This window comes from Winogradskyella arenosi, from assembly GCF_003337305.1.
GTDB classification, from domain to species: domain Bacteria; phylum Bacteroidota; class Bacteroidia; order Flavobacteriales; family Flavobacteriaceae; genus Winogradskyella; species Winogradskyella arenosi.
Genome location: NZ_QPJO01000002.1, coordinates 403,701 through 519,043, shown reverse-complemented (window position 1 = coordinate 519,043; position 115,343 = coordinate 403,701). Strand labels below are relative to the sequence as shown.

At 35.7% G+C, this 115,343-nt stretch carries 102 protein-coding genes (2 of these 102 cut by a window edge); 48 read left to right on the top strand and 54 right to left on the bottom strand.

The features are described 5' to 3' along the window. Both DFQ08_RS06985 and DFQ08_RS06980 read left to right on the top strand, forming a co-directional pair. Positions 1-355: the 3' portion of a hypothetical protein gene (locus DFQ08_RS06985; protein ID WP_114309094.1), read on the top strand. It extends 125 nt beyond the left edge of the window; the window shows 355 of its 480 coding nt (coding positions 126-480); its start codon lies off the left edge, out of view; it ends in the stop codon at positions 353-355. Between the two features lie 122 nt (positions 356-477). Next, the gene (locus DFQ08_RS06980) at positions 478-852 is read left to right on the top strand and encodes a hypothetical protein (RefSeq protein WP_147269452.1); all 375 of its coding nucleotides are present in this window, start codon (positions 478-480) and stop codon (positions 850-852) included. A gap of 874 nt (positions 853-1,726) precedes the next feature. Here DFQ08_RS06980 and DFQ08_RS06975 read toward each other — a convergent pair. The 28 genes from DFQ08_RS06975 to mnmE all read right to left on the bottom strand — a co-directional run bounded on the left by DFQ08_RS06975 (position 1,727) and on the right by mnmE (position 36,003). After that, positions 1,727-4,054, bottom strand: coding sequence for a T9SS type A sorting domain-containing protein (locus DFQ08_RS06975; RefSeq protein WP_114309092.1), 2,328 nt, complete (start codon positions 4,052-4,054; stop codon positions 1,727-1,729). 111 nt (positions 4,055-4,165) lie between these two features. Next, the gene (locus DFQ08_RS06970) at positions 4,166-5,800 is read right to left on the bottom strand and encodes a tetratricopeptide repeat protein (RefSeq protein WP_114309091.1); all 1,635 of its coding nucleotides are present in this window, start codon (positions 5,798-5,800) and stop codon (positions 4,166-4,168) included. A 252-nt stretch (positions 5,801-6,052) separates the two neighbouring features. Then, complete coding sequence (locus tag DFQ08_RS06965) at positions 6,053-7,018, bottom strand: TIGR03571 family LLM class oxidoreductase (RefSeq protein ID WP_114309090.1); 966 nt, start codon at positions 7,016-7,018, stop codon at positions 6,053-6,055. Between the two features lie 58 nt (positions 7,019-7,076). Then, complete coding sequence (locus tag DFQ08_RS06960; RefSeq protein WP_114309089.1) at positions 7,077-8,015, bottom strand: aldo/keto reductase; 939 nt, start codon at positions 8,013-8,015, stop codon at positions 7,077-7,079. Positions 8,016-8,018: 3 nt separating this feature from the next. After that, positions 8,019-9,227, bottom strand: coding sequence for an MFS transporter (locus DFQ08_RS06955; protein WP_114309088.1), 1,209 nt, complete (start codon positions 9,225-9,227; stop codon positions 8,019-8,021). A 20-nt stretch (positions 9,228-9,247) separates the two neighbouring features. Further along, complete coding sequence (locus DFQ08_RS06950; protein WP_114309087.1) at positions 9,248-10,186, bottom strand: cyclase family protein; 939 nt, start codon at positions 10,184-10,186, stop codon at positions 9,248-9,250. Positions 10,187-10,319: 133 nt separating this feature from the next. Next, positions 10,320-11,417: an L-dopachrome tautomerase-related protein gene (locus DFQ08_RS06945; RefSeq protein ID WP_114309086.1), complete on the bottom strand. Its 1,098-nt coding sequence runs from the start codon at positions 11,415-11,417 to the stop codon at positions 10,320-10,322. 33 nt (positions 11,418-11,450) lie between these two features. After that, entirely contained in the window at positions 11,451-11,933 is a 483-nt protein-coding gene (locus DFQ08_RS06940) for a cupin domain-containing protein (RefSeq protein ID WP_114309085.1), read from the bottom strand. Between the two features lie 118 nt (positions 11,934-12,051). Further along, positions 12,052-12,624, bottom strand: coding sequence for a Crp/Fnr family transcriptional regulator (locus tag DFQ08_RS06935; protein WP_114309084.1), 573 nt, complete (start codon positions 12,622-12,624; stop codon positions 12,052-12,054). A gap of 325 nt (positions 12,625-12,949) precedes the next feature. Continuing rightward, complete coding sequence (locus DFQ08_RS06930) at positions 12,950-13,591, bottom strand: DUF6266 family protein (RefSeq protein ID WP_114309083.1); 642 nt, start codon at positions 13,589-13,591, stop codon at positions 12,950-12,952. Between the two features lie 177 nt (positions 13,592-13,768). Continuing rightward, positions 13,769-14,203, bottom strand: a complete 435-nt coding sequence (locus tag DFQ08_RS06925) for a DUF6943 family protein (RefSeq protein WP_114309082.1) — start codon at positions 14,201-14,203, stop codon at positions 13,769-13,771. A 292-nt stretch (positions 14,204-14,495) separates the two neighbouring features. Continuing rightward, positions 14,496-14,660, bottom strand: a complete 165-nt coding sequence (locus tag DFQ08_RS16145; protein WP_181858373.1) for a hypothetical protein — start codon at positions 14,658-14,660, stop codon at positions 14,496-14,498. Positions 14,661-15,746: 1,086 nt separating this feature from the next. After that, on the bottom strand, positions 15,747-16,595 hold the full coding sequence (locus DFQ08_RS06915) for an HNH endonuclease (protein WP_114309080.1): 849 nt from the start codon (positions 16,593-16,595) through the stop codon (positions 15,747-15,749). Continuing rightward, positions 16,582-18,537: an AbiJ-related protein gene (locus DFQ08_RS06910; RefSeq protein WP_114309079.1), complete on the bottom strand. Its 1,956-nt coding sequence runs from the start codon at positions 18,535-18,537 to the stop codon at positions 16,582-16,584. The genes DFQ08_RS06915 and DFQ08_RS06910 overlap by 14 nt, the downstream gene beginning before the upstream one ends. 15 nt (positions 18,538-18,552) lie before the next feature. Next, positions 18,553-20,652, bottom strand: coding sequence for a Piwi domain-containing protein (locus DFQ08_RS06905; RefSeq protein WP_114309078.1), 2,100 nt, complete (start codon positions 20,650-20,652; stop codon positions 18,553-18,555). Between the two features lie 72 nt (positions 20,653-20,724). Further along, positions 20,725-23,976 (bottom strand): type I restriction endonuclease subunit R, encoded by a 3,252-nt coding sequence (locus DFQ08_RS06900; RefSeq protein WP_114309077.1) that lies wholly within the window; start codon positions 23,974-23,976, stop codon positions 20,725-20,727. 3 nt (positions 23,977-23,979) lie between these two features. Next, on the bottom strand, positions 23,980-25,083 hold the full coding sequence (locus DFQ08_RS06895) for an ImmA/IrrE family metallo-endopeptidase (RefSeq protein WP_114309076.1): 1,104 nt from the start codon (positions 25,081-25,083) through the stop codon (positions 23,980-23,982). Between the two features lie 17 nt (positions 25,084-25,100). Beyond that, positions 25,101-25,433 (bottom strand): type II toxin-antitoxin system RelE/ParE family toxin, encoded by a 333-nt coding sequence (locus tag DFQ08_RS06890; RefSeq protein ID WP_114309075.1) that lies wholly within the window; start codon positions 25,431-25,433, stop codon positions 25,101-25,103. A gap of 64 nt (positions 25,434-25,497) precedes the next feature. Further along, a complete protein-coding gene (locus tag DFQ08_RS06885; RefSeq protein WP_114309074.1) occupies positions 25,498-26,757 on the bottom strand; it encodes a restriction endonuclease subunit S in 1,260 nt (419 codons plus the stop codon). Continuing rightward, on the bottom strand, positions 26,754-28,286 hold the full coding sequence (locus DFQ08_RS06880) for a type I restriction-modification system subunit M (protein WP_114309073.1): 1,533 nt from the start codon (positions 28,284-28,286) through the stop codon (positions 26,754-26,756). The genes DFQ08_RS06885 and DFQ08_RS06880 overlap by 4 nt, the downstream gene beginning before the upstream one ends. A gap of 11 nt (positions 28,287-28,297) precedes the next feature. Beyond that, complete coding sequence (locus DFQ08_RS06875) at positions 28,298-28,588, bottom strand: helix-turn-helix domain-containing protein (RefSeq protein ID WP_114309072.1); 291 nt, start codon at positions 28,586-28,588, stop codon at positions 28,298-28,300. A gap of 166 nt (positions 28,589-28,754) precedes the next feature. Beyond that, positions 28,755-30,545, bottom strand: coding sequence for a DUF3987 domain-containing protein (locus tag DFQ08_RS06870; protein ID WP_245935392.1), 1,791 nt, complete (start codon positions 30,543-30,545; stop codon positions 28,755-28,757). Between the two features lie 27 nt (positions 30,546-30,572). Next, the gene (locus DFQ08_RS06865) at positions 30,573-31,493 is read right to left on the bottom strand and encodes a BT4734/BF3469 family protein (RefSeq protein ID WP_114309071.1); all 921 of its coding nucleotides are present in this window, start codon (positions 31,491-31,493) and stop codon (positions 30,573-30,575) included. Further along, on the bottom strand, positions 31,480-31,776 hold the full coding sequence (locus DFQ08_RS06860) for a helix-turn-helix domain-containing protein (protein ID WP_114309070.1): 297 nt from the start codon (positions 31,774-31,776) through the stop codon (positions 31,480-31,482). The genes DFQ08_RS06865 and DFQ08_RS06860 overlap by 14 nt, the downstream gene beginning before the upstream one ends. Further along, entirely contained in the window at positions 31,773-32,120 is a 348-nt protein-coding gene (locus DFQ08_RS06855) for a helix-turn-helix domain-containing protein (protein WP_245935391.1), read from the bottom strand. Before DFQ08_RS06855 ends, DFQ08_RS06860 begins: the two co-directional genes overlap by 4 nt. A gap of 183 nt (positions 32,121-32,303) precedes the next feature. Continuing rightward, on the bottom strand, positions 32,304-33,320 hold the full coding sequence (locus DFQ08_RS06850; RefSeq protein WP_114309069.1) for a DUF6617 family protein: 1,017 nt from the start codon (positions 33,318-33,320) through the stop codon (positions 32,304-32,306). Beyond that, positions 33,317-34,411, bottom strand: coding sequence for a site-specific integrase (locus DFQ08_RS06845; protein WP_114309068.1), 1,095 nt, complete (start codon positions 34,409-34,411; stop codon positions 33,317-33,319). Before DFQ08_RS06845 ends, DFQ08_RS06850 begins: the two co-directional genes overlap by 4 nt. A 185-nt stretch (positions 34,412-34,596) precedes the next feature. Beyond that, the gene (gene mnmE, locus DFQ08_RS06840) at positions 34,597-36,003 is read right to left on the bottom strand and encodes a tRNA uridine-5-carboxymethylaminomethyl(34) synthesis GTPase MnmE (protein ID WP_114309067.1); all 1,407 of its coding nucleotides are present in this window, start codon (positions 36,001-36,003) and stop codon (positions 34,597-34,599) included. A gap of 155 nt (positions 36,004-36,158) precedes the next feature. On the opposite strand from mnmE, the gene DFQ08_RS06835 reads away from it, so the two are divergent. Then, positions 36,159-37,295 (top strand): TlpA disulfide reductase family protein, encoded by a 1,137-nt coding sequence (locus tag DFQ08_RS06835; protein WP_114309066.1) that lies wholly within the window; start codon positions 36,159-36,161, stop codon positions 37,293-37,295. 129 nt (positions 37,296-37,424) lie between these two features. Here DFQ08_RS06835 and DFQ08_RS06830 read toward each other — a convergent pair whose 3' ends face one another. Continuing rightward, entirely contained in the window at positions 37,425-38,078 is a 654-nt protein-coding gene (locus DFQ08_RS06830; protein WP_114309065.1) for a rhomboid family intramembrane serine protease, read from the bottom strand. 60 nt (positions 38,079-38,138) lie between these two features. On the opposite strand from DFQ08_RS06830, the gene DFQ08_RS06825 reads away from it, so the two are divergent. Then, positions 38,139-39,029, top strand: a complete 891-nt coding sequence (locus DFQ08_RS06825) for a lysophospholipid acyltransferase family protein (RefSeq protein WP_114309064.1) — start codon at positions 38,139-38,141, stop codon at positions 39,027-39,029. A gap of 218 nt (positions 39,030-39,247) precedes the next feature. Here the strand turns inward: DFQ08_RS06825 and DFQ08_RS06820 are convergent, their stop codons facing one another. Next, entirely contained in the window at positions 39,248-40,753 is a 1,506-nt protein-coding gene (locus tag DFQ08_RS06820) for an aminotransferase class V-fold PLP-dependent enzyme (RefSeq protein ID WP_114309063.1), read from the bottom strand. Between the two features lie 79 nt (positions 40,754-40,832). Beyond that, on the bottom strand, positions 40,833-42,221 hold the full coding sequence (gene glmM / locus DFQ08_RS06815) for a phosphoglucosamine mutase (protein WP_114309062.1): 1,389 nt from the start codon (positions 42,219-42,221) through the stop codon (positions 40,833-40,835). Positions 42,222-42,299: 78 nt separating this feature from the next. On the opposite strand from glmM, the gene DFQ08_RS06810 reads away from it, so the two are divergent. The 4 genes from DFQ08_RS06810 (at position 42,300) to DFQ08_RS06795 (ending at position 47,925) form a co-directional block, all read left to right on the top strand. Then, positions 42,300-42,905, top strand: coding sequence for an acyl carrier protein phosphodiesterase (locus DFQ08_RS06810; protein ID WP_114309061.1), 606 nt, complete (start codon positions 42,300-42,302; stop codon positions 42,903-42,905). Positions 42,906-43,116: 211 nt separating this feature from the next. Then, on the top strand, positions 43,117-46,374 hold the full coding sequence (locus tag DFQ08_RS06805) for a S41 family peptidase (RefSeq protein WP_114309060.1): 3,258 nt from the start codon (positions 43,117-43,119) through the stop codon (positions 46,372-46,374). Between the two features lie 84 nt (positions 46,375-46,458). Next, a complete protein-coding gene (locus DFQ08_RS06800; RefSeq protein WP_114309059.1) occupies positions 46,459-47,199 on the top strand; it encodes a hypothetical protein in 741 nt (246 codons plus the stop codon). A 375-nt stretch (positions 47,200-47,574) separates the two neighbouring features. Continuing rightward, on the top strand, positions 47,575-47,925 hold the full coding sequence (locus DFQ08_RS06795; protein ID WP_114309058.1) for a hypothetical protein: 351 nt from the start codon (positions 47,575-47,577) through the stop codon (positions 47,923-47,925). Between the two features lie 242 nt (positions 47,926-48,167). Here DFQ08_RS06795 and DFQ08_RS16140 read toward each other — a convergent pair whose 3' ends face one another. The 4 genes from DFQ08_RS16140 to DFQ08_RS06785 form a co-directional block, all read right to left on the bottom strand. Then, a complete protein-coding gene (locus DFQ08_RS16140) occupies positions 48,168-48,305 on the bottom strand; it encodes a hypothetical protein (RefSeq protein ID WP_181858372.1) in 138 nt (45 codons plus the stop codon). 117 nt (positions 48,306-48,422) lie between these two features. Continuing rightward, positions 48,423-49,184 (bottom strand): NYN domain-containing protein, encoded by a 762-nt coding sequence (locus DFQ08_RS06790; RefSeq protein ID WP_114309057.1) that lies wholly within the window; start codon positions 49,182-49,184, stop codon positions 48,423-48,425. Positions 49,185-49,524: 340 nt separating this feature from the next. After that, entirely contained in the window at positions 49,525-49,671 is a 147-nt protein-coding gene (locus DFQ08_RS16135; protein WP_181858371.1) for a hypothetical protein, read from the bottom strand. 364 nt (positions 49,672-50,035) lie between these two features. Continuing rightward, a complete protein-coding gene (locus DFQ08_RS06785; protein WP_114309056.1) occupies positions 50,036-50,476 on the bottom strand; it encodes a DUF2452 domain-containing protein in 441 nt (146 codons plus the stop codon). Between the two features lie 100 nt (positions 50,477-50,576). Here DFQ08_RS06785 and DFQ08_RS06780 point away from each other — a divergent pair, with 100 nt between their 5' ends. After that, on the top strand, positions 50,577-50,765 hold the full coding sequence (locus DFQ08_RS06780) for a hypothetical protein (RefSeq protein WP_114309055.1): 189 nt from the start codon (positions 50,577-50,579) through the stop codon (positions 50,763-50,765). A gap of 216 nt (positions 50,766-50,981) precedes the next feature. On the opposite strand, the gene DFQ08_RS06775 is transcribed toward DFQ08_RS06780, so the two are convergent. Further along, complete coding sequence (locus tag DFQ08_RS06775) at positions 50,982-51,596, bottom strand: fumarylacetoacetate hydrolase family protein (RefSeq protein ID WP_114309054.1); 615 nt, start codon at positions 51,594-51,596, stop codon at positions 50,982-50,984. A 312-nt stretch (positions 51,597-51,908) separates the two neighbouring features. On the opposite strand from DFQ08_RS06775, the gene uvrA reads away from it, so the two are divergent. The 10 genes from uvrA (at position 51,909) to DFQ08_RS06725 (ending at position 65,781) form a co-directional block, all read left to right on the top strand. Beyond that, positions 51,909-54,755, top strand: a complete 2,847-nt coding sequence (gene uvrA / locus DFQ08_RS06770; protein ID WP_114309690.1) for an excinuclease ABC subunit UvrA — start codon at positions 51,909-51,911, stop codon at positions 54,753-54,755. A gap of 162 nt (positions 54,756-54,917) precedes the next feature. Further along, positions 54,918-55,085, top strand: a complete 168-nt coding sequence (locus DFQ08_RS06765) for a lmo0937 family membrane protein (protein WP_114309053.1) — start codon at positions 54,918-54,920, stop codon at positions 55,083-55,085. A gap of 168 nt (positions 55,086-55,253) precedes the next feature. Next, positions 55,254-55,940: an LOG family protein gene (locus DFQ08_RS06760; RefSeq protein ID WP_114309052.1), complete on the top strand. Its 687-nt coding sequence runs from the start codon at positions 55,254-55,256 to the stop codon at positions 55,938-55,940. Between the two features lie 26 nt (positions 55,941-55,966). Next, positions 55,967-57,238: a hypothetical protein gene (locus tag DFQ08_RS06755; RefSeq protein WP_114309051.1), complete on the top strand. Its 1,272-nt coding sequence runs from the start codon at positions 55,967-55,969 to the stop codon at positions 57,236-57,238. A 33-nt stretch (positions 57,239-57,271) separates the two neighbouring features. Then, on the top strand, positions 57,272-60,079 hold the full coding sequence (locus DFQ08_RS06750) for a gluzincin family metallopeptidase (protein ID WP_114309050.1): 2,808 nt from the start codon (positions 57,272-57,274) through the stop codon (positions 60,077-60,079). Positions 60,080-60,381: 302 nt separating this feature from the next. Then, positions 60,382-62,793, top strand: a complete 2,412-nt coding sequence (locus tag DFQ08_RS06745) for an alpha-ketoacid dehydrogenase subunit alpha/beta (protein WP_114309049.1) — start codon at positions 60,382-60,384, stop codon at positions 62,791-62,793. A 134-nt stretch (positions 62,794-62,927) separates the two neighbouring features. After that, a complete protein-coding gene (gene ppk2, locus DFQ08_RS06740; RefSeq protein WP_114309048.1) occupies positions 62,928-63,782 on the top strand; it encodes a polyphosphate kinase 2 in 855 nt (284 codons plus the stop codon). A gap of 16 nt (positions 63,783-63,798) precedes the next feature. Beyond that, a complete protein-coding gene (ppk2, locus tag DFQ08_RS06735; protein ID WP_114309047.1) occupies positions 63,799-64,608 on the top strand; it encodes a polyphosphate kinase 2 in 810 nt (269 codons plus the stop codon). A gap of 71 nt (positions 64,609-64,679) precedes the next feature. Then, positions 64,680-65,162, top strand: a complete 483-nt coding sequence (locus DFQ08_RS06730; protein ID WP_114309046.1) for a hypothetical protein — start codon at positions 64,680-64,682, stop codon at positions 65,160-65,162. A gap of 10 nt (positions 65,163-65,172) precedes the next feature. Further along, on the top strand, positions 65,173-65,781 hold the full coding sequence (locus DFQ08_RS06725) for a hypothetical protein (protein WP_147269451.1): 609 nt from the start codon (positions 65,173-65,175) through the stop codon (positions 65,779-65,781). Positions 65,782-65,787: 6 nt separating this feature from the next. Here the strand turns inward: DFQ08_RS06725 and DFQ08_RS06720 are convergent, their stop codons facing one another. Next, positions 65,788-66,945, bottom strand: a complete 1,158-nt coding sequence (locus DFQ08_RS06720; RefSeq protein WP_114309689.1) for a THUMP domain-containing class I SAM-dependent RNA methyltransferase — start codon at positions 66,943-66,945, stop codon at positions 65,788-65,790. Positions 66,946-67,308: 363 nt separating this feature from the next. Here DFQ08_RS06720 and DFQ08_RS06715 point away from each other — a divergent pair, with 363 nt between their 5' ends. From DFQ08_RS06715 to DFQ08_RS06670, 10 genes are all read left to right on the top strand, one after another. Further along, positions 67,309-68,040: an SAM-dependent methyltransferase gene (locus DFQ08_RS06715; RefSeq protein ID WP_114309688.1), complete on the top strand. Its 732-nt coding sequence runs from the start codon at positions 67,309-67,311 to the stop codon at positions 68,038-68,040. 5 nt (positions 68,041-68,045) lie between these two features. After that, positions 68,046-68,720, top strand: a complete 675-nt coding sequence (locus DFQ08_RS06710) for a ZIP family metal transporter (protein WP_114309044.1) — start codon at positions 68,046-68,048, stop codon at positions 68,718-68,720. Further along, positions 68,721-69,149: a DUF4268 domain-containing protein gene (locus tag DFQ08_RS06705; RefSeq protein WP_114309043.1), complete on the top strand. Its 429-nt coding sequence runs from the start codon at positions 68,721-68,723 to the stop codon at positions 69,147-69,149. A gap of 179 nt (positions 69,150-69,328) precedes the next feature. Then, positions 69,329-69,757, top strand: a complete 429-nt coding sequence (locus tag DFQ08_RS06700; RefSeq protein WP_114309042.1) for a hypothetical protein — start codon at positions 69,329-69,331, stop codon at positions 69,755-69,757. A gap of 147 nt (positions 69,758-69,904) precedes the next feature. Beyond that, positions 69,905-70,987: an efflux RND transporter periplasmic adaptor subunit gene (locus DFQ08_RS06695; protein WP_114309687.1), complete on the top strand. Its 1,083-nt coding sequence runs from the start codon at positions 69,905-69,907 to the stop codon at positions 70,985-70,987. A 23-nt stretch (positions 70,988-71,010) separates the two neighbouring features. Continuing rightward, on the top strand, positions 71,011-74,259 hold the full coding sequence (locus tag DFQ08_RS06690) for an efflux RND transporter permease subunit (RefSeq protein WP_114309041.1): 3,249 nt from the start codon (positions 71,011-71,013) through the stop codon (positions 74,257-74,259). Beyond that, positions 74,252-75,694, top strand: coding sequence for a TolC family protein (locus DFQ08_RS06685; protein WP_114309040.1), 1,443 nt, complete (start codon positions 74,252-74,254; stop codon positions 75,692-75,694). The genes DFQ08_RS06690 and DFQ08_RS06685 overlap by 8 nt, the downstream gene beginning before the upstream one ends. 203 nt (positions 75,695-75,897) lie before the next feature. After that, positions 75,898-77,538, top strand: a complete 1,641-nt coding sequence (locus DFQ08_RS06680; RefSeq protein WP_114309039.1) for a glycoside hydrolase family 30 protein — start codon at positions 75,898-75,900, stop codon at positions 77,536-77,538. Positions 77,539-77,855: 317 nt separating this feature from the next. Beyond that, entirely contained in the window at positions 77,856-78,527 is a 672-nt protein-coding gene (locus DFQ08_RS06675) for a phosphoglycolate phosphatase (protein ID WP_114309038.1), read from the top strand. Between the two features lies 1 nt (position 78,528). Continuing rightward, positions 78,529-79,962 (top strand): FAD-dependent oxidoreductase, encoded by a 1,434-nt coding sequence (locus DFQ08_RS06670; protein ID WP_114309037.1) that lies wholly within the window; start codon positions 78,529-78,531, stop codon positions 79,960-79,962. A gap of 419 nt (positions 79,963-80,381) precedes the next feature. Here DFQ08_RS06670 and DFQ08_RS06665 read toward each other — a convergent pair whose 3' ends face one another. Continuing rightward, positions 80,382-81,890: a succinate CoA transferase gene (locus DFQ08_RS06665; RefSeq protein ID WP_114309036.1), complete on the bottom strand. Its 1,509-nt coding sequence runs from the start codon at positions 81,888-81,890 to the stop codon at positions 80,382-80,384. Positions 81,891-82,068: 178 nt separating this feature from the next. On the opposite strand from DFQ08_RS06665, the gene DFQ08_RS06660 reads away from it, so the two are divergent. After that, positions 82,069-82,875 carry a helix-turn-helix domain-containing protein gene (locus DFQ08_RS06660; protein ID WP_114309035.1) on the top strand — a complete coding sequence of 269 codons (807 nt, stop codon included), beginning with the start codon at positions 82,069-82,071 and terminating at the stop codon, positions 82,873-82,875. Between the two features lie 18 nt (positions 82,876-82,893). On the opposite strand, the gene DFQ08_RS06655 is transcribed toward DFQ08_RS06660, so the two are convergent. Then, the gene (locus tag DFQ08_RS06655) at positions 82,894-83,169 is read right to left on the bottom strand and encodes a winged helix-turn-helix transcriptional regulator (protein WP_114309034.1); all 276 of its coding nucleotides are present in this window, start codon (positions 83,167-83,169) and stop codon (positions 82,894-82,896) included. A 163-nt stretch (positions 83,170-83,332) separates the two neighbouring features. On the opposite strand from DFQ08_RS06655, the gene DFQ08_RS06650 reads away from it, so the two are divergent. Beyond that, entirely contained in the window at positions 83,333-83,845 is a 513-nt protein-coding gene (locus DFQ08_RS06650; RefSeq protein ID WP_114309033.1) for a VOC family protein, read from the top strand. Positions 83,846-83,950: 105 nt separating this feature from the next. On the opposite strand, the gene DFQ08_RS06645 is transcribed toward DFQ08_RS06650, so the two are convergent. From DFQ08_RS06645 to DFQ08_RS06625, 6 genes are all read right to left on the bottom strand, one after another. Beyond that, positions 83,951-84,955, bottom strand: a complete 1,005-nt coding sequence (locus DFQ08_RS06645) for a sugar kinase (RefSeq protein WP_114309032.1) — start codon at positions 84,953-84,955, stop codon at positions 83,951-83,953. A gap of 272 nt (positions 84,956-85,227) precedes the next feature. Then, complete coding sequence (locus DFQ08_RS06640) at positions 85,228-85,956, bottom strand: energy transducer TonB (protein ID WP_114309031.1); 729 nt, start codon at positions 85,954-85,956, stop codon at positions 85,228-85,230. A 90-nt stretch (positions 85,957-86,046) separates the two neighbouring features. Beyond that, positions 86,047-87,336 (bottom strand): TonB-dependent receptor plug domain-containing protein, encoded by a 1,290-nt coding sequence (locus tag DFQ08_RS16395; RefSeq protein ID WP_317048381.1) that lies wholly within the window; start codon positions 87,334-87,336, stop codon positions 86,047-86,049. Between the two features lie 33 nt (positions 87,337-87,369). Then, positions 87,370-88,197, bottom strand: coding sequence for a TonB-dependent receptor (locus tag DFQ08_RS16390; protein WP_317048380.1), 828 nt, complete (start codon positions 88,195-88,197; stop codon positions 87,370-87,372). A 255-nt stretch (positions 88,198-88,452) separates the two neighbouring features. Next, a complete protein-coding gene (locus tag DFQ08_RS06630) occupies positions 88,453-89,187 on the bottom strand; it encodes an energy transducer TonB (protein ID WP_114309030.1) in 735 nt (244 codons plus the stop codon). Positions 89,188-89,382: 195 nt separating this feature from the next. Beyond that, entirely contained in the window at positions 89,383-90,654 is a 1,272-nt protein-coding gene (locus DFQ08_RS06625; protein ID WP_114309029.1) for an NAD(P)/FAD-dependent oxidoreductase, read from the bottom strand. A 313-nt stretch (positions 90,655-90,967) separates the two neighbouring features. Between DFQ08_RS06625 and DFQ08_RS06620 the strand changes: the two genes are divergently transcribed. Further along, complete coding sequence (locus DFQ08_RS06620; RefSeq protein WP_114309028.1) at positions 90,968-91,462, top strand: RNA polymerase sigma factor; 495 nt, start codon at positions 90,968-90,970, stop codon at positions 91,460-91,462. A gap of 4 nt (positions 91,463-91,466) precedes the next feature. Then, positions 91,467-92,099 carry a hypothetical protein gene (locus DFQ08_RS06615; protein WP_114309027.1) on the top strand — a complete coding sequence of 211 codons (633 nt, stop codon included), beginning with the start codon at positions 91,467-91,469 and terminating at the stop codon, positions 92,097-92,099. Between the two features lie 987 nt (positions 92,100-93,086). On the opposite strand, the gene DFQ08_RS06610 is transcribed toward DFQ08_RS06615, so the two are convergent. Together DFQ08_RS06610 and DFQ08_RS06605 are read right to left on the bottom strand one after the other, a co-directional pair. Next, positions 93,087-93,887, bottom strand: coding sequence for a lysophospholipid acyltransferase family protein (locus DFQ08_RS06610; protein WP_114309026.1), 801 nt, complete (start codon positions 93,885-93,887; stop codon positions 93,087-93,089). A 44-nt stretch (positions 93,888-93,931) separates the two neighbouring features. Then, the gene (locus DFQ08_RS06605) at positions 93,932-94,576 is read right to left on the bottom strand and encodes an NUDIX hydrolase (protein WP_114309025.1); all 645 of its coding nucleotides are present in this window, start codon (positions 94,574-94,576) and stop codon (positions 93,932-93,934) included. 2 nt (positions 94,577-94,578) lie between these two features. Between DFQ08_RS06605 and DFQ08_RS06600 the strand changes: the two genes are divergently transcribed. The 3 genes from DFQ08_RS06600 to DFQ08_RS06590 all read left to right on the top strand — a co-directional run bounded on the left by DFQ08_RS06600 (position 94,579) and on the right by DFQ08_RS06590 (position 98,798). Continuing rightward, a complete protein-coding gene (locus DFQ08_RS06600; protein ID WP_114309024.1) occupies positions 94,579-95,295 on the top strand; it encodes a peptidylprolyl isomerase in 717 nt (238 codons plus the stop codon). Positions 95,296-95,535: 240 nt separating this feature from the next. Next, positions 95,536-97,689 carry a M3 family metallopeptidase gene (locus DFQ08_RS06595; protein WP_114309023.1) on the top strand — a complete coding sequence of 718 codons (2,154 nt, stop codon included), beginning with the start codon at positions 95,536-95,538 and terminating at the stop codon, positions 97,687-97,689. A gap of 440 nt (positions 97,690-98,129) precedes the next feature. After that, entirely contained in the window at positions 98,130-98,798 is a 669-nt protein-coding gene (locus tag DFQ08_RS06590; RefSeq protein ID WP_114309022.1) for an inorganic diphosphatase, read from the top strand. Between the two features lie 6 nt (positions 98,799-98,804). On the opposite strand, the gene DFQ08_RS06585 is transcribed toward DFQ08_RS06590, so the two are convergent. Further along, entirely contained in the window at positions 98,805-99,419 is a 615-nt protein-coding gene (locus DFQ08_RS06585) for a trimeric intracellular cation channel family protein (protein ID WP_114309021.1), read from the bottom strand. Between the two features lie 173 nt (positions 99,420-99,592). Then, positions 99,593-100,309 carry an RDD family protein gene (locus DFQ08_RS06580; RefSeq protein WP_114309020.1) on the bottom strand — a complete coding sequence of 239 codons (717 nt, stop codon included), beginning with the start codon at positions 100,307-100,309 and terminating at the stop codon, positions 99,593-99,595. Positions 100,310-100,344: 35 nt separating this feature from the next. Here DFQ08_RS06580 and DFQ08_RS06575 point away from each other — a divergent pair, with 35 nt between their 5' ends. The 7 genes from DFQ08_RS06575 (at position 100,345) to DFQ08_RS06545 (ending at position 107,234) form a co-directional block, all read left to right on the top strand. After that, complete coding sequence (locus DFQ08_RS06575) at positions 100,345-101,367, top strand: stage II sporulation protein M (protein WP_114309019.1); 1,023 nt, start codon at positions 100,345-100,347, stop codon at positions 101,365-101,367. Next, positions 101,360-102,238 carry a hypothetical protein gene (locus DFQ08_RS06570; RefSeq protein WP_114309018.1) on the top strand — a complete coding sequence of 293 codons (879 nt, stop codon included), beginning with the start codon at positions 101,360-101,362 and terminating at the stop codon, positions 102,236-102,238. Before DFQ08_RS06575 ends, DFQ08_RS06570 begins: the two co-directional genes overlap by 8 nt. Beyond that, positions 102,239-102,973, top strand: a complete 735-nt coding sequence (locus tag DFQ08_RS06565; RefSeq protein WP_114309017.1) for a DUF4129 domain-containing protein — start codon at positions 102,239-102,241, stop codon at positions 102,971-102,973. Further along, positions 102,970-104,196, top strand: coding sequence for a DUF4350 domain-containing protein (locus tag DFQ08_RS06560; RefSeq protein ID WP_114309016.1), 1,227 nt, complete (start codon positions 102,970-102,972; stop codon positions 104,194-104,196). The genes DFQ08_RS06565 and DFQ08_RS06560 overlap by 4 nt, the downstream gene beginning before the upstream one ends. Then, positions 104,175-105,176, top strand: a complete 1,002-nt coding sequence (locus DFQ08_RS06555) for an AAA family ATPase (protein WP_114309015.1) — start codon at positions 104,175-104,177, stop codon at positions 105,174-105,176. Before DFQ08_RS06560 ends, DFQ08_RS06555 begins: the two co-directional genes overlap by 22 nt. Before the next feature lie 31 nt (positions 105,177-105,207). Next, entirely contained in the window at positions 105,208-106,539 is a 1,332-nt protein-coding gene (locus DFQ08_RS06550; RefSeq protein ID WP_114309014.1) for a DUF58 domain-containing protein, read from the top strand. A gap of 278 nt (positions 106,540-106,817) precedes the next feature. Next, the gene (locus DFQ08_RS06545) at positions 106,818-107,234 is read left to right on the top strand and encodes a DUF2141 domain-containing protein (RefSeq protein WP_114309013.1); all 417 of its coding nucleotides are present in this window, start codon (positions 106,818-106,820) and stop codon (positions 107,232-107,234) included. Between the two features lie 83 nt (positions 107,235-107,317). On the opposite strand, the gene DFQ08_RS06540 is transcribed toward DFQ08_RS06545, so the two are convergent. Next, complete coding sequence (locus tag DFQ08_RS06540; protein WP_114309012.1) at positions 107,318-107,797, bottom strand: Dps family protein; 480 nt, start codon at positions 107,795-107,797, stop codon at positions 107,318-107,320. 101 nt (positions 107,798-107,898) lie between these two features. Here DFQ08_RS06540 and DFQ08_RS06535 point away from each other — a divergent pair, with 101 nt between their 5' ends. Next, the gene (locus tag DFQ08_RS06535; protein WP_114309011.1) at positions 107,899-108,837 is read left to right on the top strand and encodes a LysR family transcriptional regulator; all 939 of its coding nucleotides are present in this window, start codon (positions 107,899-107,901) and stop codon (positions 108,835-108,837) included. Between the two features lie 63 nt (positions 108,838-108,900). On the opposite strand, the gene DFQ08_RS06530 is transcribed toward DFQ08_RS06535, so the two are convergent. From DFQ08_RS06530 to DFQ08_RS06520, 3 genes are all read right to left on the bottom strand, one after another. Then, entirely contained in the window at positions 108,901-109,098 is a 198-nt protein-coding gene (locus tag DFQ08_RS06530) for a hypothetical protein (RefSeq protein WP_114309010.1), read from the bottom strand. A 231-nt stretch (positions 109,099-109,329) separates the two neighbouring features. Beyond that, the gene (locus DFQ08_RS06525) at positions 109,330-110,127 is read right to left on the bottom strand and encodes a TIGR00266 family protein (RefSeq protein ID WP_114309009.1); all 798 of its coding nucleotides are present in this window, start codon (positions 110,125-110,127) and stop codon (positions 109,330-109,332) included. A gap of 162 nt (positions 110,128-110,289) precedes the next feature. Next, positions 110,290-110,748 carry a DUF4442 domain-containing protein gene (locus tag DFQ08_RS06520; protein ID WP_114309008.1) on the bottom strand — a complete coding sequence of 153 codons (459 nt, stop codon included), beginning with the start codon at positions 110,746-110,748 and terminating at the stop codon, positions 110,290-110,292. Positions 110,749-110,929: 181 nt separating this feature from the next. Here DFQ08_RS06520 and DFQ08_RS06515 point away from each other — a divergent pair, with 181 nt between their 5' ends. From DFQ08_RS06515 to DFQ08_RS06500, 4 genes are all read left to right on the top strand, one after another. Next, positions 110,930-111,376, top strand: coding sequence for a DUF4870 domain-containing protein (locus DFQ08_RS06515; RefSeq protein ID WP_114309007.1), 447 nt, complete (start codon positions 110,930-110,932; stop codon positions 111,374-111,376). 132 nt (positions 111,377-111,508) lie between these two features. Next, positions 111,509-111,853 carry a PadR family transcriptional regulator gene (locus DFQ08_RS06510; RefSeq protein WP_114309006.1) on the top strand — a complete coding sequence of 115 codons (345 nt, stop codon included), beginning with the start codon at positions 111,509-111,511 and terminating at the stop codon, positions 111,851-111,853. Then, the gene (locus tag DFQ08_RS06505) at positions 111,846-113,642 is read left to right on the top strand and encodes a PspC domain-containing protein (RefSeq protein ID WP_114309005.1); all 1,797 of its coding nucleotides are present in this window, start codon (positions 111,846-111,848) and stop codon (positions 113,640-113,642) included. Before DFQ08_RS06510 ends, DFQ08_RS06505 begins: the two co-directional genes overlap by 8 nt. 103 nt (positions 113,643-113,745) lie before the next feature. After that, positions 113,746-114,462 carry a head GIN domain-containing protein gene (locus DFQ08_RS06500; protein WP_114309004.1) on the top strand — a complete coding sequence of 239 codons (717 nt, stop codon included), beginning with the start codon at positions 113,746-113,748 and terminating at the stop codon, positions 114,460-114,462. Positions 114,463-114,548: 86 nt separating this feature from the next. On the opposite strand, the gene DFQ08_RS06495 is transcribed toward DFQ08_RS06500, so the two are convergent. Then, positions 114,549-115,343, bottom strand: partial view of a tetratricopeptide repeat-containing hybrid sensor histidine kinase/response regulator gene (locus DFQ08_RS06495; RefSeq protein ID WP_114309003.1) — the end only. 1,416 nt of this gene lie beyond the right edge of the window; the window shows 795 of its 2,211 coding nt (coding positions 1,417-2,211); its start codon lies off the right edge, out of view; it ends in the stop codon at positions 114,549-114,551.

Sequence of the window (115,343 nt, the reverse complement as noted above, 5' to 3'; positions counted from 1 at the left end):
CGAGGACCAACTTATTATAAAAGAAGACCATGTAAGCTTAAAAAAGGGCGATGAACTTGGGGTTTGGTCTGAGATGGACTATAGATATGAAGGTGAACTCGCCTTAAGATTTAAAGTTGAAGTCTTAAAAAATGGAGAACCCTTTGGAGCCTTTGAGATCGACCCGACGGATAAAAATATCACCTTCAAGGAGATGAAAAGCTCATTTAACGGGAAAACCGATTGGAGTTTTACAGGTAAAAACATTACAATTCCGATTAAAGAAGATGGCGATTACACCTTTAAAGGTATTTTAGTCGCTTCTGAAAACCCTATTTTAGAGATCAAAAAAGCTGAACTCGTCCTTAAAAAATAAGACTAGCAACCCTTGCGTTTTAAAAAATCCAGTAGTTTTTTAATCGATAAAAATGTTTTAACTTACAAGCTATAACAAGCTAAATATTGCTCAACAATTCGCACAACAATTCGCACAACACTTTGAAAAAATCACTCTTTTTAATACTCATTTTGGGCCTTGGTTTTTGCTCATGTACCTCTAAAAAAAAATATTCAGATTATAAGCCTACTGACTTTTATGAAGTTCAAGGGATTATTGAATCGGCTAGTCCTACAAAAGATCCTTTTGATTCTTCAGTGCAAAAAGACATTCGGTTTACCTATTTCTTAGACCGTGAACATCCAATTTCTAATACGGAACATGATCTTGAAATGTTTGAAGCACAATCAGGATATCCATTAATTGTATTGGTGCATAAAACCGATGAAACGATTAGTTTTTATGGACGCGTTGGAATTTTAGACAGTCTCAATCTTAAGGAAAAAAATTTCTTGGCTGAGCGTCTGTCGGAGTGACGGAAAATTTATAGTAAAAATAAAATACGAATTAAGAAATACACCCCAAACGTCAGTTCGAGTGAAATTGCTTTTTTTGCAATTTTGTATCGAGAACTAATAATACAAATCAACGCTTCTCGATACTATTTGTTCATGCTTCACAAATCACTCGAAGTGACGGAAAAATTAAACTGAAAATAGAACATGGATTAAGAATTACACCCCAAAACGTCAGTTCGAGTGAAATTGCACTTTTTTGCAATTTTGTATCGAGAACCAATTAAAAAACAAATACCTATCAACGCTTCTCGATGCTATTTGCTAATACTTCACAAATCACTCGAAGGGACGGAAAGGTTATACAAAAATAGTACACGGAATTATAATTACACCCAAAACGTCAGTTCGAGTGAAATTGCACTTTTTTGCAATTTTGTATCGAGAACCAATTAAAAAACAAATACCTATCAACGCTTCTCGATACTATTTGCTCATCCTTCACAAATCACTCGAAGGGACGGAATGGTTATAAAAAAATAGTACACGGAATTATAAATACACCCCAAACCTCAGTTCGAGTGAAATTGCACTTTTTTGCAATTTTGTATCGAGAACCAATTAAAAAACAAATACCTATCAACGCTTCTCGATGCTATTTGCTCATACTTCACAAATCACTCGAAGGGACGGAAAGGTTATACAAAAATAGTACACGGAATTATAATTACACCCAAAACGTCAGTTCGAGTGAAATTGCACTTTTTTGCAATTATGTATCGAGAACTATTTTTAAATCAATCGACCACATAATAAAAAAGGAACCCTAATTTAGCATCTCAGCGATACCAAAATAAATGGGTTCCTCTTCAGTACAAGGGATAGTAATTAGGGATTAACGTATTTTAATAAGTCGTTTTGTAAGACTTCCTGAAGTCGTTTTCACCTTCACCAAATACACACCAGTAGATAAATCACTGACGTTAATTTCCGATTTAGGATTATTTACCTGTCTTACTTTTTGTCCGGAAACCGAATAAATAGTTACCGATTGCACGGCTTGTTCTGTTTTAATTGTAAAACTGTCCTTAGTTGGGTTAGGATAAAATGTTATCGGATTACGATTTAAAAGTTCTGAGTGTACCGATAATGTAGACAACTCAATAGAGTATTTCATCAGTCCTAAATCTTGAACTCCAAAATACACATTAACATCTGTATCTGTAAAGACAAATGCTGACGTTAAAGTAAAAGGATGATTTAACATTTCAGCGCTAATTTCACTCCAAGTTTGGCCTAAATCTGTACTCAATATAATTTTTGCTTTTGAAACCGGTAAGGGTACATTATACCCTTCAGAATAATAGGTCACGGCCACAATAGTCTCATCATCCACTGTAGAAAAGGCCACTTTATTTGTAAATTCCGAAGAAATTGAAACCCAAGAAGCCCCTTTGTTTTGAGATAAATAAATACCATTTGTTGTAGATAGCACCAACTGATTTGCGTTTAACGGGTTTTGAGCAATATCTATAATAACATGGTCACCGAAACCTAAAGTTTCAAGTCCAGAATTGCTTAAGGTCCAAGTCGCTCCATCATCTGTAGACTTATAAAAATTAATACCTTGACTCATAAACACTGTAGAGGCACTTTCACTATCTACCTGAACCGCTGTAACAACTTCCCCTTCTAATGGAACGGCTACAACTTCATCAACGATATTATCTAAATCGGCCAAGTTCAATTTATGCAACTCTATTCCCGTAGACATCCAAGTCATATCCGTATTCGCTATAGACGTAGAGACATCTTCAAGTATTAAGAAAAACATAGAACTGGCAATATCTACTGGGTCGGCGCCATGGTCTGAACTCACTTTAATATAAGAGGTGTTTAAAGCTCTATTTCCACTAAACACACGACCAGGAACCACAGGATCTGCAATTGTTTTTACCGCAGAACCAAATCCTTGAGTTAGGGATTGTAAATAGTACTCGTCTTCTGTATCATTTTCTATATCGATATGATTAAAACCAGAACGTAAACCGTAATACACATGGTTTTCGCTAGCAGAGGTATAAGCTGTTACGGTCCCTGTTGAATTTACAAAAGGATTCTCTATCTTAGTCAATGTTAAGCCTCCATCAGTACTTAAAAATGGATAAAAATTGGTGGTTATTAAAATTTCATCTGTAGTAAAAGGATTAAAAGAGGCACTTAACCCATAATAATAAGTTTCAGGATCTATCGTCGTATACACATGGTTTGTCCATGTTACACCATTGTCTGAAGATTTTACAATTTCATTTTCTTCCAGTACAATAATTTCATTCGCATTATTAGGATTAAACACTATTTTATTAATATGATCTGTAGCCATTGAGGTCCAAGTAATAGGTACAATAGCCCAAGTATCACCGCCATCTAAAGAACGGTACAAATCCTCAATATGAGTGTCGTACCCATAACTAGTTCCTAATAAAATATCATTGGCATTATCTGGATTAAAAGCAATAGCATCATAAGTATTTCCTGGTATTTTATTCTCCCAATTTAATCCCGAATCTAAAGACACATACAACCCTCCTAGTTCTCTTGATGTTGCTCCGCCTCGCATTAAAAACAACTTAGTATCGTCATTTGGAGCTATACTAACGTTATTTATAGAAACATCATCATGTAGCGGACTATAGTAAACGGAATTCCAATTCACTCCGCCATTAGTGGTGTAAAAAACTTCATGTGTATAAGCACCAAGTAAAGAATAAGTGGTGTGCATTAAAACTACATTGTTGTTGCTGTTTGAAATATCATAAGACTCAATTAAAATATCCACCTCAAAATCATTTGGCGGAGAAAATGTTTGAGTAATAGAAGCCGTAGTCAAATCGAAAATAGCAATTTTGTTATAGGTCGTCCCCTCTGCCCTAACATTAAAACTTAGTGCAGTCCCTGCATTAATGAGTTTTAAATCTTTTAATACCGCATAGTGGTCTATAGGATCTGAATATAGAATACTCCATGTATCACCAGCATCTAAAGAGGTTACGATGTGATTGGTTTGTGTTAAGGCGTACAACACATTTTCCTGCGTTTCACTATAAGTGACATCGAAAATTTGTCCATAAGTTTGGGCGGCTTCAAACTCAACTTGGGCGTGGGCTTGAGTTGAAATGCATACACCAAAGAACAAGAAGAGTAAAGTAATTTGTTTTTTCATGGTATCTTTAATTTAGTTTAGGGTGCTAAATATAGAGCCATCACAGCATAAGAGGCCAATTTAAAGCGTGACATTCCGTGACATCGATAGGCTTTTAGCGTGACATCCTTATTAAATCTTAGATAAATAGGTGTGAAGTGTTGTGTCCTCAGAAACATTTAACTTATTAGAAATACGCTCTTTACGCTTCCTACAAGACTGCGGTGTAATGTTTAAAAGCGAAGCAATTTCCTTATTTGTTAAATTCATATATAAATAAGTGACAAATCGAATATCACTTGGGGTAAGCGTATCATGTTTTTGTCTTAATCGGTCTAAAAACCCTGGATTAACTTCCTCAAAATGGGTGAAAAAGCTATCCCATTGCGTGTCTGTTTTAAGATGTTTTTTTAATTCTCTTATCTGTTTTTTCAACTCTGGGTTTTCAGATATTTCCTTATGTTTCGATAAGGATTTAATCACCTCTTCTATTAAACTATTTTTGCTTGAGAGGTATAAGGCCTTAGCTGTGAGTTTCCTGTTTTTTGTTTCCAATTCGTTTTTAAGGCGCTCTTGTTCTAAAAGGGCTAAAGTTTCTTGTTCTCTCAGCTGCTTTTCAATGAGTAAATAGTCACTTTTTTCCTTGGCCAACTCTAAGTCCACAATTGTTTTGCGCTGTTTATGTTTTATTGAATTGCTTCTTAAAACCCAAAGGATAAAGGCAATCAATAATAAAGAAATTCCGATTATACTATATAAAAACCGACGTTCCTGACGCATAATTTCCTTGCTTTCTGACAACTCGTGCTTATAATTTTGAATTTGAAATTTGACCTTTTCATTTTCGAACAACTTTCTATTTCGCATTAGGGTCAGTGAATCTGAAGCTATTATCACTGAATCTTTATAAACCAAAGCTTTCTCTAATACACCCATTTTGCCATACAAGTCTGACAAATACGCATACACCTCAGAGCGGTTTTCCATGCTAGCATTTAAATTTCTGGCTTTAATACCATAGGAAAGCGCTTGAGATAAATGGTTCTGATTTTCATGGATATCCGCTAAAATTAAATAGACAAAGACTTTATTTTCTACTTGCGATACGTCTTGAAGTTGCGGCAATAAGCTTAAGGCTATTTTTTCTGCAGTAGCAAATTCCTTTTTCAGTAAGAACATCTCCGACTGTGCCATTTTAGCTTGAATGAACACTGTAGGGTCTTCCTTTAATAAAGGTAAGGCTTCTTCAATATAGCTTTGAGCTGAATCGAGCTGCTTCATTTTATTAGACACCAAAGCCAAATTCACGGCATAGTACCCCACTTTTACGCGATCCTTAATAGCCTTTGCCTTTTGGTAAGCCTTCTGAAAATAATGTTTAGCCTGTTCGTTTTCAAGCTCCTTAAAATATAAAATACCAATATTATTAAGCACCGTCATTTCTTGGCGTGGTCCTAAATGTTCTATAGCCACTTCATAAGCCTGTAAATAAAATATAACGGCCTCACCATAATCTGATAACAAATAATAATTAGCTCCAATATTTAGTGTAGATCGAAAAACTTGCTCATACCACTGATTTTTCTTCGCAATAGACTCTAATGATAAAAGTAACTCAATGGATTTTGAATGCTTTTTCTGAAACATAAGCTCAATCCCCGTATCAATTTGCTGATCTAAAATCTCAGGTGTTTCGGCCTGTGAAAACAGGGAAAGAGATAGAACTAAAGCTATACAGCTTAAATAGACACGAAACGCTTTGGGCATATAATCTTAGCTTTTTTGCTAAATGTAAATAATTTTTAAGAAACAAAAGACACGGATTCTTAAATCTAGAAAATTATGTGAACTTGTAATTTTAGGTTATGGGAAGGTTGTTTGCTTCCAAAACCACTACTTTCCAATACAATATATAACTAGCCTTATGTTTATTGGTGCTAATACATTTGGGCAACAAATAGGCATCATTTTTATTTAAATAAAGATAAAAATAGCATAAAAAACAATAGATGAATTATTTTAAGTGTCGAATTCTGGCAAAACAATTTCTTTAATTTTATTTATTGCTTCACTAACTGGTGTTTCAGATTTTCTGAGGTTGATAGCCATATGGTTGACTCCTACATTTTCATATGACTTTAAATATTCCGTAAGATGGTTGATACCTATTGTACCACCAAAACGTTGTGGTTTAAAAGTCGCATTGTCGTCTTTAGATAGGTTTAAATGTATAGCCGAAATATAAGGTTTTGCTGCTTGGTCTTCATCATACAAAGCATTACACCAGTATTTTCTGGTTTCTAAAGTTTCGGGAACAGGTCTTGGGTAATTAAACCAAGCTTGTGCGTTTTTGGCAATCCAATTAATACTTTGGCCGGAATGACCAGCTACTACAAGTGGAATGTCTTTTTTAGGTTTTGGATAAACTTCTATACCACTAGTTAAAAAATCGTATTTAGATTTTAAATTACTATTCGTTTTCCAAGCTTCTTTAATAATATCAAGATTGTTTCTAAAGATTTCAGGTCTTTTTTTATAGTCGATATTGTACATTGGGAACTCCACAGGTCGGTCTCCCAATCCCATACCTAACAAAAGTCTGCCATCACTTAAATTTTCTATGGTAGCAGCAGCTTTTGCTAATTTTATAGGCTGTTGCAATGGCAATACTATTGCTGCCGTACCCAACAAAACGTTTTTGGTAGCGGCAGCTAAATAACCCAAATATGGTAAGGTGTCAAACAATTGCGCACCATCACCAAAATTTGGGTCGTACACAGGAACATCACGCATCCATAAAGCAGCAAAACCTGCTTCATCAATTTGTTGAGCCAATGTTAAATGGTTAGAAATGTCTGGCACGCCAAAAGGTCTGTTGTCTTCCAAACGTTTACGGTTACCTTCTGATGACCAATCGTTATCTAAAGGAAACTCTATACCAAGTGTCATTTTACCTGGCTTGTATAGTTTATCAAATGGATTCATAGTGTGTGTGTGTTTAAATTCATCAGGTATCCGTTAAGACACCTGATGAACAATGTGATTAAGCATTCCAGATACTATCTGCAGTGTAGGGTCCGTTTTCAACTTCCCAAAATTTACCATCTATAAAACGGTGTCCTTTATCTAAATCCTTCAGCAAAGCCATATCTTCTTCTGTAAGCGTATGGTTTAACGTCTCTAGGTTCTGAAGTAATCGTGCTTCATTAATAGATTTAGGAATTACTGCAATGCCTCGTTGCATTGTATATGCCAATGCTACTTGTGCAGGCGACATATGTCTTGCGTTGGCAATGGTTTTTATTGTGTCATTTTCCAACAAACGTAGTTTGGAATTTTCATCTACAAGCGAACCCAATGGTGCATATGCTGTTATATGCATATCAAAATGCGAGCATAATGCTTTTAATTCTTTCTGCTGTAAAAACGGATGCATTTCTACTTGATTCATCTCTGGTTTATGAACTGCACTCGCCATTATTTCTTTAAGCTGATTTTCATTGAAATTACTCACGCCAATATGCTTTGTAAGACCTTGCTCTAAAGCAGCTTCCATCCCTTTCCAAGTATTGGTTAATGGTACTTCTGAAAGCGGAATAAAATCGGATGCTTTTTCTGGCATTTCTGTTCCTTTTTTTAAAGCTACTGGCCAGTGGATAAGATATAGGTCTAGATACTCTAGTTGTAAATCTTCTAAAGTCTGGTTCAGTGCAGGAATCACATTCTCCTCACCGTGAGAAGCATTCCATAATTTGGAAGTCACCCATAAATCTTCTCTAGTAACCAAACCTTGTTTAATTGCTTCAGCAATGGCATTACCAACTTCTTTTTCGTTACCGTATGCCGCAGCACAATCAATATGTCTGTATCCTATTTTAATAGCCGAAAGTACAGCATTGTACACTTCATTTGGTTCAGAACGAAACGTTCCTAAACCTAAAATTGGCATTTCGTCGTTATTTCTAAATTTTAATGCAGTCATTATTTATATTTTTTCTTTTTTGAATAAAACTAAGGTTAACAAGAATCCCACAATTACTAGAATACCACCTACCCAAGGTGTTGCTTCAATACCTAAATCAGATTCCACAACCATTCCGCCTACATAAGCACCAATAGCAATACCGACATTAAAAGCTGCAATGTTTAAAGCAGATGCTACGTCTTCGGTTCCTGGTAAGTATTTTTCAGCCATTTTCACCACGTATAATTGTAATGCTGGCACGTTTGAAAAAGCAAGTATTCCCATAAAAAATAAGGTTATTATTGCAAAAATTTGGCTAGAAGCTGCGAAGTATAAAACAAACAATACTATGGCTTGTAACGCAAACATTACTAATAAGGCTTTTCCTGGTTTGTTGTTAGAGACTTTACCACCAATGATATTCCCAATCGCGATGGCGATACCATAAATTAATAGAAATATACTAGTCATATCTGAAGAAAAACCAGTAACCTCTTCTAATAACGGTGTTAGATAAGTAAAAGTTACAAACGTACCACCATAACCAAATGCAGTAATGGCTAACACCAATAAAATAGACGGATTCTTAATCACTTTTAATTGGTCAATAAGACGTAATGGTTTAGATTGTTTGATGTTTTTAGGAACCAAAGCTAAACTAGCTATTGCTCCAATTGCCCCTAAAATAGCTACACCAATAAAAGTAGCTCTCCATCCAAAATTCTGACCTATGTATGTTCCTAAAGGCACACCGGTTACAATAGCCACAGTAAGACCTGCAAACATTATAGAAATGGCTGTTGCTCTTTTATCTTTAGGGACTAAACTTGCAGCAATAGTAGAACCGATAGAGAAAAATACACCGTGTGCAAAACCTGTTACCACTCTTGATAATAGCAACAACTCAAAACTTGGTGAGATAGCTGCCAATCCGTTGCCAATGATGAAAAGCACCATAATACCCATTAATAATTGTTTTCTAGGAATTTTACCTGTTAAGGCAGTTAATATGGGTGCACCAATGGCAACACCAATTGCGTACAGACTAACTAATAATCCTGCTGATGTTAGTGATGTGCCCAGGTCACTTGCAACCGTAGATAATAAACCTACAATTACAAATTCCGTTGTTCCTATGGCAAATGCACTAATGGTCAATGCCCATAATGCGGCTGGTAGACTCTTCTTTTTAGCTACCGTAGTATCTCTATGTATTGTTGATGTTTCCATAATTTCTAATTGTTTTTTTGTTATTTAATGGCAACAGGGTTTATTTGTACTTGCGTAGAGCCTTCATATAAAGGGTGACCTAATACAAAAAGGAATTCCCAAGCTTTATCTTCTACCAACTCATCTACAAGAATGTTTTCCAATACTTGCACACCGTATTCGGTTGCCATCATTTGATTTACAGGGAAAGAAAGTTCGCTGTTTTCGTGTGGTACAGCTTCAAAAGACCAGTTATCTGCACCTGCTGCTACAATTCCTTTTTTACCTAAATAATGTGCAGCTTCAGTACCAATACCAGGTCCGCCAGCTAGATAACGTTTGTCATCTTTACCCATTAATTTTGTCCATCCTGTATAAAACAAAACCACATCACCTTTACGGATTTCAATGCCTTGTTTTTTGGCTACTTTTTCAATGTCTTCTACTGTAAAAACAGTGCCTTTTTTTACAATATCTTGATTGTAGTAAGAGCGCATATCTAGCACAATACCTCTAGTTACAATTGGAGGTAATTTTTCTAACCCTAATTTTTTTACACCAGAAACGGTTAAAAAATCTTCTACTTTGTGTCCGTTGTAGTGCACATTGTCTCGACCGTAGTGTGCCAATCCATTTATTTGAGAGCCAACACCTGTCCAACCAATTAATTGGTCATCTACATAAGTGAATTTGTTAGAACCTGCAGCAGCAGTTTCTGGTTGTAAAGTTTCAATATGAAAGTATCTGTGACGGAAAGCTGCAGTTTTTGCATTTACCACCATTCCTAAGCGGTATACTTTTCCTTTTTTAACCAATTTTATGGCATCTAAAACCGTTTCTTCATTTAAAAGGTTTAGTGCACCAATTTCATCGTCTGCTCCATAAGGTGACGTTGGTACTTGTTGTGCGTTTGAAGTTAAAGCAGTAAAAAATATAACTGCCAATGCCATTGTTTTTAATGTATTTACTATTGTTTTCATTTTAATATGTTTTTAAATTTCTTGTACAAATTTCCGATTAATGCAAGGGGTGTGCGAGGATGAACATCACCATTTTAAAGTGATGTATGTCACATTTAATACTGCTCATACATCACTTTACTTTTAATTTTATTTAATCTTGAAGCTTCATTTTTAGCACCAAGTAAGGTGGTTTACTGGCATCTTTTCCTTCATTTAATAAAGGCAGATTATGAAGCTGATTTGCTACGATATACAAGTAGTTTCCGTGTATGGCAACACCATCGGGCCAAGACAGGTCTTTTTTAGATTGTGCAATGGTTTTCATTCCCGAAGGCGTACTTTCTACAATAGCTGAATTTTCAACATCGGTGACATATACTTTACCGTTTACACCCACTTTAAATCCGTCAGATTTTGGTTTGTTGGCATAAAACTCGATATACTTATTCAGGTCGCTATCTTGCTTACTTTCATCCGCTAATAAAGCAGATGGAATACGGTAAATTTTGGTATTCCCCATTGCACCATAGTAGATGAAATTGTTTTTGTCATCTATAGAAATTGGATTTAATGGGTATCTTGGTTGAATGGTAGTACCGTCTTTTCTTTTGTGGGAAACCAATCTACCGTGAATTTTCACTGGTTCATCTGCCGACAAAAATGAAGCATTCCCTTCCAGAACTCGTCTTATATAACCTGTTTCTAAGTTAATCACGACAAAAGCAGGTGCAATTGGCGGATTTAAAGCATCGGTCATATCTGCAATTACAGCAGTGTTGTTTTTTACATCAATCACAAAATCTTGTAAAAAAGGTTTTGTTGACAATACCGTATTCGGAATAGGAAAAACCTTTGTTACATTACCGGTTACCAAATCAAAACCCACCAATTTTGGAACCTGATTTTGTTTCACATTACCCATATCCAACACCCAAAGTATTCCGTTAGCATCGGCTTGTATTCCGATAGTTGAATTGATACCTTTTATGCTTCCTTTTTCGGGTTTTACAATCCATTCTTTATCACCAAACGGAATAGCTTCTCCATTGGGCAAAATTTCTTTCACCATATATTTTGAAGCACTTAAGGCGCTCATTGTTACAAATATTCTTCCGTCGTTAGAGACGGTTATATTTCCTGGTCTAGATTCTGGAAATGTTGCTATAGTTTCTAATTGTGCTTGTGCTGATAGTGTAAAATTCATTACAAGTGCGAACAAGACTGTTTTTATAATTGTTATAGTTTTCATTGTTATTGTTTTTAAAAAGTGAATATGATTTGATTAGTTGCCTAAAAATTTCTTTTGGGTTGAAGGGTCTACCCAGATTACATCGCTTGGGTCTCTGGCAATGGCATCAAAAACGAGTACGTCTAACGGACCTTCTAAAATTTTTCCGTTTCCGTGTGCTGTACCTTTGCCCCAAAAAAGTAAGTCGCCTTTTCCTGCAACAACAGGACCTTTATCGGCAACATAAAATTCTGCTTTGCCATTTAAAATGTAGAGGTAGGCATCAGATTTTGCGTGGTAGTGCATAGGCACTTCATCATACAATCTAAAGATTCTTACACCTGCGTGTTCGCGGTCTATTAATCTAATGTCTTTGATGATACCGTTGTGACTTTTAGGAAGTAGCGTTACGTATTCATCAATATTAATAATACCGTAGGCGTTACCCATTAATGGTCTTTTGTCTTCTTGCGCATAGGTGTTAAAACCTATGACAAATACTGTAAATAATAGAAAAAGTGTTCTTGTTGTTTTCATAGTACATTGTATTTAATTGTTCGATACAAAATTCTATGAAAACCAAGATGTGTGCGAGGACATACATCACGGATTTTTTGTGATGTATATCAATTTTGAAAAGTGATTTAGGTCACTTTTAGCTGTTAAAACGACTTAAAGTCTCTCTGGATACGCCTAAATAAGAAGCTATTAATTTTTTAGGAACGCGTTGTATTAATTTTGGTAGTTTATTTAGTAGGTATTCATACCTACTTTCTGCGGTCATTGTAAGCAATGACAAGATTCTTTGCTGTAAATTTATATAACCGTAGTTAGATTTAATTCTGAAGAAGTTGGCAACAGCAGGTACTTCTAAGCAAATTTTCTCTCTGTTTTCTAAAGACAAACAGAAAAATTCGGAATCTTCAAGGCAATCCACAAAAATGGTCCCTGGTTCTTGGTGTTGAAAAGCACAATGGTCGCTAACCCAATATTTTTCCATTGCAAATTGAAGGATATGCTCTTTACCTTTATCATCTATGGAATACGCTTTTACTAAGCCTTTAATAATCCAATATTCAAAATCCACTGCTTGCCCTGCCTGAATTAAAAACTGATGTTTTTTAAGGCTTTTATACTGAAAATGAGATTGAACAAAATTCCATTCGTCATCTGTTAACGCAAATAACTCTTCAAAATGTTGTCTTAGTAAATTATACTTAGTTTGCATAATGCGAATTATTTTAAATCTTAAATGTTGTTAATATTCTAACGTCGAAATTACTTAAAATCAATAGGATTTTCTTAATTATCCCTACACTTTTACCACAATCAGAAATTATTTTAATGGTTTGTATATTAATACAATTACTTCCCAATACAAAATGTAATGTGATACTGATTATCAGTTAATTAACTGTTGATAGATACAAATAAGCAACAAAAAGTGTTGAATTATAGCTAATTAAGGACTAAAGATAGGAAAATTGAGAGGTGTAAAGATAAAAAAACCGCCCCCAAATGAGGACGGTTTTTCAAGAAAACGTCAATCGCTATTAAGCAACTGTTACAGAACCTAAATAAGAGCTATTAGCTACTTTAGAACCATCTTCTGAGATAAACGCTAAGAATACCTCTACATCTTCACCTGTGTATTCAGAAGGCACTGAAATACTTTCTGTACCGGCTGTCCTTACTGGTCCAGCTGTGGTAAATACACTTTCACCTCTCGTAGCATTGAAAAGCAAGATTAATGCTTTATCAGTAGCCATTGCACTACCACTTCCAGAGTTATCTGTCCAGGTTACCTCTACTGTTGCAGCACTTGGAGAAGAAGCTGCTCCACCAACTGCACCTGTAAGGTTTCCACGAGTTACCAAAGAGTTTGCGTAGTCAATAGCAAAACTTGGATAAGCTCCTGTAATTGCATTGTTCAAGTTATAAGACATTGCAGCGTTAAACTGTGTCATCTTGTTCGCATACAACTTGAAACCAACTCGCAAGAAGTCTGTCATTGGTTGCAGGAAGCGAAGTACCGTTGAAAACTTTGAACGTTGGTCAACTTGTCCTTCGGTTCTTGGGTTCGCTACACTGGAAGGTTTAATTCTTAGGTAATCAATGCCCTTCCAAGTTCCACCGATTACATTCCCAACCTGTCCTGAGACACCACCGAGAATACCTTGATTAATTTTTCCCATCTTTTCTATATTTTTTGGGGTTCAACAAATGTTCGGACTTGGCACGGACTTGACTCGGCTTTGTCCCTTTTCAACTAATATACTTCAATAACTATGCATTAGTTTAGTCAGGGTTGTTGTTGCTTTTCTTTGCTCTTTTTTGCCTATAAGAAATTGATTTTATGACAGATGCAGCGTTTAGACTGTACCTGTTTTGTTCATCAACTTATAAAAGATTGCCTTTTTGGCGGTATCAATCATTTTTAATGAAAGTTTGAGTTTTTCCTCATTAACTTCTAACAGTTTCAGGTGGTGAATTGACTGGTGAAATAACTGCGGATGTTTACTTGCAATACATTCACTATCCCGAAGGTGTTTTTTAATATCTCCAATCGTTATAAATGGAATTACAGAGCCTTTCAGATAGTAATGGAATGATTTAGATTTCCATAATCCGAAGCAAAGCCAATACATAAAATCCTTTTCGGATTCATTGGTAGTGATGCAGACAAAGCAATTCGGACAAGGTTCATTCAGCGGTTTTCCGCTATTCAATCCTTTATTCAGTATAAAGAAGTGAGGTTCAGAATAATTCTGGTTTAATCGGTGGGTTTTGATGCGAAACGTTTTCATACAGTGAGCCATTAAATATTTGCTCGCTTCGCTTCGCACAATCATTTTTAAAAGAGAAAAGAAAAAAGGAAAAAAAATAAAAGAGAAAGCTCTGATTCAGGCGGGTATGGAAGGGTTGTCAAGGTTTTTGGAAAAAATACTACCCAAAGGGTGGAGATTTTTATCAAAACCCGTAGGGCTTGACCTTGAAAATCCCTTTGAGCGTTGGCATTGAGCGTACCCGCCTATATTTGCTTTTCTCTATTATTTATTGACTTATCATACACTTCCAAGGAGAAAAAAAAAGAGCCCCCTAAAAAGGAAGCTCTGATAATGATAACTCTAACCAAAATAAGCGAATGGTGTAATCTGTAACACCACAATAAACAACGCCTATAAAGAAAGGACAACCTGATGAACGAACACCCGCTAACAACCAACGGCTACCACAACGGACTGAAAAAAGTGACTTGTACATAATGAAATAAATTAAATTAAACATAGTGCCGTATCTCAGGAACGGTGCGATTGGTGCAAGGGCTGTGAAAAAAAAATACTACCTAAAAGGTGGAGATTTTTTTATCCAACAGGCGAAGCGAACCCTTGTGGCTCTCGCATCCGCACGCCTGTACCTTTGCTCTATGTTTGAGTTTTTTATTTCTCTATAATCGAATTGAGAATTAGACTGACTGTGTCAAACTTTTTTAATTGAAGGATAAAATCAAAAGAAGGATTTCTAAAAGAAACTAAGTTAAATGATAAACTGGAATGTGTATCGTTAATCAAATCGTGCGTAAACGCAGGTAAAAACAGCCTTGAGCTAATCGGCTGGACAATGGCTGCAAATAGTGAGGCACGAACGGTTTGCGGACTTTGGACAAGCAACGCGAGCCGCCTGCGAGTGGAGCAAGGGTGCTACCAACAGTAGCCCTGATAAGGGTGGTTTGTAGCTATGTGTGAAGTGGAACGTAGCCTTTTTGTAATTTTTCTTTACACAAAAAGGCGGAGTGAAACGGAACTTACACAAGGCTTACCGCTTTAATAGCCAGAGCGATAGCGGAGGCAAATCAAACAGTATTAAGCCGCAGCCCGCAGCGACCCGCAGGCGAGCAAAATTATGGGTAGTGGTTGGATTTTTTGCGACTGACTGGAGGAACGGAAGGAAGTGGCAAAAAAGACAAAGGAACTACCGTGACAACTGACAGAGGAACGCAATAAAAGTGACAAGCTGCGTAGCTTTAGCGAAGCACCCGAAGGGCATTGCAGCTCTTTTTTTGACCTTTAAAAATTGAAGTATTCCAAAAAATGTGCTGTAATGGCTTGGCGATTTTATTTGCTGACGACCGAAGGCGGAACACCGCTTTACCTGCGTTTGGATGTGCGTAGGGAAAAGCAAGTGCAGGACTGAATGAATTGTAGTGCAAAGGAAATGAATGAAGGACTTCTCTTGCTGTGCGTTGCAGGAAGTGGGTGATTGTAGTAAGTGAGGTACGAGCGAACGAAAAGAACCTACTGGAAGCAAACGGCTGTGCGGTGGGAAATATCCAAATGCTCGTATCTATAATTAGTCCAATATACTATCTAAATATTGTTGATTGTTTATTAAAGCTTCTTCTAAAACAGACTTATAATAATTACAACCAAATACAGCCTTATCATCCTCTATTTTGGACAAAATATTAGTTTTCAATAGATTTAAAGGTGTGCTATTTATGAAATTACATATCAGGTGGGTTAATTCAGATATAATTTTATGACTCTCTTGCTTAAATCTTTCAAGTAAATGTAGTTTAGTATAATGACTTACCAACAATTCAAAAAAATCAAGGTCAATATTATTAGTATTCCTTAATATAAAAGTTGGTTGAATATTATTTGCAGTAATAAGCAAATCCACAAAAAGATACTTTTCACTTGGTAAAATATCCGTATAAAGATTTAAGAAAATAGTTTTATTACTCTCTTTCCAGTTTTCATTTTTGTGGCTGTTACAAGTTGTACACGCAGGCAATAAATTCTTTGGGTTAACTGAAAACTCAGGAAATTCACCTTTTGGAACTATATGGTCTAAAGAACCAACTGGTGCAATAGTACAATATTGACAAGTGTTCATAGCCCTATTATCTAAAACAGTTGTAATACTATTTTTTAATTTTATTAATCTTGAATTACCAGAAGAATACAATTTAAGCAAATCCGTTTTTTCTTGGTTTGCATACCCGTTTGGAGTTAAACTGACGTGATTATTCGTATTATGAGCGGTTTCATAATTACCGAATAGAACCTTAATGTCAGAAGCGAGTATATTAATTCTTTGTTTGTAATTTGGGTCTTTGCTGGAGTTTCTTTTTGAGCCAATAACTTCATCTAAAAAGTCTGATGTGTCTCCACTATAAGCGTTAAGATTTCTCATCAATAATACTTTTTAAATAGATTCTTGTATTAAGGCTCAAAGGAATATTGTCGGATGCAATTAATGATACTATTTCATCATAAGATTTACCTGATTCAACTAAGCGATTTAATATCTTTTTGTATTGATTTGGAATGCTATTATTTCCAAAAATATCTTCAGTAATTACCGTCAAGTTTTCACCAAATGTTTCAGAAAATGGCTTTCTAACACTTAAAACAGCCTCTTCTCTTTCCATTATATAAACATTGTGAGATAGGAGTTCTCGAACTATTAGTGGAGAGTGTGTTGCTAAGATGCAGTAAGATTGAAATTCATTAGTGAGACTATATATTGCATTTATTAATTGAGATATAGCGTTTGGATGTAGGTGGGTCTCTGGTTCATCATAAATAACTAATGAAGCGTAACGAATATTTGCTACAATCTCTGTAATTATATACAAGAGAATACTTTGACCTGAACTAAGTTTTTTGCTAACACTATTAAAACCTTTTATATCGACTTTTTCTTCTAATGAATCTTCACCACCAACTATTAACTCATTGATTAATTCACGGTCTAAAAAGAAAGGAAGTAAATTAAGCCATTTATCAAACCTTTGATTAGTAGCAATTTTTTTCCAAGAGCTATGAAATCTAAGTTTTAAACCCTTTTCGCTATAAAGTTCACCCTTTGAATCTTTGAGGCCACAATAGACATAATTAAAATCAGCTGTTTTTTTTGGTATGTCAAATGAATCAAATGCACTATAAGAAACTGCAATTACTTTACTAAACAAAGGTGTTTTGGGAGTAAAAACTTCATTCTTTTTTTTAGAAATATCTAAAGGTAAAGAAGTTATTAATTGGGTTTTACCTGTACCATTCTTACCTATTAAAGCAAAAATCCTACTTGGGACAGCTCTATTTGCATCAAAATCAAAATGAACATCTACTGCTTCATCAGCAAATTTTGGTTTAAAAGAATATTGGAAACTGTAAAGATTTTTTAGGTTATAATCATAAAGACGGTACTTTACCTCACGTAATAGCTGTTCTTGTTCATCATTCCTTATTAATGAATTTCTAAAATAGTAGTGGTTTTCAAACTCCTCTAAAATATCAGGATATATGGCAATGTCTTTTAACGCCCAAAAAATACTATTGTATGTCTTTTCAAATAATGATTTTAATTTTTCATAATATTCATAATCCTGACCAAGTGAACAAAAATTTTCATTTAACACAGTGAAACTTTCGTTCAGTATATCAGGCGTATTATCAACTTCTTGATGAATGATTTTTACAGGACCAATACTTTTACATTCAGAAATTGTTGAATAGAAATACAAATAATACGAAGACCTATTACTAAAGTCATTCCAGCCGCTATTATTAACAAGAACGAAACAAGGAAAAGAGAGAGGCCTTTTATGAGAATTTTTATAATCATAATAACCAGTAGGATTATTATCTACATAAAAAGGTATTTTGTTTTCAATTATTGTAGAAGGTACATTACTTGTGCTATTAGTTTGTTTAACTTCATAGACTGATAAACCTTCGTCATTATATGATTCAAGTGAGTAGTTTAAATTTTCTTTTTCTAAATAAGGGTTTATTAATAGATAGTATCTTGTAATATCATCTTCTTTTTTCCTAATATTTGGGTGGATAATTTTGTTTAAAAAGGTAATAAATACATCAGGGTCATCAATAATATTAAATCTATCTGTTAGAACATATTCATACTCCCAATCGTAATTATTGACTAAATGCTGAAAAGCATCTTCATAAGCATTTGAAAATCTATCATCTTCTGATGGAAGAGATTTCAAATCAAACATTTCATCTAAAAAATTAATGATATTAACATCTTCTTGAGGTTCTCCAAATAAATCCTGCTCTGACAAAAGCATTCTGAGTATATCTAACCTTATTTTTTTTGAGAGTTTATTCATATTTATAATTGATACTTACAAAAACCAAAGGTTATCTTTTCCAAATTCTGGTATTTCGTTACCGTCAAAGTGTGGTAGCATTTCTGCAACCATTTCAGGGTATTTTATGGTAACTGGTAAATTCTGTTGACGTACCGATTTCCAATACATTCTGCTGAATTGATATACTTGGTCTATAAGTTCTCTAACTGTTTTTATGTCATCTACCAATTCCTTTTGAGTACAGTAGATTTTTAATTTTATAGGGAATGGGAAACCATCATAGAAATTAAACTGATTGTTGCTGTATCGGGTATTATTGAACAACAGAAATTTGTTGTAGCCAATATTGATGTATGTTCCACTTAATGGCATTAAATCCTTCCAACCTAAATCAAATGCTACAATGTCAGATGACTCTGTTTTATTGATAGACACAATAAATACTGGTATTCCTAACCCTAATCTTTTTAAACCATCTTCTATGGGTTGTAATTCGTCTTGGCTCATTGTCTTGTAGAAATGAATTACCAAGCGTTTTATATCAGGGTTTAGTGCTGCATAATCCTTAACTGATTTAATGATAGAACCCGCTAACTCTCTTGTTTGGTCTTGTTGGAAACATTCAAAACGATTGAACCTTCCATTATTAGAAAAGCTGAATGCACTCCCTATGTATTGAACATCAAAATCAGGGTTTTTAAATGCTCCTACACCAACTACTAATTCTTTCTTTAACGTGTTGTCCAAACGCCAAGGAATACCGTTTAATTTGGCTAATATGGCTATGGCAATATTTGGTAGACTAAAGTAATATTTGTCGTTACTCATTACTTTTTCCGCATCTATTACCTGAGAGGAAATTCCTTTTTTAAGTAACAACTCTTTGAGTCTGTAATAAATCTTACGCCTTGATTTATCAGGTGAGTTTTTAGAAAACGGACTGATGTAAATAGCTATGTATTGAATATCAGGTTCAAAGTGCTTTTCGGTAATCTTAGTGTAAATTTCAGACCAAGGATTTTCTCTATCCTCAAACATTATACTAAAGCCTTTTTCGGTATGGTATGGTGTATGAATGAATTTTGATAAGCCTCCAAATCCTCTTTCCGTACCTCTAAAGAATCTATCCATTTTCTTTGCTACCTCTACATCTTCCTTATGATAGATAAAGAAAAAATGAATGTTTGATGTATCACTAAAATCAAAAGGTCCATATTCTTTCATACCGTTGATTGGAACAATGTCGGTATTGCCTTCTCCAAATAATAACTGATTGCTATTGCTTTTTACTCTCCCTATTTTGATTTCCTCTACTGTTATAAAGCCATTGGAATTGATAGGGATAAGTTTTTTAAATTCTTCAGTATTTAGATACGTGCTATAAAAGAAATCAATTGCAGTTTTAAACTTTATGTACTTGTTGGATTTATCAGGTGCTTCCGTGGTTTCACCTAAAGCATCCCGAATATCGAAGTTCCAAACAGGAAATACTTGGTCGTAAGCTCTTTTACCTGCACTTGGCAATTCATCAAATTTATACAGACCATTTTCAAATATTACCCAATTAAAAGCCATTGGAGAAACAGACTCTTGTAGTTCATCGACCGACTGTTTATAGACTTTTGAAGTACCCTCAAAGGTTACGAGTAATTCCATTTGTTTGGTTACCGTCTTGAATTGTACTTTAAGCGAATAGCGGTCAAATAGATTAAACTGTTTTGTTTTATCATACTTCTTACTTGGTAACCAAATTTCTGTATCACTGATAAAATTAGGTTTCACCAAAAAGCCTTTACCTGTGAAATAGTCGTGAATTTGTGAATTATAGTATCGTTTTAAAAGAGATACTGATAAACCCGAATTATGAACTCTAAAAGAGCGTTCTTCTCCGTTTTCATCTTCCTTTGTTTCGTAGCTTGGGTTAACCGCTTTTGTAACTGGATAAAAACCCTCTATTTCTTTGGTGTAAGATGTGTAATAATGCTCTTGTTCCCCAAACTTCTCAATAACCTCATCAGGAACTAAGCTATGATACACCCTTGTAAGTGTTTCATTTTCTACATTGGTAAAGTAGAGTGTTAGTTCTTCCTGTGGATGATTAAAGGTTAGTATGTTGAAACAGTGATTTTGCATTAGTTCATTGGATTTTATTGGTGCATATTGTAGTGTTTAGAGATTTAATGTATACAATTAGATATGAATTTTTTAGGAACTGGTAGATTGATTTTCACTTTCTTTTGTCCAATGGTTTGCTAATAATTCGGCTTGTTTTAGTACGGTTTCTGTAGCTAATTTTTGAAGGTCTGGCGGGTAGCCAAACTTTCTTAATGCTCTTTTTACCATTACTTTCAATTTAGCTCTTACACTTTCTTTAATCGTCCAATCTATTGTTGCATTATTTTTTACAACTTCCGACAAATAGACTGCTAACTCTCTTAAAACATCATTACCTAATACTTCTTTGGCACTTTCATTTTCCGCAATTGCATAATAAAAGGCTAATTCTTCATTGGTTAAGCCTGTATCTTTATCGGCTTTATCTTTATTTTTAATACTATTAGCTAACTCAATCAGTTCTTCTATTACTTCTGCTGCTGTAAGAATTTTGTTTTGATATTTTTTAATAGAATTTTCGAGCATTTCCATTAAGGATTTACTCTGTATTAGATTTGTTTTTGCTCTTGATTTTATTTCGTCATTTAACAATTTTTTTAATGTTTCTAACGCTAAGTTTTTATGCTCCATATCTTTGATTTCCATAAGGAAATCATCCGAAAGGATTGAAATATCTGGTTTTTTGATACCTGCTGCATCAAATACATCTATCACACCATCTGAGACTAATGCTTTGTCAATTACTTGTCTGATAGCTGATTCTATTTCGTCATCTGATTTACCTGAACCTGTAGTATCAAATTTTTGCAGTCTTGATTTTACCGCTTGAAAAAAGCCTATTTCATCTTTGGCATCTAATGCTTGGTCGTGAGGGATGGCAATTGCAAATGCTTTAGATAATGCTGTTACTTCATTGATAAAACGTTTCTTACCATCTTCAATACTCAAAATATGCTCTTCTGCTGCTAATATGATTTTAAGTTTCGTTTTAGTGTCTGCTGTAAAATATTCCTCATACAATAGTCCTTTATTTTTACCTAAATAGGGAACTGCTGGGTCATTTACTAAATTTGTGTAAGCATCAGAATAACCTTGCTCTGGTTTCTCTAAAAACATTTGCGATACAACTTCTAACTTCTCTAACATTAGCTGTACTGCTTGTTCTTGTGCAATTGTTGGGTCGCCTTTACCACCACTATCTGAATAAAAGGCTAATGCCTTTTTAAGGTCTGAGGCTATGCCTAAATAATCAACAACTAATCCGCCTGGTTTATCTTTATATACCCTGTTTACTCTTGCAATAGCCTGCATTAAATTATGGCCTTTCATTGGCTTGTCAATGTAAAGGGTATGCATAGAGGGAGCATCAAAACCAGTTAACCACATATCACGAACTATTACTAATTTTAATTCGTCTTTTGGGTCTTTCATACGGTCTGCCAATGCTCTACGCTGTTGTTTTGTAGTATGGTGTTTTGCCATTTCGGGACCATCAGAAGAGGATGCAGTCATTATTACTTTTACAGCTCCTTTATCTAAATCATCACTATGCCAATCTGGTCTTAAAGTAGTAATAGCTTTGTATAATTCTGCTGCAATACGTCTTGACATAGATACTACCATTGCTTTACCTTCAAAAACTTCTTGACGAGCTTCAAAGTGAGTAACCACATCTTTAGCAATACTTTTAACTCTTTTTTGACTACCTACTAAGGCTTCTAATTTTGTCCATTTTGCTTTAGCCTTTTGGGTTTCGGTTAGTTCTATTTCGCCTAATTCCTCATCTAAATCTTCAACCATTTTTTTACCTTCCTCTGTTAAGGCAATTTTGGCTAACCTACTTTCATAAAATATTCTAACTGTTGCACCATCTTCTACTGCTTGTGCTATATCATATATATCTACATAGTTCCCAAAAACAGCTGATGTGTTTACGTCTGTATTTTCAATAGGTGTTCCTGTAAATCCTAAATAAGTTGCATTTGGTAAAGCATCACGCATATACTTTGCAAAGCCATACACTACTTTATTACCTACTACATTACCCTCTGCATCTTTTTCATCTATCGTTTTTGCTTTAAAGCCATATTGTGTTCTGTGAGCTTCATCTGCTACAACAATGATGTTTTTACGTTCTGAAAGAGTCTCAAATATGTTTCCTTCTTCTGGTTGGAATTTTTGAACAGTAGCAAACACAACACCACCTGATGCAACTTTCAATAACTCCTTTAAGTGTTGACGATTTTCAGCTTGTACTGGTTTTTGTCTTAATAATTGAGTGGAAGAAGCAAAGGTGTCAAATAATTGGTCGTCAAAATCATTTCTATCTGTTATGACTAATATGGTAGGATTGTTTAGGTTTAAAACGATTTTACCTGAATAGAAAACCATTGATAAAGACTTTCCAGAGCCTTGTGTATGCCATACAACTCCACCTTTTCTGTCTCCATCTTCTACACTTGCTAATTGGGTACTTTTAACTGCTTTGTTAACTGCATAATATTGATGATAGGCTGCTATTTTCTTGACTGTTTCAATGGTGGTAATCCCTGTTTTTAAATCTTCTTTTTTAGATTTTTCAAATACTATAAAATGACGGATTAGGTCTAAAACCGTTTCTTTATTCAGCATCCCATTGATAAGCGTTTCCATTTCAGGAATAAGATGTGATGCTTCACTTTCTCCGTCTGCTGTTTTCCAAGACATAAAACGAGTAAATCCTGCCGATAATGAACCTGCTTTGGCTTCTGTACCGTCTGAAATTACCAATATGCTGTTGTAGGTAAATAATGAAGGAATGGTAGCTTTATAGGTTTGGATTTGCTTGTATGCTGACCTAATTGTTGCATTTTCATCTACTGCATTTTTTAGCTCGACTACCACTAATGGTAAACCATTAATGAACAGTATGACATCTGGTCTTTTATTGTTGTTATCTTCAATGACTGTAAACTGATTGATGACATTAAACTCATTATTATTTACAGTATCAAAATCAACTAATTTTACAATATCTCCTCTTTGGCTACCGTCTTTTTGATAAGTTACATTTATGCCCTCTGTGAGCATTTTATGAAACGTTTCGTTATCTGTTAATAAATCAGGTGTACCTATACGTAACACTTGCTTTAGAGCATCTTCTTTAGCATTACTTGGAATACTTGGATTGATTCGGTCTATTGCTTTTTGAAGCCTTTCTGTAAGTATTACTTGGTCAAAAGAGGTTCTTTCTTGTGCATCTGTATCAGGTGCAATATCAGGACCATATATATAGGAGTATCCAAGATTTTCTAATTCTTCTATTGCATATAATTCAATATCGTTTTCAGTAATTTTTGCCATAGCTTAAATAGTTAAGTCAGTAAATTCTACCTTAGTTTTTAAGCTATTCAAACGTACATTTTTATACAAATGGGTGTATTGTCTTTGTACTTGGGCTACAATAATACCAGGGTGTTTTTTAAATTTATCACTTAGTTGTAAAACCAATTCTCTATCAAAATTTGGATATTGAAACAACTCATTTCTTTCTTTTTCTGATAAAAGCATACGAGCTGCAAATGCATCTGCTTCATCTTCTTTTTCTTTATCTGGTTTAATACTTTCTAAGCCATCTATAAAAATGTCTTTTTTACCGTGTTTAAGAATATGAGCTAACTCGTGATAGAAGGTAAACCAAAAGGCATTGTAATCTTTCTGTCTATCGGTTATTTGAATAAGTGGTACGCTATTATTTTTTATCCATCTGGTAGCACCATAGATAGGAGCTTTAGAGATACAAGGTGTATAAACTAAAGCTACGCCACAAGATGCACAAAGTGCTTGCAATTCATCTAACCAAGTATCGGAATGCTTAAAGGCAATATCTTGAATTTTATCTAAACAGTTGCGTAATTCTTTTTTATCAAATGGAGCTACTTTTATTTTCTCAGCTTGTAATTCTCCCAAACGTAACCAAACTGAAATGGCTTGTGGTTCTGCTGTATGGCGTAACTCTATTTTAAAAGCTAATGAACTACCATTATAAATATCTGACCATTGTGCAGGAGAAGCAACTCTAAAAAACTTTAGTAAGCCGTCTGCTAATTCAGGTTTTTTACGAGTATCTGGAAGCAAACCAAAAGATTTCATTTTAGCTAATGGGAAAGACGACACCCATTCTTGGCATTGCTCTAAATATTCCATTTGCTCTATCTCCAATAATTCATCTTGATAGGTGCGTTCCAAGTTTATCCAAAAACTTGCAGGCACACCCAATACATATTCTAATTTGGTGGCTGTTTCTTTAGTTATTGGTGCTTTTCCTTTGATTAACTCATTAAGTTTAGGAACAGACCTCCCTAATCGCTCTGCTAATTCTGCTTGAGACATACCAATATGGTCTATATGCTCTTGAATACTATCGCCTGGGCAAGAGAGTAAGGATTTTTTAATTTGTAAATCAGTCATTTTGTTTCCTTTTTAAGTTAGTGAGGGTCTTCTACAGACTCAATACTTATAATGGTTATCGCTTTTAAATCTACTCCACCATCTTCTAAGGTTGGGATAGGGTCTTGATTTATTATGAATAGTATTCTCCAATTTTCTTGAATGTCTATTGACCAAGTGCCTTTCCCTTTGCCTATGTGTTGGTGCAATCGTAATACAGGCAATTTTGAGATAACCTCTAAATTATCTGCGTTTTTAAGCTGAGTGATACGCAACTTTACCTTTTTTGCCAATGTTCCGTAACTCTTTGCTATACCTTTATCAGTATCGAGCGACTTCTTCAGCTTGTTATTTTTATACGATAATTCCATTGCAAAGTTACAAACTTATTTACTTAAAAGGTTAATGATTTTTAATTTTAATGATTTTTAGATACTAATCAAGTCTGATTTCTCCACTCAATAATCGTGGCAAAAGTGTTTTTCTTAAATGCTTTAATGTTTTTATTTCATCAAAATTGATTTGCCTTTTTTTAAAAATGTCTTGAAAAATTGGCGTTAGTCTTTCAATTGTTTTTTCATCTGGGATTAAGACTTCCACTAATTTAAGTTCGGATTGTTTAATTCCTTGAACAGTAGAGCCAGAACCCCTTCTTGAAACAAGATATTTACCATATCGTGAATTAAGCCATAAATACAAATATTCAGGGGGAAGAATTGCTTTGTCAGTTCTTAATGTATAAACTCTTTGTGCAGGGTAATAATTAGTGTTACCTAAAACAAAATACAGCTCACCTAATGGAGCCTCCGAAGTCATAATTATATCCTTTTCTTGAAGTTTCTCACTTGCTTCCCATAGTTCGTGACTAACGTAATTCATTTGGTGTTGGCGAATTATTTCACCACCTTTTACAAACTTTGCACTTAAAGCGGGTATTCCTTCCTCAACATATACAGGTGTTTTACCTCTATTGTCTATTAATATGGTAAGACAATCAATCAATTTGACAACCTGCCAGTTACTCGGTATTAAACCTATTTCAGTACTAATTGAATTATCACTTTCATTATCAAGCTTTATATTTTCTTCAAAAATGATATTAGCTAAGTTGTATAATGTTTCATTCGTTGATTCTAAATTTTTAATTTTTCTGCTAATACTAAATAATGTATCAGCAATTGTTTCTTGTTCCTTGGGTTTAGGAAGAGGAATCAACATCTCTTTAAAATCTCTTTGATATAAATGAGGTATTACAGAACCTTCTGTTCTACTTTTTATTAGATGCTTAAAAAAATGAGACCTAAAATAATTGTATAAATAGCGTTGATTTAGCTTTTCAGAATTTTGTCTAATAACAAAAACACCACTTGCCACAGTTGCAGGCTCTGGTAATTTATCTACATAAGCTATTTTTCCAATAGTACCATCTTTAGTCATTAAAATATCATCCTGTTGAAGCATAATTTCTGGACTTTCGTCATACCTTTCTTTTGGAATGCGACCTACTGTAGCCCAGTTTACTTCATCATTTTTTATTTGCTCACCATTTATTATAGCATAGCCTTCTTGGATGTACTCAGATTTTTTTAAACCTTTCCAACCAATACGGCCTTTTATGTAAAGTAAATCACCCAATGGTACTAAATTCCAATCCTTAGGAAGTAAACCTAATTCTGTTTCTATCCTTTCGCTCATAATTCAATACCAACTTTTTTAAGGTTCTTTAATAGGGATTCATCAATTATTTTTGATTCTTCATATTGAAAACTTAAATCCTTTTGAATTTCATTAATCTTATCTTCATAAGGAATACCATCATCTTCAAGGTCTGGAATGCCAACATACCTTCCTGGAGTTAAAACATATTTATGTTTTTCTACAGCTTCAAGTGTTGCTGACTTACAAAAGCCCTTAACATCTTCATATTCACTTGGATTATTTAACCAGTTATGATATGTATCTTTTACTTGCTGAATATCAGATTCGGCAAAAGCCCTGTTTTTACGATTAATCATATATCCTAAATCAGAAGCATCAATAAATAAAATCTCACCTTTTCTTTTGGTTTTTTGTTTTCTCATAAACCACAAACAAGCTGGAATACCTGTATTGAAGAATAATGAACTTGGCAACATAACAATACATTCTACTAAGTCTCTTTTCACAAATTCTGACCTTATTTCTCCTTCATTAGAAGTGTTTGACGATAACGCACCATTTGATAGAACAAACCCTGCTTTTCCTTCATTATTTAAGTGATATAAGAAATGTTGAACCCAACCAAAATTTGCATTGTTTATTGGAGGTGGTGCGATAGACCACCTTGCATCACTTCTTAAAAGATTTCCGCTCCAATCACTATCATTAAAAGGCGGATTTGCGATAATGTAATCTGCTTTTAAATCTTTATGTGCATTGTTTAAAAATGAGCCTTCATTGTTCCATTTTACTTGTGAACTGTCTATCCCTCTAATGGCTAAATTCATTTTAGCCAAACGCCAAGTGGTTTGATTGCTTTCTTGCCCATAAATGGATATATCATTGATTTTACCTTGATGAGCTAATATGAATTTTTCAGACTGAACAAACATACCGCCTGAACCACAACAAGGGTCAAATACTCTACCTTTATAAGGTTGTAGCATTTCTACCAATAATTTTACTATGCTCTCTGGTGTGTAGAATTGTCCGCCCTTTTTACCTTCAGCCAATGCAAATTCTCCCAAGAAATATTCATATACTTTACCTAATAAATCTTGACTTCTGCTTACTTCATCACCTAAAGCAATATTACTAATCAAGTCAATGAGTTGCCCTAAACTGGTTGGGTCTAAATTCTCTTTGGCAAATGCTTTGGGTAGTACTCCTTTTAGTGATGCATTGTCTCTTTCAATAGCATCCATTGCATTGTCAATGTCTTTACCTATTTCAGGTAATTTGGCTCTACCTTGTAAGTAAGACCATCTTGCGGAAGGTGGCACAAAGAATACATTTTCTGCTCTATACTCATCTCTATCTTCTGGGTCAGCACCTGCATATTCGCCTTCTCCTGCTTTTAATTTGGCATAGAGTTCTTCAAAAGAATCTGATATATATTTTAGAAATATTAAGCCTAAAACGATATGCTTGTATTCTGCTGCATCAATATTTTTACGCAGCTTATCTGCTGCTTTCCAAAGCTGTTTCTCTATTGGTTCTTGCTTGGTTTCTTTCTTTTTTGCCATTCTAATATTCTCTATTTAGTCTTGTTTTTAATGTCTTTTTCCGCCATTTTCAAAGCTTGTAAAGCCTGTTTTTCATTTAAAATCACCTCTAATACTTGGTCTGTAAGCCAAAGGGTTAATAACTCCTGTGTATCAACCTTTAGTAACTCAGCTATTTTTAGCACCTGTTCGCGTTTCGCTCTACGCTCTCCACGTTCAATCTTGCTAAACATAGGTGTGTCAATTTCTAACTGTGCTGAGAGTTGTCTTTGGAGTAATCCCTGACTTTCCCTAAGCTCTTTAATACGATTGCCTAATTTCACGACCTTTTATATTTTGACTTGTCAAATTTTGTCCAATATAAGAAGAAAAAAGGAAATAAAAGGAAGGAAAACCGTAAAAGGGTAGAGATTTTTTAAACAGATAATTAACTGATGGTCATAGCCTACATTTTAAGGATTTTAAGGAAGTAGAGGAAACCAAGGATAGTTAATCCTTAGCTTCCTTAATATCCTCATTTTCCTCAATAGATAGGTTTATGTAATTATCCTGTTGCTCACGGTGAATGAGGTTAGCTTTGATAAAACTGGTGATGTACCCTTCGGCTGTCTTTGCAGGAATGTTTAGATTTTTAGCAACTTCTAAATACTTCTGACGATTGAAGTGTTTTGGTAATGCGTGGAGGAATTTCTCTTTGCGGTTCATTCGGCTTGGTTTAGTTTCTTCTTGTGGGAGTTCACCAAAGACTTTGCTTGAATGTTTCACCAATACTTTAATCATAGCCAAAGAGGCTTGAAAATCTCTTTCTTCACAAATGAGCTTATTAGAGGTGTCTCCTGTTTCCAATATCCTTAATGCTGAAAAAAGCATACAGAAACGGAATGCAACTAACCCTAACCTGCGAATAGTAGCCATATAGTCCAACCCTTGAAGGTTAAGATATTTGCCTTGTATTTCACTAAAGAACTGATTGAATTGCTCCTGTTGGTCTGCTGTTAAATAGAATTGAAATTCTCCATTGCTTTTGAGCAATTTATACAGTTCGTAGAATTGGTTGCCTAAGTTTTCAAAATAATCATCCAAACCGTTATCGGTAGTGCTTTCAAATACGTTTTTCCAAACAGGCTTTACATTCATAAAGTAGAATATAAAGCGGCTGAATAAGCCGTTTTCTGCACTTGGAATAAGAGCTGAAACTTGTTTTGGTGTACCTGAAAGAACTGTCGAAAGGCAAGGGCTTTCAATATCTACAAACTCACGGTCTGTTCTTCGGTAATAGGAAATAGTTTCGTGGTGGAATGCTTTTCTGAAACCATCACTATAATTTCCGTAATCGCTTTTAAAGGCGTGTGCTAAAGTATCTCCTTCGGTTTCAAAAATCAATCCTTTTCCATCACTATCGCCTAATAATTGATATGCTCCTGTTGAGCTATTGTTTGCAGGAATAAAGAGCATTTTTTCAGGTGGTCGAGCTGGTTTTTCTACGCCTTCAACTTTTCCTTTGTTGGCGTTATACTCCGCCATATCCAATTCAAAGTGTTGCTTATGTAATTTGGCTTCATCTCTCAATTCCTTATGAATAGGATTTACTAATTGACGACAATGCACCAAACGCCCTTTTCCTGCGGATGCTTGAGCGGTAATAAATAGAAAGAGATTACTGAATACTTTCTTGCCATCATAAATGCCGTATAACTTCGGGAAACAGGCACTAATTGACACCAAAGAACCTAAGAGTAATATATCTCTTTCTTCATCTGATGTAGCTACAGCAATCACTTGTTGCAGGTATTCAGGAAGCTCAGGATATAAGGATTTAGGGAATGTTGGCATAATCTCCTTTATCGGTTCTTCTTCCTGGTGTTCTTGAATAGGTGGAGCTTTGGATGATTTGTAATTGGTATTGTTAGTATTATACTGGTCATTTGATTGCGTTATGATTGAAATTCCTGCTTGTTTAGCAAGAAAGAAAAAGGTTTTAATCGATACACCTTGACCTTTAGACTTTAGGCAATTGTCAAATTGCTTGTCGCACTCCTTAGCATTGTAACCAGAATAATACTGACTTACTCTTTGAAATAAGCTTCTTCCAGACTCTCCAAATTCATCAGCAAAAGCAAAGCCTATGTTAATCCAATCATTGTAATTAGGGGCAATATCAATATGATTTGCTTCTATGTTTTGAATAACTTTCTCAACTTCTAAATTGTTGTCTGTAACTGGTTGATAATTCTGTTCTGTATGTTGCTGTTGTTGGTTTGGGTTTTCTATCCACTCCAACGGATTAAACGTTTTCTTTTCCATCATCTATAAATATTTTGGATTGATAAATACATTGGGGTCGTGAGGTAAAAAACAAGCTCTTGAAATGTCCTTACCTGAACCATCTACTTCCAAGCTGTATGTGTGTTGGATGTAATTGGCAACCGCCTTGAAATAGTCTTGATGCTTGACTTTGGTTAACTCAATTGGAATAATCCATTTTAAGCCATCACCAGAAGGGGATGTAAAAAGAAGCTCGGTTTCAAAGTATTCATCCTTGATAAGTTCTTCTTTTAGTTTGGAAATATTACTGATGTGGTCAAAGTCAATGGTTAGAAGTCCTGAATGTTTTTTAATGTGTTTATCATTTCGCTTTGAAAATGCACCTGAGAAGGTGACATAATCGAAATTGAACGCTTTGTATTTTCGGGCTTCCTTTACATCTTGAATATTGCGTAGTGTACTTGTACACGTAGCAAATTCATTGCTTTGGATGAGGTTGTAAACCTCTATCAAGGTTATCTCTTTTGTGGGTACTACATTGGTAATAGGTTTTTTGAAATAGCTGAATACTGGGGGTTTTGGTTTTATAATTTCGGGTTCAGGTTCTGTAAATATTTCATCCTCCTGATTATAAAAACCGTTTTTCTGACCAATACGCAAATGCAATACATCATTCAGCTTATCAAGTAATTCTTGACCTGAAAGCTTAAAATGTAGTGATGCAAATTCAAATACATTACCGTCTGTGATAGCTTCTTCACAATCTGTATGCACTGCACAATTATCTACTACCTTAACTATCAATGTAGGTTTATCTGCATTGAATGGGTTTTTAGCGGGTTTACAGTCCCTTCCCGAAAGGGAAAGAACTGTTTCGCCCGGATAATACTGTCGTAGCACATAGGCATAAATATTTAGGCCGTAATGTGTTTTGTTCAATATGGCTTCCTTATTTATTTCCATTACCTGATGAATTTCTGTGTGAATAATTCTTTTCCATCAGGCTTTCTAAATCTGAAAGCTTGTAATAAAACTTGCCGTTAATTCGGCTGTACGGTAACGTACCGCTATCTCGTAGAGATTGCAGAGTACGTTTACTGATGTGAAGCGTTTGCATTACATCTTGTCCGTCAATCCACTCTTCAGTAAAACTCTCTAACCGTGATTGGTGGATTTGCTGCAAGTATGCTTTTATCGTCTTTACTTCCTGAGAGAGGTTCAGGATTAAGTCTACAATCTCAATCATAACTTTACCCTCCCTTTTCTAATTAGATAATCAGCTGCTTGCTGCTCGATTTCGTCATTAGTGGCGTTGCGGTTACGCAATAGCCATTGGTCTAATTCCTCACGGTTGAAATAGAGTTTCTTACCGTTGGGTTTGTAATGTGGAATGCTTCCCGCACTTGTGAGTTTGTACAAGTGTGATTGCGATAATTCCAAGTACTTACAAGCTTCATTGAAGTTGAGTACATTCTTTAGTATTAGATTTTGGTCTAATACGTGTTTCTCGATAATTTCAAGTCTTTTTAAAATCTCTTCCATCTTATTATGGGTTTGAAAATTTGTAAAAGACTTTTGGCCAAAAGTCATATCCGATTCCCGAATACAGTGCTAAAGTAGATTGACTTCAAGGCTGTTTTGGGGTGCAGAAACAAGGTGCAGTGTAGAGTGCAGAGTGCAGAGTGGGAAAACAAAAGAAAAAACCCTTGTCGGTTTAGAACAAGGGCTAAATAAAAACTGAAAAAGAATAGGAAGTGTAAAGTGCAGAGTAACCTATTTTAATAGGTTTACGGCACTATCTATTTTATCACCTGTGAGGTTTGGTCTTTTCAATGACCTAAATTTTGAACGGTCAAACAATTCTCCATTTTCATCTAAAAAACAAATGCAGGTTACTTGCCATTGCTTTTGCTTTAAATCTTCTATAAGCTGTAAATCTTTGTGAATGCGTTTTACGAAGTAAAAAAGCTCACTGATATTACCAGTCCAAGTAATAGGTATATTGATTTCAGAACCTGAAAACACCTTCTTGAAAGTAGCTAAAGGTGTATCGGCACTTATGAATTTGTTGAGCTTTAAGCTATCCCATAAATCACCAAGTTTATCAGGATTTGTGTTGTACTGTTTGTAAGTGAAAGAATTAAACTGAATTGGTTTGGATGTTTGCTTTGGCTTAGGTTTTTTGACTGGTACTGGAGCAACTTCAATAACTTGTAGTTTTCTGATAGGTAGTTTTTCGGGAATTGGCTCGTTTAATAGTTGAGTATAGAAGTCCTCCACAATCAAATCATCATCTACCCAATCTTTGAAAGCTTCCTGCACCTCCAAGTACAATTGCATATAAGCAAGTTTTAGTAACTGCATTATAAAGGTGTTGGCTTTATGTACCTGGTCTAATTGGTGGGAAGTGTTTTTAGGATTTATGTACGTAAGTGCATAATCCTTTTCTTTTAGAAGGTTGCCAAGGTCTTTCAACCTTGTTTTTAATCTCTTGTTGAGTGTATCGTTTAAATAGTAACGTATTAGATTTTCGTTTCTATCTTCATCAATGGTTTGGTATAACTTATCAAAATCTGACTTAACAGTATTCTGAATAAGCCTTGAATAGTATTTAGTTTTATTGTCAAACGGTCTATAAAAGTCAATTTGAAACTGCAACGATTGTTTTGGAGTGTATTCTTTTAAGCTGCGAAATTTTGAAGCAAATACATCATCCAAACTATTTTGAGGAAGCCAAGGTCTTAACTCATAATCAAGGATTTTATCTAATGTGTTGTTTTGCTTGCTCATAAATCCAGTTTGATTCGGTTAGCGGCTTCTTTCTTTTGTTGGTCTATTACCTTCGCATAAATCTGAGTGGTTTTTAATTCTCTGTGACCAAGCAATTTTGAAACCGTATATATGTCGGTTCCTGCGGATAGCTGTAAGGTTGCATAGGTGTGTCTTGCACAATGGAAGGTTATAGTTTTAGATATTCCTGCTCTCATCATCCATTGTTGCAACTTTACGTTGTGCCAAGCTGAATACTTTAAACCTTTGAATACTCTTTCGTCTTTATCCTGACGTTCACCAAGCAAGCCAAAGGCTTGTTCTGAAATAGGGAGGGTTTCCGCTCCCTTGGTTTTCTTCTGTCTGAAACGGATGTAATACCCCATATCATTTGAATGCTGTACCTCTGACCAAAGCAACTTATTTATATCAGACCAACGCAATCCAGTAAGGCAAGAAAAAATGAATGCTGTTTTAATTTGTGGTATTTCGCATTCCTCTTTTACCGCAGCTTGTAATTCTTCAAGCGTTAAGAACTCTCGTTGAGGTTCTCCTTGTTTAAAACCATCTACACCTTCAGCTGGATTTGTTGGTAGAATATCATCTTTAACTGCTTGCTTTAATGCAGCTCTTAATTTATTGAAGTAGGAATACTTTGAGTTTTGAGAAAGAGGTTGATTACTTGGTTTTAAAGCTTCTTTATCAAGATATTCTTTAAATCCTCTAACGAAGTTCTTGTCAATTTCTGCAAAAGACAAATCATTTGGAATATACTTTTTCAAATGTTTTAGCATACTATCCCAATTGCCATAGTTGCCTGTACTATCTTTTCTCTTATCCGTAAGAAGTTGAATGTAATTAGTAAAGCTTCCTTTTAGTTTTTCATTATCACGGAAACCATAAACACCGTTTTGGATTTCGATTTGTCGCTGTGCTCTGATTGTCTCAGCTAATTGAAGTGTTTTTTTATTGACTTCCTTATCGTCTTTAGTTTTGGCATTAGGGTCTAAGTAAAGTTTTAGATACTCTGTTTTACGTTTTCCTTTATGGTAGTAATCCAAGTATAAACTGGTCTTACCTCCCTGATTTCGTTTTCTTAGTGTAACCTTCATATCTCAAAAAGTTTTGCGGTTGTTTCTGTAACAGCAAACTTGTTGTTAGCAACAAAACTTGTTTCTATAACAACAAATTAGAAACCAAATATAAGAAAATAAAGGCAAATTAGCAACAAGAAAGAGAAGGTAAAAACTCTTAACAGCAAGAATAAGAAGGGTTTAGTCAACCAAAGGAAGTGTAATTACTTTCCAATACAAAAATTAGCAAAGATATTCCCTAACAAATCATCGTTAGTAATCTCACCTGTAATCTCACCAAAGTGATATAGAGCCTGACGGATATCTATGGCTAGCAAGTCCCCAGACAAGTTCGTTTCTAAGCCGTATTGTACTTTTTGAATTTCCTCAAAGGCTTTTAATAAGGCATCATAATGACGTGAATTGGTCACTATTGTCTCATTATTTCTTAATGCTCCGGTGTTTATTAAATTCAAGAGTTGATCGGTGAGTTGCTCTACACCAAAGCCCGTTTTAGCTGAAATTGGAATTACATTAGAGGCTTGCGTTCTTAAAGCGGTTGAGATCTGACCTAAGTCGGTATCAGTAATTTGATCAATTTTATTCAACACCACAAGCAATTGCTTCTGTGGAAATTTATTTTTTACTTTTTCAATTTCTATTAAAAAGGATGAAATGGCCTCCTCACCCGCTGCTAATTGTAGACTACTGACTAAAAACATAACCACTTGGGCCTGTTCAATTTTTTCAAAGGTCTTCTTAATTCCAATATTTTCCACAACATCTTTAGTCTCACGGATTCCTGCCGTATCTATAAAACGGAAGCCCATCCCTCCTATTGAGATTTCGTCTTCAATGGTATCTCGCGTGGTTCCTGCTATTTCGGAAACAATAGCGCGATCTTCATTTAATAAGGCGTTTAGTAAGGTCGATTTCCCAACATTAGGTTCACCAACAATAGCTACAGGAATTCCATTTTTTATCACATTCCCTACCGAAAATGAATCTATTAGTCGTTTTAATACAAAAACAATGCGCTCTATCAATTGTTTAAACTGCGTGCGGTCTGCAAACTCTACATCTTCTTCAGCAAAATCAAGCTCTAACTCTATTAAAGAGGCAAAATTTAAAAGTTCTTCACGAAGCTTTGCAATTTCCGAAGAAAAACCACCACGCATTTGCTGCATAGCGATTTGGTGTGAAGCTTCGTTGTCACTAGAAATTAAATCGGCAACAGCTTCAGCCTGACTTAAATCTAACTTCCCGTTTAAAAAGGCTCTTAATGTAAATTCACCTGCAGTCGCCATGCGGCAACCTTTTCTTATAAAGAGTTGTATAATTTCTTGTTGAATATAAGACGAGCCGTGGCAAGATATTTCTACAACATCTTCACCGGTATAAGAATTAGGGTTTTTAAAAAGCGATAACAATACTTCATCTATCGTCTTTTCACCGTCCACAATATGGCCCAAATGAATGGTATGTGTGGCTTGTGCCTTTAGATCTTTTCCAGAAACCGACTTAAACTGATTTGAGGCCAGGGTTAAGGCTTCAGGTCCAGACAAGCGTATTACCGCGATGGCACCACTACCCGATGGGGTTGCTAAGGCTACAATAGTATCGTTATGCATATTCTTAATTCTTTGCTACAAAAGTATTGTAAATTATGGGATTGGTTAAATATTATCATCATCAACTTCAGAGATCCGTTTTTAAGGTTTGCTATTACAGCTTTGTTTTTATATTTGTAACACCTTAAAACGACCAGCCTAAAAACAGTTTCAACATGAAAAAAATCTTAACCCTTACACTCATTAGCTTACTTTTTGTCGCTTGTAAAACAGAGCCCAAAAGAACGGATTACCTTATTGATGCTACAGCAAAAGGGGTTTACAACGGAGTGCGAGCCTACCTAAAAATTAAACAGCAAAACGGTCGCTCTAGAGTTATTGATACCGCCATTGTTGTGGATGAAAAATTTTCATTTACGGGTAAAGTTATGACGCCTTCCTTATCGTTAATTTCTATTAATTCGGTGAAAGGTGATCTGAATTTTATGTTAGAAAATAAACATATCACCGTTGAAGTTAATAAGGATGATATCGCTGCCTCTATTGTGACGGGTTCTGAATCTCATGCCGATTATAAAGCGTACCAAAAACAAATATTAGAACTCGTAGAAGAGGCAAAACAGTTGAAACAACAGCTCCGAGACAGATCTATCAGAGATTCTATTTCTAAACTTTATGTTGTGGCCCAACAAAAACGTGCTGAAGCTCCATTAAAATTCATAGAAAATCATAGCTCTAGTTTTTATAGCCTCTCCTTAATAGAACAAGGCATCGGAAAAAACAATGTAGATATTGAACGCTATATGGCGGCTTATGAGCTTTTAGATTCTGAAATTAAAAACTCTCCAAAAGGAGTTTCTGTTAAAATAGGTCTCGATAAATTAATGGCCGACTTTTTAAAAACAGCCCAAGTTAATGTTGGAAAAATTGCACCAAATTTTGAAGCGCCCAATCCAAAAGGTAAAATGGTGAGCTTAGAAGAGGTCAAAGGAAAAGTAACAATCATCGATTTTTGGGCATCTTGGTGTGCCCCTTGTCGTCGTGAAAACCCTAATGTGGTTAACGTATATAATAAATACCACAGTCAAGGTTTAGAAATTATAGGCGTTTCCTTAGACGGTTCTAGAAACCAAAGAGATCCTAAAAAGGCTTGGATGACCGCTGTAAAACAAGATCAATTAACTTGGACACATGTTTCTAGTCTTAAGTATTTTCAAGATCCCGTGGCGCAACTTTATAATATTAATGCTATACCAGCTACTTTTATTCTAGATAAACACGGTAGAATTGCTGCTAAAAACCTCAGAGGAAAAGCTCTAGAACTCAAAGTGCAAGAACTTTTAAAATTATAAGCACCATAAAACGCCATTAAAAAAAGCTTAATAGTCTCAAACTATTAAGCTTTTTTTTGCTCTAAATGACCGCTACTAAAACGGCTTTCAGAGATCGTAGTAATTCAAAGATTTCAATATAAAAGCTTTTTAATGAAGTTTTCCTGTCTTGTATAACACAAAAAGGATCAAAATAGGAATGGCTAAAATACCGATATGCAACAATTCGGTTTGAAACAAGCTGGGCATCATAATTAAGGTGACCGCATAACCACCAATAGCGCCTCCAAAATGGGCATCGTGACCAATATTCCCAATTCTATTTTTCATACCGTAAATGGAATACAACAAATAGCCAATTCCAAAAATATATCCAGGAATAGGTATCGGTACAAAAAACATATACAAACTCATTTCGGGACGTAATAAAATAGCAGCATATAAAATTCCAGTCACCGCACCACTGGCTCCTATAGCACTGTACCAATCTTCATCTTTATGAAAATATAAGGACAAGAGATTTCCAAAAATAAGACTGGAAATGTAAATAATAACAAATTTAATCGCCCCTAATTCTGAAATTACAGCGCCTGCAAACATGTATAAGGTAAACATATTAAAGAGCAAGTGCGTCAAATCGGCATGTAAAAACCCCGAACTGATCATTCTTATTTGATCGCCTCTTTTGATGCTTCCTACATTAAATTTATACTGTTCAAAAAACAAACGATCTCCAAAGCCTTTATAAGAAATCAGGGCATTTGCCGCAATAATTACAAGGGTTACAATACTTAAATTATACATAAATTCTAAATCTTATAAATCAAATATAATATATTTGCGCTTCAACCCTAATATTGTTTAATGCAACTTATTGCTTACATCATAATCTATCCGATTCTTTGGTTAATTTCTATATTACCTTTTAGATTACTCTATGGACTTTCAGACGTGATTTACTTTTTCGTTTACCGTGTTGTAGGATACCGTAAGAAAACAGTACAAGACAATTTAAGGTTAGTGTTTCCGGATAAATCGGAACAAGACATCGCTACAATAACAAGTCAATTTTACCACCACTTTTGTGATATGATGGTTGAAGCTATTAAATCTTTAACCATTACTGAAGCACAGATGAAAAAACGCTTCAAATTCACCAATCTAGAGCTCATTAATGATTTAGAAGCCAAACAACGTAGCATTATATTAATGTGTGCCCATTACGGAAGCTGGGAGTGGATTTTCATTTTACAAAAACATGTAAAACATAAAGGATATGCGGTCTATAAGCGACTTGCTAATAAGTATTTTGATCGATTAGTAAAACGTATACGAGCGAAATACAACTCTCACCTCATCACCACTAAAGAAACCTATAAAGTCCTTTTTGATTCTAAACGAAAAGGCGAGCTCACCATCAATGGTTTTGTTTCTGACCAATCGCCAAAAGCCACGAAAGCTTTTCATTGGAATGAATTTATGGGCATAAAAGTACCGATGTATACGGGTGCTGAAATGCTTGCTAAACGATTGGATATGGCAGTGATCTTTTTTAGTGTAAAACGCATTAAGCGCGGTTACTACGAAACCACCTTTACCACCATCACCGAGGAGCCTAAAACCTTTGATAATTTTGAAATTACAAATTTGTTTTTTAAAATGGTGGAGCAACAAATTTTAGAAGCGCCACAATATTATCTTTGGACACATAAACGCTGGAAACACCGCGATAAGGTTCCTGTGGAATTTCAATAAGGAAATCTTACTAATTCTCAATGCTCCTAGACGAATACGGCTTATAAAGCCTCAGACCTTCACATTCTTCAAAAAAGACATTTGAAAGCTTCCTATAAACGGCTAATATCAGTAAAAATATATTGGACTAATTTTGGGCTTAACGCACCGTTTATTTAGCAAAAATACCCTAAACCAAAGTTTCACCTAAAGCTAGGGTAGTAACGCTATCTAATTCACTACAAATCAAACCAAGCATAAATATTTGTAGAGGCACAAGCCTCATCGGCTACTGATCTATGAATAAACTCATTGTTAGATTTTGAGTATTCATAATCCTTAGACCATTCTTCATGTTGCTCGGCTAAAGCTATGATACATTCACAAACATAGTTGATTTCTGCATTTGTGGTTGTTGGGTGAATAGACATACGGATCCATCCTGGCTTACGTACTAATTCGCCTATTGAAATTTCATTGGTTAGCTCATGCGACATTTGCTGATCTACATGTAATAAGAAATGACCATAGGTCCCGGCACAACTACAGCCACCACGTGTTTGTATACCAAAACGATCGTTTAATATTTTAACGGCAAGATTAAAATGCAAGTCATCAATATAAAAAGAAATAACGCCCAAGCGCTCTTTATGCTGACTGGCTAGAATGTTAATATTGGAAATCCCTTCTAACTTATCAAAGATAATAGTTACCAATTCATGTTCGCGTTTCAGAATATTTTCTACTCCCATTTGTTCTTTTAAACGAATAGAAAGTGCTGTTTTTATGGTTTGTAAAAAACCAGGGGTACCACCGTCTTCACGGTCTTCAATATTGTCTATATATTTATGCTCACCCCAAGGATTGGTCCAACTTACCGTACCTCCACCAGGGCAATCTGGCACCATATTTTTATACAGTTTTTTATTAAAAACTAAAACCCCGGAGGTTCCAGGGCCTCCTAAAAATTTATGAGGAGAAAAGAATACGGCATCTAATTGGGCTTCTCTATCTTCTGGATGCATATCCATAGTCACATAAGGTGCTGAACAGGCAAAATCCACAAAACAAACCCCACCATGTTGGTGCATTAATTTTGCGACATCGTGATGCGGAATTTGAATTCCGGTAACATTAGAACCACCAACAATAGACGCTATTTTAATGGTACAGTCTTTATACTGCTCTAACAAGGTTTCTAAATTCTTCAGACAAAACAAACCATCTTCATTTGGCGGAACCACCTCTACTTTTGCTACAGTCTCTAACCATGTAGTTTGATTAGAATGATGCTCCATATGCGAAATAAAAACTACAGGTCGCATTTCATCCGGAATATTGGTATAGCTCTTTAAGTTTTCAGGTACTTTTAAACCTAAAATTCTCTGAAACTTATTAATTACACCGGTCATTCCGTTTCCAGAACAGATTAAAATATCATCGGAATTGGCATTAACATGCTCTTTAATAATATGCCTTGCTTTATGGTATGCCTTAGTCATTGCCGTCCCCGAAACCGTTGTTTCGGTATGGGTATTAGCGACAAAGGGACCAAATTCATTACATAATTTTTCTTCAATAGGGCGGTATAAACGTCCTGAAGCCGTCCAATCTGTATAAATTATTTTTTGCTCACCATAAGGCGAGTTAAACATTTGATCTTGCCCAATGATATGCGCTCTAAACTGACCAAAGTAAGATTCTAATGCTGTTGCTTCTTCTGTATGTGTTTCTAAAATCATCATTCTATCATTTTAACAATTAAAATCGCTCTTAATTGTTATAATTACTTCCGCTTGTGTTATGCTTCAGTGCTAACTCTGACTAGAGATTAGCAATCGTTTTAATTTCTGCTATAAAACGATCGGCTAACGTATCTGCAGCCTCTTGGGTTGGCGCTTCAGTATAAATTCTAATAATAGGCTCAGTATTACTTTTACGTAAATGTACCCAACTGTCTGCAAAATCAATTTTAACCCCATCAATGGTGGTTAGCTTTTCATGACTGTAGTTGGCTTCCATCGTTTTTAAAATGCCGTCCACATCTAAACCTGGGGTTAACTGAATTTTTTTCTTACTCATAAAGTAATTTGGGTATGACGCACGCAAAGCACTCACGGTCATTTCTTTTTCTGCTAACAAACTTAAAAATAGTGCCACACCGACTAAAGCATCACGTCCGTAATGAGATTCTGGATAAATGATTCCACCGTTACCCTCACCTCCAATAACCACATTATTCTTTTTCATTAAGGTCACTACATTAACTTCACCAACGGCACTCGCTTCATAAGTTCCCCCATGTTTTTCAGTCACATCGCGTAAGGCTCTTGTAGAACTCATGTTACTTACTGTATTTCCTGGAGTTTTACTTAGTACATAATCGGCACAGGCCACCAACGTGTATTCCTCACCAAACATCTCTCCGGTTTCATCCATAAAAGCTAAACGATCCACATCAGGATCTACCACAATACCAAAATCTGCACGTTCTTTAACCACGGCTTTAGCTAAATCTCCTAAATGTTCCTTTAAAGGTTCTGGGTTATGAGGAAAATGCCCTGTAGGATCACAATATAACTTTACAGGTTCAACTCCCAAACGTTCTAATAATAAAGGAATGGCAATACCTCCTGTAGAGTTTACACCATCAACAACCACTTTAAAATTAGCAGCTTCAATGGCTTTTTTGTTGACTAAAGGTAATTTTAAAACTTCGTCAATATGTAAATCGATATAAGCATCATTCACCGTAATTTTTCCTAAGTCGTCCACTTCTGAAAATTCCATAGCGTTAGAGTCGGCTATGTTTAAAATTTTCTCACCTTCTTCACCGTTTAAAAACTCGCCTTTAGCGTTCAATAATTTTAAGGCATTCCATTGCTTAGGGTTATGACTAGCGGTTAAAATAATACCTCCATCAGCATGTTCCATAGGTACAGCTATTTCAACAGTTGGTGTTGTAGACAAACCTAAATCAACCACATGAATTCCTAGGCCTACCAAGGTATGCATCACTAAATTCTGAATCATTTCACCAGAAATACGGGCATCGCGCCCAACAACAACTCTATAATTGTCTTTACGACGTTGTTGCTTTATCCACGTTCCATAAGCTGCAGCAAATTTAACCGCATCAATAGGGGTTAAATTTTCATCAACTGCACCACCAATAGTACCACGAATTCCAGAAATCGATTTTATTAAAGTCATAAAAAATAGTTTTGTACAAATATAAAGAGATATCCCGTTTTTCACCATTATGTTATTATGAATTTGTAATTTCGAAATATGAACTTTTTAGCCCATATCTACCTCTCAGGAAACCGAAAATACCTTGCCATCGGAAATTTTGTTGCTGATGGAGTTAGAGGTAAAACCTACCAATCTTATCCTGAAAAAATACAGGCTGGCATTCTACTGCACCGTCAAATTGATACCTATACAGATGCACATCCTATTTTTAGACAATGCACAAAACGGTTACATAAAGGCTATGGACATTACAGCGGTGTGATTATAGATATCTTTTTTGATCATTTTCTGGCTAAAAATTGGGCCTCCTACTCTTCGATTCCCTTAGAGCTTTATGTAGCCAATTTCTATAACGATCTCATGGAAAACATCACTATTTTGCCACCACGATTTCAAACGCTTACCCCCATAATGATTAAAGACAATTGGTTATTAAGTTACGCCTCTATTGACGGCATCCAAAAAGTTTTAAATGGGATGAACAAACGCACCAAGGGCCAATCTAAAATGAATGAAGCCACCAAAGAACTTCAATTATTTTATGATGAATTTGAACAGGATTTCACCCTGTTTTTTGAAGATTTAATGGACTTTAGTACCCTCAAACGTTTAGAGATAGAACAAGCCTTTCAAATCTCTTAAGGTTTCCCATTTCTTTAGTTTTCTCTTTATGACACAAGGTTCCACACCTCACAATGCCTTCATTTTATTCCTATAACAGAACTTAAGACACAAGATCTCTTAAGCCTACCTCAAGTTTTTTAGACTGATTTCCTTTATCATAACGGGTGATATTGTATATTTAGATGTCCCAAAACGCAACCTCAACTTAGCACTCTAAAAATACAACCGTATGAAATTCTTTATGCTCTCTTCCGCTTTGCTCTACTCATTTTTAATGTTCGCGCAAGGCACACAATTATTACGACAACCCACCATGCATGGTAACGATGTGGTTTTTGTTTACGCTAACGATTTATGGAAAGCTTCAGTTAACGGAGGAACAGCCCTTAGGTTAACTAGCGGTGAAGGCTATGAGTCTAATCCGCACTATTCAAACGACGGCAGCCAAATTGCTTTTACAGCAGAATATGATGGTAATGTTGATGTCTATGTTATTCCTTCGGAAGGAGGAGAACCAAAACGCTTAACGTTTCATCCTGAAGGCGACTACGTTCAAGGTTGGACCCCAAACGGAGAAGTTTTATTTCGTTCTAGTCGCGAGCGTCAGCCCACTATGACGAGTAAATTCTTTACCGTTTCTACCCAAGGAGGATTACCTGTAGCCCTCGATATTCCTAGAGCGGCCTATGGAGAATTATCACCCGATGGTCAGTATTTAGCTTATACACCTATTACAGGTTGGGATGCGGAATGGCGTAATTATCGTGGTGGACAAGCCATGCCAATTTGGGTGGTGGATCTAAAAACAAAAACCTTAATAAGAACCTCACAACCTACAAAAGAACGGCATTTAGATCCAGTATGGTTAGATGGCTTGGTGTATTTTATGTCTGAGCGAGATTACACCATGAATATCTGGTCTTTTAATCCTGAAACTAAGGAAGAAAAACAAATTACCTTTCATAAAAAATTCGACGTAAAAAGTTTAGATGCTAGTCAAAACCAATTGGTTTATGAGCAAGGCGGTTACCTTCATGTTTACCATCCAAGTTCAGGAAAAAGCAACACCTTAGATATTGAGGTTAAGGCCGATTTAAATTTCTACAGAACCAAATGGGAAACCGTAAGGGCCCCGCAATTAAGTCATCCTAATTTATCGCCAAAAGGCCAACGTGTTGTTTTTGAACATCGCGGGGAAATTTTTACGGTTCCTAAAAAGAATGGCAGTTGGATAAACCTTACCAAATCTCCTGGAGTGGCAGACCGAAATCCAATTTGGTCTCCTAAAGGCGATAAAATTGCCTGGTTTTCTGATAAGAGTGGCGAATATCAATTAATGGTTGCTGATCAAAATGGGCAAAACATAGAGGAAATTCCATTACCAAATCCTACGTTTTATTTTAAACCCGACTGGTCGCCAGACGGAAGACATTTAGCCTACACCGATACGCATTATAATATTTGGGTTCTTAATTTAGAGAGCAAAAAAGCGAGAATTGTAGCCACGGATCGTTACGCTCATCCTAATAGAACGATGAATCCGGTATGGTCACCAGACAGTCAATGGATTGCGTTTTCTAAACAAACCGAAAGTCATTTTAAAGCCCTTTTTGCGTATAACATTAGCAATAAAAAAACCATTCAACTTACAGATCCTTTAGCCGATGCCATTAGTCCTGTTTGGGATACTTCTGGGAAATATCTATACACTTTAGCGAGCACCAATTACGGATTGCAGTCCGGTTGGTTAGATATGAGTAACTACGATGCTGCAGCCACATTAACACGACACTTATATGCCATTGTTTTAAATGCTGAAGATAAAGCTCCTAATCTTCCACAACGAGATATGGAAACCGAAGCTCACAAGACAGAAGAACAACCAAAAGACCAATCTAAAGCGGAAGACGACAAAGAAATCCCAACCGTGACCATTACAGAACAAGGAATTTTAGATCGTGCTGTTGCGCTAAACATACCGGCAAGAAATTACACCGAACTTATAAAAGGGCCTAAAAATACGGTCTTTATTGCTGAAGCAATTCAGAATGAAGAAGGCCTTAAAATCTTTAGTTATGATATAGCGCAACAGGAAAAAACGGACTATGCCGATGGCGTTGTTCAAATGATAACTTCTAAAGATCGTCAGTCTACACTATTGCTTCAAAAAGGCAGCTGGTTGTTATCAGATTCAAAAACAGCCCCAAACCCAGCAAAAGATCAACTAGCCACAACCTTAAAAATAAAAATAGATCCTAAAGCAGAAGCCCACCAGATCTTTAAAGAAGGCTGGAGGTTTATGCGCGATTTTCTCTATGTAGATAATGTTCACGGTGCGCCTTGGGATAAAATTTACAAATGGTATGCCCCTTGGATATCACATGTAAGACACCGCACCGATCTCAACTATGTGCTCGATATTATGAGTGGTGAAGTTGCTATTGGCCATTCTTATGTCTATGGAGGAGATTTCCCTGATTTAGATCGTGTTCCTGTAGGCTTATTGGGTTGTGATTTAATTTTAGATAAGGGTTATTATAAAATTTCTAAACGCTTTACTGGTGAACGTTGGAATCCCGATATTAAAGCCCCATTAGCACAGCCTGGACTTCAGGTCCAGGAAGGCGATTATATTTTAAAAATTAATGGCATTCCGCTAAACCAAACTGTAAATCCATATCAGTTATTAGAACAAACCGCGGGCCGTGAAATAACCATAACCGTAAATTCTAAACCCTCATTAAAGAATGCCAAAACACTATTGGTAAAACCTGTTACTAATGAAGGCACCTTAAGAACGATAGCGTGGATTGAAAATAACCGAAGAATTGTCGATGAGCGCTCTAAGGGGAAATTAGCTTACGTTTATATCCCTAATACAGGTAAAGAAGGGTTTGATGCCTTTAATCGCTACTACTTCTCACAGCAAAATAAAAAAGGAGTTATTATTGATGAACGTAATAATGGTGGTGGCTCAGCAGCAGACTATATGATGGACATTATGTCTCGAGAACTTTATGGTTATTTTAACAGTAAAGCCAATGACAGAAGACCATGGACCTCTCCTATTGCCGGAATTTGGGGACCGAAAGTGATGCTCATAAACGAACGTGCTGGATCTGGAGGTGATTTATTACCATATATGTTTAAGATGAAAAACATAGGCCCCTTAATTGGAACCAGAACTTGGGGTGGACTTGTAGGCACCTGGGATACCCCACCGTTTATTGATGGTGGCGGCATGGTAGCTCCACGCGGTGGTTTTTATGATGTTGATGGAAAATGGGCTGTAGAAGGTGAAGGTGTTGCGCCAGACATTGAAGTTATTCAAGATCCCAAGCAAACTTCTAAAGGCACAGATCCACAACTTGAACGTGCTATTGAAGAAGCCCTAAACTTATTAAAAACACAGGAATTTGAATTACAACCAGAACCTAAAGCACCCGTACGCTGGAAACGCCCAAAAGGTTACGATTCTGACTATTAAAAACAGTTCATAATAGTGCGGTTTACGGTTACTGTAGGCTGAATTAATTATAGTAACTTTGCAACACTAACCAATACAACAAACGTGGCATTACCATCTCAGCTTAACAAGATTTTTAAAATTATTGGGGGTATTATTATATTCTTTACCCTTCCTACTTTACTCCTTTATGGTTTTGTGTATTTTAAATATAACGAACCCTTACCAACAGGTGTAGAAGGAAAAAAAGCCGATGAATTGGCCTATAACATGCTTTCAGCATTAAATGATGATGCCTATAAAAATACCGATTATTTAGAGTGGAGTTTTAGTGGAAGACATCATTATAAATGGTATAAAACCCAACAAAACTGCGAGGTCAGTTGGGACAAAATCACGGTTATTTTAGATTTAAAAAATCATGATAATTCAACAGTCTTTGTTGCCGGTGAAGCGTATAACGATATTGAGAAACACGATTACATCCATAAAGCTGAAGGTTATTTTAATAATGATTCGTTTTGGTTAGTGGCTCCTTATAAAGTATTTGACTCAGGCGTTAAGCGTAGCATTGTAACTACTGAGGACAACAAAAAAGCTTTACTCGTTACCTATACGTCAGGAGGCTCAACACCAGGCGATTCCTACTTATGGCATTTAGATGACACGTATAAACCTGTTAGCTTTCAAATGTGGGTTGAAATTTTACCCATAAACGGTTTAGAGGCTAGTTGGAGCGATTGGACAGAAACAGAAAGTGCTGCCCAACTTCCAACATTCCATAAATTACTGATTTTAGGAATAGAACTCACCGATATTAAAGGCTTAAATTTATCAGATATATAGGGCATTAATTTTAAATTTAATCAACTGTTTTTCATTACTAAAAAGCCCTCTTATCGGAGCAAAAATAAGACCAAAAAAAGCAATATTCCGCTAGGGAATATTGCTTTTTTTTATTGCAGAATTTTGAAGTCAAAAACACGTGAACTCAAGCCCTATTATAAAGCGTAAGTATTATGGCTTTTTTTTAGCCAAAATCTGTATGGATACACCCCAAATTAAAGTGCTATTTTAAGCAAAAAAAACACAGCTAACACTCAGATTCACAACCCTTAGCAACAACCACCTCAAAAAATGTTAATAATTACAAAAAACACTAAATAAGGTGTAAAAATCTTGTTATTTTTACCAATATCAACAATTTAAACCTTATTAATTATGAAAAAACTATTTTTTACACTTTTATCTTTAGGTCTATTTATAACAGGATTCGCACAAAATACACCACAAATTGGTGATAATCTAATGGTTAAGTCGCCTGCTTCACAAAGTTACAAGCACATCGATTTTCCAAAGGCCAATATCCTTATAAAAAGAGGTGTTGTAACACGTTATAAATCTGTAGAAAATGAGGCCGTAGTTATTGACAAAATAGAGACTAAAAATGATGGTAGTGTAACGGTGACTTTAAAGAAAAAAGACGGTTCTAAATTCTTTGGATTCTTGGACCGTGTAGAAGCTGATTATTCTAAAGCGCTTGACGCTGGAGAACTGATGGCAGCTTTATAATAAAACAACATATGTTAAACCAAAAAAACTTAGTCTAATCGACTAAGTTTTTTTATTGGTTAGTACCCTAAATGACTTTTATATTTTACCTCAGCGCCTTTTTCGTTTCAATTAATTTGGCATAGGGGTTTAAATCACTTTACAAACTTGAAAAATAAGATAGACACTTCTACTTTACCCCATTAAGTACTTATGGTGTTGCTTATAATAGTATAGAATACTTTTACAGTCTTTCCGTTTTATTAGAATACCTTAAAGACGTAACCTAATAACCAATATAAAATAATAAAGACAAAAAAGGTTCCGATACAGCCACATTTGCCACCTCCTATTTTCTTAGCGCCCCATGCTGCGCCGATAATTCTTAATAATTTTTCCATAGTTTAAAATTTAGTTGTCTACAATTCACTTACAACAGTTCTAAGCCCTACAATGGAACTCGAGGCCTTTTAATAGCTAATGACTTAACAGTTCTTTTTCTGCCTCTGACTAAAACTTTATTTCTTTTTTCGCTTCGGTTTCTCGTCTTTTAATTTTACAAAAATTAATTTAGACCGTCCTCTTGAATCTTCACGACGTTCAATTTCAAAATCGGGAATAGAATTAATTAATGGCGTTAATTTTTGAAAACCATAGTTTCTTGAATCGAAATTAGGTTGTTTCTTCTGCAGTAAACTTCCCACATCTCCTAAAAACGCCCAACCGTCGTCATCGGCAACATCATCTATAGTGCTGGCAATAAAGTTAATTTCTTTTTGTGTTATAGTATCGTAATCATTTTTCGGTGAGGTTGGTGTTGTACTTGATTCTGAAGGACGTTCTTCACGCTGATTTTTGAGAATTTCAATATATATAAACTTATCACAAGCCACTATAAACGGATTTGGCGTTTTCTTTTCACCAATACCGTAAACTGCCATACCGGCTTCACGCAAACGCGTTGCTAGTCGTGTAAAGTCACTATCACTAGAGACCAAGCAAAACCCGTCTACTTTTTCAGAATATAAAATATCCATAGCGTCAATAATCATTGCGGAGTCAGTTGCATTTTTCCCTGTGGTATAGCCATATTGCTGAATAGGCGTAATGGCATTTTCTAAAAGGACATTTTTCCATTTTGAAAGGTGGGGCTTGGTCCAATCCCCGTAAATGCGCTTAATTGTAGGGTTTCCGTATTTGGCAATTTCTTCCATCATCTCTTTAACATAAGCCGACGGAATGTTATCTCCATCAATGAGTACGGCTAATTTTATATCCATAAGTATTCTTTTCTAATTTTAAATTGTACCTAAAGATAAGGGCTTTCAAACAAAATAGACGCTGCAATTGGTTTTGATTTTAACTCATACGGATTGGAAGACCTAATACCTGTTTTATTCTGAAGATATCAATGCGGACTTTACCTGTGTAAAATTAAAGCCCTACGCCAAATAAGAAAAGCGAGGTTTATAATTAAAGCATAAAAAAAAGTTGTTCATAAAAACCACATGACGAAATGGTAATACAACAATTCTTTTTTAGCTGAATTTATGGCATGCTTAAGCCCTCTAAGTCACAACTTAGGGGTGCTTAACAGGTTTTAATACTACAACTAAAGTCTTAAATAAACAGAAACATGTCTTCATCATTAGAACTTGTATCTGTGTCTAAAGTATTAAATTCATCAAAAGGGTCGATAGTGTTTTCGTCTTCTGAAATTGGACTTGTTTTGTGTAGCCGGTTTTTAAATTCTTGTAGTAGTTTCATAACGCGTCATAGATTTATTTTAAATATACGACTTGAACGGTATTTTGGATGTGCAAAAACGCTATAATAATTGCAAAATCAGATATTTAGCATTCTATTAACGTTTAAGTGTTAAAAAAGAAACATTAGACGCCTTATAAACTGAAAATTTACCCTGATTCTCTTCCGAATGCCCCTCTAAATTCACGAACAGATTCGTGTATTATTTGCAAATGAAGGACAACTTTTACTCTTTCAAATTTAAAAAATAGAATCCTACTCGCTGTACGAGAGGACCTTAATTTTGAAGAATGCCTATTCAAATCCATCTCATATAAAGATCTTCTAAAACTACACTAGGATTACTTTTTAATAACAAAACAAGTTACACTGAAGCCATAGTGGCTTGAAGTCCTGTATCGGGATCAACTTTTTTCCAAATCAATTCACTGTTCAGCAAAAAACTCCCTATATGGTTAAAATTACAATCTTGTGGAGCGATGATGGATAAAAAGGCCTGTTCTTTTTTATCGCGATACAAATGGTAAGTTTCTCCAACCAACGGTTCAAAGGTGTAGCGCGAATTATAAACGAGCGTATTATACTCCAGCTCTTCCATCATTTTATCGTATTCCGCCTTTAGCTCGAGATAGCGCGCCTGAATTTGTTTATTCGCCTTATTGATATTTCTAGTTTTCCAAGTAGAATTATCACTTACTTTTATGGCTGGAGCGCCTACATTAGTCGCGTAAGGTTTTAAGGCCGCATCATACTTCTGGGTCTCTTCGTTAAAAACAACTTGATCGGGCTTCTTGGCTTTAAACATCACTTTCTCTCTTTTTACAAAGATAAAACGAGTTTAAGCGCATTAAAATGAAAAGGCTGTATTTTTTTATTTAATTTAGAACCATAATTAAATCACCTGAATGAATTTTACTAAAAAAATAGGCCCTTTAAACCTCTTTATGTTAGCACTTTGTTTGTTAATTATTGTGGTGGCCGAATACTTATTTCTTAGAGGCGATGAGCTACATGCCATCTTTATAGGCCTGTGGGCCCCCACCATACTCGGATTAGTCATCTTTATAAAACAAATATTCAATGGAGGCAAATGATATAATTTTCTCGTTTTCAATATTTGTTTCGGTATGTGTAGTGATATGGGCCGTATTACTTATCCGTGCTTACAATAAAATTGACCGTAAGGATTAAAGCGTCTTTACATTAAAACGACTTAAAACAAAAAAATGTGGTAGCTCCACGAGCTACCACATTTTAATTTACTTTTTAAAACTTTTGTCATTTATAAAAGTATCAAGCTAAAAACGTCATTAAATCATCTTAAAATCCAAAAACAATTCGCCTTCAATAGAGGCTTGTAAATGATCGCCTTTTTCAACAAATCCTGCACCACTCGCTGGAGTTCCTGAGAAAATAAGATCACCTTCTTCTAAGGTCATAAACGAAGAGACATAAGCAACGATCTCAGCAAAACTATAGATCATAAGTCCAGTAGTTCCTACTTGTTTTTGTTCACCATTAATTTTTAAATCGAAATTAATAGCTTTAAGATCTGTAAAATTAGATACGGGTTGAAATGCCGATACAGGAGATGCTCCATCAAAACCTTTGGCTAAAGCCCATGGTCCTTTATTCTCCCTACTGGCACTTAGTACATCCTTTGCCGTATAATCAATTCCCACAGCCAATTCAGAAATATAAGATTCTGCTGCATCTAAAGTAATGTCCTTTCCTCGTTTTCCTATTTTAGCCACTAACTCTACTTCATAAGCCAATTGGTTGGTGATTTTAGGAAAATTGATATCGGTATTACCGGTAACTAAACTAGAATCTGGCTTAGTAAATATCGTTTGTGCTCCTGTTTTTATAGCACTAATTTCTGATATGCTGTTGACATAGTTTTTGCCAATACCTATTATTTTCATATTGTTATTTTGTTTTAAATTCAGAAGATTAAAGATAAAAAAGGCCTTCAAAAGAATATTAAAAAAATAAAATTAATTATCAGATTAATTTTAACCTTAAAAAGTGCCCCTTCCATTTATTTCAAATATCACAAAATTAAATGGCTTAAACCATAAAACTTAAACAATGACCTACAATTAAAAAGCTTAATAAGACCCCTTTGCTCTCCGTAGCCGTAATTAAAAGTAAGCACTTTAATTTGTACCTTTGCAAACCCTGTGGCTAACACAGAAGAGATTGCACAACTCAAAAAGAAAGATTATAATCCTAATATGAGCCAATTCAACGATTCAATTGAAGTACAAGGAGCACGCGTTCACAACCTTAAAGACATTGATGTTACCATTCCACGGGAAAAACTAGTGGTAATAACAGGCTTATCTGGTAGTGGTAAGTCGTCATTGGCTTTCGATACGATTTATGCGGAAGGACAACGGCGATATATTGAAACGTTTTCAGCTTATGCGCGTCAATTTTTAGGAAATTTAGAACGACCAGATGTTGATAAAATTGACGGCCTATCTCCTGTTATTGCTATTGAGCAAAAAACCACGAGCAAATCACCACGCTCAACTGTAGGGACTATTACGGAGATTTATGACTTTTTGCGTTTACTTTATGCACGAGCTTCCGATGCCTACAGCTACGAAACTGGAGAGCAAATGGTGAGCTATAACGATGAGCAAATTAAAGACCTCATCTTAGACGCTTATAAAGGCAAACGCATTAATATCTTATCCCCAGTGATCCGCTCTCGTAAAGGGCATTATCGCGAATTGTTTGAGCAAATAGCCAAACAAGGTTTCGTTAAAGTTAGAACTGATGGAACTATTGTAGATATCGAAAAAGGAATGAAACTCGATCGCTACAAAACCCACGATATCGAAATTGTTATTGATCGTTTAAAGATTGATACCGCCGAGAACGATGAAAAACGTCTCATGGAAAGTATCAATACCGCCATGTATCATGGTGAGGATGTATTAATGGTAATTGATCAAGACACTAACGAACCACGATTTTTTAGTCGTAATCTAATGTGTCCTTCCTCTGGGATTTCATATCCAAATCCAGAGCCTAATAATTTCTCTTTTAACTCGCCTAAAGGGGCTTGTTCTAATTGTAATGGTATTGGAGAACTGTTTGTGGTTAATCCTAATAAACTCGTTCCTGACGAGTCTTTATCCATAAAAAACGGAGCGCTAGCCCCTCATGGACCACAAAAGAAAAGTTGGATTTTTAAGCAATTTGAAACCATTGCACAACGTTTTGAGTTTTCGTTAAGTGATGCTTGGAAGGATATTCCTGAAGCTGCCAAACAAATAATTCTCTACGGTGGAAAAGATAAATTTACCGTAGAAAGTAAATTGCTAGGGGTGACTCGCGATTATAAAATTGATTTTGAAGGGGTTGCTAATTTCATTGAAAGTCAATACAATTCTGACTCGACTTCTCTAACGCGTTGGGCTAAAGAATATATGGACAAAGTAGAATGTCCGGTTTGTGAAGGTTCTCGTTTGCGTAAGGAATCCTTGTATTTTAAAGTAGACGGAAAAAGCATTGCTGAGTTAGCCCATATGGACGTGGTAGAACTTGGACTTTGGTTAGAAGGCTTATTAGAGCGCTTATCACCAAAACAACAACAAATTTCTGCTGAAATCATTAAGGAAATTAGAAATAGAGTTCAATTTTTACTCGATGTCGGTCTTACCTATTTATCCTTAAACCGGAGTTCTAAATCCTTATCAGGTGGAGAAGCACAACGTATTAGACTCGCCACACAGATAGGTTCGCAACTCGTAGGTGTTCTTTATATTTTAGATGAACCTAGTATTGGACTGCACCAACGCGATAACGAGAAGCTTATTAACTCTTTAATTTCATTGCGAGATGTAGGAAATTCGGTCATTGTTGTAGAACACGATAAAGACATGATAGAACGTGCAGATCATGTTATTGATATAGGCCCATTTGCCGGAAAATTTGGAGGTGAAATTATCAGTGAAGGCACCCCAAAAGAATTATTATCACAAAACACACTCACGGCAGCCTACCTTAATGGCGAACGTGAAATTGAAATCCCGAAAGAACGCCGAAAAGGAAACGGCAAAAAATTAGTTTTAAAAGGCTGTACAGGGAACAACTTAAAAAATATTGATGTCGAGTTTCCGTTAGGAAAAATGATTGGTGTTACTGGCGTCTCAGGAAGTGGGAAATCGACCTTAATCAACGAAACCCTCTACCCAATTCTTAATGCACATTACTTTAATGGTGTTAAAGTCCCTATGCCTTATAAAAGTATTAAGGGCTTAGAGCATTTAGATAAAGTTATAGACATTAACCAATCTCCAATTGGGCGCACCCCAAGAAGTAATCCTGCCACCTATACAAAAACGTTTGACGAAATACGAAGCCTGTTTGCCAAAATTCCAGAAGCGATGATTCGTGGGTACAAACCAGGGCGCTTCAGCTTTAATGTGAAAGGCGGACGTTGCGAAACTTGTCAAGGCGCCGGTTTACGTGTTATTGAGATGAACTTTTTACCCGATGTATATGTAGAGTGTGAAACCTGCCAAGGGAAACGCTTCAATAGAGAAACCTTAGAGATTCGATATAAAGGAAAATCAATTAGTGATGTTTTAAATATGACTATTGAAGAAGCTGTTGGTTTCTTTGAGCATATTCCTAAAATCCATAGAAAACTTAAAACCATTAAAGACGTTGGTTTAGGCTACATTACCCTGGGCCAACAGAGCACAACACTTTCCGGAGGTGAAGCCCAACGTATTAAACTAGCCACAGAGCTGAGTAAACGCGACACAGGGAATACTTTCTATATCTTAGACGAACCCACTACAGGATTACATTTTGAAGACATTAGGGTTTTAATGAAAGTCCTCAATAAACTTGCTGATAAAGGGAATACCGTTTTAATTATTGAACACAACCTCGATGTTATAAAAACCGTAGACTATATTATAGATATTGGTTACGAAGGCGGAAAAGGTGGCGGACAATTAGTCGCAAAAGGTACTCCAGAACAGATCATTAAAGACAAGAAGAGTTACACCGCTAAATTTTTGAAAAAAGAGATGCAAACCACATCCCAAAAACACTAGAGATTTTTCGGAATAAAAACTGCTAAAAAATAGCTTCTAATTATTTATAGAAGCCATTTGTAACTGAATAGAGGCTAATCTTAACGCATTAGATGTTAACATTTTGCGGCACCAGACTAATTTTATAATTTCAAGATATTAACAATAAAAATCTTAAAAATTATGAAAAGTATTCTTTGGTTAGTCGCCGTGATCTGTATAGTCGTTTGGTTACTTGGTTTATTAAACATTATACCTGGTATGAGTAGCAGTAGCCTTATTCATATCTTATTAGTTATTGCAGTCATCGTTATTTTATATAACATCATTTCGGGCAGAAAACCATTATAGGCCCAAAACGCATATAAATCTTAAGCGTATCCATAGCATTTGGTACGCTTATTTTTTTTATATTACCTCCCTATTTAAATCAATTTAACTTAACTTTGAGCAACTATCGAAGTTAAAAGTAAGCCATATTAAGTTATGGCTTTTATATGTTATAATTAGAATAAACTTATGCGCAAAGAAAGTAATAGCAAACGCTGGAATGAAGTAAAAACAAATGACTCTTGGGCGATTTTTAAAATCATGGGAGAATTTGTTAACGGTTACGAAAAACTAAGTAAAATAGGACCTTGTGTCTCTATCTTTGGATCTGCTCGAACAAAACCCGATCATAAATATTATAAATTAGCTGAAGAAGTTGCCACACAAATCGTAGAACATGGTTATGGGGTAATCACCGGAGGTGGACCAGGAATTATGGAAGCCGGTAACAAAGGGGCACATATTGCTGGAGGAACTTCAGTAGGTTTAAATATTGAACTTCCTTTTGAACAACACGACAATCCTTATATTGACTCTGATAAAAGTCTAGATTTTGATTACTTCTTCGTAAGAAAAGTAATGTTTGTAAAATACTCACAAGGTTTTGTGGTAATGCCTGGAGGTTTTGGAACTTTAGATGAATTATTTGAAGCCATCACCTTAATTCAAACTCATAAAATTGAAAGCTTCCCAATTATTCTTGTCGGTACAGATTTCTGGGGCGGACTCATGGATTGGGTAAAGAAAACACTTGTAGAGGCTAAAAATATTAGCGCTACAGATTTAGATTTAATTCACTTGGTAGACACCCCAGCAGAGGTGATTGCTATTTTAGATGATTTCTATAAAGAATACGATTTAAGTCCAAATTTCTAAATCCCTCTATTTTTCCATTCAATGCTATGAAAAAGAAAATATTAGGGACACTCCTTATCTTTTTATGGAGCATCACTTTAGTTTCGGCTCAAGAGACGGTTAAAGTGATGTTCTATAATTTATTAAATTTTCCTTCGGAAAACGCGGTATCTAATCGGATAACGGATTTAGCATACATCCTGTCAGATTACCAACCCGACCTCTTCTTAGTCTGTGAACTCAATACTTTTGAGGGCGCGACAGCAATTTTAGGCGCAACACAAACCAGTATTGACGCTAATTTTCAAATGGCCACCTTTGTCACTAACACTTCAGACGACAACAGTGGCGACCAAAATGATTTACAAAACCTACTGTTCTATAATAGTTCTAAATTTAGCATTGAAGAAGAAATTATAGTTCCTACAGATCTACGCGATTTTAATATTTACCGTCTACAATTAAATACTGTAAACCAAGAGAGCAACCCTATAAAGCTTTATGTTATTATTGGTCATCTTAAGGCCTCAAACGGGACTGAAAACTCTCAGCGACGTGCCACCATGGTGAACAATTTAGAAAACTACCTAGACAACTTACCCTCTGATGCTAACGTTATCTTAGGTGGGGATCTTAATATTTATACCGCAAATGAATCGGCTTTTCAAGATCTTATAAGCCCTAGTAACACAATTACTTTTATAGACCCTGCGAACCGCATTGGCAGCTGGCACAACAATACAGATTACGCCGATGTTTTTACCCAATCTACACGAACCCAAACCGGTTTTGGCGGAGCTACCGGAGGTTTTGATGATCGTTTCGACTTTATTCTCACCTCTAAATACATGGCTTCCTCTGCCGCGATTACTTATGTTCCTAACTCTTATCAAGCTTATGGGAATAATGGTTTAGAATCTTGTTGGAATCACGATATTAACGCGCCTGAATGTGAAACTGTTGGGTCACCTTTTTCGTATGAATTAAGAACCCACTTGTACAATTTTAGCGATCATCTTCCCGTTACATTAGCGTTAACAACAAACGAAACCTTTTTAAGTGTTAAAGATTATACCGCATCATTGGGTTTAATATTAGAAAACACCATGGTCCCTAATGAATTAAGGTTACAGGTAAACAACACGGCCATATATGAAAAAACTATTGTAATTTACAATCACTTAGGGCAACGTATAAAATCAGTACAACTAAATAGCAATCCTTTGCAACACCTTAATGTGTCTGACTTAAGGGACGGCTTATACTACATAAAATCATCAACTAATGCATTTCAACCCTTAAAATTCATCCACATTTAATTGAATAAATTCTTTTTAATATCGGTCCTTTTCATGTTGTTCTGTAGTGGTTTAATCGCACAAAACAGTATTGAAATTAATGCAGAGGTAGACATTAACCATAAAACTATCATTGTAGATCAGACGTTGGTTTATCAAAATACTTCAGATGACACTTTAGAAACCATTTACCTCAGCGATTGGAACAACAGTTATTCAACCAAATCTACACCGTTAGCAAAACGTTTTGAAGAAGAATTTAGCACTAAATTTCACCTTGCTAAAAACGAGCAACGTGGTTTTACCGTAGTCACAGCTATTGAAAACCCAGAAGGTGTAGCTTTAACGCACCAACGTTTAGAGGCCCATCCAGATGTTATACAAGTTAACCTTGCACAACCTTTAGCGCCGCAAGCCTCTTATGCCTTAAGACTTCGCTATAAGCTTATCCTTCCAGATGCTACCTTCACCGATTATGGCATCACAAAAGATCAAAATTTAGACCTAAAATACTGGTACATAACTCCGGCGGTCTACGACGGAAATTGGCACTATTACAGCAATAAAAACCTTAACGATTTATATGTCCCTAAAGCCGATATAAACCTACGGATTACCTATCCTCGGAATTATAAAATTACCTCAGAGTTAGATTTTAACGCCACAACGATTAATAAAGACGAGGGCATACAAACCACCATTCTTAGTGGTAAAAACAGAGTAGACACCTATCTCTCGTTACATAAATTTCCAACATTTAATTTTATACAAACCGATAATTTCACCATGATCTCTAATATTGAAGAGAAAGGTTTAAGCGGCACAAAAAAAGCACTACTTACTGATAAAATTACCCGTTATTTAACGGACAATTTAGGCGAATATCCACACAACCAATTACTAGTCTCATCTATAGATTACCGTAAAGACCCGCTCTACGGACTCAACCAATTGCCTTCTTTTTTCAGACCCTTTCCAAGTGATTTTCAGTACGAATTAAAACTGCTAAAAACCGCTTTAAAAAAATATTTAGATAACGTCTTATTACTAAATCCTAGAAAAGAACATTGGTTAAGAGAAGGGCTTCAAGTCTATTATTTAATGAAATATGTTGAAACCTATTACCCAGACGTCAAACTTTTAGGAACTTTAGCCGATGTTTGGGGCATTAAAGCTTTCCATGCTGCCGATGTCGATTTTAATTTTCAGTATTTCCTCTATTCTATGGAAATAGCTCGGAAAAACCGCGATCAACCCTTAACCACATCTAAAGATTCGCTAACCAAGTTTAACGCCAATATTGCCGGTAAATACAAAGCTGGGGTTGGCTTAAATTATTTAGATGAATTTACAGACGATGTTAATTTACCTGAACTCTTCACAGCGTTCTTAAAAACCTATCAACTTAAAACGGTTACGGCAAACGACTTTGACCAGTACATTAGTTCTAAAACCTCTAAGGATATTCGTTGGTTTTTTACAGACTATATAAATACCCGTAAGAAAATAGATTTTAAAATTTCGTCTGTCGTTGAGTTAGAAGATTCTCTAGAAGTTACCATTAAAAATAAGCGCGATAACACGATGCCTATTTCGGTGTTTAAGTTGAAAAACGATTCTGTGATAGAACAATTATGGGTCGAAAACATAAAAGGCACAAAAACCATTCACGTAGAAAAAGATAGCACGAATAAATTTGTTTTAGACTATGACAATGTCATTCCAGAATACAACCAACGCGATAATTACAAAGCTGTTAACGGTTCGTTCTTAAACAACAAACCTTTACAATTTCGTTTATTTAAAGACATTGAAGATCCTAATTACAATCAAATTTTCTTTATGCCCTTGGTAGAGTTCAATAATATCTACGATGGGCTTACTTTGGGAACCAAAATGTATAACAAAACCATTTTAAGAAAACGTCTTAATTACCGTTTTTCTCCGCAATACGCTACAAAATCAAAGGCACTTACCGGATCAACCTCCATCTTTTATACCCATAATTTTGAAGACCAGAATCTTTATGATATCACCTACGGACTTTCTGCAGGCTACCAATCGTTTGCGAATGATGCCTTTTTTACACGTATTCGTCCTTCGGTATCATTTACCTTCAGAAATGACGCCTATATAAGATCTAATCAGACCGATCAAATTTCAGCACGTTACGTCAGTATTGAAAGAGAAATAGGTCCAGATGCCACCGTCATTTTAGACGAACCCGATTATGGCGTTTTTAACTTAAGATATAGCCATTCTAATCCTGGAGTTATTAATTATTCTAAGTTATTTACAGACATTCAAATAGCCGATAAGTTTAGTAAAATAGCCTTTAACTACGAGTTTAGAAAACTCACCAAAAGCAATAGAAACATCAATTTTAGATTTTTCGCAGGCTTATTTTTAGAGAATAACTCAGACCCGAGCTCCAATTATTTTAGCTTTGCCTTAGACCGACCAACCGATTACTTATTCGATTTTAATTATTTAGGACGTTCAGAAGCTGCCGGCATATTTAGTCAGCAAATTATCATTGCCGAGGGTGGTTTTAAATCGAAATTAGAAACCCCCTTTGCCAACCAATGGATGACCACAGCAAATTTTAGCACTTCCATTTGGCGTTATATCCAAGCTTATGGCGATGTGGGCTTATTAAAAAACAAATACCAAAATCCTAAGTTTGTTTACGACTCTGGAATTCGTTTAAACTTGGTTGAAGATTATTTTGAAATCTACCTTCCGGTGTATTCCAATTTAGGTTGGGAAATTGCACAACCCAATTACGATCAGAGCATTCGATTTATGTTTACCGTTGACCCTCAAGTGCTTCTCGGTCTCTTCCGCAGAAAGTGGTATTAATAAATTCTTACTGAAGCGTTAAAATTCACCCTTTTATTGAATTATTTTCAGCAAAAACAACAATTAACTGAGAATACTATAACATCTTTAGTTTTTTACAGGTTGTATAAAATTTATAATTTTTGTAGTTTTGCAAGACCATCTAAATTCGTAATTAGAGAGTGCATCCTCAAAAGAAATTAGTTTATTACGAAATAAAAATAAGCTATAGCTTTTTTGAGTTTTGCCAATCTTGAATTAGAAACAAGCAGTGTTGTCACTGAGGTTTTATTTGGTATCATCTAAAAAAAACAGTTCCTATAATGAATACAAATTCTAACACCAAAACAGAGATTACTTTTGACGATTTTAAAACAGAAGTTTTAAACGACTACAAACTCGCTGTCACAAGCCGAGAATGTAGCTTACTCGGTCGTCGAGAGGTCCTCACTGGTAAGGCTAAATTCGGCATATTTGGTGATGGAAAGGAGATTCCGCAAATTGCTTGGGCTAAGGCCTTTAAAAATGGCGATTTTAGATCGGGATATTATAGAGACCAAACCTTTATGATGGCTATTGGTGAGCTTACCATAGAACAATTCTTTGCCGGCCTTTATGCAGATACAGACTTAAATAACGAACCAATGTCTGCCGGACGCCAAATGGGAGGTCACTTTACAACGCACAGTTTAGATGAAAATGGACAGTGGAAAAATTTAACAGAACAAAAAAATTCTAGTGCCGATATCTCTCCTACTGCAGGGCAAATGCCACGATTATTAGGATTAGCACAAGCGTCTAAAATTTATAGAGAAGTTGATGGTATTGATACAACAAAATTTTCCAAAGAAGGTAATGAAATCGCTTGGGGTACCATTGGTAACGCCAGTACTAGTGAAGGTTTGTTTTTTGAAACCATAAACGCTGCCGGTGTATTACAGGTACCTATGGTTATTAGTATTTGGGATGACCAGTACGGTATTTCAGTACACGCTAGACACCAAACAACAAAAGAAAACATCTCTGAAATTTTAAAAGGATTTCAGCGCAATGAAAAAGATAAAGGTTACGAAATTTTTAGAGTCGATGGTTGGAACTATCCTGAATTGATTGACACTTACCAACGTGCTGCTAAAATTTCTAGAACGGAACATATTCCGGTGATGATTCACGTACAAGAATTAACCCAACCTCAAGGCCATTCTACCTCAGGATCTCATGAACGTTACAAAAACCAAGATCGTTTAAAATGGGAGGCAGAATATGATTGTAATGTACAAATGCGTCATTGGATTATTGAAAACAATATTTCTACCGACGAAGAACTAACCGCTTTAGAGCGTAGTATTAAAAAAACCGTTAGAGAAGGCAAAAAAGCGGCTTGGTCTGCCATCATCAATCCTATTATTGAAGAACGCAAAGAGGCCTTAGCGCTATTAAGCAACTTAGCGAACTCTAGCCCAAACGCAGCCTTTATTACCAAATTAAAAAATGAACTGGCTGGTTTTGACGAGCCTTTAAGAAAGAATATTTTATCGGCAACGCGTAAAGCTTTACGCTATGTGGTTTCAGAGCAAACTCCTGAAAAAGTAGCGCTTCAGAATTGGGTGAATAATTATTTAAGCAATGTTCAACCTAAATACAGTTCGCACTTACATAGCCAATCGGAACAAAGCCCTTTAAATCAAGCTGAAATTCTTCCAACGTATAATACTGACGCTGAAGAAGTAGATGGACGTGTAGTACTTCGTGAAAATTTTGATGCCATCTTTACTAAATATCCTGAAGCCTTAATTTTTGGTGAGGATGCCGGTTATATTGGAGATGTGAACCAAGGTTTAGAAGGTCTTCAAGAAAAACACGGTGAACTTCGTGTTTCAGATACCGGAATTAGAGAAGCAACGATTATAGGACAAGGTATTGGTATGGCCATGCGAGGGCTAAGACCTATTGCAGAGATTCAGTATCTCGATTATATTATGTACGCGCTACAGATTATGAGTGATGATTTAGCGACTGTGCAATACCGAACTAAAGGCCGCCAAAAAGCACCTTTAATTGTACGAACGCGAGGACACCGTTTAGAAGGTATTTGGCATTCTGGTTCTCAAATGGGTGGAATTTTAAACCTTATTAGAGGTATTCATGTTTTAGTTCCTAGAAACATGACCAAAGCCGCAGGATTTTATAACACCTTACTAGAAAGTGACGATCCGGCTTTAGTGGTAGAATGTTTAAATGGTTACCGTTTAAAAGAAAAATTACCGAATAATATTGGCGAATTTAAAACCCCAATCGGTGTGGTAGAAACCATCCGCGAAGGAGAAGATATCACCTTAGTGTCTTACGGTTCTACCTTAAGACTTGTAGAGAAAGCCGCCAAAGAACTGGTGCAAGTTGGTATTGATGTAGAAATTATTGATGTACAATCTTTACTTCCTTTTGATATTAATCACGACATCGTGAAAAGTATTGCTAAAACCAATCGTGTTATGGTCATTGACGAAGATGTTTCTGGAGGTGCTTCAGCTTATATTTTAGATGAAATTTTAAATACTCAAAACGCATTTCAGTATTTAGATAGTGCTCCAAAAACCTTAGCCGCAAAACAACACCGCCCGGCTTACGGAACAGATGGAGATTATTTTTCTAAACCGTCTACCGAAGATATTTTTGAAGCTGTTTACGATGTGATGTATGAAGTAAATCCTACAGCACATCCAAAACTACGCTAATCACAATTCCATTATAAATTTAAAGACCTTCTTTTTACACAAAGGAAGGTTTTTTTATGCAGAATAGTTTTGTACTATGAAAATGTCAATAGATTTATTTAACTTTCAACACATCTATAACCAACACTGATTATATGCTTACAAAAGAAATTCTTAGTTCCTTTAAATCTAAAGCCGATCTGGTCAATTTTATTAAAGATCATCAAACCGATCATCCCACGTTCAAGGCGGCCTTAGAAAAATATTATTACGAACAAGAATTACTTCCTTTACAAGCCGAACTTGTAGACTTTCAGCATTGGGTACAGAAAGAGAATAAAAAAATTGCTATTATTTTTGAAGGGCGTGATGCTGCCGGAAAAGGTGGGGCAATAAAACGTTTTACTGAACATTTAAATCCTAGAGCGCGTCGTATTGTGGCGCTTAACAAACCTACTGAAATTGAAAAAAATCAGTGGTATTTTAACCGTTACATTAAGGAACTTCCTAACGCTGGGGAGATTGTATTTTTTGACCGTAGTTGGTATAACCGTGCTGTTGTAGAACCCGTTATGGGCTTTTGCAGCCAAGCCCAGTATAAGCGGTTTATGATTCAGGTGCCTGAGTTTGAACATATGCTTTATGAATCTGATACCATTATTATTAAATTTTGGTTTTCGGTATCTAAAGACGAGCAACAACGCCGATTTGAAAAACGTTTAAAGAATCCGCTTAAAAAATGGAAGTTTAGCCCTGTAGATGAAAAAGGTCAAGAATTATGGGATGAATTTACCACCTACAAAAACCAAATGTTCTCCAGAACACACAACGCCTTTAGTCCTTGGGTGGTTATAAAATCTAACGATAAAAAACGAGCCCGCTTAGAAAGTATAAAATATGTATTAAGTCTGTTTGATTATGATAATAAAGGAAGTAATTGCGACTCCATATTACCCGATCCTAACATTGTACAGCGTTATTTTAGAAACACCGTTCAATTAGACCGTTAACCAATCCTGCTTTAAGATGACTGATAAAAACATACAACTTCTCAATACTAAGAAAGGCATTGAAGCTTTATTAAGACAGAAGCAATTTAATATTTCTAAAACTTTAAATACCATAAAGTATGAGAAACGCTTGGAAAAACTTCAAGAAGAAATGCTCATTTTACAACAATGGGTAGCCAAAAACAACAAGAAAGTTATTATCCTTTTTGAAGGTCGGGATGCCGCAGGAAAAGGTGGCGCCATAAGACGTGTTATTCAACACTTACCTCCTAGAGCCATACGTGTGGTAGCCTTACCAAAACCTAATGAAACAGAAATGGGACAATGGTATTTTCAACGTTATATTAAGCGTTTACCTAATGAGGGAGAGATTGTTTTTTTTGACCGTAGTTGGTACAACCGTGCTGTGGTAGAACCTGTAAATGGATTCTGTACGCCAGCCGAGTATGAGACTTTTATGAATCAGGTTAACGACTTTGAAAAAATGATTCAGGACTCCGGAATTTATTTACTCAAACTTTATTTTTCAATTACTAAAAGCGAACAAGAACGCCGTTTTAAAGATATTGTTAGTACACCAACTAAAAAATGGAAATATAGCGATGTAGACCGCCGAGCCATTTCATTGTGGGATGAATACACCAAATACAAAGAAGTGATGTTTGAAAAAACACAGGTCGCCGCACCGTGGAAAATTATAAAGGCCAACAGAAAAACCAACGCCCGCATTAATGCTTTTGAGTACATCTTAAAAAGTATTCCTTACGAAACTAAAAACGTTAAGAACATAAAACATCAAACTATAAAAAAAATCTTAAAGGATTAAAAAACCTTCGCACTAAAATAAAGGTTTACCCACGCCCCTTACGCTCTACTTTTAAGTTTGACTATTATATTATGAAGATAGAATCTATTGTTACCATAAAAAAAGAATTAAAACACCGCTCTCAAGACGAGCTGCTAGAATTGTGTTTGCGTTTAGGTAAATTTAAAAAAGAAAATAAGGCCCTACTCACTTATTTATTGTTTGAATCGCATGATGAAGACGGTTATATTGCAAGTGTTAAGTTAAGTTTAGACGCCTTATTTGAAGGCATGAACACGGACAGTTATTTTTATATGAAGAAAACGATTCGAAAAATATTACGCGAAATCCGTGTGTACAGTCGGTATTCATTAAAGAAAACGACCGAGATAGAATTGCTCCTTTATTTTTGTGAACAAATGAATATGTTAAGACCATCCATTCATAAAAACACCACATTAAGTAATATTTACGAGCGCCAAATCCTTTCCATTAAAAAGAAAATTTCCGTGCTACATGAAGACTTACAATACGATTATAATGTACAATTAGATGCTTTATCTCATGAGGTGTAATCCACAAAGCATGCATAAAAGTGTCGCTCTACTTCAGCCTACACCCCTTCTATTCGGCTTCCTTTTACTTATCACCTGTACCTTTACAGCTTGTAAAGCTCTCGCTAAGAATAAAGATAAAACGGCCCTTACAAAACAGTATTTTCAAGGGCTCAATAGTCTAAACACCTTATCAATAAAGCATTTACTGGGCGATAGCATAAACAGCACTGAAGGTCTGCATACACAAACCTATTCTAAAATCAAATATTTAGAATTACTAAAGTGGGATGCTGTTTTTAAACCGAATTATAAAATTCTTGCAATCCGTGAGAAAGACGGTGTGGTAGAAACCAAGCTTACAAAGCTAGATTATAGGATTGGATTTCTCCATGAGAAGCCTTTTAAGATGATTCAAAGACTAGAATTTAAGCAAAATCATATAACTGCAATAGAAACCCAGTATGTTGATTTTGATAACACCGTCTGGGAAGCTAACAAAAACGTACTGCTCAACTTTATTGAAAAAAAGCATCCTGAATGGCATGGCGTACTCTACGACCAAACACATTCAGGAGCTAAAAAACTTTTAAAAGCAATCACCTTAGTCCAAACAGAAGCTAAGGCTAAAACCGAATAAACAGAATTATTGTTTATGCACTTTCTTGCTTCCTTTATACATTTCGTATTTTACTAATCGTGCTTCGAGTTTTGCATTAAAGACTTTAATTTTACGTGAAGGTCTTAAGCCTACAAATTTTAAAGCTTCAAGATTAGATGTAATTAACCAAGCATTGGTATTAGGATAACCATGTTTAAGTGTAGAACCGATATTACCATAAAACTCTTCAACATTCAAATTATCTAAACGCTCTCCATAAGGCGGGTTAAACACCATGTGTAACTTCTCTTCACCGGCTTTCTGAGTTTTAAAGAAATCTTCATGCTGAATCTGCACAAATTCATCTAAATGTGCATTTTTCATATTTTCTTTAGCCTTAGCCACTGCAGAAGGCGACTTATCATAACCGTAAATTTTATGATGAAAATCGCGGGTCTTTTTAAGTAAAGATTCTTCAATTTTTTCAAATAAATCGACATCCCAGTCTTCCCATCGTTCAAAAGCAAATTCTTTTCGCATTAAGTTTGGCGGAATGTTACAGGCAATCATAGCGGCCTCTGCCAACATCGTTCCACTACCACACATCGGATCCATAAAATCGGTTTGACCATCCCAACCGCTCATCATAATTAATCCTGCAGCTAAAACTTCATTTATCGGCGCAATATTTGTTGCCGATTTATAACCACGCCTATGTAAGGATTCTCCAGAAGTATCTAAAGAAATCGTACAACGCTGACGGTCTATGTGAACATTAATCTTTAAATCTGGAAAACGTAAATCAACATTAGGACGTGTCCCACCATTCTCTCTAAAACGGTCTACAATAGCATCTTTAGTTTTTAAAGCGGTATACTGAGAATGCGTAAATACACTATTATGAACGGTAGCATCTACAGCTAAAGTTCCCGTAGCTTTTAAATAGTTTTCCCACTTTATATTTTTTACATGCTTATAAAGATCCTCTTCTCGTGCCACCCTAAAGGAATGGATTGGTTTTAAAATCTTTATGGCCGTTCTAATTCCTAAATTAGCCTTATACATAAAGCCTTTATCCCCTACAAAACTAACATTACGCACGCCTTTCTGCACCTCCATAGCGCCCAGTTGCGTTAATTCCTTTGCTAATATATCTTCAAAGCCAAATAAAGTTTTGGCTAACATTTTGTAATTACTATCCATAAATTTCGTCAAATTGTTCGCACTCATTCTAAGTCTTTATAAGCTTTAAAATCTGTGCTTTTTTAAGTCGTGTTTTGTATGATTTTTAAGTCTAATACCGCTATGGCACAAAAAAATCATCAACATTCCCTCTAAAAGTCAAACTTTTTGATCTAAAACTAAAAGTCCCTATGAGTTCGTTGCAAAAATACAGTATTTTTGCAGGATGGCATCCTAAATTTTAAACTAGGCTGCGGGGTTATCATACAGGGTTAAAGTATAGTTATTAATTTTACACTTACAACCTTAATGTTAGGGCTAAAAAACAAGACTTAACAACCTAATTTTTAATAAAAAAACCTCTCTATTTAACGAGAGATGAATATGACAAAATCAACAGAACATTGGTATGCATCGTGGTTTGACACCCCTTACTACCATATTTTATATAAAGACAGAGATTATACGGAAGCCCAAACTTTTATGGATAACCTCACGGATTACCTTAACCTTCCTGAAGGCGCTAAAATTTTAGATTTAGCCTGTGGTAAAGGGCGACATTCGGTGTATTTAAACTCTTTGGGTTACCAAGTTACTGGCGTAGATTTATCAGAACAAAGTATTACACATGCCAAACAGTTTGCTAACGACACCTTAGACTTCAAAGTTCATGATATGAGCCAGCCTTATCCAGAGACTTTTGATGCTGTTTTTAATCTTTTTACCAGTTTTGGTTATTTTGATGATGAAAAGTGCAACCTTGAAACCATTGAAGCTATAAAATCAGAGTTAAATACGTATGGCTTTGGGGTTATCGATTTTATGAACACCAATTTTATTATCGAGCAGTTAATACCTGAAGACACCAAAACGGTAGATAGCATTACGTTTCACCAAAAACGCTCGGTGAAAGAGGGTTATATTATAAAAGATATTAGTTTTGAAGCTGATGAGCAACACTTTGAATTTCAAGAACGTGTTAAAGCCTTTACTCTAAAGGATTTTGAATTGTTATTTGAAAAAGCAGGCGTGCATTTGTTAGATGTATTTGGTGATTACAAATTAAACAAATACCACTCGCAAACATCAGAACGTATGATTATGATATTTAAATAGATGACATGAATAGTTATTTATTACCCTTATTTGCGGTTGGTACCGGTGTTGTGATTGCTTTACTTACTAAAAAGCAAAAATCAATCTACACCAAACTGCTCTTATCCTTTAGTGGGGCTTTTTTATTGGCTTTAACTTTTTTTGACTTACTTCCTGAAGTTTACGAAAACATAGACGCTAAACTTACAGGCTTATATATTATGTGCGGTATTTTGCTTCAAATAATCTTAGAATTCTTTTCTAAGGGAGCAGAACATGGGCATGTGCATATTCATAAAAAAGATAAAACCTTTCCGTGGATGCTGTTTGTAAGCTTAAGTATTCATAGTTTTTTAGAAGGATTTCCTATCCACCAACATAACGACATGGTCTATGGGGTTTTAATTCATAAAATACCCATTGCAATATTAATTACCACCTTCTTACTACAGTCGCATTATAGCAAATTACAAATAACCTTATTTTTAGTTATTTTTTCGGCTATGACCCCAATAGGAACGTTAATTTCTAATACCTCTAGTTTTATGACAACTTATATAGATATGATTAACGCTTTTGTTATTGGAATCTTTTTACACATCTCTACCACCATTTTATTTGAAACTGGTGAAGGTCATAAATTTAATTTATCTAAATTAATTGCTATTAGTTTAGGTATAGTAATCGCTTATTTTATTTAAATGTTTTCAAAAGAAGAATCAAGATTATTACGACAAGAATTCTGGATCAGTTTCGGGAAATCATTTCCTAGAAAATGGGTATTGTATGATACTAAAATAAAAGGATTTTCGTTCAAATTTCATTTCGATACCAAAAGCGCTCTTATTGCTTTAGATATAGAAGATGATTTAGAAAACCGTATTAATTATTGGGAAAAACTAACCGCTTTAAAAGGCATTTTAAAAAATGATTATCTCCCTGGAGCAATTTTTGAAGAAGCTTATATCTTAGAGAATGGTAAAGAGATCTCTCGGATCTATCTGCCTTTAGAACAGAAGGTCTCCATCCACAATAAAAATACTTGGCAAGAGGTAATGCTGTTCTTTAACGAAAATATGGACCTGTTTGAAAGCTTTTTTCACGAGTATAGCGAAATCATAAAAGGTTAAGCACTTAGAACTTAAAGCATATTTTAACTTCTGAAATTATTTTTACATAACACTGACAATAAGGTATTTAAAGCTCATTTTTACAAACCGTATATAAAACAGAATGCTTTAGCTTTGTTAAATTTAAATTAAAAGATTTTGTTTATATGAGACCTATAGCCTAGTTTTGCTTACTGAAAATGAAAAACGCGCTTAGAAAATATACAGCATTAATTGTTTTTTTATTACTCAGTGCGATAGCGAATTTAAACGCTACTCCCCATTTTAGTAATACATTAAACAAAGCGGCACTCCAAACCTTAGGAGTCGCTTCGCATACATCTTCGTGTGTTTATGAAGGGCGTTCAAATTCAGTAACCGTCACCCCTTATCATCAAGAAAAAGATCATAGTAAGGCGGTCGAAGTTGTAGAAAGTAACTCTGCTGAAGACGAAGAAACCTCTTCAAGAAAGCCCGATTATAAAGCGTTTTTTGAAATTGCGCTTATCAACGCTATTTTACTTGAGCAATCAACGCATCAACGTAAAAAAAATGCCTACCGGCCACAAGGTGCCTTTACAGAGCACAGTCTCCCTCTACACGTACAATTCCAGGTTTTTATAATTTGATTAGGGACAGACAGATCACCACACTACCCTGGGTCTGTTGTCAATTTTTAGGTTTAGAGTTTTAAAAATCAAACTCTTAAAGCGCATCCCTTTTCTGGGTTTGCCAACTTATTATATCATTTTATAAAATATTATCACGTGAATATCATAAAGAAAATCTCCATTTTCACAGGAGTCGCTATGCTTTTAGGATTAGCAAGCTGTGAAGAACACAAAACAGAACAACATGAAGTAGCCTCTTTCTTGGTTACTAATCCCATAAAAAAAGACACCTCCATTACTAAGGATTACGTCAGCCAAATTCATGCCATGAGGCATATTGAACTAAGAGCTTTAGAAAAAGGCTACCTTAAACAAATCTTTGTAGATGAAGGCCAGTCAGTAAAAAAAGGGCAGCCCATGTTTCAGATTATGCCCAACATCTATCAAGCCGAACTACAAAAGGCTAAAGCCGAATCTAATGTTGCTGAAATAGAACTCACCAACACGCAATTACTAGCCGATGGCGATGTTGTATCTCCAAATGAGCTTGCCATGGCAAAAGCCAATTTAGAAAAAGCAAAAGCCGATGTGGCTTTGGCCCAAACACACTTAGGTTTTACAAGTATAAAAGCCCCTTTTAATGGAATAATGGACCATTTAGAAGCTAGAGAAGGAAGTCTATTAGACGAAGGAGAATTATTGACTACCCTATCAGACAACCATAAGATGTGGGTGTATTTCAATGTTCCTGAAGCCGAGTATCTCGATTATATAATGAGCGACGCCAAAAAGAACAATACCAGTGTTGAACTTTTAATGGCGAATAACAAACGGTTCAATCAAAAAGGAATTGTTGAAACTATTGAAGGGGAATTTGATAGCGAAACCGGAAATATAGCCTTTAGAGCCACCTTCCCTAATCCGGATGGTATTTTAAGACATGGCGAAACCGGAAGCATTCTTATGCGTGTTCCTTACGACGATGTTATTATTATTCCACAAAAAGCCACGTTTGAAATCTTAGATAAAACTTATGTATTTGTCGTAGATAAAGACAACGTTGTACACCAAAGAGCCATTACTATTGGTGCAGAATTACCGCATTTATTTATTGTAGACAAAGGTCTTAGTGAAACCGATACCATACTTCTAGAAGGTATTAAAATGGTAAGAGACTTAGAAAAGATCCATACTGAAAACGTAGATCCAGAAACAGCACTATCTAATCTAGCGCTTTACGCCGAGTAAACCGCTATTAAGCTACAAAAATCATGTTTAAAAGATTTATAAAAAGACCCGTCTTGGCTATTGTCATTTCGGTGATCATCGTATTTATAGGAGCGCTTTCCATAAAGCAGCTGCCTATATCGCAATTACCACAAATCGCACCAACCACAGTTAATATATTTATTGCTTACCCAGGTTCTAGTGCCGATGTTTTAGTAAATTCTACCCTTATACCCCTAGAAACTGCTATAAACGGCGTGCAAGATATGCGCTATATCGCTTCAGATGCCACAAGTGCGGGTGAAGCCACCATTAGAGTTATTTTTGAACCCGGTACCGACCCTAATGAAGCTGTGGTTAGAGTTAAAACTCGTGTAGACCAAGTGATGCCCTTACTCCCAGAACTTGTACAGCGAGAAGGCGTTATTATCACTCCTATACAGCCGAGTATGTTGATGTATGTCAACTTGTCCAGTACAGACAAAAATAACGACGAGAAGTTTCTATACAACTATGCTTACACTAAAATTATTCCTGAAATACAACGTATTAAAGGGATTGCCAGTGCCAAAATTTTAGGAAGTCGTAAATATGCCATGCGTGTATGGCTAAAACCCGACCGTATGCGTGCTTACAATATTTCTGCGGAAGAAGTATTAGAAGCCATGGAAGAGCAAAGTATCTTAGCAAGACCTGGACGACTAGGACGAAGTTCTGGTATTACCTCCCAATCGTTAGAGTACGTTTTAACCTACCAAAACCGTTATAACGAACCCGAACAATATGAAGACATTATTATTAAAGCCAATAAAGAAGGTGAAATAGTAATGTTAAAAGACATTGCCGATGTTAAATTAGGAAGTGAATTCTTCGATATTTACTCCAACTTAGATGGTAATCCTTCTGCTTCTATCGTTTTAAAACAAACTTTTGGAAGTAACGGTAGTGATGTTATTGATGCTGTTAAAGAAAAACTTGATGAACTTGAGGTAGACTTACCGCCTAATGTAGATTTTCAAATTAGTTATGATGTCTCTAACTTCTTAGATGCCTCTATAGAACAAGTTATACACACCTTAAGAGATGCCTTTTTCTTAGTAGCCATTGTGGTCTTTATATTCTTAGGTGATCTCCGTTCTACGCTGATCCCTATTATTGCGGTTCCGGTATCCTTAATTGGTGCCTTTTTTATCATGCAAATGTTTGGTTTATCCATCAATTTAATCACCCTTTTTGCATTAGTACTTGCTATTGGTATTGTAGTCGATGATGCTATTGTGGTGGTAGAAGCCGTCCATGTTAAGATGGAAGAAGAGCACCTTAGTCCTTACCAAGCGTCTAAAGAAGTTTTAGGTGAAATTGGAGGTGCTATTATCGCCATTACTTTAGTGATGATTTCGGTGTTTATTCCTATTTCATTTATGACGGGTCCTGTTGGGGTATTCTACCGTCAATTCTCTATTACAATGGCAGGTTCAATTTTTATCTCTGCCCTTGTTGCTTTAACCTTGACCCCAGTTTTATGTGCCATGTTACTTAAAAACAACCATGGAAAACGTAAAAAATCCTTGATGGATCGTTTTATCGATTGGTTTAATAATGGTTTTGAAAAATTAACAGGAAAATACGTGCTTATCCTCAATAAAATTGTGGCGCGACGTATTTTAACTTTTGGGGTGTTAGCCGCATTCTGTGCCGGAATTTATTTTACCAATCAGGTCTTACCTTCGGGCTTTATTCCTAATGAAGATCAGGGAATGATTTATGCCATTATTCAAACCCCTCCTGGCGCTACTTTAGAACGTACCAATGCTGTCGCTAAAAAACTACAAGCAATTTGTGAGGAAACTGAAGGTGTAAAATCTGTAACTTCTTTAGCGGGTTACGAAATTATGACGGAAGGTCGTGGTTCTAATGCGGGAACATGTTTAATTAATTTAGAGTCATGGTCAGATCGTCAACATTCTGTTCATGAAATTATGGAAGAACTCGAAGAGAAAACCAAAGATTTAGGAGCCGTTATAGAATACTTTGAACCTCCTGCTGTACCTGGCTTTGGGTCTTCTGGTGGATTTGCCTTACGTCTTTTAGACAAAACCAACTCTACAGATTATCACCATTTTGAGAATATTAATAAAAAATTTATGGAGGCTTTATCAGAAAGAGAAGAGCTAAGTGGTTTGTTTACCTTTTACTCGGCAAACTACCCACAGTATGAATTGAAAATTAATAATAAAATTGCCATGCAAAAAGGGGTTACCATCGGTAAAGCTATGGAAAACCTTAACATTTTAATTGGTAGTACTTATGAGCAAGGGTTTATTCGTTTTGGGCGCTTCTTTAAAGTTTATACCCAAGCCGCTCCAGAATATAGACGCTTGCCTACGGATCTAGACAAACTTTTTGTTAAGAACGAAGAAGGAGAAATGGTCCCTTATTCGGCATTTATGAGTCTTGAAAAGAAATTAGGTCCTAACGAGATTACCCGCTACAATCTCTACAATTCAGCTTCAATCCGTGGGTTACCTGCGAGTGGTTTTACCAGTGACGATGCTATTAATGCCATAAAAGAAGTAGCCGCTAAAGAATTACCTAGAGGCTATGATATTGCTTGGGAAGGCCTGTCTTTCGATGAAGCCAGTAGAGGAAACGAATCCATTTATATCTTCATTGTGGTTTTAGTTTTTGTATACTTTGTCTTAGCGGCACAGTACGAAAGTTTCTTACTTCCTTTAGCCGTAATTCTATCGTTACCAATCGGAGTCTTTGGATCTTTCATTTTATTGAAAACCATGGGACTTGCCAATGATGTCTACGCCCAAATTGGTGTGATTATGTTAGTGGGCTTACTTAGTAAAAACGCCGTATTAATTGTGGAGTTTGCCGTCCAGAAGCGACAGCAAGGCGCAAGTATCTTAGAAGCTGCTATTGAAGGCTCTAAGGCCAGATTTAGACCTATTTTAATGACCTCTTTTGCCTTTATCGCAGGTTTAATTCCTTTAATTATTGCTTCAGGTGCAGGAGCCATAGGAAATAGAACTATTGGGGGTTCTGCTTTGGGAGGAATGCTTATTGGTACCCTAGGTGGTGTATTAATCATTCCAGGACTTTACTACATTTTTGCAACAATGGCAGATGGAAAAAGCCTTATTAAAGACGAAGCTCAAGAGCCTATTTCAGAAGAAATGATGCGTGTTAGCGAAACCAAAAACCAAAGTGATGCCAATGCTGAAGAAATCAGTAAGCTCCGAAAACTATTGAAAAAACTTCGTAAAAATAAAAACGATGAATAATATATTAAACCTAAGAAAATCACAGCTTATTGGTGTGTTGGCCTTACTAGTCTTCTTTTCTTGCGTGCCTATACAACAGGCCGTAAGACAAGAAAATAAGACCGTACCTCAACATTACCTAAACGAAGCTAAGGATTCTGTTAATACCGCAGCCGTACCTTGGAAATCCTTTTTTAAGGACCCCAAATTAGTGGCCTTAATTGATACGGCTCTGGCAAACAACCAAGAACTTCAAATTATGCTACAGCAAATTGCTATTGCTAATAATGAAGTTAGTGTAAGAAAAGGGGAATATTTACCTTTTGTTAATGCTTATGCAGGTGCCGAAGTTGAAAAAGTAGGCGAATACACTAGAGCTGGAGCTGTAGAGCAAAACCTAGACATTAGAGATGGAGAAGAATTCCCTGAGCCTTTAACCGATTTTTCGGTGGGCTTAGCGGTATCTTGGGAATTGGATGTTTGGAAAAAACTCCGAAACGGAAAAAAAGCAGCAGTCTTAGAATACCTAAGCACTGTTGAAGGCAAGAATTTCATGATTACCAATATTGTTTCTGAAATTGCCAATTCTTATTACGAACTCTTGGCTTTAGATAATCAACTGAGCATTATAGAGCAGAATTTAAAAATTCAGAATAATGCTTTAAAAATGGTGAAATTGCAAAAGCAAGCCGCTAGAGCCACCCAATTAGCCGTAAGACGTTTTGAAGCTGAAGTGTTCAAAAATCAAAGTAATAAATTTGAAATTCAACAGCACATCACAGAAGTTGAAAATAAAATTAATTTTCTCCTAGGACGCTATCCGCAGCCTATAGACAGAAATTCTAATGATTTTATAGAACGTCCTATCACCGCTATTGCAGCGGGGATTCCTTCTCAACTTTTAGAAAATCGTCCTGATATTAAACAAGCGGAGTACGAATTAGAAGCTTCAAAACTCAATGTTAAAATCGCAAAAGCCAACTTCTACCCTTCTATAGGCATACAAGCTGGCGTGGGTTTACAGGCTTTTAAAACCAAATATTTAACTCATACTCCAGAGTCACTTTTATATTCTTTAGCGGGTGATATTGTAAGTCCCTTAATTAACAGAAATGCCATTAAGGCCGAATACCGAAACGCGAATAAAAAGCAGTTGCAAGCCGTTTTTGAATATGAAAAAGCCATATTAAACGGGTATTTAGAAGTGTCTAACACCTTATCTAATATTCAGAATTTAAAAGCCAATTATGATTTAAAAGCGAAGCAAGTTGAAGCTATGACAGATGCCATAGACCTGTCTATTCAGCTATTTAAATCGGCAAGAGCGGAGTACACAGAAGTCCTTCTAACACAACGCGAAGCCTTAGATTCAAAATTAGAAATTATTGAAACTAAAAAAGATCAATTTTTAGCGCATATAAAAATGTATCAAGCTTTAGGTGGCGGTTGGAAATAAATTAAGTTTTCAGCCTTTAAAAAAGTCATTTTGCTCTTTAGCAGAATGGCTTTTTTTTTGAATTTAAAGCAGTATCAAAAATCCCTTAAAACATTATCTTATTCAACATAAAAATGCAACTTATTCTAAGTACAGCCCTAGATAAAGCGTATATTTATACCCAATAAATTTATAACTGAACTAAAAAATAATTTAAACAACCAATGGACGTATTTAGTATCAAAGCACTACGGCAAATTTCTAAAGGTCACGCTCGGCCTTTCGTTACAAATTCTAAAATAAAAGGAGTTCAACTTCTTATCATTTCGGCAGTTTTTGCAAGTTGCACACCAAAAAGTGCTTACCATGATTATGTTTCTGATGTTTACCAAACTTCACAACAGGGCGACAATCTTAAATTAATTTCGGAAAACGAAACCCCTACTGCGGCTTCAGATCTTAAAAAAGTAACAATAGAACTTCTTCCAAATGAAGAATTTCAAAAGTATTATGGCTTCGGAGCTTCGTTTACAGAATCTTCGGCTTGGAATTTAGCCACTATTCCTGTAGAAAAACGTAAAGATGTACTCACCAAACTTTTCAGTCCAACGGAAGGTGCCGGATTTACGCTAACACGAACTCATATTAACAGTAGTGACTACTCTAACACGCACTACTCATATGTAGAAGTAGGAGATGAAGACCTTTCAACATTTAGTGTTAATGAAGATATGAAAGGCTTTAGTGGCGATGAAAATGACCAAGTACGCGGTATCGTATTAGTTGATCCGAGCTACGATTTAATTCCTATGATTTTAGAGGCTTCTAAAATTCCAGGTGCCGATTTTAATATTATAGCTTCACCGTGGAGTCCTCCATCATGGATGAAAACCGGAGAAACTGCTGAAATGACAAACGGAACTTTACGTCCAGAATATTATGGATTATGGGCCGAATACCTTTCTAAATATATTACAGCTTATAAAGAACAAGGTATTACCTTATGGGGTTTAACGCCACAAAATGAGCCCTTACACGCCATTGATGCGATGTGGGATAGTAATGGATTTACACCAGAACAAGGAAGAGATTTCTTAAGAGATCACCTTGGACCACAATTAGTAAAAGATGGTCACCTGAAGCTTGATGACTTAGAAGCAGGACTTCGCGTTTTAATTTACGATCACAACAAATCGACTATGAACGATTATGTAGCGCCAACCTACGAAGACCCTGAAGCGTCTAAATATGCTTGGGGAACAGCGTTTCATTGGTACACCAACTCGGAACTAAAAGCGAATAACTGGTATGCTGATGAGTTAGCTGAATTGCAAAAAAAATGGCCTAATAAAGCCATGATTCATTCAGAATCTAGTATTGATATTGATGCCAATGAACCTATTGGACAGTATTGGAGAGCGAGCACGGATTATGCCGGAACCTTTGTTCCTTTTGAAACGTACGCCTATGATATTATCACCGATTTAAATCACGGAACACAAGGTTATGTAGAATGGTGTAGTATTCTAAGTCATAAAGGACAACCAAATCCTTATAATAACTATAATAGTGCTCCTGTTCTTATCAATCCTGAAACGGATGAAGTTATTTATACACCACTATACTACTTATTGAGTCACTTTAGTAAATTTATTCGTCCTGATGCTCATAGAATTGCCTTAAAAGGAGATTCGATTGATGGCCTAATTTATACGGCTGCTAAAAATACGGATGGCTCTATCGTTGTTGTCGTTTTTAACAGAAATGATGAAGCACATAAATTAGAGATTACTTTAGGGGACAGAACTTTTACAAGTCCAATTGCGGCTAGAGCGATGCAAACCATTCATTTAAAAAGCAAATAAATAGGGTAAGCTAGTGGTTTTAAGCAGATTTAAAAGCTCCATCATTTAAAAAATGAATTGGCTTTATGTAAGTCGCACTGAAACACATACTACTTCTATATTTGAACTATTCGCGATGTACAAGTCGTGAATAGTTCTTTTTTTTTCTAAAAAGATGTCACCTTCATAAAAGCCATAACATTTAAGCCCTAAGCGACTTTAAAACAACATCTTTATCCCGTAATGCGGACTTGTACTTCATTTTAATCTTCCCAATATTACCATAAATACTTACTATTTTATTAAAACTTCCGCATCTTTGCTTTAAAAGAAGACTTGTGGATTTTACAGAAAAAAAACTTATCATATTCGATTTTGATGGCACCTTAATCAACAGTATTCCAGATCTTACAGCTGCCGTTAATATTATGTTATCTCATTTTAAGGCTAAACCGCTAAGCATTGCTCAGGTTACCCCTTTTATTGGTAATGGAGCGCAACCTTTAGTGCAACGTGCGCTTGAAGCTTCCTTTCCTAAAGACGATCTCACGGAGTCGCTTTTTGAAGATGCTTTTACCCGATATTTAGAAGCGTACAAAAGTATTACCTGTAAAGATACTTTTATGTATCCTGGGGTTTTAGATACCTTAAATTATTTAGACCAAAAGGGCTATTCGATGGTTATTTGCACCAATAAACCTTACGCATATATTGCTCCTATTTTAGAGGCATTAGAAATTAAAAGTTTCTTTAAACTCTGGGTTGGTGAAGATTCCTTGCCAGAAAAAAAACCAAGTGCTATGCCACTTTTACATCTTACAGAAGCTATGGGAACAAGCATTGCCCATAGTGTGATGGTCGGAGACTCTAAAAATGATATTCTTGCGGCTCAAAATGCAGGCATGCAAAGTATCGGTGTGAGCTATGGCTATAATTACAACGAAAACATTTCAGACTATAATCCTACGGTAGTGGCAGATCAGTTTACGGAGCTTCAAGACTTATTTTAAGATGAATAAAATTTATAATGTTGGCATCATTGGAGGTGGTGTTTCTGGTGTGGTAACGGCTTTAGAAATGGCAAAACACAATATTGATAGTATTTTGTTTGAACAAGCCAATAGCGTTGTTAACGGTCCTCCTTTTTGTCACTTACATGCAGGTGGAAATTTATACCCAGATATTTCAGATGAGCAATGCCGAATCTTGATGAAGCAATCCATTGCCATGGCCCGTTTATTTCCGGAATCTATAGACCAACGCCCTACCTTTATTAGTGTTCCTAAATCTGAAAAATACGATATTCACACTCTTTTAAATCGATTGGATATGCTTGTAGGGTATTACCAAAGTTTAATTGATGAAGATCCTTCAAATGAAATTTTAGGCGCTCCGCAGGATTATTACAACCTTTATACCGAAGCTGATTTAATCGCTTTAAGCGAGCAACCTGCTTATAAACGTCCTACGACTCCCGATCAATGGATGGCCAATACCGTAAAACTCATTGATTACAAAAAATTAAAAACACCAGTAATTTTGGTTCAAGAATATGGTTGGAACCTCTTTAGATTAGGCGCACAGGCACAATTAGCTTTAGAACAGTCTTCAAACTGTAGCCTTAAAACCAATACCAACGTAAAACATATTAAAGATGTTAGAGCTGAGGATTTGGATTATAATTGGGAAATACAGACTAAAGACGAAGTTTATAAAGTAAAATATCTCGTAAACTCGTCGGGTTATAAAACCGGACAAATTGAGGCTTCCTTACAGTTAAAAACCGAACGTCTTATTGAATTTAAAGCGGCCTATGTTTCTAAATGGGAACCGCAACCCGGCTTACTTCCTGAGCTTATTTTTCATGGAGAACGGGGTACGCCAAATGGTATGGTGCAATTAACGCCTTACGCTGAAGATTTTTACCAAATACATGGCATGACGGAGGAGATCACCTTGTTTAAAAATGGTCTTATAAAGTCTAAAGCTAACGAGGCACAACCGCAGTTTAATGAAGACATCAACCTAAAGCTTTATAAAGGTTGGGCCACTCAAGATGTAGAAAGCAGAACTGAAAACGCCATTGCATCGGTTGGTCAGTTTGTTCCTTCTTTTAAAACCGCTACAGTTGGAGGTCCTCCTCTTTTTGGAGCGCAACAAATACGTGGTAACGACCCTAATTTAAGAGTCGGTGAAGTGAGTTTTCCAAGTCCGTTTTATGCCCGAAGCGAAATTATAAAAGCCTCTTCAGCATTAACCGTGGCCCATCAAATTATAGCTAAACTTCAAGAAGAAAACATTATTCCTGCCTTAGCAAATACATCCTTAGAAAATGAGATTTTAGAGGCTATTGATACGGAAGCAATTAACCGCTTTGCATCGCAACTTGCTAAAGACCGTGGATATCCCGAAGCCTTATCGCGCTTAGTTATTGAACGCCAATAATAGGCCTTTCTTTGAAACGAATTATCCCCATCGCGCCAACAAGGCATCTTTGGGGATCCTACCGGCTAAGTCTAGGTCATGGTCTAATTATTAGATCAGATAGAATTCGAAAAAAATTCAAAAAACTACGACTGAAAGAGGATCTTTAACATACCTCATGAAATAGGTTGCCCTTTTAGAACATTGGAAAGGATTAAAGCGTCTTTTTGTCTTTCACTCAATAACCTATTTTTAACGTCATCATTCACATTTTGAATCTTGAATTGCAAACCGCAATGTTATTGTTTTAAAAGACTTAAAAGGAAGTTTCAAATTAATATAACATGTTATACCAAGGTAGATAACACAAAAAACGCTATGATAAAGAAGTATTTCCTCTATCATAGCGTTTATTGTTTTATACACTCAAAATAATGGTTTTACACCAGTTCATCCACCAAGGCATTCACCTTCATGGTACCTGCTGTTTTCAACTGCGTATGCCAATTGAATGCTTTTTCTAAAAGATGCGGAGTTTGTCCTCCTGCTTTATTGGCTTCTTCAAAATAAGCTAACATTTGCGCTTTATATTCAGGATGCACACAGTTTTCAATAATACGTTGAGCACGTTCTACAGGCGCTAATCCTCTTAAGTCTGCCAAACCTTGTTCCGTAACCAAAACATCCACGTCGTGTTCTGTATGGTCTGTATGAGACACCATTGGGACCACATGAGAAATACGTCCTTCTTTAGACATTGACGGACAGGCAAAAATACTCAAGTAACCATTTCTTGCAAAATCACCAGAGCCTCCAATTCCATTCATCATTTTAGTCCCTCCAATATGGGTAGAATTTACGTTACCATAAATATCAACTTCAATGGCTGTATTTATACCAATAACGCCAAGTCGGCTAATAACTTCAGCAGCATTACTAATATTTTGTGGTCTTAATAAGAGTTTATCCTTGTACTGTTCAAAATTACTAAACACCTTATCAGAACAAGCTTCGGTGATGGTAATTGAGGATGCCGATGCAAAGGTCAGTTTTCCAGAATCAAACAATTCAAAAGTACTATCCTGAAGTACTTCAGAATACATCGTAAGATTTTTAAATTTAGAATCTTTAAACCCCGATAGAATGGCATTGGCCGTCTTCCCTATTCCGGCTTGTAAAGGCAACAAAGATTCCGTTAAGCGACCAGCATCAACTTCTTTCTCTAAGAACTCAAGAATATGCTTTGAGATGGCTGATGTTTTTTCATCTGGATCTACAATCACGGCAGGACTGTCTGGAACTTCCGTATAAACTATAGCCAAGACTTTACTTGGATCTATTTTAATAAACGGATCGCCAATCCTTGTGTCCGATTCGGTAACCGGTATAATCTCTCGATGCGGTTGTTTTTTTAAAACCTTAACATCATGGATTCCCGCTAGGGATTCTGGGAATGTGGTGTTAATTTCAATAATAATTTTATCTGCATTTTCTGCGAATACAGGTGAATTCCCAACAGAAGTCGTCGGTACAATATGGCCCTCTTCGGTAATGGAAACCGCTTCAATTATAGCGATATCAATTTTATAGGTATCAATTTTCTGAAGCATATCTGCCGTTTGCCCTAAGTGCTGATCTACATAAAGCACCTCATGACCATTAATACTTTTTCTTAATGTGGGATCGGCTTGAAAAGGTAATCTTTTATAAAGTGCTCCGTTTTTTGCTAAATCGGCATCGGTATCATAACCTAAAGAAGCGCCACTTAATACAGTTACTTTAATATCTTCAACCAAAGCGCGTTTTGCAACTTGAGGTAAAACTGTTTTACTATCGCCTGCTTTTGTAAAACCACTAACCCCCAAGATATGACGGTTTTTTATATGTAAAGCAGCCTGTTCTGCCGTCTGTATTTTATCTAAATAAGCGGGGTATTTAATTCGTTGCATAATATTAAGTATTTAGTAATTTTTAAGCGTAATAATTACCTATTTGATTGTTATTTTTAGTTTAATTAAGTTTTTCTCAAAACCACACTGCAATTTATACAAGATATTTAATGTCTATTTATTCACATAAGACAATCTTTTATTAATTTCGTGCAATCAACGTATCATTTCCATTATTATGAATACAAAGTATTATTTAACTGAAGTTGATAAGAACCCTTTAAGCATTTATTGCTACCATAATCTTATGGGGGAAACTTTTATAGAATCGCACCATCATGATAAGGGACAATTTTTATATACGGAAGGTGGTGTGGTCCATGTAAAAACCAAGAATAGAATTTACTTTTTACCGGCGCGGCATTATATGTGGATCCCTCCTGGACTACAGCATGCTATTTATCCGAGTTCGCCTAAGGTTATTATGAGAAATCTTTATTTTCCGGTTCCTACAAACGCAGGGCGCTTTTATTATAAAGAAGGAATCTATCCCATTAATAATTTATTAATGGAACTCTTATTGCACACCAAACAATGGAATGGCGATATTGTAAAATCGCAACGGAATAAATTTACGATAGCCCTTGCGTTTAAAGCCATATTAGAGCAAACCGTATCGCGATCCTTACATATAGAACTCCCGCAAGCCACAGACCATCGCTTAATAAGCATTATAAAATATCTTACAGACCATATTCATCAAGAACACCTCCTACCAGAATTAGCGTCTCGTTTTAGCATGACGGACAAATCACTCTACCGTTTATTTAAAAAGGATGTCGGTATGTCTTTTATTAAATACTATACGCAATTACGGATATTTAAATCCTTAGAATATTTAATGAATTCCGACTATACCATTTCTGAAATTGCAAACATGATTGGCTATATAAGCTTACCAACTTTTAGCAACACCTTTAATAAAGTGATGGGCAAGCGCCCTTCTGAATACCGAAAATCTAATGAGATTTATTTAGAGGATTAGGGGTTTGCTTTCCTGAATTTATGATTTACAATCCTCTAAACCCCATTGATCTAAAGCCCTAAGAATGGCTTCTAAAGATTGTCCGCGGGTGCTTAATTGATATTCGACTTTAGGGGGCACCACCGGATAAATTTTTCTAGTGATCAGGCCATCCTCTTCTAATTGTCTTACCGTCTGGGTAAACATCTTATTGGAGATGCCTAGAATTTTCTTTTGAAGTACTCCAGAACGCAGCCCGCCTTCCAATAAATGAAATAATATTAACGGCTTCCACTTGGTCCCAATAAGGTTCATGGTATAATTTAACGGACAATGATGCGCTTTATTCAAAATTTAATTACTTTTAAAATACTGATAATCTATAATTTACTCATTTAGGTAACTATACTACTTTTTAGTAAGTTATTGCCCAACAAGCAAATATAGACTAATTTTGTCATCTACAAAACAAGTACTTATGAAAGACAAGAAACATTATCCAAAATCATTTTCACATATAGGAATTACAGTTCCAGACCTGAAAGCCGCAGTAGAATTTTATTCTGAAGTTATGGGTTGGTATGTTATTATGGAACCTTCAACCATAAAGAAAGAAACCGATACGGCCATAGGCCAAATGTGTATTGATGTTTTTGGTGACGACTGGACCGAGTTTGAAATTGCGCATTTAGCAACTTCTGATGGTATTGGTGTAGAATTATTTTCTTTTCCACATGGAGTTAAGGAAGCTCCAGAATTCAACCCTTTTAATACAGGTCTCTTTCACTTTTGTGTGCAAGATCCCAATATTGAAGACCTTATTGAGAAAATTAAGGCTTATGGTGGAAAACAAAGAATGCCAATAAGGGAATATTACCCGGAAGACAAACCTTTTAAAATGTGTTATGTAGAAGATCCTTTTGGGATTGTATTTGAAATCTACACTCATAGTTACGAGTTAACCTATTCTTCAGGTGCTTATACCAAGTAAGCCTATATATACAACAACTTGCTTTTAGGTGACGCTAGAAAATTTCTCAGCAGATCACTCTAGAAACAAGTTGTTGTTATTTTTAATTCTGTAACTAAGGTATACTTAGCGGACAAAACGCCCTGAAACATTTCCTTCAATGATGGAAATAACTTCTTCTGCATTAGCGTAATTCACATCCCCTTCATAGGTGTGTTTTAAGGCACAGGCTGCACTAGCAAATTGCATGGCTTTAAAATCGTCATATTTCTGCAACCCATGAATAAGTCCGGCAGCAAACGCATCTCCGGTCCCAATACGATCTACGACATGCGTAATATCTAAATCTTCAGATTCTCTAAATTCTACGCCATTCCACATACGCGCTCTAATTTTATGCCATGAGGAATTTAAGGAGGTTCTTATTTTATCGAATACTTTTTCTATGGACGGAAACGTCTCCATTAGTTGCTGACTTGCTTTTAAGAAATCATCGTTAGAATAGCTGTAGTCCGTACCGAGCACTTCATTTATTTCGTTAATACCACCAATAAATATATTAGAGTATTGCAATAATTCTTTTAAAGCCTCTTTTGGATCCTTACCGTATTTCCATAAACCACTTCTATAAGTAGGATCGGCAGAGACAGTAATGCCTTTTTCTTTCGCTAGGACCAAACCTTCTTTTAAAGTATCAAAAGCACCTTGTGTTAAGGCTGGCGTAATTCCTGTCCAGTGAAACCAACTTCCTTTTCTAAGCGCCTTATCCCAATCTACCATAGAAGGCTCTACATCTGAAAAAGACGAATGCGAACGGTTATAAGATATTTTACTCGGACGCATCACCGCACCAACTTCTAAGAAATAAACCCCTAAAGGTCTTGAGGAAAATTCTATGGAAGACGTACTCACGCCAAATTTACGGATATAAGCTAAGGCGGTTTCCCCAATAAAATCATTAGAGACCACACTAATGTGTTTCACTTTACCTCCAAAATTTGCGATGGAGATTCCCACATTTAATTCTGTGCCTCCAAAATAAAACTCTGCAATATTAGATTGCATAAATTTCTTATTTCCGCGTGGTGAAATACGCATTAAAACTTCTCCGAATGTAATAATTTGCTCCATGTAACTGTTTTTAAATTCTCCAAAAAAAATATTTTGGGCAGTATAAAGAATGGCACTTTTAACAATACAGTGTATTGAACGTTAAAAGATAAGCCCTTCACTTTTACTGTTATAAATATATGAAATTATGACGCAATATGTTTCAAAATTAATTTTAATCATCACCATAATAGTTATAAAAAGTCCTCTAAAAAATCCTTAAAGCTCTGATACCACAAAATCCCATCTCTGGGATTTTGTCTTGAAAAAAATTAAATAAAAATTAGGAATCATTATTGGTTCATCAACTTAAAATTAATAGGAACACTGTACGGCATACTTACAGCCATATCACGTTGTTGTCCTGGAATCATTTTAGGTAATAAACTAATAATACGTTCTGCTTCCGCTTCTAACAATTGATCGGGACCTCTAGACTTAATTTTAGTCACTCTACCGGTTTTATCAATAATAAAGAACACATAAACCTTACCTTGAATATCTAAGTCTGCCGCAGCATCAGGATATCTGAAGTTTTTCTGTAAATGGGCTTGCATTTTTCGTTCAAAACAAGCTTTTAGCTCGGCATTATTTCCTGTACAGCCAGGGAATTGAGGGACTTTCTCAATTAAAGCAAAAGGGACTTCTATATCTTCCTCGACTTCTTCAACTACAACATCTTCAACAGCAACCTCAGCTTCTTCAATAATATCATCCTGACCAATCTCCGTACTTTCAATAACCGTTTCTTCAATTTCCTCTGTATCTTCCACTAGGGTAATAACTTCTGAAACCACTTGTTTTGGTGGTGGAGGTGGCGGTGGAATATTAATTGTAGTGATCGGTATATCTTCATCATATTGATCATCTAACATTAACAAATCAATCTTTATTTCTTCTTTCTCGTAAGTCTTGTGCTCAAGCCCTAAATAGGTTAAGAGCAACATTACATTTAAGCCAACAGCAAAGTATAAACTACTGTTTCGACCTACATTGGCATTGGGATTTTTTTTGAGTTCCATGACGTTTAATTTAATAGTGTAAAGTTACTTCTTAGCTTACGTTTAAATTATGACATTAGTCAGTTTTAAAATCCCATTTAAAATGAATCCTTAAAGAGTATTTAACTGATTGTCATTAGGGTCTGAACTGAGCGTCCAAAAGAAGCCAACAAAAAAGAACTGATCTGAAGCTGGGGTTAATGCCCTACTCGTATACACCCCATTTGGGTTAGGAACATCGGCATACTGATATCCATAAACATTCTTAAAATTCAACACATTATTTACGGAGCAATACAAGATTTTCTGTTGGTCTAATAAGTAAGACCAATTAAGACTTAAACTATGAAATCCTTTAGTCCTTTGGTCTAAGATCCCTGAGGTATTAGGATTGGTATAAGGACGTCCTGACGCCATACTATAAGCTGCTCCTATTTGACTTTTCCACGATGCAATCCAATATTTCCCCACCACAGATAAATTGTGCGTAGTGGCATAACTAGGCTGAACTTTAGTGTTATAATTATTAAACTCGCGCTTGGTGTCTAAATATGAATAACTGAGCCAATAATCTAATTGAGGAACACTAGTATTATCTCTCCAAAACAGATCGAGTCCTTGGGCATAGCCCTCACCGCTGCTCTCAAAAGCACTAAAATACTCAGGACTCTCGGTATTGTATTTTACCAAGTGGTCATACGTTTTGTTGTAAACTTCGGCTCTAAAAATCCGTCCCTTGTGCGTGTATTGGTAGTTTAGAATATAATGAGAAGCTTTTTGTGATTTTAAGTCCTGTTCAAATTTTAAGATATTACGACTCGGATTCTGATAGAAATGGCCATATGCTAATGAAACCTGACCGTTTTTAGAGGTTTTATAAGCAATAGCAGCTCTTGGTGCGACCTCCATCGTTTTAAAAATACCACTATAATCTGAACGTAAGCCTACTTTTAAGGCTAAATCTTTAGAATAGATAAGATCAAGTTCCGCAAAGCCTGCCGTAATAGGATTACGATAACCATAGCTGGCAAACGTAGATTCCGCTTGAAATCGTTCTTTAAAATCGGTCATAAAATGTTCTACACCAAAATTTAGCTTTACACGACTATTAAAACGTTTTTTTAGTTTCAATTTTAAATGCGCGGCGTGTTCTGTATCCTCTATATGCTGGGCATTTATCCAAATTTTATCTTTAGCATACGTATAACTTAAACCTGTGGTTATCCCCCATTGCTTTCCTAAAGTCCCTTTATAAGAAGTATTCAGATAAAAATTCTGATTATTCAATTTAAAATCGATCCCCTCCTCTGTATTGATATCGTCTTGTTGCAATTGAAACTTAGAAGTATCAAACGCTGCATACACCTTTAATACCCCCTGATCTAACTGTTGTCTAAACACCGTTTCGCCTTGAGCACTAACATAAGGCGTTTCTCAGTCGTTTTTATCTTTAAAAACCTTTAAATATGGGGCTAAATTCACATAAGAGGTATTAAAACTTAAGGACGACTTCTCCCATTTTTCAGTATGCCCTATTCCAAAACCGATACTCATAAGACTGATGTCCGTTTTTTTGTGGGTAGGTTCATTAATGGTATTCAGTAGTAAGACGCTAGATAGGGCCTGACCATATTCAGAAGCATAACCACCCGTTGAAAACGTGATGCCATTAAATAAAAATGGTGAATAACGCCCACGTGTTGGTGTATTATTAGCACTTGGCGAATAAGGTGTAAACACACGAATGCCGTCAATAAAAACTTGAGTTTCATCTGGCGTGCCGCCACGTACAAATAAACGTCCATCTTCCGCGACATTAGAGGTTCCTGGTAAGGTTTGTAAGGCTCCAACAAAATCGCCTAATGCGCTTGCCGTAGTCACCACATCTAAAGGTTTTAATACCGACACCTTACTATTATCATTGGCCTCAAAGGTTCCTGCACTTACCACCACAGTATCTAATGACTGCACACCTTCTCTAAGTATTATTTTTAGATTTTGAAATTGGGAGGGTTTTAAAGTGATGTTTTTTGTTTCGTAGGATAAAAAAGAAACCACTAAAACTGGGCCTTCTTGAGCTGAAGTTGTAAATCTAAATTCGCCTTCAGCATTTGTGGTAGCTCCATCGTAGGTTCCTAAGATATAAACATTAGCCCCAACAATAGCTTGTTTTTTAACATCTATAACTTTTCCTGAAACGGTAGATTGAGCGTGAACTTGCCCCACTAAAAAGCATATACAGTAAAATATAAACTTCCTCATAATTGTTTTATTTTAGGATGGAATTTTAAGTTTCCAATCCATTAACAAGGCAAATATGAGAATGCCCCTAAGGCAGTCAAATAGATATAAACTGAATTGTTAAAAATGAATGATGAATTGAGAGTCTATCAGAAAAGCTGTTTAAGCCTGATAGGATTGATTTGTTATAATCTTGGTTTTATACGAAAAAAATCCCATAAATGGGATTTTATAAATTGCGTTAAGTCTATGAGCAGCAATAACGACTCACAGGTCCTACCCCTGAAGCTTAAAGGTTATAGGAATACTATAAGGTACTCTAACAGGAACGTTACGTTGCTTACCGGGTATCATTTTAGGTAGTAATTTAATAATCCGCTCAGCCTCCTCCTCTAAAATTGGGTCTGGGCCACGACTTTTAATTTTAGTGACCTCACCTTGTTCGTCAATTAAGTAGGTTACAAACACTCGGCCTTGCATGTTTAGCTCTGAAGCAATTTCTGGATATCTAAAATTCTTAAGAATATGGGCTTGCATTTTACTTTGAAAACAAGCCTTTAACGCTTCATTTGTTCCGGTACACCCCGGAAACTGAGGTACTTTTTCAATGACAGCAAAGGGAACTTCAACCTCTTCCTCCACCTCTATAACTTCTACCTCTTCTACACGGACCACTGCAGGATCTCCAATTACATCATCTTGTCCTATTTCTGTACTTTCAATAAATGTTTCTTCAACTTCAGCAGTATCTTCAACAAGTGTAATGACTTCAGAAATGGTCTGTTGCGGTGGTGGTGACGGCGGAGGAGGTGAAATTTCAATCCGTGTAATAGGAATATCCTCTTCAATTTGCGCCTCTACCATTAAGGTCTCCACTTTAGTTGTGGTCTTATTATAGGTCTTATGCTCAAGGCCTAAATAAGTTAAGGCAAGCATCACATTTAAGCCTACCGCGAAATACAAGCTACTATTTCTCCCGACATTGGCTTTTATGTTTTTTTTGATTTGCATGATGATTCCATTTCAAATAGGAAAGTGAAAGTGCTTATCCTATTTCCTTATAGTTATTCGTCCTAAAACACACTATAAGATACGACAAATACGCAACAATTCCTACTTAAAGTTTACAATTCAGCAACAAAATCACATAAAAACAAAGGATTCTAAAAAAGAATCCTTTGTTTACTAGCCTTTAACGTAAATCAATTACTTTTTATAAGGTCGTATAATTAAACGGGCCGCTTTATCAAAATTAATATAGTTATAACTCCAGTTAAAAAGGACAATAACCCTATTTCTAAATCCAACGAGAGACATTAAGTGAACAAACATCCATATAAACCAAGCGAAGAATCCTCCAAATTTATAGTGTTTTAAATCTACAACAGCCTTATTTCTTCCAATGGTTGCCATAGACCCCTTATCTCTATATTTAAACGGTTTCATAGGTTTGTTCTCTAACAAACGCACCAAATTTTTACCTAATAATTTCCCTTGTTGAATAGCAGGCTGTGCCACCTGAGGATGTCCTTTAGGATAGGCTTCTGTAGGCATTAAGGCAATATCACCCAAGGCAAAAATATTGGTATAGCCTTCCACCTGATTAAATCTATTCACATTATAGCGGTTGATTCTATCCATTACAGCTTCGACTTTTAAACCTTGTACAGGCGCACCAGTGACACCAGCCGCCCAAATTAAGGTTTCGGATTTCATCACCACACCAGAATCGGTAGTTACTGTTAAGCCGTCGTAATGTTTTACAATGGTATTACACTGTACATTAACCCCTAAACGCTCTAAAAATTTCTGTGCTTTTTTAGAGGCATTTTCACTCATTGGTGGCAAAACACGAGGCGAACCTTCTAGCAAATGAATGTGCATATCATCAGGATTTAAATCGTGATAATCCCGAGGTAAAATATTATTTTTAAGTTCGGCAATGGCACCCGCAAGTTCTACACCGGTAGGTCCGGCCCCTACAATCACAAAATTTAAATAAGCTTCGCGTTCTTCTTTAGAATCTGCAATAGCTGCTTTTTCGAAATTCTGTAAAATAAGACTTCTTATGTTTAAGGCTTGAGGTACAGTCTTCATTGGCATACTTGAAGACTCAATGGCCTTATTACCAAAATAATTGGTACGCGTTCCGGTAGCTACCACGAGGTAATCATAGGACAAATTCCCTATAGACGTAATAATTTCATTTTTTTCAGGTAAAATTTGCTCCACCTCAGCCAAACGAAAAAACATCGTATCGTATTTTTTTATAATCTTTCGTAAGGGATAAGCGATAGAATCAGGCTCCAATCCAGAGCTTGAAACTTGATATAATAACGGTTGAAATGTATGGTAGTTGCGTTTATCGATAAGAACAACCTGAACATTTTTCTTTGCGAGACTTTTTACTAAATTAATACCAGCAAAGCCACCACCGATGATGACAACTCTTGGTAGATTAGACTGAGGAATATTCATAAAATAGGACTTGTAATTAGGGATATAAAAGTACAAATTAACTCCTCGAAATCCGCGTAAAGCCTAAGCAAATGATAGAAATGAATAAAAAATAACAAAGACCTTTAAAATTAACTATGAATATTAAAAATTTAATAATTTTTATGATTTAAAATCACAATAGGACAATAAAAAATAAGCCGGTAATGCTACAAATAGACCCTAAAATGGAGTCGCTCATTGTAAAACATAATTTTAATAGAGAATATTTTTATTTTTTTGTAACAAACCTTGAACTTCTTCTACTAATGGGTTAACCAACCGACTATATCAATTGAACAAAGAACTAGAACATAGTTTTGTAGAACAATTGCAAAAACATCAAAACATTGTCCATAAAGTGTGCCGATTGTACACCAACAATGTTGATGCGCATAACGATTTGTTCCAAGAAATTACCATCCAATTATGGCGTGCTTACCCTAAATTTAGAGGTGAGGCAAAATTTAGTACATGGATGTACCGTGTTGGCCTAAATACAGCCATTACATTATATAGAAAATCGAAACGTCGAATTAATACGCAAGAATTTGACAGTGTAGAATTTAAAATTAAGGCTGAAGAGTACGATGACACAGAAGAACAACAGTTAAAATTATTATATCAAGCTGTACATCAACTCAATGATATTGAAAAAGCCTTGGTATTTTTGTATTTAGAAGACAAAGATTACAAGGAAATTAGCGCGACATTAGGTATTACGGAAGTCAATGCAAGAGTGAAAATGAATCGTGTGAAAAAGAAATTAAGAACCATACTAAATCCGTAAGATTATGGATGAATTAGAATTATTAAAAAAGGATTGGAAAAAATCCAACGACACCTATAAGACCTTCTCAGATCATGATATCTATGAAATGAGTCATAAGAAGTCCTCAAATATTGTAAAAACGCTTTTCTACATCAGTATGGCAGAATTGGTGTTTTGGATTTTAATTAATTTTCTACCTCTGGTCCTTTCCGATCAGATGAAGGCACAACTTGAAGAGATGAGTCATAGCTGGGTTTACATTGGCTTAAACATCTTAAGTTATGCGGTTATCATTTTATTTGTATACCTATTATGGAGTGCTCATAAAGCCATCTCGGTGACGGATAATGCGAAAAAGTTAATGGAAAGTATTTTGAAGACTCGGAAAATAATTAAATACTACGTGCTCTATAATCTTCTTATTGCCTTTATTAGTATTCCGGTGTCACTAGCCTTTTCTATTAGCAACCACCCAGAGCTTTACGAAAAACTTAGTGCGGCCTCTACATCTCAAATAGCCGTAATCCTTTTAATTACTTTAGGAATTACAGGTTTGTTTTTAGGATTTATATGGTTGTTCTATAAGTTAATCTACGGTATTCTTATTAAGCGTTTAAATAGAAATTACAATGAGTTAAAAAAGCTTGAAGTATAACCGCTTAGACATTTTATAACCGTTATAGAACACGCGGTAAACTGAATGGTTTTGGATTGAAGCTATAAGCCGTTTACGTATAACACCGTTGAGACTAGTGGTATATTATTCCATTCGTCTAAATTCTGTTGCGTCTTGAAATGCGCCTAAGAATTCAAATACTTCGACTTGGTCTTGGGTTTATGCCACCCCATTTTGGATAACTCTGTTCTTACTTGCGCTTCTGTTTTCTATACAATTGCTAACAATTGGTATAAATTAGTCTCGTAGTTAGGGAACTAATTTATCAAAAAAGAATCGAAGGAGAAGTAATTCCGAAGAAATTTTCATACAAGCACAACACGCGTTATTTGTTGTGTAAGTTGTTGCAGGTAATAGTATTTATAATACTTGGTTGGTAAGCGACTTGTTTTTTTGAAATATAAGGATCACCACACTTTCAATTGCAGAAATGACTGCTAGATTTAAGCATAGTGCTCCAAATCCATGTGTAGAATTCGAGATAAGTTCCGATAAATAAAGAACTAAACTTGTTAGCCACAGATAACCTAAACTTGTTTTAGTCACGTAAAGTCTTCTATACCTAAAATAGGATAAAAGGAGAATCGAAATTTTAATAAGGAAAATAATAATTAATGGAGACCAGAATACTAGGCTTACGTGCCTTATGTAAATCACAAATCCTGAAATCAAAATCCAGGATAAGTAATAGATTAAAACAGATTTAGTGGTTCTAATGCGACTATATTTTAGGATATCAATATCGTTAAAATGATAATCGTCGCCAGAACATCAGCAAGTATTAAATGCTTAAAAACCAAAATGATCAGTGCAAATAATAGACTTAACGCTATTCTGATGTTCTGATGTTATCGTTCACGTCGTATTTTTTTTATGAATTCACAAGACAACCCATTAGAGGCTTAGCCTTAGATTATCATCTAAAAACACAGGTCTCATTTCAGCCATAAACCTTTAAGAGTTTTTTTACATATCTCTTAATTCCTGATTTAAACGCTCATTTTCTTCTAAAACATCTTGCGGAATAACCTTTAAGAAAGAAGGGTGTTGCTCAATAGCGTATTCTATTTTCTCTACAATACTGTCAATAGACTCGTTATCGTAATCGATTTCTAATGGTGCTTTAATTTCAAAAGTTTGAAAAATATTCTTTTTCTTCACACGTAATCCTTTTTTATCAAAAGAACGTCTAAAACCATCAATAACAATAGGGACTACTACAGGTTTGTAGCGTTTTATAATATGGGCAGTTCCTTTTCTAATCGGTTTAAAAGGGGTTGTTGTCCCTTGAGGAAAGGTAATAACCCAACCGTCGTTAAGCGCTTTTCCAATACTAGAAATATCACTCATCTTTACTTGTCGGTTAATATCTTTACCTTGAGATCGCCATGTACGCTCTATACTAATAGACCCTACATAAGCCAAAATTTTAGGTAAAAGTCCAGACCTCATGGTTTCCTTAGCGGCCACATAATACACATTAAGCTTAGGATTCCATAAATATCCTATATTTTTAATAGAATCTTCACGGTTACTTAAACTCGCGTTAAATACATGAAACATCGCAATAACATCTGCGAAATAAGTTTGATGATTGGAAATAAATAGAACGTTAGTTTCAGGTAAATCTTTGATAATTTCAGAACCTTCAATCTGTAGTTCATTAAAACCTCTAAATCTACGATGCGTTAAAGCCCCTAAGACTCTAATTAACCATTTCTTTACCCACAATATATGTCCAAAAGGATTTCTTTTAAATAATCCCATAATATGATTTACATTTTAAACACAAATGTAAACATAATGTTAAATTATAGGACGGTTTTTAACAAGTCTTTAATCTCACCAAGCATCATTGCTGTGGCGCCCCACACAATATGTCCATTAAAATTAAATGCAGGCACATCAACCTCCACATTAAAAGACGTTGGTACTCTTGCGGTTAAAACACTATCATCGCTTAAAAAATCACTGAGCTTGACTTCAATAATGGCCTCGACCTCTTCGTCTTGTTTTGTGAAAATTAAATATTCTTTAGAAATTCCAACATAAGGATAAACCATAAAGTTACTCGGCGGGATATAAATTGAAGACATCGCTTTTAAAACCTCAATATGAGTTCTAGAGACACCTATTTCTTCTTCGGTCTCTCGGATAGCCGTTTCTTGTAAATCCCCCTGATCAGCATCTTCATATTTCCCTCCCGGAAATCCTACTTGGGCCGAATGCACTCCTTTATAGGTTTTTCGTAAAATAAGAACCAAATACGTTTCATCATCTGGTTTAGGATAAAACAAAGCCATAACTGCTGCTTTTCTAGCGGTCTTAGACTTTGATTTCATTTTTTCAGATAAATCTAAGCGGTATGGAGGAGACATTTTGGCGTGAGAGTCTTCGCCAAAAAGCTCAAGATGTTTTATTTTTACTACAGATTCTAAAAACCGACTAAATAACATTTATGAGCGTTAAATTATTATTTCCACTATGTGTTGGAATGGGATTATTACTTATGAATTGTGAAGATAAGCAAACTTCAAAACATAAAAAAGAGGCTCCAATAGTAAACGATTCATCAGCTTCTAAAAATAAAACCATAACGAAGGAAGTTAAAGAACCCGAATTTCCTCTTTTAACCGATGCCAATGCAATGGAATTCTTCTTAGATTACGAGAAAGCACATTCTGAAAACAAAGTTAAAATCACTACTGATTTTGGGGTTATTGAAATTCAACTCTACGATAAGACCAAATTTCACAGGGCCAATTTTGTCTACCTTACCAAACGCAACTATTTTGACGGTACACAATTTTACCGCGTGGTGAAAAACTTTGTGATCCAAGGCGGAAGCAGTGATGATTACAATATTGCAAAACGAAGACAAAAAATTGGACACTACCTTCTTCCTCCAGATACAAAACGCGGATATACCCACAAGCGAGGCGCCGTTTCCATGCCAAGTAGCGAAATTGAAAATGCTTATAAACTAGCCTCTCCTTTTCAATTTTTTATTATTCAACGCGAAGGTGGCGCTAAGTATTTAGATGGCGACTATACCGTTTTTGGTGAAGTAACTTCCGGAATGGATGTTATAGATGCCATTGCGAATGTAAAAACCGATGAAGGCGATTGGCCTCTAAGTAATGTGTATATTAGAAAAGTAGAGCTGATAGATTAGTCTAGCAAATACCAATGCTTTTTTAGGGCTGTAATTTTTAACTTAATTCACAGTTTAAGAAGCCCTTCTCTCTGCTTTGTTTCCGTTGTTAAATTTATAAAGCGCCTTCTTCAACGTAGACTTTACAGACTATGGCATAGCCAAGAAATTATTATGATATATGATGAAAAAACACGGTAATTTCAGTATCTTGTTTGCTCATTTATATCCCTAACCCTATAAAAAAATAAAACCATTTTTATGACCTCTAAATCCATAACCACAACGCTTTTTTACAGTCTTATTCTTTTAGTAAGCTGCAAAGAAGATGGTGCTAAACCCTCAGAAAAAGCCATGAGCGATAATGTACTTACCCAAGAATGGACAGGCCCTTACAGGGGAGTTCCTGCATTTGACAAACTCTCTGTAGAAGCCATAAAACCTGCTATGGAAACAGCTATGGCGGAACAACTTGAAGAGATTGAAGCGATTGCAAAAAACGAAGCCGATCCGACTTTTGAAAATACAATCGTCGCTATGGAACGCGCTGGTAAAACCTTAGACCGGGTATCCTCCTATTACGGCGTTATGGGAAGTAACGTATCATCGCCAGAATTTAGAACCGTGCAAGCAGAATTAGCACCAAAACTTTCTGAATTCAGATCTAAAATTTCACAAAATGAAGCCTTATTTCAACGTATAAAAACCGTATATGAAGCGTCATTGAAATCACCTTTAGAGCCAGAAGCCCAACGTGTAGTAGAATTAACCTACAAGCAGTTTGAAATGAACGGCGCTAATCTTAATGCCGCTAAGAAAAAACGTTACGCAGCAATCAATAAAGAATTAGCCTCTTTATATACCGATTTTTCTAACCATGTATTGCATGATGAAGAGCATTATATCACCTATTTAAACGACCAACAATTAGGTGGTTTATCGGAAGGGTTTATAAAATCAGCAGCAAAAATTGCTACCGACAAAGGTAAAGAGGGACTTTATGCGATTACAAATACGCGTTCTTCTATGGATCCTTTTTTAACTTATTCTACTGAACGTGCCTTAAGAAAGCAGGTTTGGGAAAACTACTATTCGCGTGGAGATAATGGCGATGAAAATGATAATAACGCCATTATTGCTAAAATTTTAAAACTACGTAAAGAACGTGTTGGCCTTATGGGCTATGATAATTATGCCGAATGGCGTTTACAAGATCGTATGGCAAAAACGCCAGAGAATGCTATGGACTTAATGATGGCTGTTTGGCCTGCAGCAACAGCACGTGTTAAAGAAGAAGTTGCAGACATGCAAGCCGTTGCAGATGAACGTGGAGACGACATTACCATTGCGCCTTGGGATTACCGTTTTTATGCTGAAAAAGTACGTCAGAAAAAATACGATCTCGATAGCGATGAAGTGAAGCAGTACCTTCAATTAGACAAATTAACGGAAGCCATGTTTTTTGTTGCCGGAGAACTTTTTAATTACAACTTCACCCCTATTACGGATGGTTCTGTACCGGTATTTCATGAAGATGTAAAAGTTTGGGAAGTTACAGATAAGACAACCGAAAAATCTATAGGCTTATGGTATTTAGACCCTTATGCACGCCAAGGCAAACGTTCTGGTGCTTGGGCAACAACCTATAGAAGTGCCGCTTCTTTTGATGGCGAAATGAATGTTTTAGCCTCTAACAATTCAAACTTTGTAAAACCAGCACCAGGAGAAGCTGTTTTAGTCTCTTGGGATGACGCAACTACCTTTTTTCACGAATTTGGTCATGCCCTACACTTCTTTTCTGCCGATGTAAAGTATCCAACCCTTAACGGTGGTGTAAGAGATTATACCGAGTTTCAATCGCAATTATTAGAACGTTGGTTATCTACAGACAAGGTCATTAACAACTATTTAGTTCACTATAAGACAGGAGAACCAATTCCGCAGGCTTTAGTTGAAAAAATAAAAAAAGCAGCCACTTTTAATCAAGGCTTTGGAACCACGGAATATTTAGCCTCGGCTTTAATCGATATGAAACTGCACTTAGCAGACCCAACAACTATAGATATAGACAAATTTGAACGTCAAACTTTAGATGAACTAGGCATGCCAAAAGAATTACCAATGCGTCATAGAACGCCGCATTTTGGTCATGTGTTTTCAGGGGAAGGCTATGCTACTGCGTATTACGGTTATATGTGGGCTGATGTTTTAACGAGTGATGCTTCTGAAGCTTTTAGAGAAGCTGAAGGTGGCTTTTACGATAAGGAAGTGGCAGAGAAACTTGTAAAATATTTATTTGCACCACGTAACGCTATGGACCCTGCAGAAGCTTACCGAAAATTTAGAGGACGTGATGCTAAAATTGAAGCCTTAATGAGAGATCGTGGCTTTCCTGTTCTAGAATCCGCATTATAGCATGCTATTTTGTGAGCGTTAAAAACCACGTTATCCCAACGCTTTAGCCGCTTACAAAAACAAATTATTTTATTAAAAAATCCTTAAGACGTTTAAGACGGGGAGCTTTTATTTATTCAGGAATAAAGCAAACCCAACCCAACATTAAACCTTAAGGATTCTTTTTTATTCTATAGAACTCGATTTTTTCAAAACACAACCTCACAACGACAGTATTTGGAAACTTCAAACCTATAAAAACACGCTCTACCCTATTGATTTAGGACGACTCCACTTTACTCTAATCCCAAATTCAGATTATAATTCTTAATTTATTTGAATTTTAAAAAATAGAAGACGCCAATTTTACGTTATATAGGATATTAGCTACAAATTGCTTAAATTAGACAAAGCCTTTTTGTACGAGGCCATGCTTAACACAATCCCCAAAACCTACGATTATGAACAAAGCCACACGCTATTCTATTATAATTTCTCTTATGGCCTTAGTCACGAGCTGTAATTTTTCCAATACGAATACGACCTCCGAACAAATTATTAAACCCTTTCACGAGGATGACCACCTCAATTTATTAACAGATATTGACCCTCAATTTGAAGACGCCCAAGTTAATGCCGTTATTGAAATTCCGGCAGGAACAATAGATAAGTGGGAACTGAATAAAAATACAGGACAAATTGAATGGGAACTGATTGAAGACACCCCTCGAAAAATTAATTATTTAGGCTACCCAGGAAATTATGGTATGATTCCGAAAACCCTGTTACCAAAACATGGCGGTGGCGATGGAGATCCTTTAGATATTCTTGTTCTTGGGCCACCGGCGCAACGTGGCGAGATCCTAAGATGTAAAATTATAGGCCTTTTATATTTAACCGACAGGGGGGAACAAGACCATAAACTCATCGCCGTATCTGACACCTCGGTGATGTACACAATGAATTCCATTTCAGAATTAGACAAAAATTACCAAGGCATTTCAGAAATCATAGCCCTATGGTTCACCAATTACAAGGCTTCAGACCTCTTAAAATCTAAAGGTTATGGAAGTCAAAAAGAAGCGCTTCAAATCTTAGAAAAAGCTTTAAACGATTATGCGGCTAATTAACCTTAGCTACTCGTCTTCGCTTTTATACAAACTAGGGAGACTAATTTTGAAACGTACTGCTACTAAGCGAATAATAATCACCACAAGACCAGCGATTATAAATAGATAATTGCGGTCTTCAAAAAATTGGAGAAGTAAAAAATAAGTCATTCCACCTAAAATACAGGCCGTCGCATAGATTTCCTCTCTAAAGATCACAGGAATCTCATTACATAAAGTATCTCTTACAACACCTCCAAAACAAGCGGTCATGGTGCCCATAGCAATACAAATTACGGGGTGCAATCCTGCAACAAGTCCGGTTTCAATGCCTACCACGGTATAAAGACCTATACCAATGGTATCAAATAAAAATAGTGATTTTAAAAGGTAACTAATGCGTTTTCTTATAATAACGGCAAAGGTTGCAGACCCTATAATGACGTAAACAAAAGTCATGTTTCGCATCCACGAGACCGGTTCAATTCCAATCATAACATCACGAAGTGTACCTCCACCAACAGCGGTAACAAACGATATAATTAAGACTCCAAAAGGATCCATCCGCTTATTCATAGCAATTAATGCCCCCGAAATAGCAAAGGCGATGGTTCCTAGTAAATCTACGATCTGAATAAACATAAGCTTCTATTTAAAAATTTAAACCCGTCTTTCTGTTTGCAAAACTAGGATTATAATTGGATTGCGCCCGAAGAGAATGTTAAAGGTTTCTTAGGGTGAAAATCAAGCCCCCTAAAACCGATTTAGTTTATAGAATCAAGCGCCTTAAAAACAGGAAACAAAGTCCTCTGAATTTACATATTTTGCGTGTAGTAGTTGTAATCTTTAATGACCTTAGCAACGAAATCCACAGGTTTTTCATCGGTTTCAATAGCCAAGACTTTTATTAAACGATGATGCAAGTTTAAAATAATATTATGTTGCCCCTTTCGTAGCGCCTCATTATATAAGAGTTTTATACTCTGCATATCCTTATCGCTAAACACAGTCACCTGGCTATAGGTTGGCACATAGTTATCAGGAAGTTCTTTAATTAACGTATCGTCAATAGTGAGGTTTTGTTTTTCACTAATTACGGTAGTTCCGGCGGCCATATCTCCTAAGCGCTGACCATTCCCTTTTATTAAGATTGTAAACGCTGCAATACCTCCAGAGGTTAAGGCCACATCAATAATACGCAATATCCACCGCACAAAATAATTCGCAAAGCTAGGTGGAGAGCCATCTATTTTAACCACTCTTGTTTTTAATAGGGATTTACCGACGGTCTGACCATTAAAAAATGTTTCGAGTAAAACATAATAAAGAAACGCTGGTAGAGAGACTAACAAATATAGCGGCCAAAGCTCTGCCATATCTAAATCTAAACTCGTTAATAACAATATCACTCCAATAGTATAGATTAAAATAATCGCGCTATCAATAAGATAACCGAGCATTCTATCCCCGATACTTGCGACATTTTGATTGATCCCTACATTTTGGGCTGTTTCTATTTGAAATTCATCCATATTTTCTTTACTTTGAACGTCTAAATGGGAATATAATGCGTGAAGCGGCTTTTGTAAAGCAAAATAAAGATAAATGGTTAGAATTTGAAAACATTCTCAAAAATAAAAAGCATTTAGATCCTAATTTACTTTCCGACTTATATATTGAGGTGACCGATCATTTGAGTTATGCTAAAACCTTTTACGCCCATAGCAATACGGAACGCTACCTTAACCAATTGGCTTCGCAAGCACATCAAATTATTTATAAAACTAAAAAGGAACCTAAAAACAGGATCATCTCCTTTTTTAAAACTGAATTTCCAACACTCTTTTATCAGCATCATCGCGAGCTTCTAATTACCTTTCTCACTTTTGCTTTTTTTGTTTTTATTGGCGCTTACTCCACAGCTACAGATGCCGATTTTGTAAGATCCTTTGGTCTTAATGACGCGTACGTTAATACGACCTTAGAAAATATTGAAAAAGGAGACCCCATGGCCATTTATAAAGAACAAGGGGAATTTCATATGTTTTTAGGCATTACCTTAAATAATATAAAAGTCGCCCTTTTCGCTTTCGGTTATGGTATTTTATTAGGGATAGGCTCCCTCTATTTTATGATGCAAAACGGTATTATGTTAGGTGGTTTTCAATACTTTTTTTACGATCAAGGCCTGTTGTGGGAATCGGCCCGAACAATCTGGATTCACGGTACTATTGAAATCTCTGTCATTATAATTGCAGGAGCCGCCGGATTGGTCATGGGAAATGGAATGTTATTCACAGGAACACTGCCCCGACTTGAAGCTTTTAAACGCGGCGTAATTAATGGCTTAAAAATATTAATAAGCACCATTCCATTTTTTATAATTGCGGGCTTTTTAGAAGGATTTGTTACGCGACATACCGAAATGCCCGATTGGCTTGCCCTTTTAATTATTACAAGTTCTTTAGGATTAATCCTATTTTACTACGTATTTTACCCTATTAAATTAAACCGAGAATTACAACAAAACGCATTACTCAAAACCAACATAGAACTCAACCTTAAACCAACTCTTAAAAACGATGAATAAAGCCTATATTGAATTTAGAAAACAACGCGATTTTAATGCTATTTTAAGTGACACCTTCGGATTCCTTAGAAATGAATTTAAGCCCTTTATAAAAACGCTGTTTAATATTGCAGGACCTGCTATTCTTATTTTTATGATATCGCTTGCGGCTTATAACTATACGGTTGGCGATATTGTTAATTTAGCTTCTTTTGGAAATGCTTCTAGTGGTATTTTTATTACGATTGCTGTGGCTTTAATCTATATAATTTCAGCTATAGCGGCTTATATCCTCACCGCAGCGACCACCCTATTCTATATAAAATCTTATGTAGATCATAAAGGTGCTGTAGACCCTGCTGAAATAAAAACCAATGTTCACCAATCTTTTTGGTCGTTTTTTGGGCTTAGTTTCTTAAAAGGGGTAACGCTATTTTTTGCCACAATGCTTTGTGTTCTCCCTGTATTTTACGCCATGATTCCTATGGCTATTGTTTTTAGTATTTATGTTTTTGAACCACGTCGTTCTACTACAGAAGCCTTTAGTCAGAGTTTTACTTTAGCCCATGCTGATTTTTGGACGGCTTTCGGATCCTTCATCGTGATAGGTATTATTTACTATGTCCTTGGCTTAGTGTTTTCAGTACCCTCTATTATATATGCTTTAGTAAGTACAGGTATTTTTGCTGGTGAAATAGATCCGGCTAATCTTAATACGTTTTCTGCAGATCCCGTTCTTATAGTGCTTAACGTTCTCAACACCTTTTTTCAGTTTTTATTGAATACTATTCTTATGATTGCTGGGGCTGTTATCTATTTCCACCTCCATGAAAAAGTAAATTTCACAGGGACTTATGATCGTATCAGTGACATTGGTAAAATAGACGAATAAATGCATTTTATTATCGGCTTCCTTATATGTTTTTGTTTTGGGCAATTTTCAGTTGCCCAACAAGCCATGCAATCCGTAAAATACGATGATGCGCCTATAGAAAAACAAACCATTAGTGAAGCCGATCTCGAGACTTACAAAGCTGATAAAGACTTTAACTACACAGAAGTTGAAGTGGAAGAAAATATTTTTAAAAAAGCTTACCGTTGGGCTCAAAATGCGTTGAGGAAATTTTGGGAATCTATATTTGGTGTGGGTACAGCTACAGGATTTCTGTATGTGGTATTCATAATTCTTCCGTACCTTCTTTTAGCTTTCTTAGTGTATTTACTGATTCGGTTTTTCTTAAAAGTAAATTCAAATAAACTCATTAATAAAGCCAAAGCACAGGCTTCTGTGGCCTTTACCGAGGAAGAACAAATTATAAAAAATGAAGATATTCCAACGCTAATACAAGAGGCGATAGGGCAAAATAATTACAGACTCGCCATTCGCTATTATTATTTATGGGCTTTAAAACACCTTTCGGAAAACGAACATATTGCATGGCAACCCCAAAAGACTAATGAAGATTATATTCTTGAAATTGGTAAAGAACAGCTTAAATCTGAATTTAAAAATATCACTAGAATCTATGACTATGTTTGGTATGGCGAATTTTATATCGATGCTTTAAAATTTGAAAACTTAAAACGTCCTTTTGAACATCTTAATCACAGTATAGCCAAAAAATGAGCAAAAAAACAAAGCTCTATATCATCTTAATTTCAGTCACTATTCTAGGGATTGTTGCGCTCGAAATGAGCAAACCCAAGGCTATAAATTGGTTTCCTTCGTATGCCTTACATCATAAAATTCCTTTAGGGTCTTATATTTTTAATGAGCAGCTAAGTGAGATAAATAATAAGGTAGTACCACTAGATCGTCCTCCTTTTGAATACCTAAAACAACATGATATCGAAGGGACTTACCTTTTTTATAATGGAGGAATTTCCTTTGGTAAAGACGAGTTAAACAGCTTACTTAGTTGGGTAGAGAAAGGCAATACGCTAATGGTAGCCGCTGAAAATTTTGAGACCGCGTTATTAGATACGTTAAATTTAAAAACGGAACGCCTAAATCCTCTTGATAATTTCAATAATGAATATCAAGTACAACTCGTGCATCCCGCTCTAAACCCCGAAAAAACTTATCGTTACGACCGCCCAAACGAGTTTTATTATTTTAGTGAAATCGACACCCTAAAGACTACTGTTATCGGGCTAATTGACACGTATAGAGAAGACCACCCTCCCCTTAAAGATGCGCTGATTAGCGGTATAAAACAACCTTTTGGTAAAGGTAAAATTATCTTAAGTACATTTCCTCAGGGCTTTACTAATTATTTTATACTGAAATCTCCTAACGCAAGCTATACCGCTGGGCTCTTATCATATATTGACCAGAATCGCTCTGTTTATATAGACACCTATTATAAAAATGGAAAAACATTTTACACCTCACCGATGTATCTATTTTTAAATACGCCTTCCTTAAAATGGGCCTATTACCTTGTTTTAATAGGGGCACTGATCTATATTATTTTTGAAGGAAAACGCAAGCAACGCGCCATTCCGATTATAACGCCCTTAAAAAATCAGACCCTTAGTTTTACCCGTACCATTGCTAATATGTATTATGAAAGTGAAAAGCATAAAACGCTATCTGAGCATCAAATTCAGCACTTTTTAGAATATATAAGAACCACACTTCATTTGCCAACTTCAGAAATAAATTCAACCTTTATAAAGCATTTAGCGGCACGAAGCAACAATAGTATAGAAGACACTAAAACCTTATTTGCGTGTATTGAAACCTTAACTCATAAACCACAAATTAGCGCTACCGAGTTAAAACGTTTACATACTTTGATCGCACAATTTAAATCTCATAACCAATGGAAGAAGAAAAGAACATAGAACAAGACGCCGTAAGTTTTGACAATAGAATACCTTTAGAAGACTTAAAAAATGCTGTAGAAGCGATTAAGGCCGAATTAAGAAAGGTGATTATTGGGCAAGATCAATTTGTAGAACTGCTCATTGTTGCCCTACTTGCAGATGGTCATGTTTTAATTGAAGGAGTACCTGGGATTGCTAAAACGGTAACCGCTAAACTTTTTGCTAAAGTGTTACAGACGGACTTTAGCCGTATTCAATTTACGCCAGATTTAATGCCTAGCGATGTTTTAGGAACGTCTATTTTAAATATGAAATCATCTGAATTCGAATTTAAAAAAGGGCCTATTTTTTCTAACATCGTCCTCATTGATGAGATCAATAGAGCGCCTGCAAAAACCCAAGCGGCCTTATTTGAAACCATGGAAGAGCGTCAAGCGACTATTGATGGGCATACCTATAATTTTGCAGCGCCCTTTATGGTATTGGCCACACAAAACCCTATTGAGCAAGAAGGGACCTATGCCCTTCCGGAAGCGCAATTAGATCGTTTTATTTTTAAAATTAAGGTCGGCTATCCAAGCTTGGAAGACGAAATTAAAATTATAGCCTCACATCACGAGCGTAAAGGCGAAAAGCCACAAACACGCATCGATGCTATTTTAGATACCACAGCGCTTGAAGATTACAAACAAAAAACACAGGCCGTTTTAGTGGAAGAAAAAATTATAAGCTATATCGCCCAATTGGTGTCTAAAACAAGAAATCATCCTCATTTATATTTAGGCGGTTCCCCACGTGCATCAATTGCAATTTTAAATACGGCTAAAGCTTTTGCAGCGATAAACGGACGTGACTTTGTAATTCCTGAAGATGTAAAAAAAGCCCTTAATCCGGTATTAAACCACCGTATTATTTTAACGCCAGAACGCGAAATGGAAGGCATGACCACAGAGAATGTTATTGAAATGATTGTACAATCTGTAGAGGTTCCGAGATAATTGCCTTACTCCCATTAGTTCTAAGCAACCCATGACGTTTTTTAAGTCCTTATACATCCATAAACAATTCTATATTTATATAGCATTGGCTTCCGCTTGCTTTCTTTTATCTTATTGGTTTCCGATTTTTTATCCGATTGCTTGGATCTTATGTTGTATCCTTTTGGTGTTGCTCGTTATTGATTTGGGGTTACTTTATCAACCAAGGCAAGCCATTAAGGCCAGACGTCTTTTACCCGACAAGTTTTCTAATAGCGATCAAAATTTGGTTCCTATTACCGTTCAAAACTCCTACGGATTTAAAACCTATATCACGGTTATTGATGAGCTTCCTGTGCAGTTTCAAAAACGTGATTTTTTATACCAAACTACATTAATGCCAAATGAAAATCATGATCTTGATTATCTTGTAAGGCCTGTAGATCGTGGGGAATATTATTTTGGACATCTAAACATTTTTGCATCATCGCTACTGAAAATTGTAAAAAGGCGTTATCAATTTCAAGATCAGCAAATGGTAATGGTCTACCCTTCCATTATTCAGATGCAGCAGTATGACTTTTTAGCCATCAGTAATGCTTTAACTGAATTTGGACTAAAAAAGATTAGGAGAATAGGCCATACTTCGGAATTTGAACAGATTAAAGACTATACACAAGGGGATGATTTTAGAACGGTGAACTGGAAAGCAACAGCCAAACGCGGACAGTTAATGGTCAACCAATTTCAAGATGAAAAATCGCAACCCATCTATTCTATAATAGACACAGGCCGGGTGATGAAAATGCCTTTTAACGGACTGAAATTATTGGATTACGCTATAAATTCGAGTTTAGCCTTTAGTAATGTGGCATTGAAAAAGCACGATAAAATTGGACTTATTTCATTTTCTAAAAAAATTGAAACGTTTTTACCTGCCGTACAAAAACTCACTCATCTTAATCTAATTTTAGACCGCTTATATAATATTAATACCCTGTATACAGATAGTGATTTCGGACTGCTTTATGCACAATTAAAACGTAAAGTGACGCATCGTAGTTTACTCTTATTGTATACTAATTTTGAACATATGAGTGCTTTAAAACGGCAACTCCCTTACCTACAAGCCATTTCTAAAAAACACATGTTGGTGGTGGTTTTGTTTGAAAACACCGAGCTCGATACGCTTATTAACACGAATCCTGAAGATTTACAGAGCATTTACCATAAAACCATTGGTGAAAAATTTGCAGTTGAAAAACGCCTAATGGTAAAAGAACTTCAAAAATATGGCATTCAAACTATTTTAACAGCGCCGGAGCAACTTACCATAAAAACCATCAACAAATATTTAGAAATTAAAGCGCGTGGTTTATTGTAAATTAAACCCACACAAACGAGTATCCCTTATAATTTGAAGAATATCCTTTTAAAAATAGAGGTTTGGCCTTCGTTTTGTAATCTTTACCTGAGTAACTTCTTTGCCAAAATAAAGACTTTTTATTTTATTCTTGAGGATCTAAATTTCTTTCCTATACACTTCATCCTGAAGATTCAACAGTTCAGAAAATGAAATAATCCTCCACCACAGCATTTTCATGATATTTGAAATAGAAATAACAACAGCATTTATTTTCTAACCTTTAAAACTGTATGATTATGAAAACCACACTCCTTATCTTCGCCTTTATTTTTATGTTTGCTATGGGTCACGCACAAGACCAAGGCATCACCATTACCGTCACTATAGACAATGTCCCAAACAATAAAGGGAACGTCACCATGGCGCTTCATACCGAAGACACCTTTATGAAAGGTAATGGTATTATGAACGCCAAAAGTGTGATTAGTGACAGAAAAGTTAGCCTCATCTTTAACAATGTTAAACCCGGAACCTATGCGATTATGGCACTTCATGATGAAAACTTAAATAATCGTATAGATTTTAGCGCCAACGGAATGCCCTTAGAAGCTTATGGAATGTCTAATAATGATATGTCTATGGGGCCGCCACAATACGACAGCGCAAAATTTGAAGTTAAAGAAGACGACCTTAGTTTTAATATCCGTTTTTAGAAAAGACTTTAAATCATAACCCCATAAAAAAAGACTGCCTTAGAGCAGTCTTTTTTTATTTTCGAATAATGTTGAGAGCAAGCTTATACTGTTTCTCCTAACCAAGCTTTCATCATCCAAACTGTTTTTTCTTGTTCCGTGATAAAATCACTCATCATTGAGTTGGTTCCTTCGTCATTAGCATCACCAGCCGTTTCTAATATAGAACGCTCCATTTTTAAAAGCTCACTTAAAGATTCTACAATAAGTTCTACTGCCTTTTCATCCTTGGAAATATCTTTTCCTACAGGAACTTTCGCTGCTTTTGTATAATCTTCAAAAGTGTGTAATGGTGTTGCCCCTAAAGTTAAAATACGTTCTGCAATTTCATCAACTTTAAGGTTGGCATCCGTGTATAATTCTTCAAACTTAACATGTAAATCAAAAAATCCACGTCCTTTAATATTCCAGTGAATTCCTCTTAAATTTTGGTAATACAACTGAAAGTTTGCTAGAAGTTGATTTAAATCGTCTGCTAATACTTTTGTTTTTTTGGTATCTAAACCTATACTATTTAGTGTCATGATATCTGTTTTTTGTTACTTCAAATTTACAGATTTTTAGGCGGAATTTATCATAGCTACAATGAATACTTTTTATACTTTTATAGTCTAAATTAATAGCCATGACCATTACGCAACTAAAATATGCTTTAGCCATAGCCGAACATAAAAATTTTACCAAAGCTGCCGAAAAATGCTTTGTAACACAACCCACGTTAAGTACTCAAATTCAGAAGTTAGAGGATGAACTTGACGTTATTATTTTTGATAGAGGAAAAAAACCTATAGAATTAACCGATGTAGGACGCAAAATAGTTTATCAAGCGAGAAATATTGTCAATGAAGCGGACCGCATACAAGATATTGTAGACCAACAAAAGGGATTTATTGGTGGCGAATTTAGATTAGGAATTATTCCTACAATTATGCCCACCCTACTCCCGATGTTTTTAAAGAGTTTTATAAAAAAATATCCCAAAGTAAAACTTAAAATAGAAGAGCTTACCACTGAAGAAATCTTAACGCGTATTAGCGATGGCCATTTAGATGCCGCTATTGCCGCTACGCCTTTAGAAAGTGATAATATTAAAGAACGTGTGCTTTACTACGAACCGTTTGTGGCTTATATCCCAGATAATCATCGCTTAGTAGAAAAGAAGACCATTGAAACTTCTGATCTGGATATTGATGACATGCTACTCTTAGAAGACGGCCATTGTTTTAGAGATGGGGTCATTAACTTATGTAAAACCTTTAAAGACCAAATTGATGAGACGTTTCAATTAGAGAGTGGCAGTATTGAAACCCTAATAAAACTTTCTAACGAAGGAATGGGAATGACGCTTCTCCCCTATTTACACACCTTAGATATGCGCGAAACCTTAAGCACACATTTAAGACACTTTTCAGAGCCTTCTCCGGCAAGAGAGGTGAGTATTATTTACCACAAAAGTGAATTAAAAATGCAAATTATTGATGCTATGCACAATATTATTTCTGGAATTATTCGTGGAGCTATTGCGTTCCAAAATGTAGAAATTATTAGTCCTAAGGCGAAGTAAGCTTTCTAGCTCAACTAGCAATAATGTATATAAAAAAAAGCGACTCTTATAGAGCCGCTTTTTTTATGCTTTTAAATAAATCAAACACTGATTTAATTCCGGATTTTGGTTGATGAGTGAATCAATAAAGATTCGTAATTCCTCTAATTCATGTGGTAATAAGCGTCTTGCAGCCTTTTGCACTTCCCTGCAAAATAATCTCGCATCAAAACTTACTTTATTGAGTACAGTTTTAGTATACTCGAACATTGCTCGCGCCATAAGTAATTTAAGTTTTTAAGTTAATAAAAAAAGTAATTTTCGACTATAAGCTATTATTTCTCTTTTCTGATTTAAAGATAGCAATTTTTTCTAATTTCAATTTACCTACAAATAAGTTTAACAGCTTATTATGTTAAAGCTTTCAGTTTCACCGCTGAACCCCTAAGAAAAATCAGACAATTCACACAATATAAATAACTGATTAAAAGCTTTTTACAAAAAAAAATCTATTTAGAACTGATTATCACCATCTAAGAGATTTCCTATGCCACCAAGGATACTTCCTTCTCCTTTAGATTTCCCACCATTAGGAATTGATGCCAACACACGTCCTGCAAGACGACTAAACGGCAAGGATTGAATGTAAACTTTTCCTGGACCTTGTAATTTGGCAAAAAATAAGCCTTCACCTCCAAAAATAGAATTCTTAATTCCTCCTATAAATTCAACATCATAATCAATACCTTGGGTAAACCCAATAATACATCCTGTATCAACGCGTAAGGTTTCCCCTGGCGCTAAGGTTTTCACAGCTGTGGTTCCACCGGCATGTACGAAGGCCATACCGTCACCTTCTAATTTTTGCATAATAAATCCTTCTCCTCCAAAGAGGCCTCGACCTAGTTTTTTAGAAAATTCTATCCCAACGCTTACGCCTTTAGCAGCACATAGAAAAGCATCTTTCTGACAAATAAATTTCCCGCCATATTCGGTTAAATCTATAGGAATAATTTTACCAGGATAAGGTGAAGCAAAGGATACGTTTCGTTTTCCGGTAAGATTGTTATAAAAAGCGGTCATAAACAAACTTTCTCCGGTAAGAATACGCTTTCCTGCGCCTAAAATTTTGCCTAAAAATCCTGAATCTTTCTGTGAGCCATCTCCAAAAATGGTGTCCATTTTAATACCGTCATCCATCATCATAAAACTTCCAGATTCGGCAATAACACCTTCTTGAGGATCCAGTTCTATTTCAACATATTGCATTTCTTCTCCGTAAATTCGGTAATCTATTTCGTGTGAGGTCATGATTTAATTGTTTTAATGATTCCTTATATAGGTGAGTAGAATACTTAGATTGTTACAATTTGAGCGTAAAAAAAATAAAATTGATTAAGGTATTAGTTAAAGCTATAGTTTAAACGCTTTTTTCTAGAAGACTATATAAATCACTAAAATAATCGGTCTTAATTATTTTGTTTTCAGTTTAAGTGTCCATTCAAAATTAAAATCGGAAACCTCTACCCCTTCTTTATTAACCCCTTTTGCATTGAGCCATACGGTTTGTCCATCGCCTGAAGCAATCGCTTTTTCTATGGCGGCATCAATACGCTGGCCCTCTTGGCAGGTAAAGGTAATCACCCCCGTGGCTTTTTTAGAAAATGTAGCATTATTACTTGCAACTAACATAGAGATTGGACGTCGGCTAGCTTTGATCTTAGTCATCACTAAAGCGCCAGTAGATAGTTCTGCCGCCATACCTTGAACCGCCCAAAACATAGACTGAAAAGGATTTTGATTAACCCAACGATGTTTCACCTGAACCACACAAGAATTCTCATTTAAGGCTTTTGTACGCACCCCAGTAAAAAAGGCGGCAGGAAGCTTAAACATTAAATAGGTATTAAGTTTTGATGGAGAAATAACCATAAGTGTTAGTTTACTTGTTTTGACAACAAGTTACTGACTTTTATACTGCTATCCCACTTATTTAAATGAAAAAATTAGCCTACACAAATGTTAATAAAATGTTAATTTTAAGTACTATGCGTAACATACTACCTTTTTAAAGACATATATTTGTATAAGAAACTATTATATCCATATTAAAATGATTGAGAACCACCATAGAAACGTCGCCACGCTAATTCACCTTTCTACCTTTTCAAGGTTTTTTATTCCCTTCGGAAATTTTATTGGTCCCCTTGTTTTATGGGCAGCGAATAAGAACAAATCGGTATTTATAGATTTCCACGGGAAACAAGCCATCAATTTTCAGATGAGCGTTTTTCTATACGCCATTATCTTGGGCACCTTAAGTGTTCCCTTTTTTATTTTTGAAGTCTTTAGTGGTCTCGATGTGATCCATTATAATGGTTTAAACAATTTTAATATCGATTTAGGTGAGCCCTCGGCCTTATTATATATAGGAGGCGGCTTAGGGGTTTTAGCCGTTATCGCTTTTATTATTGAATTGGCTTTAATTGTTAAGGCCAGTTTAACCGCAAGAGACGGCAAGTCTTTTCAATATCCGTTAACTATCAATTTTTTAAAATAATACAAGTTTAGAATTCAATAGAATTCATTTCATCAATAATCAAATCCATCAAAAAATGAACAGTTTAATCTCAAATAAGCCTTCTGCACAACTCGATGCTGCTAAGACGCTTAAAAAAATTAGAAGACAAGTATGAAAATAGAAAACACAAAAGCACAAATGCGAAAAGGTGTTTTAGAATATTGCATTTTATCTATTCTCGCGAATGAAGATGCTTATGTTGCCGAAATATTAGGCACTCTAAAAGACGCTAAAATGCTTGTGGTTGAAGGCACAATTTATCCGCTTTTAACCCGACTTAAAAATGCAGGATTACTTAATTATCGTTGGGAAGAATCAACCTCGGGGCCACCAAGAAAATATTATGGACTTACCGAAACAGGGCAACTTTTTCTTACCGAATTAGACAGCACCTGGAATGAATTACAAAATGCTGTAAACCTAGTTACCAACACAAAAAAACAAAACAATGAATAAAACAGTCAATATAAATTTAGCAGGGATATTCTTCCACATTGATGAAGATGCATACCTCAAATTATCGCGCTATCTTGAGGCTATAAAACGTTCATTTACAGACTCTCAAGGGCGATCAGAAATCATAGCCGATATTGAAGCTAGAATTGCAGAATTATTTTCAGAACGCATACAAAATGAAAAACAAGTTGTAGGTCTTACCTTAGTGGACGAAGTCATTACCATAATGGGGCAACCTGAAGATTATTTGGTAGACGACGAAATTTTTGACGATGAACCTCATCAACAAGACCACAGAAAATCAAGAGCTGTACGTCGCTTGTATAGAGATACTGACAACTCTTATATTGGTGGTGTTGCCGCAGGATTGGGTCATTATTTTGGCTTGGATGCCTTATGGATTAGGCTCATTTGGGTTATTCTATTTTTTAGTGCAGGTACTGGAGTTTTACTCTATATTTTACTGTGGGCCCTTATTCCTGAAGCCAAAACGACCGCTGAAAAATTAACCATGACCGGCGATCCTGTAAATATCAGTAACATCGAAAAAAAAATTAAAGATGGGATTGATACGGTTTCTGAAAACTTAAAAAATGTCGATTTAAAAAAACATGGCGACAAATTAAAAGAAGGTTTTGATCATGTTTCAGACAACATTTCAGAATCGGTTAAAAATGTCGATTTTCAGAAACAAAGCAGTAAATTAAAATCGAGCTCACAATCATTTTTTGGTACTATTGGTACCCTTATTTTATTCGTCCTAAAAACCATTGCAAAATTTATCGGTATCCTTTTAATATTTATCGGAATAAGTACCATTATTGCATTAATCGTAGCCTTTTTCACCATAGGAATCACCAATGCTATTCATTTCCCTGGCTTAGATTTTATTAATGCCTCTAATGCTGCGAACCTCCCAATTTGGTTGATGTCTTTACTCTTGTTCTTGGCTATCGGAATTCCATTCTTCTTTATATTCTATATTGGGTTAAAGATTTTAGTCAACAATTTAAAATCGATAGGAAACATTGCTAAATTCACCTTATTGGGGTTATGGATTATGGCCATAATAGGCCTTATCATCACTGGTATAAGGCAAGCCACAGAACAAGCTTATGATGCCAACATTACTCAAGTAGAGGAACCTTTAAATATTACTTCCGGTGATACATTGAAGATAAAAATGATGAGTCATGACACTTATAACAAGCATCTGTATCAAAACTACTATGATTATAAAATTAGTCCAACCGACAACAACCAAAGTCTAATTTCAACAACAGACATTCGGGTAATAATCAAATCGACCACAGATTCTTTGGCCTCTATAAAAATTAATGCTTATGCTGAAGGGAGTAGTTATGACTTAGCAGCCACAAGAGCTAAAAATATAACTTATAATTACAAAGTCATAGGTAATGAATTGCGTTTAGATGCCTTTTTGGTAACGGATGCTGAAAATAAATTTAGCGACCAGCACATTGACTTATACATCTATCTTCCTGAAGGCAGCGTATTTTCCTTAGATGATTATGTGTCTCGATTTTCTAGATATAACGTCTCCGTAAAAAACATTTTAAAACAAGATATGGAAGACAACTATTTTAAAGTTTTAGAAGACGAAGCGGAATGTTTGGATTGTGCCAAACCCTTTAAGGTAGATGCCGATGAAGAGATTATAGAACAAGAAACTGAGGAGGACATTACGGTAAACACGACTTTGGAAGTGGAGCCGCCAGCAACACCTAATACACCCAATACCACTACAGAACAACCTAGCACACCTTAAAATCACAGTTGAGACTTAAAATTCAACAATTCATCCCGTTCATTTTTAAGCTAACTCATTAATAATTAAATTTATAACATCAATCAAAAAACAAACAGAAATTATGACCACACTTACTAAAATTATCGCCATAGGCCTTGTTAGTTGCTTATTTCTATCTTGCAATTTAGGAAAAGGAATAGATGGCGATGGACACGTTGTTATATCTGAACGTACCATTAACGAACCCTTTGATGCCATTAAAATCAGTAATGGTTTAGATTTACAATTGACGCAATCTGAAGCGGTTTCTTTAACGGTAGAAACCGATACCAACCTTCAAGACTTCATTGAAACGTCTGTAGAAAATGGCGTATTAAACATTTACACCACGGAAAACATAAGACGATCTACGTTAAAAAAAGTACGGTTGAGTTTCAATTCTATTAAAGCGATTAAAGCCACTAGTGGTAGTGATGTATGGGGTAAAAACCTGATTCAAACTTCACAATTAACACTAGAAAGTACGAGTGGGGCTGATATTAAATTAGAAGTTAAGACCGATAGCCTTACCTGTACGACCACCAGTGGTAGTGATATTGAGTTAAGCGGAAGCACTAAACATTTTGCTGCTAAAGCTACGAGCGGAAGTGATATTGAAGCGGCTCAGTTAATTTCAGAAACTGCAGTAGCTAGTGTTACTAGTGGGGCTGATATTGAAGTGTACGCCTCCAAAACATTAACGGCTAATGCTACAAGCGGTGGAGACATCACCTATTACGGGAATCCGGAAACTGTAAGTGCCTCTGATAATTCTGCTGGAAGTATCAAAAAACACTAAACCAATTTTAGAACCATGGCGATACCCCTAACAGATCCTGTTAGAGTTTCTCCATGGTTTTTTTATATCACTTCAGCAGAACAGCATTACGCATTTTCAAAATTAGATTTCTTGGCTAGGGCCACATAGAGTTTCTTTATTTCTAAAGGCTTCCATAAAATAGCATCAAATAAGGCTCTATTCTCTTCATGTTCGTTGGTTTGCACATCTGCAGTGACCGCAAAAATAGGCGTATTGGTATTTTTATTCATATGAGATTTTATAAGCTTTGTCGCCTCAATACCATTCATATTAGGCATATGAATATCCATTAATATAAAATCGTAAGCTTTTATATTTGCGGCTTCCACTGCCTCTTTCCCATCTTTTACCAAATCCGAACTGACCTTCCATTTTTTTAATACTTTCTTCATAAGTAAAGCATTAATTAAAGTATCATCTGCAATAAGAGCGGTTTTTCCTTCGAGTTGACTGTAATCGATATGTTCTTCTTCCACTACATTTTTAACCCTTTTCAGTTGTAGGGTAAAATGAAATTCTGACCCTTCATTAAGGGTACTTTCTACAACAATTTCTCCCTGATGAAGCTCTACTAATTTTTTAACAATGGCTAAGCCTAGACCTGTTCCGCCTTGTTCTCTCGTGGTCACTGGTTTAATTTGAGAAAAACTATCAAAAATAACATCAATATTAGCTTTAGAAATACCTTCTCCTGTATCTGAAACACTGAACTTAACCGTATCGTAAACTTTGTCTTCGGCGACTAATGTGGTGGTTAAAACAACTTTACCACGATGCGTGAATTTTATAGCATTACTAATTAAATTTCCTAAAATTTGACCAATCTTAGGCTGATCTAAAGAATAATAGCGATCCTCAGG

What these genes read in the sequence shown, in the direction of transcription:
- DFQ08_RS06975 (WP_114309092.1), bottom strand. Translation starts at nt 4,054, where the DNA reads ATGAAAAAACAAATTACTTTACTCTTCTTGTTCTTTGGTGTATGCATT.
- DFQ08_RS06970 (WP_114309091.1), bottom strand. Translation starts at nt 5,800, where the DNA reads ATGCCCAAAGCGTTTCGTGTCTATTTAAGCTGTATAGCTTTAGTTCTA.
- DFQ08_RS06965 (WP_114309090.1), bottom strand. Translation starts at nt 7,018, where the DNA reads ATGAATCCATTTGATAAACTATACAAGCCAGGTAAAATGACACTTGGT.
- DFQ08_RS06960 (WP_114309089.1), bottom strand. Translation starts at nt 8,015, where the DNA reads ATGACTGCATTAAAATTTAGAAATAACGACGAAATGCCAATTTTAGGT.
- DFQ08_RS06955 (WP_114309088.1), bottom strand. Translation starts at nt 9,227, where the DNA reads ATGGAAACATCAACAATACATAGAGATACTACGGTAGCTAAAAAGAAG.
- DFQ08_RS06950 (WP_114309087.1), bottom strand. Translation starts at nt 10,186, where the DNA reads ATGAAAACAATAGTAAATACATTAAAAACAATGGCATTGGCAGTTATA.
- DFQ08_RS06945 (WP_114309086.1), bottom strand. Translation starts at nt 11,417, where the DNA reads ATGAAAACTATAACAATTATAAAAACAGTCTTGTTCGCACTTGTAATG.
- DFQ08_RS06940 (WP_114309085.1), bottom strand. Translation starts at nt 11,933, where the DNA reads ATGAAAACAACAAGAACACTTTTTCTATTATTTACAGTATTTGTCATA.
- DFQ08_RS06935 (WP_114309084.1), bottom strand. Translation starts at nt 12,624, where the DNA reads ATGCAAACTAAGTATAATTTACTAAGACAACATTTTGAAGAGTTATTT.
- DFQ08_RS06930 (WP_114309083.1), bottom strand. Translation starts at nt 13,591, where the DNA reads ATGGGAAAAATTAATCAAGGTATTCTCGGTGGTGTCTCAGGACAGGTT.
- DFQ08_RS06925 (WP_114309082.1), bottom strand. Translation starts at nt 14,203, where the DNA reads ATGAAAACGTTTCGCATCAAAACCCACCGATTAAACCAGAATTATTCT.
- DFQ08_RS16145 (WP_181858373.1), bottom strand. Translation starts at nt 14,660, where the DNA reads ATGTACAAGTCACTTTTTTCAGTCCGTTGTGGTAGCCGTTGGTTGTTA.
- DFQ08_RS06915 (WP_114309080.1), bottom strand. Translation starts at nt 16,595, where the DNA reads ATGAGAAATCTTAACGCTTATAGTGGAGACACATCAGACTTTTTAGAT.
- DFQ08_RS06910 (WP_114309079.1), bottom strand. Translation starts at nt 18,537, where the DNA reads ATGAATAAACTCTCAAAAAAAATAAGGTTAGATATACTCAGAATGCTT.
- DFQ08_RS06905 (WP_114309078.1), bottom strand. Translation starts at nt 20,652, where the DNA reads ATGCAAAATCACTGTTTCAACATACTAACCTTTAATCATCCACAGGAA.
- DFQ08_RS06900 (WP_114309077.1), bottom strand. Translation starts at nt 23,976, where the DNA reads ATGGCAAAAATTACTGAAAACGATATTGAATTATATGCAATAGAAGAA.
- DFQ08_RS06895 (WP_114309076.1), bottom strand. Translation starts at nt 25,083, where the DNA reads ATGACTGATTTACAAATTAAAAAATCCTTACTCTCTTGCCCAGGCGAT.
- DFQ08_RS06890 (WP_114309075.1), bottom strand. Translation starts at nt 25,433, where the DNA reads ATGGAATTATCGTATAAAAATAACAAGCTGAAGAAGTCGCTCGATACT.
- DFQ08_RS06885 (WP_114309074.1), bottom strand. Translation starts at nt 26,757, where the DNA reads ATGAGCGAAAGGATAGAAACAGAATTAGGTTTACTTCCTAAGGATTGG.
- DFQ08_RS06880 (WP_114309073.1), bottom strand. Translation starts at nt 28,286, where the DNA reads ATGGCAAAAAAGAAAGAAACCAAGCAAGAACCAATAGAGAAACAGCTT.
- DFQ08_RS06865 (WP_114309071.1), bottom strand. Translation starts at nt 31,493, where the DNA reads ATGGAAATAAATAAGGAAGCCATATTGAACAAAACACATTACGGCCTA.
- DFQ08_RS06860 (WP_114309070.1), bottom strand. Translation starts at nt 31,776, where the DNA reads ATGATTGAGATTGTAGACTTAATCCTGAACCTCTCTCAGGAAGTAAAG.
- DFQ08_RS06855 (WP_245935391.1), bottom strand. Translation starts at nt 32,120, where the DNA reads ATGACTTTTGGCCAAAAGTCTTTTACAAATTTTCAAACCCATAATAAG.
- DFQ08_RS06850 (WP_114309069.1), bottom strand. Translation starts at nt 33,320, where the DNA reads ATGAGCAAGCAAAACAACACATTAGATAAAATCCTTGATTATGAGTTA.
- DFQ08_RS06845 (WP_114309068.1), bottom strand. Translation starts at nt 34,411, where the DNA reads ATGAAGGTTACACTAAGAAAACGAAATCAGGGAGGTAAGACCAGTTTA.
- mnmE (WP_114309067.1), bottom strand. Translation starts at nt 36,003, where the DNA reads ATGCATAACGATACTATTGTAGCCTTAGCAACCCCATCGGGTAGTGGT.
- DFQ08_RS06835 (WP_114309066.1), top strand. Translation starts at nt 36,159, where the DNA reads ATGAAAAAAATCTTAACCCTTACACTCATTAGCTTACTTTTTGTCGCT.
- DFQ08_RS06830 (WP_114309065.1), bottom strand. Translation starts at nt 38,078, where the DNA reads ATGTATAATTTAAGTATTGTAACCCTTGTAATTATTGCGGCAAATGCC.
- DFQ08_RS06825 (WP_114309064.1), top strand. Translation starts at nt 38,139, where the DNA reads ATGCAACTTATTGCTTACATCATAATCTATCCGATTCTTTGGTTAATT.
- DFQ08_RS06820 (WP_114309063.1), bottom strand. Translation starts at nt 40,753, where the DNA reads ATGATGATTTTAGAAACACATACAGAAGAAGCAACAGCATTAGAATCT.
- glmM (WP_114309062.1), bottom strand. Translation starts at nt 42,221, where the DNA reads ATGACTTTAATAAAATCGATTTCTGGAATTCGTGGTACTATTGGTGGT.
- DFQ08_RS06810 (WP_114309061.1), top strand. Translation starts at nt 42,300, where the DNA reads ATGAACTTTTTAGCCCATATCTACCTCTCAGGAAACCGAAAATACCTT.
- DFQ08_RS06805 (WP_114309060.1), top strand. Translation starts at nt 43,117, where the DNA reads ATGAAATTCTTTATGCTCTCTTCCGCTTTGCTCTACTCATTTTTAATG.
- DFQ08_RS06795 (WP_114309058.1), top strand. Translation starts at nt 47,575, where the DNA reads ATGAAAAAACTATTTTTTACACTTTTATCTTTAGGTCTATTTATAACA.
- DFQ08_RS16140 (WP_181858372.1), bottom strand. Translation starts at nt 48,305, where the DNA reads ATGGAAAAATTATTAAGAATTATCGGCGCAGCATGGGGCGCTAAGAAA.
- DFQ08_RS06790 (WP_114309057.1), bottom strand. Translation starts at nt 49,184, where the DNA reads ATGGATATAAAATTAGCCGTACTCATTGATGGAGATAACATTCCGTCG.
- DFQ08_RS16135 (WP_181858371.1), bottom strand. Translation starts at nt 49,671, where the DNA reads ATGAAACTACTACAAGAATTTAAAAACCGGCTACACAAAACAAGTCCA.
- DFQ08_RS06785 (WP_114309056.1), bottom strand. Translation starts at nt 50,476, where the DNA reads ATGTTTAAAGCCAAGAAGCCCGATCAAGTTGTTTTTAACGAAGAGACC.
- DFQ08_RS06780 (WP_114309055.1), top strand. Translation starts at nt 50,577, where the DNA reads ATGAATTTTACTAAAAAAATAGGCCCTTTAAACCTCTTTATGTTAGCA.
- DFQ08_RS06775 (WP_114309054.1), bottom strand. Translation starts at nt 51,596, where the DNA reads ATGAAAATAATAGGTATTGGCAAAAACTATGTCAACAGCATATCAGAA.
- uvrA (WP_114309690.1), top strand. Translation starts at nt 51,909, where the DNA reads ATGAGCCAATTCAACGATTCAATTGAAGTACAAGGAGCACGCGTTCAC.
- DFQ08_RS06765 (WP_114309053.1), top strand. Translation starts at nt 54,918, where the DNA reads ATGAAAAGTATTCTTTGGTTAGTCGCCGTGATCTGTATAGTCGTTTGG.
- DFQ08_RS06760 (WP_114309052.1), top strand. Translation starts at nt 55,254, where the DNA reads ATGCGCAAAGAAAGTAATAGCAAACGCTGGAATGAAGTAAAAACAAAT.
- DFQ08_RS06755 (WP_114309051.1), top strand. Translation starts at nt 55,967, where the DNA reads ATGAAAAAGAAAATATTAGGGACACTCCTTATCTTTTTATGGAGCATC.
- DFQ08_RS06750 (WP_114309050.1), top strand. Translation starts at nt 57,272, where the DNA reads ATGTTGTTCTGTAGTGGTTTAATCGCACAAAACAGTATTGAAATTAAT.
- DFQ08_RS06745 (WP_114309049.1), top strand. Translation starts at nt 60,382, where the DNA reads ATGAATACAAATTCTAACACCAAAACAGAGATTACTTTTGACGATTTT.
- ppk2 (WP_114309048.1), top strand. Translation starts at nt 62,928, where the DNA reads ATGCTTACAAAAGAAATTCTTAGTTCCTTTAAATCTAAAGCCGATCTG.
- ppk2 (WP_114309047.1), top strand. Translation starts at nt 63,799, where the DNA reads ATGACTGATAAAAACATACAACTTCTCAATACTAAGAAAGGCATTGAA.
- DFQ08_RS06730 (WP_114309046.1), top strand. Translation starts at nt 64,680, where the DNA reads ATGAAGATAGAATCTATTGTTACCATAAAAAAAGAATTAAAACACCGC.
- DFQ08_RS06725 (WP_147269451.1), top strand. Translation starts at nt 65,173, where the DNA reads ATGCATAAAAGTGTCGCTCTACTTCAGCCTACACCCCTTCTATTCGGC.
- DFQ08_RS06720 (WP_114309689.1), bottom strand. Translation starts at nt 66,945, where the DNA reads ATGGATAGTAATTACAAAATGTTAGCCAAAACTTTATTTGGCTTTGAA.
- DFQ08_RS06715 (WP_114309688.1), top strand. Translation starts at nt 67,309, where the DNA reads ATGACAAAATCAACAGAACATTGGTATGCATCGTGGTTTGACACCCCT.
- DFQ08_RS06710 (WP_114309044.1), top strand. Translation starts at nt 68,046, where the DNA reads ATGAATAGTTATTTATTACCCTTATTTGCGGTTGGTACCGGTGTTGTG.
- DFQ08_RS06705 (WP_114309043.1), top strand. Translation starts at nt 68,721, where the DNA reads ATGTTTTCAAAAGAAGAATCAAGATTATTACGACAAGAATTCTGGATC.
- DFQ08_RS06700 (WP_114309042.1), top strand. Translation starts at nt 69,329, where the DNA reads ATGAAAAACGCGCTTAGAAAATATACAGCATTAATTGTTTTTTTATTA.
- DFQ08_RS06690 (WP_114309041.1), top strand. Translation starts at nt 71,011, where the DNA reads ATGTTTAAAAGATTTATAAAAAGACCCGTCTTGGCTATTGTCATTTCG.
- DFQ08_RS06685 (WP_114309040.1), top strand. Translation starts at nt 74,252, where the DNA reads ATGAATAATATATTAAACCTAAGAAAATCACAGCTTATTGGTGTGTTG.
- DFQ08_RS06680 (WP_114309039.1), top strand. Translation starts at nt 75,898, where the DNA reads ATGGACGTATTTAGTATCAAAGCACTACGGCAAATTTCTAAAGGTCAC.
- DFQ08_RS06670 (WP_114309037.1), top strand. Translation starts at nt 78,529, where the DNA reads ATGAATAAAATTTATAATGTTGGCATCATTGGAGGTGGTGTTTCTGGT.
- DFQ08_RS06665 (WP_114309036.1), bottom strand. Translation starts at nt 81,890, where the DNA reads ATGCAACGAATTAAATACCCCGCTTATTTAGATAAAATACAGACGGCA.
- DFQ08_RS06660 (WP_114309035.1), top strand. Translation starts at nt 82,069, where the DNA reads ATGAATACAAAGTATTATTTAACTGAAGTTGATAAGAACCCTTTAAGC.
- DFQ08_RS06655 (WP_114309034.1), bottom strand. Translation starts at nt 83,169, where the DNA reads ATGAACCTTATTGGGACCAAGTGGAAGCCGTTAATATTATTTCATTTA.
- DFQ08_RS06650 (WP_114309033.1), top strand. Translation starts at nt 83,333, where the DNA reads ATGAAAGACAAGAAACATTATCCAAAATCATTTTCACATATAGGAATT.
- DFQ08_RS06645 (WP_114309032.1), bottom strand. Translation starts at nt 84,955, where the DNA reads ATGGAGCAAATTATTACATTCGGAGAAGTTTTAATGCGTATTTCACCA.
- DFQ08_RS06640 (WP_114309031.1), bottom strand. Translation starts at nt 85,956, where the DNA reads ATGGAACTCAAAAAAAATCCCAATGCCAATGTAGGTCGAAACAGTAGT.
- DFQ08_RS16390 (WP_317048380.1), bottom strand. Translation starts at nt 88,197, where the DNA reads ATGAGGAAGTTTATATTTTACTGTATATGCTTTTTAGTGGGGCAAGTT.
- DFQ08_RS06630 (WP_114309030.1), bottom strand. Translation starts at nt 89,187, where the DNA reads ATGCAAATCAAAAAAAACATAAAAGCCAATGTCGGGAGAAATAGTAGC.
- DFQ08_RS06625 (WP_114309029.1), bottom strand. Translation starts at nt 90,654, where the DNA reads ATGAATATTCCTCAGTCTAATCTACCAAGAGTTGTCATCATCGGTGGT.
- DFQ08_RS06615 (WP_114309027.1), top strand. Translation starts at nt 91,467, where the DNA reads ATGGATGAATTAGAATTATTAAAAAAGGATTGGAAAAAATCCAACGAC.
- DFQ08_RS06610 (WP_114309026.1), bottom strand. Translation starts at nt 93,887, where the DNA reads ATGGGATTATTTAAAAGAAATCCTTTTGGACATATATTGTGGGTAAAG.
- DFQ08_RS06605 (WP_114309025.1), bottom strand. Translation starts at nt 94,576, where the DNA reads ATGTTATTTAGTCGGTTTTTAGAATCTGTAGTAAAAATAAAACATCTT.
- DFQ08_RS06600 (WP_114309024.1), top strand. Translation starts at nt 94,579, where the DNA reads ATGAGCGTTAAATTATTATTTCCACTATGTGTTGGAATGGGATTATTA.
- DFQ08_RS06595 (WP_114309023.1), top strand. Translation starts at nt 95,536, where the DNA reads ATGACCTCTAAATCCATAACCACAACGCTTTTTTACAGTCTTATTCTT.
- DFQ08_RS06590 (WP_114309022.1), top strand. Translation starts at nt 98,130, where the DNA reads ATGAACAAAGCCACACGCTATTCTATTATAATTTCTCTTATGGCCTTA.
- DFQ08_RS06585 (WP_114309021.1), bottom strand. Translation starts at nt 99,419, where the DNA reads ATGTTTATTCAGATCGTAGATTTACTAGGAACCATCGCCTTTGCTATT.
- DFQ08_RS06580 (WP_114309020.1), bottom strand. Translation starts at nt 100,309, where the DNA reads ATGGATGAATTTCAAATAGAAACAGCCCAAAATGTAGGGATCAATCAA.
- DFQ08_RS06575 (WP_114309019.1), top strand. Translation starts at nt 100,345, where the DNA reads ATGCGTGAAGCGGCTTTTGTAAAGCAAAATAAAGATAAATGGTTAGAA.
- DFQ08_RS06570 (WP_114309018.1), top strand. Translation starts at nt 101,360, where the DNA reads ATGAATAAAGCCTATATTGAATTTAGAAAACAACGCGATTTTAATGCT.
- DFQ08_RS06565 (WP_114309017.1), top strand. Translation starts at nt 102,239, where the DNA reads ATGCATTTTATTATCGGCTTCCTTATATGTTTTTGTTTTGGGCAATTT.
- DFQ08_RS06560 (WP_114309016.1), top strand. Translation starts at nt 102,970, where the DNA reads ATGAGCAAAAAAACAAAGCTCTATATCATCTTAATTTCAGTCACTATT.
- DFQ08_RS06555 (WP_114309015.1), top strand. Translation starts at nt 104,175, where the DNA reads ATGGAAGAAGAAAAGAACATAGAACAAGACGCCGTAAGTTTTGACAAT.
- DFQ08_RS06550 (WP_114309014.1), top strand. Translation starts at nt 105,208, where the DNA reads ATGACGTTTTTTAAGTCCTTATACATCCATAAACAATTCTATATTTAT.
- DFQ08_RS06545 (WP_114309013.1), top strand. Translation starts at nt 106,818, where the DNA reads ATGAAAACCACACTCCTTATCTTCGCCTTTATTTTTATGTTTGCTATG.
- DFQ08_RS06540 (WP_114309012.1), bottom strand. Translation starts at nt 107,797, where the DNA reads ATGACACTAAATAGTATAGGTTTAGATACCAAAAAAACAAAAGTATTA.
- DFQ08_RS06535 (WP_114309011.1), top strand. Translation starts at nt 107,899, where the DNA reads ATGACCATTACGCAACTAAAATATGCTTTAGCCATAGCCGAACATAAA.
- DFQ08_RS06530 (WP_114309010.1), bottom strand. Translation starts at nt 109,098, where the DNA reads ATGGCGCGAGCAATGTTCGAGTATACTAAAACTGTACTCAATAAAGTA.
- DFQ08_RS06525 (WP_114309009.1), bottom strand. Translation starts at nt 110,127, where the DNA reads ATGACCTCACACGAAATAGATTACCGAATTTACGGAGAAGAAATGCAA.
- DFQ08_RS06520 (WP_114309008.1), bottom strand. Translation starts at nt 110,748, where the DNA reads ATGGTTATTTCTCCATCAAAACTTAATACCTATTTAATGTTTAAGCTT.
- DFQ08_RS06515 (WP_114309007.1), top strand. Translation starts at nt 110,930, where the DNA reads ATGATTGAGAACCACCATAGAAACGTCGCCACGCTAATTCACCTTTCT.
- DFQ08_RS06510 (WP_114309006.1), top strand. Translation starts at nt 111,509, where the DNA reads ATGAAAATAGAAAACACAAAAGCACAAATGCGAAAAGGTGTTTTAGAA.
- DFQ08_RS06505 (WP_114309005.1), top strand. Translation starts at nt 111,846, where the DNA reads ATGAATAAAACAGTCAATATAAATTTAGCAGGGATATTCTTCCACATT.
- DFQ08_RS06500 (WP_114309004.1), top strand. Translation starts at nt 113,746, where the DNA reads ATGACCACACTTACTAAAATTATCGCCATAGGCCTTGTTAGTTGCTTA.